At 74.3% G+C, this 114407-nt stretch carries 94 protein-coding genes (1 of these 94 running past the window's edge); 47 read left to right on the top strand and 47 right to left on the bottom strand.

The window, feature by feature from the left end; genetic code table 11:
* Nucleotides 1-333: the 3' end of a phosphoketolase gene (locus ACH4OA_RS14935; RefSeq protein WP_397969316.1), read on the top strand. The gene continues 2052 nt to the left of window position 1, outside the view; the window shows 333 of its 2385 coding nt (coding positions 2053-2385); its start codon lies off the left edge, out of view; it ends in the stop codon at nt 331-333.
* A 34-nt stretch (nt 334-367) separates the two neighbouring features.
* Here the strand turns inward: ACH4OA_RS14935 and ACH4OA_RS14930 are convergent, their stop codons facing one another.
* Nucleotides 368-1252, bottom strand: coding sequence for an NAD(P)H-binding protein (locus ACH4OA_RS14930; protein WP_397969314.1), 885 nt, complete (start codon nt 1250-1252; stop codon nt 368-370).
* A gap of 82 nt (nt 1253-1334) precedes the next feature.
* Between ACH4OA_RS14930 and ACH4OA_RS14925 the strand changes: the two genes are divergently transcribed.
* Both ACH4OA_RS14925 and ACH4OA_RS14920 read left to right on the top strand, forming a co-directional pair.
* Complete coding sequence (locus ACH4OA_RS14925) at nt 1335-1898, top strand: helix-turn-helix domain-containing protein (RefSeq protein WP_365874692.1); 564 nt, start codon at nt 1335-1337, stop codon at nt 1896-1898.
* Nucleotides 1899-2296: 398 nt separating this feature from the next.
* Nucleotides 2297-3253, top strand: a complete 957-nt coding sequence (locus tag ACH4OA_RS14920) for a LysR family transcriptional regulator (protein ID WP_397936134.1) — start codon at nt 2297-2299, stop codon at nt 3251-3253.
* Nucleotides 3254-3347: 94 nt separating this feature from the next.
* Here the strand turns inward: ACH4OA_RS14920 and ACH4OA_RS14915 are convergent, their stop codons facing one another.
* The 5 genes from ACH4OA_RS14915 to ACH4OA_RS14895 all read right to left on the bottom strand — a co-directional run bounded on the left by ACH4OA_RS14915 (nt 3348) and on the right by ACH4OA_RS14895 (nt 6807).
* The gene (locus ACH4OA_RS14915) at nt 3348-4118 is read right to left on the bottom strand and encodes an oxidoreductase (protein WP_397969313.1); all 771 of its coding nucleotides are present in this window, start codon (nt 4116-4118) and stop codon (nt 3348-3350) included.
* A 328-nt stretch (nt 4119-4446) separates the two neighbouring features.
* Nucleotides 4447-4725: a GlsB/YeaQ/YmgE family stress response membrane protein gene (locus ACH4OA_RS14910; RefSeq protein WP_365874698.1), complete on the bottom strand. Its 279-nt coding sequence runs from the start codon at nt 4723-4725 to the stop codon at nt 4447-4449.
* Nucleotides 4726-4949: 224 nt separating this feature from the next.
* The gene (locus ACH4OA_RS14905) at nt 4950-5633 is read right to left on the bottom strand and encodes an adenosylcobinamide amidohydrolase (protein ID WP_397969311.1); all 684 of its coding nucleotides are present in this window, start codon (nt 5631-5633) and stop codon (nt 4950-4952) included.
* Between the two features lie 195 nt (nt 5634-5828).
* Nucleotides 5829-6311 (bottom strand): aminotransferase class V-fold PLP-dependent enzyme, encoded by a 483-nt coding sequence (locus ACH4OA_RS14900; protein WP_397969309.1) that lies wholly within the window; start codon nt 6309-6311, stop codon nt 5829-5831.
* Nucleotides 6196-6807 (bottom strand): cysteine desulfurase family protein, encoded by a 612-nt coding sequence (locus tag ACH4OA_RS14895; protein ID WP_397969307.1) that lies wholly within the window; start codon nt 6805-6807, stop codon nt 6196-6198. Before ACH4OA_RS14895 ends, ACH4OA_RS14900 begins: the two co-directional genes overlap by 116 nt.
* Nucleotides 6808-6926: 119 nt before the next feature.
* Here ACH4OA_RS14895 and ACH4OA_RS14890 point away from each other — a divergent pair, with 119 nt between their 5' ends.
* From ACH4OA_RS14890 to ACH4OA_RS14865, 6 genes are all read left to right on the top strand, one after another.
* Complete coding sequence (locus tag ACH4OA_RS14890; RefSeq protein WP_397969306.1) at nt 6927-7601, top strand: formylglycine-generating enzyme family protein; 675 nt, start codon at nt 6927-6929, stop codon at nt 7599-7601.
* 175 nt (nt 7602-7776) lie between these two features.
* Nucleotides 7777-8205 (top strand): hypothetical protein, encoded by a 429-nt coding sequence (locus ACH4OA_RS14885; RefSeq protein WP_397936128.1) that lies wholly within the window; start codon nt 7777-7779, stop codon nt 8203-8205.
* 511 nt (nt 8206-8716) lie between these two features.
* On the top strand, nt 8717-9856 hold the full coding sequence (locus ACH4OA_RS14880; RefSeq protein ID WP_397969304.1) for a PLP-dependent cysteine synthase family protein: 1140 nt from the start codon (nt 8717-8719) through the stop codon (nt 9854-9856).
* Entirely contained in the window at nt 9853-11094 is a 1242-nt protein-coding gene (locus ACH4OA_RS14875; protein WP_397936124.1) for an MFS transporter, read from the top strand. Before ACH4OA_RS14880 ends, ACH4OA_RS14875 begins: the two co-directional genes overlap by 4 nt.
* A gap of 197 nt (nt 11095-11291) precedes the next feature.
* A complete protein-coding gene (locus tag ACH4OA_RS14870) occupies nt 11292-11573 on the top strand; it encodes a metal-sensitive transcriptional regulator (RefSeq protein ID WP_365874710.1) in 282 nt (93 codons plus the stop codon).
* 230 nt (nt 11574-11803) lie between these two features.
* Complete coding sequence (locus tag ACH4OA_RS14865; RefSeq protein ID WP_397969372.1) at nt 11804-13012, top strand: alginate lyase family protein; 1209 nt, start codon at nt 11804-11806, stop codon at nt 13010-13012.
* A 33-nt stretch (nt 13013-13045) separates the two neighbouring features.
* On the opposite strand, the gene ACH4OA_RS14860 is transcribed toward ACH4OA_RS14865, so the two are convergent.
* The 3 genes from ACH4OA_RS14860 to ACH4OA_RS14850 form a co-directional block, all read right to left on the bottom strand.
* Nucleotides 13046-14170 carry a DUF2235 domain-containing protein gene (locus ACH4OA_RS14860; RefSeq protein WP_397969302.1) on the bottom strand — a complete coding sequence of 375 codons (1125 nt, stop codon included), beginning with the start codon at nt 14168-14170 and terminating at the stop codon, nt 13046-13048.
* A gap of 34 nt (nt 14171-14204) precedes the next feature.
* A complete protein-coding gene (locus tag ACH4OA_RS14855; RefSeq protein ID WP_397969300.1) occupies nt 14205-15089 on the bottom strand; it encodes a DUF6424 family protein in 885 nt (294 codons plus the stop codon).
* Nucleotides 15090-15530: 441 nt separating this feature from the next.
* The gene (locus ACH4OA_RS14850; protein WP_397936119.1) at nt 15531-16007 is read right to left on the bottom strand and encodes an SRPBCC family protein; all 477 of its coding nucleotides are present in this window, start codon (nt 16005-16007) and stop codon (nt 15531-15533) included.
* A gap of 248 nt (nt 16008-16255) precedes the next feature.
* On the opposite strand from ACH4OA_RS14850, the gene htpG reads away from it, so the two are divergent.
* On the top strand, nt 16256-18181 hold the full coding sequence (gene htpG, locus ACH4OA_RS14845; RefSeq protein ID WP_397969299.1) for a molecular chaperone HtpG: 1926 nt from the start codon (nt 16256-16258) through the stop codon (nt 18179-18181).
* A gap of 266 nt (nt 18182-18447) precedes the next feature.
* On the opposite strand, the gene ACH4OA_RS14840 is transcribed toward htpG, so the two are convergent.
* Nucleotides 18448-19389 (bottom strand): LysR family transcriptional regulator, encoded by a 942-nt coding sequence (locus tag ACH4OA_RS14840; RefSeq protein ID WP_397969298.1) that lies wholly within the window; start codon nt 19387-19389, stop codon nt 18448-18450.
* A gap of 71 nt (nt 19390-19460) precedes the next feature.
* Between ACH4OA_RS14840 and ACH4OA_RS14835 the strand changes: the two genes are divergently transcribed.
* Both ACH4OA_RS14835 and ACH4OA_RS14830 read left to right on the top strand, forming a co-directional pair.
* Complete coding sequence (locus ACH4OA_RS14835) at nt 19461-20357, top strand: SDR family NAD(P)-dependent oxidoreductase (RefSeq protein ID WP_397936115.1); 897 nt, start codon at nt 19461-19463, stop codon at nt 20355-20357.
* A 143-nt stretch (nt 20358-20500) separates the two neighbouring features.
* Nucleotides 20501-21691, top strand: a complete 1191-nt coding sequence (locus ACH4OA_RS14830; RefSeq protein ID WP_397969296.1) for a S1 family peptidase — start codon at nt 20501-20503, stop codon at nt 21689-21691.
* Nucleotides 21692-21812: 121 nt separating this feature from the next.
* Here ACH4OA_RS14830 and ACH4OA_RS14825 read toward each other — a convergent pair whose 3' ends face one another.
* The 3 genes from ACH4OA_RS14825 to ACH4OA_RS14815 form a co-directional block, all read right to left on the bottom strand.
* Complete coding sequence (locus ACH4OA_RS14825) at nt 21813-22238, bottom strand: pyridoxamine 5'-phosphate oxidase family protein (protein ID WP_397969295.1); 426 nt, start codon at nt 22236-22238, stop codon at nt 21813-21815.
* Nucleotides 22239-22415: 177 nt separating this feature from the next.
* On the bottom strand, nt 22416-22631 hold the full coding sequence (locus ACH4OA_RS14820; RefSeq protein ID WP_365881317.1) for a hypothetical protein: 216 nt from the start codon (nt 22629-22631) through the stop codon (nt 22416-22418).
* 231 nt (nt 22632-22862) lie between these two features.
* A complete protein-coding gene (locus tag ACH4OA_RS14815; protein WP_397969293.1) occupies nt 22863-24371 on the bottom strand; it encodes an MFS transporter in 1509 nt (502 codons plus the stop codon).
* 182 nt (nt 24372-24553) lie between these two features.
* Between ACH4OA_RS14815 and ACH4OA_RS14810 the strand changes: the two genes are divergently transcribed.
* The 3 genes from ACH4OA_RS14810 to ACH4OA_RS14800 all read left to right on the top strand — a co-directional run bounded on the left by ACH4OA_RS14810 (nt 24554) and on the right by ACH4OA_RS14800 (nt 26630).
* Nucleotides 24554-25270, top strand: coding sequence for a PepSY domain-containing protein (locus tag ACH4OA_RS14810; RefSeq protein ID WP_397969291.1), 717 nt, complete (start codon nt 24554-24556; stop codon nt 25268-25270).
* Between the two features lie 269 nt (nt 25271-25539).
* Complete coding sequence (locus ACH4OA_RS14805) at nt 25540-25989, top strand: MarR family winged helix-turn-helix transcriptional regulator (protein ID WP_397945637.1); 450 nt, start codon at nt 25540-25542, stop codon at nt 25987-25989.
* A 185-nt stretch (nt 25990-26174) separates the two neighbouring features.
* Nucleotides 26175-26630, top strand: a complete 456-nt coding sequence (locus tag ACH4OA_RS14800) for an ATP-binding protein (RefSeq protein ID WP_397969290.1) — start codon at nt 26175-26177, stop codon at nt 26628-26630.
* 336 nt (nt 26631-26966) lie between these two features.
* On the opposite strand, the gene ACH4OA_RS14795 is transcribed toward ACH4OA_RS14800, so the two are convergent.
* The 3 genes from ACH4OA_RS14795 to ACH4OA_RS14785 all read right to left on the bottom strand — a co-directional run bounded on the left by ACH4OA_RS14795 (nt 26967) and on the right by ACH4OA_RS14785 (nt 30261).
* On the bottom strand, nt 26967-27302 hold the full coding sequence (locus ACH4OA_RS14795) for an STAS domain-containing protein (RefSeq protein WP_365881309.1): 336 nt from the start codon (nt 27300-27302) through the stop codon (nt 26967-26969).
* A gap of 188 nt (nt 27303-27490) precedes the next feature.
* A complete protein-coding gene (locus ACH4OA_RS14790) occupies nt 27491-28591 on the bottom strand; it encodes a B12-binding domain-containing protein (RefSeq protein ID WP_397969288.1) in 1101 nt (366 codons plus the stop codon).
* Nucleotides 28588-30261, bottom strand: a complete 1674-nt coding sequence (locus tag ACH4OA_RS14785) for a PP2C family protein-serine/threonine phosphatase (RefSeq protein ID WP_397969286.1) — start codon at nt 30259-30261, stop codon at nt 28588-28590. The genes ACH4OA_RS14790 and ACH4OA_RS14785 overlap by 4 nt, the downstream gene beginning before the upstream one ends.
* 265 nt (nt 30262-30526) lie before the next feature.
* Here ACH4OA_RS14785 and ACH4OA_RS14780 point away from each other — a divergent pair, with 265 nt between their 5' ends.
* From ACH4OA_RS14780 to ACH4OA_RS14760, 5 genes are all read left to right on the top strand, one after another.
* The gene (locus ACH4OA_RS14780) at nt 30527-31066 is read left to right on the top strand and encodes an SRPBCC family protein (protein ID WP_397969284.1); all 540 of its coding nucleotides are present in this window, start codon (nt 30527-30529) and stop codon (nt 31064-31066) included.
* Nucleotides 31059-32678, top strand: coding sequence for a phytoene desaturase family protein (locus tag ACH4OA_RS14775; RefSeq protein WP_397969282.1), 1620 nt, complete (start codon nt 31059-31061; stop codon nt 32676-32678). The genes ACH4OA_RS14780 and ACH4OA_RS14775 overlap by 8 nt, the downstream gene beginning before the upstream one ends.
* A 94-nt stretch (nt 32679-32772) precedes the next feature.
* Nucleotides 32773-33654, top strand: coding sequence for an SDR family oxidoreductase (locus ACH4OA_RS14770; RefSeq protein WP_397945332.1), 882 nt, complete (start codon nt 32773-32775; stop codon nt 33652-33654).
* A gap of 43 nt (nt 33655-33697) precedes the next feature.
* Entirely contained in the window at nt 33698-34174 is a 477-nt protein-coding gene (locus tag ACH4OA_RS14765) for an MSMEG_6728 family protein (protein WP_365881513.1), read from the top strand.
* Between the two features lie 52 nt (nt 34175-34226).
* Entirely contained in the window at nt 34227-34490 is a 264-nt protein-coding gene (locus ACH4OA_RS14760; RefSeq protein ID WP_397969281.1) for a hypothetical protein, read from the top strand.
* A 99-nt stretch (nt 34491-34589) separates the two neighbouring features.
* Here ACH4OA_RS14760 and ACH4OA_RS14755 read toward each other — a convergent pair whose 3' ends face one another.
* The 6 genes from ACH4OA_RS14755 to ACH4OA_RS14730 form a co-directional block, all read right to left on the bottom strand.
* The gene (locus ACH4OA_RS14755; RefSeq protein WP_397969279.1) at nt 34590-35306 is read right to left on the bottom strand and encodes a beta-glucanase; all 717 of its coding nucleotides are present in this window, start codon (nt 35304-35306) and stop codon (nt 34590-34592) included.
* A 130-nt stretch (nt 35307-35436) separates the two neighbouring features.
* The gene (locus ACH4OA_RS14750; protein ID WP_365881519.1) at nt 35437-35610 is read right to left on the bottom strand and encodes a hypothetical protein; all 174 of its coding nucleotides are present in this window, start codon (nt 35608-35610) and stop codon (nt 35437-35439) included.
* A gap of 35 nt (nt 35611-35645) precedes the next feature.
* Nucleotides 35646-36002, bottom strand: coding sequence for a PRC-barrel domain-containing protein (locus ACH4OA_RS14745; protein ID WP_397936094.1), 357 nt, complete (start codon nt 36000-36002; stop codon nt 35646-35648).
* 149 nt (nt 36003-36151) lie between these two features.
* Complete coding sequence (locus ACH4OA_RS14740) at nt 36152-37114, bottom strand: alpha/beta hydrolase (protein WP_365941795.1); 963 nt, start codon at nt 37112-37114, stop codon at nt 36152-36154.
* Between the two features lie 151 nt (nt 37115-37265).
* Nucleotides 37266-38633 carry a carbohydrate-binding protein gene (locus ACH4OA_RS14735; protein ID WP_397969278.1) on the bottom strand — a complete coding sequence of 456 codons (1368 nt, stop codon included), beginning with the start codon at nt 38631-38633 and terminating at the stop codon, nt 37266-37268.
* Nucleotides 38634-38752: 119 nt separating this feature from the next.
* The gene (locus ACH4OA_RS14730; protein WP_397969276.1) at nt 38753-39736 is read right to left on the bottom strand and encodes a LysR family transcriptional regulator; all 984 of its coding nucleotides are present in this window, start codon (nt 39734-39736) and stop codon (nt 38753-38755) included.
* 197 nt (nt 39737-39933) lie between these two features.
* Between ACH4OA_RS14730 and ACH4OA_RS14725 the strand changes: the two genes are divergently transcribed.
* Together ACH4OA_RS14725 and ACH4OA_RS14720 are read left to right on the top strand one after the other, a co-directional pair.
* Nucleotides 39934-40872, top strand: a complete 939-nt coding sequence (locus tag ACH4OA_RS14725) for a helix-turn-helix domain-containing protein (protein ID WP_397969275.1) — start codon at nt 39934-39936, stop codon at nt 40870-40872.
* A 36-nt stretch (nt 40873-40908) separates the two neighbouring features.
* Nucleotides 40909-41769 (top strand): carbohydrate-binding protein, encoded by an 861-nt coding sequence (locus ACH4OA_RS14720; protein ID WP_397945327.1) that lies wholly within the window; start codon nt 40909-40911, stop codon nt 41767-41769.
* Nucleotides 41770-42107: 338 nt separating this feature from the next.
* On the opposite strand, the gene ACH4OA_RS14715 is transcribed toward ACH4OA_RS14720, so the two are convergent.
* The 3 genes from ACH4OA_RS14715 to snpA form a co-directional block, all read right to left on the bottom strand.
* A complete protein-coding gene (locus tag ACH4OA_RS14715) occupies nt 42108-44102 on the bottom strand; it encodes a glycosyltransferase (protein ID WP_397969273.1) in 1995 nt (664 codons plus the stop codon).
* A 150-nt stretch (nt 44103-44252) separates the two neighbouring features.
* Nucleotides 44253-44549, bottom strand: a complete 297-nt coding sequence (locus ACH4OA_RS14710; protein WP_397969271.1) for a hypothetical protein — start codon at nt 44547-44549, stop codon at nt 44253-44255.
* A 180-nt stretch (nt 44550-44729) separates the two neighbouring features.
* The gene (snpA, locus tag ACH4OA_RS14705) at nt 44730-45434 is read right to left on the bottom strand and encodes a snapalysin (protein ID WP_397969269.1); all 705 of its coding nucleotides are present in this window, start codon (nt 45432-45434) and stop codon (nt 44730-44732) included.
* A gap of 181 nt (nt 45435-45615) precedes the next feature.
* Here snpA and ACH4OA_RS14700 point away from each other — a divergent pair, with 181 nt between their 5' ends.
* Nucleotides 45616-46689: a LysR substrate-binding domain-containing protein gene (locus ACH4OA_RS14700; RefSeq protein WP_397969267.1), complete on the top strand. Its 1074-nt coding sequence runs from the start codon at nt 45616-45618 to the stop codon at nt 46687-46689.
* Between the two features lie 43 nt (nt 46690-46732).
* Here the strand turns inward: ACH4OA_RS14700 and ACH4OA_RS14695 are convergent, their stop codons facing one another.
* Together ACH4OA_RS14695 and ACH4OA_RS14690 are read right to left on the bottom strand one after the other, a co-directional pair.
* Complete coding sequence (locus ACH4OA_RS14695; protein WP_397936225.1) at nt 46733-47317, bottom strand: ScbR family autoregulator-binding transcription factor; 585 nt, start codon at nt 47315-47317, stop codon at nt 46733-46735.
* 525 nt (nt 47318-47842) lie between these two features.
* Nucleotides 47843-48472, bottom strand: a complete 630-nt coding sequence (locus ACH4OA_RS14690; RefSeq protein ID WP_365881677.1) for a TetR/AcrR family transcriptional regulator — start codon at nt 48470-48472, stop codon at nt 47843-47845.
* A 488-nt stretch (nt 48473-48960) separates the two neighbouring features.
* Here ACH4OA_RS14690 and ACH4OA_RS14685 point away from each other — a divergent pair, with 488 nt between their 5' ends.
* The 6 genes from ACH4OA_RS14685 (at nt 48961) to ACH4OA_RS14660 (ending at nt 56063) form a co-directional block, all read left to right on the top strand.
* The gene (locus ACH4OA_RS14685) at nt 48961-50136 is read left to right on the top strand and encodes an IS701 family transposase (protein ID WP_397969266.1); all 1176 of its coding nucleotides are present in this window, start codon (nt 48961-48963) and stop codon (nt 50134-50136) included.
* Nucleotides 50137-50337: 201 nt separating this feature from the next.
* Entirely contained in the window at nt 50338-51537 is a 1200-nt protein-coding gene (locus ACH4OA_RS14680; RefSeq protein WP_397969264.1) for an acyl-CoA dehydrogenase family protein, read from the top strand.
* Nucleotides 51538-51645: 108 nt separating this feature from the next.
* The gene (locus ACH4OA_RS14675) at nt 51646-52716 is read left to right on the top strand and encodes a zinc-binding dehydrogenase (RefSeq protein WP_397936075.1); all 1071 of its coding nucleotides are present in this window, start codon (nt 51646-51648) and stop codon (nt 52714-52716) included.
* Nucleotides 52713-54236, top strand: a complete 1524-nt coding sequence (locus tag ACH4OA_RS14670) for a trehalose-6-phosphate synthase (RefSeq protein WP_397969263.1) — start codon at nt 52713-52715, stop codon at nt 54234-54236. The genes ACH4OA_RS14675 and ACH4OA_RS14670 overlap by 4 nt, the downstream gene beginning before the upstream one ends.
* A gap of 403 nt (nt 54237-54639) precedes the next feature.
* A complete protein-coding gene (locus tag ACH4OA_RS14665; RefSeq protein ID WP_397936071.1) occupies nt 54640-55140 on the top strand; it encodes a flavin reductase family protein in 501 nt (166 codons plus the stop codon).
* Nucleotides 55137-56063: a Gfo/Idh/MocA family protein gene (locus tag ACH4OA_RS14660; RefSeq protein WP_397969262.1), complete on the top strand. Its 927-nt coding sequence runs from the start codon at nt 55137-55139 to the stop codon at nt 56061-56063. The genes ACH4OA_RS14665 and ACH4OA_RS14660 overlap by 4 nt, the downstream gene beginning before the upstream one ends.
* 97 nt (nt 56064-56160) lie before the next feature.
* On the opposite strand, the gene ACH4OA_RS14655 is transcribed toward ACH4OA_RS14660, so the two are convergent.
* Together ACH4OA_RS14655 and ACH4OA_RS14650 are read right to left on the bottom strand one after the other, a co-directional pair.
* Nucleotides 56161-56532 carry a helix-turn-helix transcriptional regulator gene (locus ACH4OA_RS14655; protein ID WP_365883090.1) on the bottom strand — a complete coding sequence of 124 codons (372 nt, stop codon included), beginning with the start codon at nt 56530-56532 and terminating at the stop codon, nt 56161-56163.
* 139 nt (nt 56533-56671) lie between these two features.
* Entirely contained in the window at nt 56672-57412 is a 741-nt protein-coding gene (locus tag ACH4OA_RS14650) for a class I SAM-dependent methyltransferase (RefSeq protein ID WP_397969261.1), read from the bottom strand.
* 977 nt (nt 57413-58389) lie between these two features.
* Here ACH4OA_RS14650 and ACH4OA_RS14645 point away from each other — a divergent pair.
* Nucleotides 58390-58749, top strand: a complete 360-nt coding sequence (locus ACH4OA_RS14645; RefSeq protein ID WP_397969259.1) for a DUF3566 domain-containing protein — start codon at nt 58390-58392, stop codon at nt 58747-58749.
* A 205-nt stretch (nt 58750-58954) separates the two neighbouring features.
* On the top strand, nt 58955-59584 hold the full coding sequence (locus tag ACH4OA_RS14640; protein WP_397945314.1) for a flavin reductase family protein: 630 nt from the start codon (nt 58955-58957) through the stop codon (nt 59582-59584).
* Between the two features lie 55 nt (nt 59585-59639).
* Here ACH4OA_RS14640 and ACH4OA_RS14635 read toward each other — a convergent pair whose 3' ends face one another.
* Both ACH4OA_RS14635 and ACH4OA_RS14630 read right to left on the bottom strand, forming a co-directional pair.
* The gene (locus tag ACH4OA_RS14635; protein WP_397969257.1) at nt 59640-60347 is read right to left on the bottom strand and encodes a B3/4 domain-containing protein; all 708 of its coding nucleotides are present in this window, start codon (nt 60345-60347) and stop codon (nt 59640-59642) included.
* 123 nt (nt 60348-60470) lie between these two features.
* On the bottom strand, nt 60471-61118 hold the full coding sequence (locus tag ACH4OA_RS14630) for an FMN-binding negative transcriptional regulator (RefSeq protein WP_397969255.1): 648 nt from the start codon (nt 61116-61118) through the stop codon (nt 60471-60473).
* A gap of 228 nt (nt 61119-61346) precedes the next feature.
* Between ACH4OA_RS14630 and ACH4OA_RS14625 the strand changes: the two genes are divergently transcribed.
* Nucleotides 61347-61928 carry a helix-turn-helix domain-containing protein gene (locus ACH4OA_RS14625; protein WP_397969254.1) on the top strand — a complete coding sequence of 194 codons (582 nt, stop codon included), beginning with the start codon at nt 61347-61349 and terminating at the stop codon, nt 61926-61928.
* 190 nt (nt 61929-62118) lie between these two features.
* Here ACH4OA_RS14625 and ACH4OA_RS14620 read toward each other — a convergent pair whose 3' ends face one another.
* A complete protein-coding gene (locus ACH4OA_RS14620) occupies nt 62119-63522 on the bottom strand; it encodes a CARDB domain-containing protein (RefSeq protein WP_397969252.1) in 1404 nt (467 codons plus the stop codon).
* Nucleotides 63523-63997: 475 nt separating this feature from the next.
* On the opposite strand from ACH4OA_RS14620, the gene ACH4OA_RS14615 reads away from it, so the two are divergent.
* Together ACH4OA_RS14615 and ACH4OA_RS14610 are read left to right on the top strand one after the other, a co-directional pair.
* The gene (locus ACH4OA_RS14615) at nt 63998-65563 is read left to right on the top strand and encodes a sodium:solute symporter (RefSeq protein WP_397969250.1); all 1566 of its coding nucleotides are present in this window, start codon (nt 63998-64000) and stop codon (nt 65561-65563) included.
* Between the two features lie 175 nt (nt 65564-65738).
* Nucleotides 65739-66908, top strand: coding sequence for an anhydro-N-acetylmuramic acid kinase (locus ACH4OA_RS14610; RefSeq protein ID WP_397969248.1), 1170 nt, complete (start codon nt 65739-65741; stop codon nt 66906-66908).
* A 124-nt stretch (nt 66909-67032) separates the two neighbouring features.
* Here ACH4OA_RS14610 and ACH4OA_RS14605 read toward each other — a convergent pair whose 3' ends face one another.
* Entirely contained in the window at nt 67033-67305 is a 273-nt protein-coding gene (locus ACH4OA_RS14605; protein WP_397945308.1) for a hypothetical protein, read from the bottom strand.
* A 312-nt stretch (nt 67306-67617) separates the two neighbouring features.
* Here ACH4OA_RS14605 and ACH4OA_RS14600 point away from each other — a divergent pair, with 312 nt between their 5' ends.
* The 4 genes from ACH4OA_RS14600 (at nt 67618) to ACH4OA_RS14585 (ending at nt 74849) form a co-directional block, all read left to right on the top strand.
* Nucleotides 67618-68193, top strand: coding sequence for a hypothetical protein (locus ACH4OA_RS14600; protein WP_397969246.1), 576 nt, complete (start codon nt 67618-67620; stop codon nt 68191-68193).
* A gap of 377 nt (nt 68194-68570) precedes the next feature.
* On the top strand, nt 68571-69803 hold the full coding sequence (locus tag ACH4OA_RS14595; RefSeq protein ID WP_397936051.1) for a cytochrome P450: 1233 nt from the start codon (nt 68571-68573) through the stop codon (nt 69801-69803).
* A gap of 594 nt (nt 69804-70397) precedes the next feature.
* Nucleotides 70398-71363 carry a dienelactone hydrolase family protein gene (locus ACH4OA_RS14590; protein WP_397969245.1) on the top strand — a complete coding sequence of 322 codons (966 nt, stop codon included), beginning with the start codon at nt 70398-70400 and terminating at the stop codon, nt 71361-71363.
* Between the two features lie 108 nt (nt 71364-71471).
* The gene (locus ACH4OA_RS14585) at nt 71472-74849 is read left to right on the top strand and encodes a LuxR C-terminal-related transcriptional regulator (RefSeq protein ID WP_397969244.1); all 3378 of its coding nucleotides are present in this window, start codon (nt 71472-71474) and stop codon (nt 74847-74849) included.
* Nucleotides 74850-74949: 100 nt separating this feature from the next.
* Here ACH4OA_RS14585 and ACH4OA_RS14580 read toward each other — a convergent pair whose 3' ends face one another.
* Nucleotides 74950-76314: an alkaline phosphatase gene (locus ACH4OA_RS14580; protein ID WP_397936046.1), complete on the bottom strand. Its 1365-nt coding sequence runs from the start codon at nt 76312-76314 to the stop codon at nt 74950-74952.
* Between the two features lie 492 nt (nt 76315-76806).
* Between ACH4OA_RS14580 and ACH4OA_RS14575 the strand changes: the two genes are divergently transcribed.
* Entirely contained in the window at nt 76807-77496 is a 690-nt protein-coding gene (locus ACH4OA_RS14575) for a helix-turn-helix domain-containing protein (protein ID WP_397936045.1), read from the top strand.
* A 50-nt stretch (nt 77497-77546) separates the two neighbouring features.
* Here the strand turns inward: ACH4OA_RS14575 and ACH4OA_RS14570 are convergent, their stop codons facing one another.
* The 5 genes from ACH4OA_RS14570 to ACH4OA_RS14550 are packed head-to-tail and all read right to left on the bottom strand — an operon-like array spanning nt 77547 to nt 91370.
* Nucleotides 77547-78815, bottom strand: a complete 1269-nt coding sequence (locus ACH4OA_RS14570; protein WP_397936044.1) for a cytochrome P450 — start codon at nt 78813-78815, stop codon at nt 77547-77549.
* A 23-nt stretch (nt 78816-78838) separates the two neighbouring features.
* Nucleotides 78839-80143 (bottom strand): MFS transporter, encoded by a 1305-nt coding sequence (locus ACH4OA_RS14565; protein WP_397936043.1) that lies wholly within the window; start codon nt 80141-80143, stop codon nt 78839-78841.
* Nucleotides 80143-83472 carry an amino acid adenylation domain-containing protein gene (locus tag ACH4OA_RS14560; protein WP_397969243.1) on the bottom strand — a complete coding sequence of 1110 codons (3330 nt, stop codon included), beginning with the start codon at nt 83470-83472 and terminating at the stop codon, nt 80143-80145. The genes ACH4OA_RS14565 and ACH4OA_RS14560 overlap by 1 nt, the downstream gene beginning before the upstream one ends.
* A gap of 55 nt (nt 83473-83527) precedes the next feature.
* A complete protein-coding gene (locus tag ACH4OA_RS14555; RefSeq protein WP_397969241.1) occupies nt 83528-85300 on the bottom strand; it encodes an acyl-CoA dehydrogenase family protein in 1773 nt (590 codons plus the stop codon).
* Nucleotides 85301-85334: 34 nt separating this feature from the next.
* The gene (locus ACH4OA_RS14550; RefSeq protein ID WP_397969240.1) at nt 85335-91370 is read right to left on the bottom strand and encodes a type I polyketide synthase; all 6036 of its coding nucleotides are present in this window, start codon (nt 91368-91370) and stop codon (nt 85335-85337) included.
* A 560-nt stretch (nt 91371-91930) separates the two neighbouring features.
* Between ACH4OA_RS14550 and ACH4OA_RS14545 the strand changes: the two genes are divergently transcribed.
* The 4 genes from ACH4OA_RS14545 (at nt 91931) to ACH4OA_RS14530 (ending at nt 102327) form a co-directional block, all read left to right on the top strand.
* Nucleotides 91931-93721 carry an asparagine synthetase B family protein gene (locus ACH4OA_RS14545; protein WP_397969238.1) on the top strand — a complete coding sequence of 597 codons (1791 nt, stop codon included), beginning with the start codon at nt 91931-91933 and terminating at the stop codon, nt 93719-93721.
* A 534-nt stretch (nt 93722-94255) separates the two neighbouring features.
* Nucleotides 94256-100345: an amino acid adenylation domain-containing protein gene (locus tag ACH4OA_RS14540; RefSeq protein ID WP_397969236.1), complete on the top strand. Its 6090-nt coding sequence runs from the start codon at nt 94256-94258 to the stop codon at nt 100343-100345.
* A gap of 64 nt (nt 100346-100409) precedes the next feature.
* The gene (locus ACH4OA_RS14535; protein WP_397969234.1) at nt 100410-101174 is read left to right on the top strand and encodes a thioesterase II family protein; all 765 of its coding nucleotides are present in this window, start codon (nt 100410-100412) and stop codon (nt 101172-101174) included.
* A 1-nt stretch (nt 101175) separates the two neighbouring features.
* On the top strand, nt 101176-102327 hold the full coding sequence (locus tag ACH4OA_RS14530; RefSeq protein ID WP_397969232.1) for an LLM class flavin-dependent oxidoreductase: 1152 nt from the start codon (nt 101176-101178) through the stop codon (nt 102325-102327).
* Between the two features lies 1 nt (nt 102328).
* Here ACH4OA_RS14530 and ACH4OA_RS14525 read toward each other — a convergent pair whose 3' ends face one another.
* A complete protein-coding gene (locus ACH4OA_RS14525; RefSeq protein WP_397969231.1) occupies nt 102329-102958 on the bottom strand; it encodes a DinB family protein in 630 nt (209 codons plus the stop codon).
* Between the two features lie 189 nt (nt 102959-103147).
* Here ACH4OA_RS14525 and ACH4OA_RS14520 point away from each other — a divergent pair, with 189 nt between their 5' ends.
* Together ACH4OA_RS14520 and ACH4OA_RS14515 are read left to right on the top strand one after the other, a co-directional pair.
* Complete coding sequence (locus ACH4OA_RS14520) at nt 103148-103534, top strand: VOC family protein (RefSeq protein WP_397969229.1); 387 nt, start codon at nt 103148-103150, stop codon at nt 103532-103534.
* A gap of 102 nt (nt 103535-103636) precedes the next feature.
* Nucleotides 103637-104650: a 2-hydroxyacid dehydrogenase gene (locus tag ACH4OA_RS14515; protein WP_397969227.1), complete on the top strand. Its 1014-nt coding sequence runs from the start codon at nt 103637-103639 to the stop codon at nt 104648-104650.
* Nucleotides 104651-104673: 23 nt separating this feature from the next.
* On the opposite strand, the gene ACH4OA_RS14510 is transcribed toward ACH4OA_RS14515, so the two are convergent.
* From ACH4OA_RS14510 to ACH4OA_RS14480, 7 genes are all read right to left on the bottom strand, one after another.
* Nucleotides 104674-105777, bottom strand: coding sequence for a sensor histidine kinase (locus tag ACH4OA_RS14510; protein WP_397936026.1), 1104 nt, complete (start codon nt 105775-105777; stop codon nt 104674-104676).
* Nucleotides 105774-106427 carry a response regulator gene (locus ACH4OA_RS14505; protein WP_397936024.1) on the bottom strand — a complete coding sequence of 218 codons (654 nt, stop codon included), beginning with the start codon at nt 106425-106427 and terminating at the stop codon, nt 105774-105776. The genes ACH4OA_RS14510 and ACH4OA_RS14505 overlap by 4 nt, the downstream gene beginning before the upstream one ends.
* A gap of 140 nt (nt 106428-106567) precedes the next feature.
* Nucleotides 106568-107227: a histidine phosphatase family protein gene (locus ACH4OA_RS14500; RefSeq protein WP_397969225.1), complete on the bottom strand. Its 660-nt coding sequence runs from the start codon at nt 107225-107227 to the stop codon at nt 106568-106570.
* Between the two features lie 269 nt (nt 107228-107496).
* The gene (locus ACH4OA_RS14495; protein WP_397969223.1) at nt 107497-108681 is read right to left on the bottom strand and encodes a lanthionine synthetase LanC family protein; all 1185 of its coding nucleotides are present in this window, start codon (nt 108679-108681) and stop codon (nt 107497-107499) included.
* Between the two features lie 65 nt (nt 108682-108746).
* Nucleotides 108747-108899, bottom strand: a complete 153-nt coding sequence (locus ACH4OA_RS14490) for a hypothetical protein (protein ID WP_365883569.1) — start codon at nt 108897-108899, stop codon at nt 108747-108749.
* A gap of 17 nt (nt 108900-108916) precedes the next feature.
* Nucleotides 108917-111565, bottom strand: coding sequence for a lantibiotic dehydratase (locus ACH4OA_RS14485; RefSeq protein ID WP_397969221.1), 2649 nt, complete (start codon nt 111563-111565; stop codon nt 108917-108919).
* A gap of 2 nt (nt 111566-111567) precedes the next feature.
* Nucleotides 111568-112533, bottom strand: coding sequence for a thiopeptide-type bacteriocin biosynthesis protein (locus ACH4OA_RS14480; RefSeq protein ID WP_397969219.1), 966 nt, complete (start codon nt 112531-112533; stop codon nt 111568-111570).
* A gap of 313 nt (nt 112534-112846) precedes the next feature.
* Here ACH4OA_RS14480 and ACH4OA_RS14475 point away from each other — a divergent pair, with 313 nt between their 5' ends.
* Both ACH4OA_RS14475 and ACH4OA_RS14470 read left to right on the top strand, forming a co-directional pair.
* Entirely contained in the window at nt 112847-113488 is a 642-nt protein-coding gene (locus tag ACH4OA_RS14475; protein WP_397936017.1) for a CatB-related O-acetyltransferase, read from the top strand.
* A 244-nt stretch (nt 113489-113732) separates the two neighbouring features.
* Nucleotides 113733-114407: tectonin domain-containing protein (locus tag ACH4OA_RS14470; RefSeq protein ID WP_397969218.1), on the top strand; the 675-nt coding region annotated here is incomplete at its 3' end.

The following is a 114407-nucleotide window of genomic DNA, read 5'->3' as shown; positions in this document are numbered from 1 at the left end:
CTGTTCACCGCCGACAAGCCGGTGATCTTCGCCTACCACGGCTACCCGTGGCTCATCCACCGCCTGGCCTACCGCCGCGCCGGACACCCGCACCTGCACGTGCGCGGGTACAAGGAGATCGGCGCCACGACCACCCCGTTCGACATGGTGGTCCGCAACGACCTCGACCGCTACCGCCTCGTCATGGACGTCATCGACCGCGTCCCCGGTCTCGCGGTCCGCGCGGCGCCCGTACGCCAGCGGATGGAGGACGCCCGGCAGCGCCACCACGTCTGGATCAGGGAGCACGGCGTGGACCTGCCCGAGGTCGCCGACTGGACGTGGGACGGCTGAACCAGGACGCCACCGGGCCGCCGGCGCGTCCGGGTCAGGACGCCCAGGCGTCCGCGGCGGGCCTGAGCACGTCCCCGCACCAGGTGCGGAAGTCCGTCGGGGTCGGTTCGGCGGCCGCCCAGTCCGCGTCGTAGATGCCGTGGTCCTGCGCGGCCAGCATCTCGGTCACGTCCCTGACCGCCCGGTCGCCGGCGCCCCGGGAGCGGAGCAGCGCGGCGTAGTCCTCGATGCTCACCCGGCGGTAGGCGACCGGGCGCCCGAGTTCCTCGGTCATCACCCGGGCCATTCCGTCCGGGGTCAGCCGGTCCGGGCCGAACACGGGGAGGTTCTCCCGTCCGGCCCAGGACAGGTCGGTGAGCAGCCCGGCGGCGGTGTCGGCGATGTCCCGCGTCGAGACCGTCGCCAGGGGCAGGTCGCCGGCGCAGGTGAGGGTGAACGTGCCCTGGCCGCGGATGTCGTCGAGCTGCCGCAGGAGGTTCTCCATGTAGAAGGGCATGGACAGCGCCCGGTAGGCCGCGGGAACGTCGCCGAGTACGGCGTCCATCGCGAAGGCCGCGGAGAGCAGACCGGCCGGGGCCGGCCAGCCGTGTCCGGCGCTGGAGACCCCGACGACGTGGCCGACGCCGTGCCGGGCGACGGCGGCGGCGCCCGCCCGGGCGAAGCGGAGGTAGTGCTCCTCGGCGCCGGCCGCCCGCGGGTCGGGCGGGACGAGCCAGAACAGTGCGCGGGCCCCGGGCAGTGCCTTGTCGAGCACGGCCGGGTCGTCGTGCGAGCCCTCGACGGTCTCGACCCGCTCGCGGACCGTGTCGTCCAGCCGCGCGGCGTCACGGACGACGACCCGGACCTGCTCGTCCCGGTCGAGCAGCCGGCGGACCAGCCGGCCGCCGATCTGTCCTGTGGGTGTGGTGACGACGATCATTGCCCCTCCATAACCTGAACCTGAACTCCGGTTCCGAATGTAGAGGCGACCCCGGCACGCCGTCAACTAGACTGAGGCGACCATGACCGCTCCCGAACGCCCGCTGCGCGCCGACGCCCGGCGCAACCGCGAGGCCGTCCTCGACGCCGCCGGTGAACTGTTCGCCCGGCGGGGCGACGCCGTGCAGATGGACGAGATCGCCGAGCGCGCCGGCCTCGGCGTGGGCACCCTCTACCGGCACTTCGCCGACAAGCAGGCGCTGCTCGCCGCGATCATCGGCCGCCGGTTCGAGGCGGTGACCGCCCTGGCCCGCGCCGCCGACGAGTCCGAGGACCCCTGGACGGCGTTCGAGACGCTGCTGTACGGCTATCTGGCGTCCGCGGCGGCCGACGCCGGTTTCCGCTTCGCCGTGCTCGGGCCGGGGGAGCCGAGCTGGAACCACATCGCCGCCGAGAAGACGGACTTCGCGGCGATCATCGAACGCATCGTGCGGCGCGCCGTCGACGCCGGGTGCCTGCGCGCGGACTTCGGCGCCGGGGACTTCGTGCTCATCGCGCGGGGCGCCATGGCGAACATGACCGGCACCGACGACTGGCGCAGGTACGTCGCCCTCGTCCTGGAGGGCGTCCGCGGCCCCGCACGCTGACCCGCGCCGCGCACGTCGTCCCCGCTCGGCGCCCCGTGCCCGCGCAGCGCCTCCCGCCCGGCCCGCTGGTCCCGGCGGCACCGCGCGCGAGGGCCGAACCTGCGGCCCCGGTCCCGGCGGCACCACGCGAGGCCGAACCCGCGGCCCCGGTCCCGTCGCGGGTGGCTGCGGGCGCGGGAACGGGAATACGGCCGGGCCGCCGCCGCGTTGGTCTGCTTCATGGACGGACAGTCGTCGGCGCGCGTCGTCGCGAACGCCTCGTGCGGGATGCTGACCGAGCCGCGCCGCGGCTCGTGGCCGGCGCGCACGGTGCGGGCCGGTCTCGTCCGGCGCCGTGTCCAGGACCCGGCGCACCACACCGCGGGCCGTGGGCCGGCGCAGGAGGGAGACGCGGGGCGATGACGCTTCGTCAGTTCGAGTACGCCCTGGCGGTGGCCGAGGCGGGCTCGGTGACGGCGGCGGCGGAACTGCTGCGTGTCGCCCAGCCGTCGGTGTCCCAGCAGATCCGCAGCCTGGAGCGGGACCTCGGCGTGACGCTGTTCGTCCGCACACCGGCCGGGCTGGTGCCCACCGCGGTCGGCCGCGCGTTCCTGCGCGACGCGGAGGTCGCGGTGCGGGCGGCGCGGCGGGCCCGGGCGACAGCGCGGGCCGGTGCCGACGAACTGGAGGGCGAGCTGGTGGTCGCGGCCCAGATGGGCCTGGGCACGCGCCAACTCCCGGGCGCGCTCAAGGCGTTGCGCCGCCGGTTCCCGCGCCTGGAGATCACCGTCTTCGAGGAGGCGGACCCCGCCGAGCTGGAGCGGCTGGCCCGCCGGGGCGTGGTGGACCTCGGCCTGGTCGGCGGGCCGTGCGAGGAAGAGCTGTACGAGGGCCACCACCTCGGCGACGAGGAGTTCGTCGTGGTGCTCAGCCCCGCGCACGCGCAGCTCGCCGCGGACCGGGTCGAGCTGCGCGAGCTGGCGCGGGAGCCGTGGATCAGGTTCGACCAGGCCAGCGCGCTCGACGAGGTGCTGCGGGACGTGCTGCGGGACAACGAGCTGGCCCCGGCCACGTTCGCCCGTGTCTCCCAGACGGTGACGGCGGTGCGCTGGGCCGCCCACGGGCTGGGGGTCACTCTCGTGCCGGCCTCCGCGGTGCCTCCCGGATACGAGCACCTCACGCGGCCCGTCCTGCCCGCCGTCTCCATGCCCACCGTCGCCGCGATCCGGCCCGGCGCTGGCCCGGCGGAGATGGCCCTGCTCGCCTTCCTGCGCCAGGAGACCTGGTATGCGACCGGCTTCTCCGGCAACGGACCGGCGCCTGACCGTGATTGGGTGATGTCCCCGCCCGCCGCGAACTCGGTGCCCGTGGTGTGAGCATGTTCCGTACGGCGCGTTCTCGTGCCGTACCCGGCGTCCGTCTCCAGGCTCCCCGCCCCTTCGCCCGGAGCCGCCGTCCGCTGCGCCGGCGTCAGCCCGCCGGGAACTCCCCGCCGTCCACGGTCAGGTTCCTGCCGGTCAGCCAGCTCGCCCGGTCCGACACGAGGAACAGCACCGCGTCGGCGATGTCGTCGGGCCGGCCCTCACGCCCCAGCGGAGGCGCGGTGATGTCCTGGCCGGGCCCCTCGCTCAAACTCGCCCACTCCTCGCGGGTCGCCTCGCCGCCCGGGGTGGCGGTCCTGCCCGGGGACACGGTGTTGACCCGCACTCCGAACGGGGCCAGTTCCAGGGCAAGTCCCCGGCTGTAGTTCTCCAGCGCCGCCTTCGCCGCCGTGTAGTGGAGGAACGGCGGTGCCGAGGTCAAAACGGCGGCCGAGGAGACGTGCACGACCACACCCGAGCGCCGTTCGCGCATCCCCGGCGTCAGCAGCGAGTCCAGCCGCACCGCGGCCAGGTAGTTCAGGTCCAGCTGGTCCTGCCATTCCTCGTCGGGGATGACCCAGGCGTGCGGGAACGGCCGTGCTCCGCCCGCGTTGTCGACCAGGATGTCCACCCCGCCGAGCGCTGCCTGCGCGGCCTCGGCGATCGTCTCCGCTCCGGCCCGTGTCCGCACATCGGCCTCCACGAAGGCGGCGCCCTCCGGCACCGTGCTCGTCTTCGACCTGGCGGTCGTGAGCACCTCGGCGCCCGCGTCCAGGAGCCGGCGCACGACGGCCGCGCCGATTCCGCGCGAACCGCCCGTGACCACGGCTCGCTTCCCCGCCAGTTCCCCTGTTCCCGCGTCATTCCCGGCTGTCGTCATGCCACTGTCCTTTTCCCTCGTCTACGGATCCGCTCGGCCTGACAAAGGGCGGCACGGAGAAGGCTCTTGGTCCGGAAGGACCGGGGAGCACGTCCCGCCTGGCCGAGCTGTTTCACCGTAGGTCCGGGTCGGAGAGAGGGGCAAAGACGAAAAGTGAGCAGGTGCTATAGGGGTTTCCTATGGCAGCCGCCGGTGATGCGGGCGAGTCGGGCCGCGCACAACGCGCTGACCGCGATGAACCTCCGGGACGAAGCACAGGGGCTCGTCGCGGAGGTTCATCGCGGTCAGTGGTCCGCGTCGGGTGTCGGAACCGTTCGACGTCAGCGGGTTATGCGTGACGGTGCGAGTGTCGGTTGCCGGTGACGGCGCGGTAGATGGCGAGCAGGATGAGAGAGCCGACGATGGCGGCGATCCAGGTGGAGAGGTCGAAGAACCCGTCGATGGAGTCGACGCCGAAGATCACCTTGCCGAGCCAGCCGCCGAGCAGACCGCCGACCACGCCGATGAGCATGGTGATGATGATGCCGCCCGGGTCCTTGCCCGGCATGATGGCCTTGGCGATGGCGCCGGCGAGCAGACCGATGATGATCCAAGCGAGGATGCCCATGGTGTGCGTCTCCCTCTCGTCGTAATAAAGGATGTGTTAGTTCTCCGTGTATACCGTCGGCGCCGATGCAAACGTCCTCTTTCCCTCACGGCCCGTCAGCTTCCGAAATGAGGGGCTGCGCGGCGCCGCCGAGAAACCCCGCCTTCGCTGGCACCCTGGCCGCCCTGCTGGACAGGCACCGGGCGTCGGAGTGAAGTGCCGGTGTCCGGCGGGCCGTGATGCGCTCAGGCCGGCGGTCGGGCGGCGGCGCTCACGGCCTGGTGGACGGCGCGGGCCACGCGTGCGCCCCACAGGGAGCGGGGACCGGCGAAGGCGTGGGTCTCGTCGCCGGCGCCCGGGACGCGGGCGGCCACGCACACGGCGTCCGTGGGGGTGCCTGAGCAGTCGTAGCCGGCGCCGAGCAGCGCCTGCACCTTGGCCTCGGTGGCGGTGGCCACCGCGTTGACCAGGGCCGCGTCGGTCAGCGCCACCGGCAGCGCGACCAGGATGTTGACCGTGCCGGGCCGCGCCGCCACGGGCGTGCCCTCCGCCGGGGAGGCGGCCCAGCCGCGCACCCCGAGCCCCGCGGTGGCGACCGCCTCCACACCGCCGTCGTACGCGTGGCCGTACGCCTGGACATCGGCGGCCGTCATCAGCCCGACCCCCGGCCCGCGGGCACCGGCGTTCGCGGCCAGCTCGGCGAGGTGCCGGTCCGGATCGGTGCGCCGGTAACCGTGCGACACCTGGGCGTTGAGCACCCAGGAGCGTTCCCCGATCCCTCCGCCGAGCACGGCGCTGCTGATCATCCGCCAGCCCTCGCCCGCTCGCCACAGCAGGCTGTGCAGCCGTTCCCCGTCCTCGGCGCGGGCGTACTGCCGCACCCTGAGCAGCCCGGTGGCGGGGCGGGCGGGCGGAACGACGGCGGTCACCGGACGGGTACTCCTCACGGGTCGCGAACCAGCCGATCCTACGACGCACCGGCCGGCCCGGACGTGGCGGCGCCCGTGCCGGGGCCCGCGTGGGTCCGCTGTGGCGGGGAAGCGGTGTGGTGCCCGCGTGGCAGCGCACCGCCGGACGCACCGGGCCGTCCTCCGGTACGGGACCGGGCGGTGCCGTCCTCCCGGTCAGTGCCGCGGGACCGCCCGGACGAGGGCCCGCGCCGCCGTTTCGATGTCCTCGGCCGTACTCCGGCGGCCCAGGGACAGGCGCAGCGCGCCGAGGGCCCGGCCGGGCGCGAGGCCCATGGCGGTGAGGACCGGGGACGGGGTGTGGGTGCCGCTGCGGCAGGCGGAGCCGGTGGAGGCGGCGATCTCGGGGACCGTGGCGAGGAGTTCATGGCCGAGGCGGCCCTCGACACTGATGTTGAGGGTGTTCGGCAGGCGGGCGCGCTCCGGCCCGTTGAGGCGGACCCGGCCGGGCAGCGCCCCGGCCAGCCGGTGGTGGAGGCCGTCGCGCAGGACGGTCAGGCGGGCCGGGGCGCCGCCGGCGAGTTCACCGGCCGTGACGCGGGCGGCGGCGCGGAGACCGACGGCCGGCGCCACGCTCTGCGTGCCGGCCCGCGGTCCGCGCTCCTGGCCGCCGCCGTAGACGACCGGTTCCAGCCGCACGCCGTCGCGCACGTACAGCGCTGGCGGTGCCCTTCGGCGCGTACATCTTGTGCCCGGCCACGGTCAGCAGGTCGACACCCAGCGCCCGGACGTCCAGCGGGACCTTGCCGGCGGCCTGGGCGGCGTCGCAGTGGAACAGGGCACCGCGGGCGCGGGCCGGCGCGGCGAGTTCCGCGACCGGCTGGAGCGCGCCCGTCTCGTTGCCGGCGGCCATCACCGAGACCAGGGCGGTGTCCTCGCCGAGGGCGGCCTCCAGCGCGGCCGGGTCGAGCAGGCCGTCACCGCCGACCGGCAGCACGGTCACCCGCGTCCCGTGCAGACGGCGCAGGGCCCGCGCCGTCTCCAGCACCGCCGGATGCTCGGTGGCCTGGGCGATCACCCGGGTCCGGGTCCGGCCGCGGGCCGGCACCGCGCCGCGCAGCGCGAGCAGGTTCGCCTCCGAGCCCGAGGCGGTGAAGACGACTTCGCGGGGACGCGCCCCGAGCAGGGCGGCCACGTGGCGGCGGGGGTGACTCCACGGGACACGGCGTGCATGGCTCCATGGAACAGCGTGGCGGCGGCCCGGGCGCGCTGACCACGCGGGGCAGGGCGGGTGCATATTAGGATCACCTGCTCATGGACACGGGCGTGGGAAGTGAGATGATCGCCGTCCCGCCGGGACAGGTGACGCTGTCGGACCGGCGGACGCAACGCAGTTGGCCGGTGCGGCTCGCGCCCTACCGGGTGGCGGCGTTCCCGGTCACTCAGGCGCTGTACGCGGAGATCACCGGGAAGCGGCCGGGAACCTCGCCGGGGGACCGGCTGCCCGTGGAGGGCGTCTCCTGGTGGGACGCGGTCCGGTTCTGCAACGCCCTGTCGCAGCGGGACGGGTTCACGCCCGCCTACCGCTTCCCCGCCGAGGGCGAGGGCATCGAGTGGGATGCGTCCGCCGAGGGGTACCGGCTGCCGACCGAGGCCGAGTGGGAACACGCCTGCCGGGCCGGGACGACCGGACCGCGCCACGGGCCACTCGACGAGGTCGCCTGGTACCGCGGCAACTCGGAGGAACGCCCGCACGACGTGGGCGGCAAGCGGCCGAACCCGTGGGGCCTGTACGACATGCTCGGCAACGTCTGGGAGTGGTGCTGGGACGTCTACGACGCCGAGGTCTACGGCACTTACCGGGTGCTGCGCGGCGGTGGCTGGTTCGACGAGCACTGGAGCTGCCGGGCCTCCGTACGCCGCCGCAGCCACCCGACGTTCCAGGTGGACGACGTGGGCTTCCGCGTCGCACGCTCGGCCCGAGGCTGACCCTCGGCGCCCGCGCGGTGTCCGGCGCCCGGCGTCCCGCGAGCCGCCGCCAAGCGGCCGTCCGGCCGCCCGGCCGGGGCCCGGCGTCGCGGCGTCCCCGCGTCCAGGGGTGACCGGCGGACCGCCACACCGTCCGCGATATGACACCGGGTCACTTTCTGATTACGCTGCGCATGTGATCCGGTCATGGGGCAGCGACGGCGGGCGCGCGGGACGTTCTCGGCGCGCCGCCCTGCTGCTCGGGTTGGTCCTGGTGATCGCCGCCCATCTCACCGGCGCGATGCACGCCTGCTCCTTCGCCGGATCCGACCCGACTCCCGTACTGGCACAGGACGTTGCCTACGCGGCGGACACAACCGACGGCACCGGTCCGGCCGCGCCGCCCCGGCACCGGCACGCGGCGGACGGTCATTCCGACCACACGGCGGACCGGCCGCGCGCGGCCCTGGACGCCACCGGGCTCGGCGACGGGGCGCACCAGCCGCTGTCTCCCGACGGGACGCGCGGCCACCCGGCGCACACCGGGTGGCGCGGCCCCCCGGGCGGCGCCCACTCCCGCGCATATCGCCCCGCAGTCCCGCCCGTCCGCGTACTGCGGCAGTAGACCTGCGCCCGCGCGCCCGAACCCACCCGCGCACGGAGCGCGCCCGCGCGCGACGGCTCCGTCCACGAGTCGGAGTGCGCCGCGCACCATGCTCCCGTTCACGGATCGGAACGCACCCGCGTGCTCTGGTCCCGTCCACGGGCCGGAGTGCGCCCGCGCGCCCCGAACCCAACCCGGCAACCGGAGCGCGCCCGCGCTCCGCGAACCCGCCCGCAGGCCCGAATCCGCCCGCGCGCACACCCCCAGGCCGAACGCGCCCGCGCCTCGAACCGGCCCAAGCCGAACGCGCCAGCCTTACCCGGGCCCGCCCTACCCGGACCCCGCCCCGGCCGTGGCGCGTCCGTGCCCTGCGGGCCCGCCCCGGCCGCGGCCCGCTCCTCACGGAGTCACCCGGACCGGAGCGTGCCCGCGCGTCATGCCCCCGCCCCTCGGTCGCGACGCGTCCACGCGCCGTGTTCCCACCCGGACAGCGCCCGCCGTACCACCGCCGGGCGCGAAGGAGCCGTACCTCATGCACCCGACCCCGACCCCGCCCCCGGCCCCGATCCCGCCCGTGCCGTCGCGTGCCCGCGCGCCGCGTCCGCAGGCCGCCCGGCACCCCGCCCAACTCGTCGGCGACACCCCGGTCCTGTGGGTGGACGAACCCTTCGCCCCGCCCGGCCGCGGCTTCCACGCCAAGCTGGAGGGCGCCAACCCGGGCGGCCTCAAGGACCGGCCCGCGCTGCACATGGTCCGCGAGGCCCGGCGCCGCGGCGACCTCGTGCCCGGCGCGCCGATCGTCGAGTCCTCCAGCGGCACGCTCGGCCTCGGCCTCGCCCTGGCCGGACTCACCTACGGCCATCCCGTCACCGTCGTCACCGATCCCGGCCTGGAACCTCCCGTGGCCCGTCTGCTCACCGCGCTCGGCGCACGGGTCCTCACGGTCACCGCGCCGCACCCGCGGGGCGGCTGGCAGGAGGCGCGCCGCGCGCGGGTCGCCGCCCTGCTGGCCCGCACCCCGGACGCGTACTGCCCCGACCAGTACCGCAACCCCGACAACGCCGCCGCCTACCGGCCCCTCGCGGCCGAGCTGATCGCCCAACTCGGCCGGATCGACGTGCTGGTGACGGCGGTCGGCACGGGCGGGCACTCCGCCGGCGTCTCCGCCGTGCTGCGCGAGACCTTCCCCCGGCTCACGCTCATCGGGGTGGACGCGGTCGGGTCGGTGATCTTCGGGCAGCCGCCGGGGCCGCGGCTGATGCGCGGCCTGGGTTCCGGCATCCATCCGGACAACGTCGACTACGCGGCCTTCACCGAGGTCCACTGGGTGGGCCCGGCCGAGGCCGTCTGGGCCTGCCGCCGCCTCGCCCGCCGGCACTACGTCTGCGGCGGCTGGAGCGTCGGCGCGGTGGCGCTGGTGGCCGGGTGGGCGGCGCGGACGTATCCCGCCGGGACCACGATCGCCGCCGTCTTCCCCGACGGCCCGCACCGCTACCTCCAGACCGTCTACGACGACGCCTGGTGCCGTGACCACGGACTCCTCGGACGGACGCCGCCGGCGGAGCCCGACGACATCGCCACGCCCGACGCCCGCGCGGTGACCCGGTGGACCCGGTGCGCCCGGGTCCGCGACCCGCTCGCGCGCGACCTGGCGAAGGCGGGTGCCCGGTGAAGCGGCTGTGGGCCCAGGCGGCCTCCTTCGACCGGCCGGCCCGGCTGCTGATGGTCAACCAGTTCGCCATCAACCTCGGGTTCTACATGCTGATGCCGTACCTGGCCGACCACTTGTCCCACGGCCTGGGCCTCGCCGCCTGGGCCACCGGACTGGTGCTGGGAGTGCGGACCTTCTCGCAGCAGGGCATGTTCCTCGTCGGCGGCACCCTCGCCGACCGCTACGGCTGCAAGCCGATGATCCTCACCGGATGCGCCCTGCGCTCGGTCGCCTTCGTCCTGCTGGCGGTGGCGAGTTCCCTGCCCGCCCTGATCGCGGCCTCGGCCCTGACCGGTCTGGCGGGCGCGCTGTTCAACCCGGCCGTGCGCGCCTATCTCGCGGCGGACGCCGGCGAGGAGCGGCGGGTGGCGGCGTTCGCCGCCTTCAACGTCTTCTACCAGGCGGGCATCCTGGTCGGCCCGCTCGCCGGACTCGCCCTGCTGGCCTGGGACTTCACCGCCGTGTGCACGGTCGCCGCGCTCATCTTCGGCGCCCTGGCCGTGCTGCAGTCCCGTGCCCTGCCCGCCCGGCCCCCGGCCGGCCGGGGCGCGGAACCCGCCTGGCGCGCGGTCGCCGCCGACTGGCGCGCCGTAGCCGCCAACCGGCCCTTTGTGCTGTTCGCGGCGGCCATGAGCGGCTCGTACGTGCTGGCCTTCCAGGTGTACCTGGCCCTGCCGCTGCACGCCCGCGCGCTCTTCGGCGGCCGGACCGGCACGGTCACCGGCGCCGTCTTCGCCGCCTCGGCGCTGGCCGCGCTGGCGGGGCAGCTGAAACTGACCGCCTGGGCCGAGCGCACCCTGCCCGGGCCGCGGGCCGTCGCCTACGGGCTGGCGCTGATGGGCACCGCCTTCCTGCCGCTGCTGCCGCGGACCCACGGCGCCCTCGCCGGGCTGGCCGCCCTGACCGGCTGCGCGGTGCTGCTGGCCTGGGGCGGGGCCCTGCTCTACCCGTTCGAGATGGACACCGTCGTACGGCTCTCCGGCGACCGGCTCGTCGCCACCTACTACGGCGCCTACAACACCGCCTCCGGCATCGCGGTCTCGCTGGGCAACCTGGCCGTGGGAGCGCTGTTCGACACGGGACTGCGCTGGCTGCCGTGGGCCGCGCTGACCGCCACCGGGCTCGGCTGCGCCATCGTCGTCGCACGGCTGCACCGGGCCGGACGACTGGCCGTACAGCCCGTCGCGGCGGCCGGATGACCCGGCCGGCGGAGAGTGACCGGACCGGCCCGGAGGCGATCCTCGCGGCAACTCGTGCGGCCCGTGCACGCGTTCGCATGCCCGCGCCGGGCGGTGCCGGCCGGTCGCGGGTGCTTCGTGCGGGCCGTGGGTATCGTCCCGTGGGGAGCGCGCCGCCGGGCGGGGCCTCCCTCGGGAGAGGGAAGGGAAGCGGAGCCATGGCGGGGCAGAAGACGCACAAGGACGACGTGATGGCGCGGCTCCGCCGCATCGAGGGCCAGGTCCGCGGCCTCCAGCGGCTCGTGGCGGAGGACACCTACTGCATCGACGTCCTCACGCAGGTGTCCGCGGTGACCCGCGCCCTGCAGTCGTTCGCCCTGCGGATGCTGGACGAGCACATGGCCACCTGCGTCAGCACCGCGGTCGCGGAAGGCGGCGAGGAGCGGCAGCGCAAGCTGAAGGAGGCGTCCGACGCGATCGCCCGCCTGGTGCGCTCCTGAGGACGGGCCCCGCGACCGCCTGAGCGGCACGCGGCCGGAGTCCGGGCGGGCACCGGATCGCCGCGCATCCGGAGAGCCCGCCGTGGTGACGGAAGCGGAACGCGGGCCGCCGTACCGGCTCCCGGCCTCTTGACGGGTGCCTGGTCCGTACCTATGGTCTCGTCAACCCGACCGTTCAAGAAGCCGCATAGCGTTCACATATGAGGACGGATCAGATGCAGGACAAGGACATGCCCGCCCGGCGCCGCCGTAGGTCCCCGCGTTCCGCTCTCGCCCTCACGGCGGCGGTCGCCACCCTCGCCGCCGGGCTGCTCGCCTGGCCCGGTGCCCGGCGGGCCGAGGCCGCCCCCGCCACGTTCGCCCACCCGGGCGTCACCGTCTCCCGGGCCCAACTCGACTTCGCCCGCGACAAGGTGCTGGCCGGCGCCCAGCCCTGGAAGGGCGCCTACGACCAGATGACGGCGAGCAAGTACGCGAGCCTCAGCCGCACCCCCAAGCCCCGCGCCGTCGTCGAGTGCGGTTCGTACTCCAACCCCAACTACGGCTGCACCGACGAGCGCGAGGACGCGATCGCGGCGTACACCGACGCCCTCGTCTGGTACATCACCCGGGACGAGCGCTACGCCAAGAAGGCCATCGAGCTGATGGACGCCTGGTCCGCCGTGCTCACGGACCACACCAACAGCAACGCGCCGCTCCAGACCGGCTGGGCCGGCTCCTCCTGGCCGAAGGCCGCCGAGATCATCAAGTACACGTACACCGGCACCTGGTCCAACTCCGGCCGCTTCGCGAACATGCTCCGCGACGTCTACCTGCCCGAGGTCATCAAGGGCTCCAACTCCAACGGCAACTGGGAGCTGTCGATGATGGAGGCGGCCGTCGGCATCTCCGTCTTCCTGGAGGACAAGGCGTCGTACGACACCGCCCTGGCGAAGTTCCGCACGCGCACCGCCGCCTATGTGTACCTCGCCTCGGACGGCGACCTGCCGAAGACCGTGCCGAGCCAGAACCTGAACACCCGCGACAAGATCGTCTCCTACTGGCAGGGCCAGTCCGCCTTCGTCACCGGACTCACCCAGGAGACCTGCCGCGACTTCACCCACACCGGCTACGGCATCTCCGCGATCTCGCACATCGCCGAGACCAGCCGCATCCAGGGACAGGACCTGTACGGCACCGATGTCGGCGAGCGGCTGCGGCAGGCACTCGGCTTCCAGGCGAAGTACGAGCTGGGCGCCGCCGTCCCGAGCTGGCTGTGCGGCGGCGGCGTCAACCGGGGCCTGGGCCCGGTCACCGAGGTCGGCTACAACGCCCTGCACAACCGCCTGGGCATCGCCATGACCAACACCGGCACCCTGACCGCGCAGAACCGCCCGGCGGGCAGCGACAACCTCTTCGTCGCCTGGGAGACCCTGACGCACGGCGACAACCCGAACTGAGCGGGCCGGCAACCGGGACGGCGGTCCGGTCTGTCAACTCTCCCTAGTCTGGACCGGCTTGGTCCAGTCCGGGTCCGCCCAGCGGGCCGCGTCTCCGGGGGCGGGGAGGTCCGGGCGGTAGCCGGGGTCGCGTTCCGCGCGCAGCCGGACACTCGTGTGCAGGACCGCGTCCCCGGGCGGCCGGCGCGAACGGCGGCCGGCCAGGACCCACAGCCGGCCGTTGGGGTGCAGGGCGGCGGCGGCGAAGTCCTCGGTCACCGCGCAGGCCTCCGCATAGGCGCCGGGACGGAAGAGCAGGTCCCGGGCGGCGCCGTCCGTGACCCACTTCAGCGGGATGGTGGAGAGCAGCGGAGCGCCCCGGGCGTGCGCGAAGGTGCCGCCGACATCGCAGTGCACCCCGGCGAACCACACCTCCGCCGCGGTCTCGCGCAGCGGCTCCGGACGCCGGGACACCAGGAACTCCCGGAAGGGGCGCCGTTGTTCGTCGAGCGAGACGGCGTGCCGGACGCGGGTCGCGTTGGGCAGCTGGTGCGTGTACGGCCAGTGCAGCGTGCCCGGGCGCAGGAGCCCCGCCGCCTTCACCGTGTCCCAGACACCGAGGTAGGCGACGGGCAGCGCGTGGTGCGACACCTGCCGCGGGGCGTTGCGCTTGATCTCCGCCCACAGCGGCTCCCGCTCGGTCCGCCGGCAGAAGGCGTGGGAGAAGCGCGCGACTTCGTGTTCGGCGCGGTCGATGTCGTGGTTGAAGGCGTACTTGCCCACCGCGTAGGGGACGAGGTTCTCCGTGCCCGGCCGCATCAGTCCCGGCTTGTTGAGCATCCCGACCAGCGCGCGGGCGGTGTAGGCGCCCCGGCTGAACCCGAAGACGTACACCCGGTCGCCGGGTTCCCAGTGCCGCATCAGATACGTGTACGCCTCGGCCAGATTGGTGCGCAGCCCGGTGCCCAGGGCGAGACCGCAGAGCCGGGAGATCCGGCGGCCCACCGGACCGTGGACCCCGGCCGACGCCATCGTGCCGACCCCGGGGTCGTAGTACAGGAGCTGGCGTGCCGGGTCGTCCGCCTCCAGCATCTCGAACAGCCGGACGACGTTGGTCGGATACCGGGCACCGACCTGGTTACCGGTCCCGTCCAGGCACACGACGATGTTGCGGGGCATGGCGGCCTTCCCTCGGCTGGGCGGGGCGCCCCGGTCAGCCGGCCGGGGAGTCCTGGGCGCCGCCGGTGTCCGGCGGCGTGGACGCGGTGCGCCGCCCCGGCGGGATCTGCCCGGCGAACGCCTGGAGCGCGGCCGAACTGTTCGGCGGCAGGACGGCCATCAGTCCGCGGTCCTCCGCCTTGCCCAGCGTGTCCGCGGCCTGACTGCTCTCGGGCGCGAGCACCAGGCGCACGTGCCCGTCACCGGATCCGCGCCGGTCCACCGGTGTCACGGCCCCGTGCGTGCCGTCGGGCAGGGTCACCCACAACTGGAAGTCGTCGTAGCGGAAGAAGTCCGCGCCCTTCACGGGCCACGGGTAGTGGTGCTCGCCGGGCACCTTCGGCAGGACGCCCTGGTGGTTGCCGTGGCTCATCGGGACGCAGGCGTTGAACAGGGAGTCCGTCCACGCCTCGACGCCGTCCGCGTCCTGGATCGGTGTGGCCAGCAGCTCCTCGGCCTCCTCGTAACCGAGGTCCCGCAGCGCGTCCAGCGTCTCCGGGAAGGCGGCCACGAGCGCGGCGGCGTCCCGGCGCAGCCGGTCGGTCTTCGCCGGCTCGGCGCAGAACTGCATGCTCCACTCGATGCCGACCCGGGCCCGGTACATCCGCCAGCCGTCGCCCGTCATCACCCACAGGCTGCCTCCGTGGTGCATCTCCCAGTGCTCGGACCCGGCGGGCCGGGGCCCGTACGGCAGGTCCGCGTCGTCGATCTGGTCGAGGATCTTGTGGGCGGTCCGCTTCGCCGCCCTGAAGAACGGCGACTCGAAGCGCTTGGGATGTTCGACCAGCCGGATCCGCCAGGGATGGTTCTCCGACTCGGTGCCGCCCAGGGTGAGGGTGTCGGGCATCAAGGTCGTGGGTGCAGTGCCGGCGCGGGTCATGGCGCCCTCCTCGTGCCGCCCCGCGGCCCGGGACACGGCCCGCGGTGCCGGGTTCCCCCTAGGGCCTGTCGTTCGGATCGTGCCGGGCTCGCGGGCCCTGGCAACGTGCAAAAGACCCTACGTCCATCCTGCGCCCGCCGGCGCGCGTTTTCGACCCGGCGCGGCGATCACCGCGGCCCGCGCGGCCGCTTCCGGCCCGGGCCTGCCGCCGGGAAGCCCGCGCCCGCCTGCGGCCGGGCCGCAGGCGGGCGGATAAGGGGAAGACAGGGTCGCGGGCGGGCACAGGGAGGCGGCGTCGCGTAAGAGGCGCCGCCCCTTCGCTCCGCCGACCGGCACGCGCCGGACGGTGACCGCCGCCGACAGCCCTCCCGGAGGAGACCCGCCGGCCCGGTCACGGCCGGCGCCGGGCGGGCCGGCCTCTGCGTCCCGGGGTGCCGGTGGTCACCGGGCCGAGCCCGCGTCACCGGGCGCGATCCGGCCGCGCCACGCGCCGGACTCGGCGCCGTGCTCCTCGATGTACTCCTTGAACCGCTTCATGTCGCCCTTGACGCGGCGGTCGATCGTGCCGAGCAGGTCCGCCGCCTTCTCCACGGCCCCGCTGGGCTCGACCTCCATCACCAGCTCGACCTTCGTGTGCGAGTCGTCCAGGCGCTCGAAGCGGACACTGCCGCGCTGGCTGGTGTCGCCGGTGACCGTCCGCCAGGTGATCCGCTCGTCGGGCAGCTGGTCGACGATCTCGGTGTCGAACTCGCGCCGGACGCCGCCGATCTTCGTGGTCCAGTGGTTGTGCCGGTCGTCCACCTGGGTGACCTGCTCGACACCTTCCATGAAGTGCGGGAAGTCCTCGAACTGCGTCCACTGGTTGTAGGCGGTGTGCAGGGGGACGTCGACTTCCACCGCTTCCTTGACCGTGCTCATCTGCGTCTCCGTTCTCACTGCTCGACTGTGCTTCGCCCGGCGGGCCCGCGGGGCGGACCCGGGCCGGGACCGACCGGGTACCCGAGGAGCGGACGGTCATGACCGCCGCCGCCGGCCGGCGGACCGCGCCGCCCGCTCCCGCGAGGAATCCGGCCCGTTCACGCAACTTGCGCGCACGGCCCTGACGTGGTGTTTTACAGTGTTTGCCACCAGTTCAGGGCAACAGGACCTGTGAGGTATTCGCGAACATGCCGACCGAGACGTTTGAGTTTCAGGTAGAGGCCCGTCAGCTGCTCCAGCTGATGATCCACTCGGTGTACTCGAACAAGGATGTCTTCCTGCGGGAACTCGTCTCCAACGCCTCCGACGCGCTGGACAAACTGCGTCTGGAGAAACTCTGGGACGACTCGCTGGACGCCGATGTGTCCGACCCGCACATCGAGATCGACATCGACAAGGAAGCCCGTACGCTCACCGTGCGGGACAACGGCATCGGGATGTCGTACGACGAGGTCGGGCAGCTCATCGGCACGATCGCCAACTCGGGCACCGCGCAGTTCCTCCAGGAACTGCGGGAGGCCAAGGACAAGGCCGGTGAGGACGGGCTGATCGGCCAGTTCGGCGTCGGCTTCTACTCCGGCTTCATGGTGGCCGACGAGGTCACGCTGCTGACCCGGCGCGCCGGCGAGAGCCAGGGGACCCGCTGGTCCTCGCGTGGTGAGGGCACGTACACGCTGGAGAAGGTGGACGACGCGCCGCAGGGCACCTCGGTCACGCTCCATCTCAAGCCCGCCGACCCGGAGAACCAGCTCCACGACTACACCTCGCCGTGGAAGATCAAGGAAATCGTCAAGCGGTACTCGGACTTCATCACCTGGCCGATCCGCATGGTGCCCGAGAAGCCCGCGGACCCCGAGGGCGCGGACACCGCCGAGGGCGGCGAGGCGCCCGAGCCCGAGACGCTCAACTCGATGAAGGCGCTGTGGGCGCGGCCCCGCGACGAGGTGTCCGACGACGAGTACCACGAGCTGTACAAGCACATCGGCCACGACTGGCGCGACCCGCTGGAGACGATCCGGCTCCAGGCCGAGGGCACCTTCGAGTACCAGGCGCTGCTGTTCCTCCCCGCGCACGCACCCCACGACCTGTTCACCCGCGACGCCAAGCGCGGCGTGCAGCTGTACGTCAAGCGGGTGTTCATCATGGACGACTGCGAGGCGCTGCTCCCGCCGTACCTCCGCTTCGTCAAGGGCGTCGTGGACGCCGCCGACCTCTCGCTGAACGTGTCCCGCGAGATCCTCCAGCAGGACCGTCACATCGAGATGATGCGGCGCCGGCTGACGAAGAAGGTCCTGTCCACGGTCAAGGAGATGATGACCAAGGACACGGAGCGGTACGGCACGTTCTGGCGGGAGTTCGGCACGGTCCTGAAGGAGGGGCTGGTCACCGACGCGGAGAACCGGGACGCCCTCCTCGCCGTCGCCTCCTTCGCCAGCACGCACGACGACACCGAGCCGACCACGCTCAAGCAGTACGTGGAGCGGATGAAGGAAGGCCAGGAGGACATCTACTACCTGACCGGCGAGTCCCGGCAGAGCATCGAGAACTCCCCGCACATGGAGGCGTTCCGGGAGCGCGGCATCGAGGTGCTGCTGCTCACCGACCCGGTCGACGAGGTGTGGGCCGACACCGTCGGCGAGTACGAGGGCAAGAAGCTGCGGTCCGTCGCCAAGGGGCAGATCGACCTCGACGCCAAGGGCGAGGACACCGCCGAGGGCGACCGGGAGAAGCAGACCGAGGAGTACGCCGGGCTGCTCGGCTGGATGAAGGAGCAGCTGGACGAGGACATCAAGGAGGTGCGCCTGTCCTCCCGCCTCACCGTCTCCCCGGCCTGCGTCGTGTCCGACGCCCACGACCTCACCCCGGCGCTGGAGAACATGTACCGCGCGATGGGCCAGGAGGTGCCCCGCGCCAAGCGGATCCTGGAACTCAACCCGGACCACCGGCTGGTGAAGGGCCTCAACCAGGCCTACCAGGAGCGCGAGGACCGCACCGGGCTGGTCGAGACCGCCGAGCTGCTGCACGGGCTCGCGGTGCTCGCCGAGGGCGGCCAGCCGAAGGAACCGGCCCGGTTCGTCAAGCTGATGGCGGACCGGCTGGAACGCGCACTGTAGCCACGGCCCCGCCGGTCTGTCTCCGGACGGCCGGCCACGGCCACGGGCCGGTACCGGCCACCCCGTCTCCGGCCCCGCCCGGCCGTCTCGGGACGGCGGCCGGCCACGGGTCGGCACGGGCCACCTCGCCCGGCCCCGCCGGTCTGTCTCCGGACGGCCGGCCACGGGCCGGCACCGGCCACCTCGCCCGGCTCCGGCCGTCCGTCCGTCCCCAGATGGTCGGCCACGGGCCGGCACCGGCGACCCCGCCCGCCCCGCTCCCGCCGTCACGACGGCGCCGGGGGCGGGGCGGGTGCGTCCAGTTCGAGGGCCGCGGTGCGCAGGGCGGCGGCCACCCGACCGACCGGTTCGGACGGCGGGTGGGGGAGACGGGCCAGCAGCAGGCGCCGCTGCGCCTGCGGCCCGCCCCGGACCGGCAGGACCCGGACCCCCGGCGGCGCGGCGGCTGCGAGAGCGGCGGGCACCGTGGTCAGCCCGCAGCCCGCAGCCACCAGGTGCAGCTTGGCGAGCCAGTCCCGGGCCGTGTACGCGATCTCGGGCCGCTCGTCCAGACCCGGCCATACGCCCAGCAGCCGGTCCCCACCCGTGGAGGGCCCGCCGATCCAGCGCTGCCCGCGCAGGTCGGCGACGTCGACGTAGTCGCCGCGGGCCAGCGGATGCGCGGCGGGCACGGCCAGGCAGAGGGCGCGCTCGGTGAGCGTCCGCAGCACGAGCGGCGGCGACTTGGCGTCCGGCGGATCGAACGGCGGCGCCGACGCGAGCACCGCGAGGTCGAGCGTGCCGGCCCGCAGCGCCCGCACCAGCGCCGGGGTGCTGCCCTCCCGGCCGACGACCCGCAGCCCGGGATGGGTGCGGCGCAGCGCCGCGAGGGCGCGGGGGAGCAGCACGGCACCGGCGCTCGGGAACCAGCCGAGCCGGACCGTGCCGGACTGCCCGGGCAGTCCGGACAGTTCCCTCGCGGTCGCCTCGATCTCGGCGAGCACGGCCGTCGCGCGGCGCATGACGATGCGGCCGGCCGCCGTGAGCCGCACCCCGTCGCGCCGCCGCTCCAGCAGCTCCGCGCCCGCGGCCCGTTCGAGCGCGGCGATCTGCCGGGACACCGCCGACTGCGTGTAGCCCAGGGAGGCGGCGGCCGCCGTGAAGGTCCCCTGCTCCGCGACGGCCCGGAACACCCGCAGCGCGGTCAGCGACACAGCCGTGAAGTCCATGACGAATACGCATAGCAGATGTGCGCGACTCTCGTTGGACTCATGGAGCCGGCCTTTCTAGCGTGGCAGCCATGAACACCTCACACCTGTACCGGATCGCCCTCGTCACCGGCGCCAACCAAGGGCTCGGGCGCGCCCTGGCCGAAGGACTCGCGGCCCGCATGACACCCGCCGGTCTGGTCCTGCTCACCGGCCGCGACCCGCGCCGGGTGGCCGACGCCGCCCGCGAGGTCGGCCGGCTGCCCGGGACCCGGGCGCGGGTCGAGGGCCGGGTGCTGGACGTCACCGACACCGGCGCCATCGCCCGCCTCGCCGCGGACCTCCGGGCGCGGTACGGGGGCGTGGACGTCGTCGTCTCCAACGCGGTCACCCGGGTGCTGCCCGAGGAGTCGCAGGCGGCGCGCGCCGACGAGGTCATCGACGTCTCCAACACCGCCACCCACGCCGTCCTGCGCTCCTTCGGCCCCGTCCTGCGTCCCGGCGGCCGGCTGCTCGTCGTGGCCAGCAGCCTCGGCACCCTCGGCCACCTCGATCCGCGCCTGCATCACCTGTTCGACGGCGCCGACCTCGACCGGGTCGAGCACGCCGTCGAGTCCTGGCGGGCCGCCGTCCACGCCGGCACCGCGCAGGAGGCGGGCTGGCCCCGCTGGCTGAACGTGCCCTCCAAGGTGGCCCAGGTCGCCGCCGTCCGTGCGGTCGCCGCCGAACGCCGGGCCCGGGACCTCGCCGCCGGCACGCTCCTCGCGGCCGTCTGCCCCGGCATGGTCGACACCGCCACCTCGCGCCCCTGGTTCGGCGGCCACACCGGCGCCCAGTCACCGGCACAGGCGGCCGAGGCCGTGCTCGACCTGATCACCGCCGAGCACGTGGACCCGGCCCACTACGGGGAGTTGGTCCGCTTCGGCAGGGCCCTGTCCTGGTACGACGGCACGCCCCCGGTGGAACAGGAGCGTCTGCTCACGCCCTGAACACGCGAGGGGGACGGCGCCGATTCCGGTATTGGCATGGACCTGACGCCCGGGAGAGTCTAGGCTCTCCTCGGCCACGCACGAGAGCGCTCTCAGAATTCGGCTGTTCCATCCCCACCCCTGGAACGACGAAGGACGATCCCATGAGACGCAGCAAGCTGACGTACACCGCGCTGTCCGCGCTCCTGATCCTCGGCGGCTGGAGCGCGGCGGGCACTGTACCCGCGGCGGCCACCGGCTCCGCCGTGTCCACGCCGGCCGGCACCGCCCGGACCGCCTCCTCCAAGCCCGCGGCCGACGGCCTGGTGACCGCGATGCAGCGCGACCTGCGGCTGACCCGGACGCAGGCGAAGGCGCGGATCGCGGCCGAGCGGGCCGCCGCGACACTCGACCCCAAGGTCCGCAAGACGGCCGGAAACGCCTACGCCGGTTCCTGGTTCGACGCCGGCCAGGGCCGGCTGACCGTGGCGCTCACCAAAGCCGCCCCGGCGAGCACGCGTCGCGCGATCGAGGCGTCCGGCGCCCGGGTCCGCACCGCCGCGCACTCCGCCCGCCAGCTCGACGCCACCAAGACACGCATCGACCGGCTGACCGCCCCGGCGGGCGTGAGCGGCTGGCACGTCGACCCGAAGGCGAGCACCGTCGTCGTCGACGTCGTACGGCAGGACCGTGCCGACAACGATGTCCGCGCGTTCCTGTCCCGGGCCCGCCAGGCGGGTCCCGTCACGGTGCGGACGGTCGCCGCCGCGCCCCGTACCTTCGCCGCCGGAACGGTCGGCGGCGACCCGTACTACACGGGCAACGTCCGCTGTTCCATAGGCTTCTCGGTCTACGGCGGCTTCGTCACCGCCGGTCACTGCGGCTCGCCCGGCGCCGGGGTCAACGGCTGGGACGGCTCCTACATCGGCACCTTCCAGGGGTCCTCGTTCCCGGACAACGACTACGCCTGGGTCAGCGTGGGCAGCGGCTGGTGGACGGTGCCCGTCGTCCTGGGCTGGGGCACGGTGTCCGACCAGCTCGTGCGCGGCTCGGCCGTGGCACCGGTCGGTTCCTCCATCTGCCGCTCGGGCTCCACGTCGCACTGGCACTGCGGCACGGTGCTGGCCCTCAACGAGACCGTCAACTACAGCCAGGGCGCGGTGCACGAGCTGACCAAGACGAGTGTGTGCGCCGAACCCGGCGACTCCGGCGGCTCCTTCATCTCCGGTGACCAGGCCCAGGGCGTCACCTCCGGCGGCTGGGGCAACTGCGGCTCCGGCGGCGAGACCTGGTTCCAGCCGGTCAACGAGATCCTCAACCGCTACGGCCTGACACTGCACACGTACACCGGCTGAGCCCGGACCCGCCGGCCGGGCGGACGGCCCGGTGCGCGCACCGGCCGCCGCCCTAGGGGGCCCGTCCGAACGGCGACGGGCCCCGCCCCACGCGCCCGGCCTCACCGCGCGGGCACCGCCGTCAGAAGGCTCCGAGGTCCGTCGCGACCCAGCGCTCCGGCCGCATGTAGATCAGGAAGTGCTCGCCCAGGTGGGCCGCGTCGTACTCCACGAACCCGGCGACCTTCTCCTGAGGCAGGTACCGCGCGGCCATCTCCCAGGACCGGTCCCGGCTGTCCGGGGCGGTCCTGGTGACGGGCCCCTCCACCCAGACGTAGCGCACCGAGGGCTCCGCGCGCTGCACCATCAGACTGAAGCGGCCCGCCGAGCGGATCGCCCGCGCCTTGCGCGAGTCGGGTCCGGTGCGCACCCAGAGTTCGCCGCCCGGCGTGTACTGGTACCAGATGGGAACCGTCAGCGGTGCGCGGTCCGGCCGTTCGACGACCGACAGCGCACCGATGTGCGGCTCCGCCAGGAACTTTTCTCGTTCATCACGGGACAGGGTCATGCGCCCGACCTTAGGGCCTCTCGTTTGGATCATGCCGGGCTCGGCCTGATCCGAACGACAGACCCCAGGGCCTCACGTCCGCGTCAGCCCAGGCTTTCCGGCGGCCGGGTCATGGAGGCCGGGGCCGGCGTGGCGGGTGCGTTGTCCGGCGCCCCGTCCCAGGGCGCGGCGGGTGCCTTACCCGGCTTCCCGCTCCAGGACGCGGCGGGCCGCCTCCGCCTCGGCCGCCGGCGGGGACAGCTCGTCGAGGGTGTCCAGCTCGTCGTCCGACTCCAGCTCCCGTTCCCAGGCCGCCGCGAGCTGTCGCTGTTCCTCGCGCGACCGGGCGCCGACGGCCTCCCGGTGACCGGGGTCCAGTGCCGCGAGGAATCGTTCGACCGGGTCCGTCGGCATGCAGTGCTCCTTGTCCGCGCGAGGGTGCCGCTCCCGGCCCAGCATGGCCAACCGCGCGCGCCCCGGCCGCCCGACACGGGCCGGGGCCACCCTGATGGCCCTGTCACCCGGCACCGGCCCGGGAGCGCTCGGCCGGGCCGGGGGCCGGACCGACGGCGGCCGGAGGGCGCATGCGCCGCGCGCACCCGGGCGGGCGCACCCGAGGCCCGCGCGCCCGGAGCCCGCGGGCGGTCAGGTCTGCCGGGCGTGCACGGGATCGTCGGCGGTTTCGTTCCGGCGGTGGTGGCGCGGCCGCCGGTCGCGCCACCAGTCGTAGGCCGCGAGGGCCAGGGACGCCGCCATGCCGACGAGCGCGGCGCCGAGCGCGGTGACGAGCGCGCCGCGGTAGTCGCCGTGCCTGCCCAGCACCAGGTAGAACAGACCGGGCAGCGCGGCGGTCCCCAGCGCGGCGCCGAGCCGCTGCCCGGTCTGGAGCGCGCCGCCCGCCGCGCCCGCCATGCGCACGGGCACGTCCCGCAGGGTCATGGTGATGTTGGGCGAGACCACGAAGCCGCTGCCGACGCCGCCGAGGAAGAGGACCGGGGCGGCGATCCAGGGAGCGAGGTGGAGGGGCGCGAGGGCGAGCAGCAGCGCGGTGCCGCCGAGGCCGGCGATCACCGCCGCGAGGCCGCAGACGGTGAGCGAACGGCCGTACCGCTCCACCAGCCGGCCCGAGACCACGGCCGCGCTGGCCGAGCCCAGGGCGAACGGGGTGACGGCGAGACCGGACCGGAGCGGCGAGAAGTCGAGCCCGCGCTGGTAGAACAGCGCGAAGACCAGCCAGACGCCGCTGAAGCCGACGAAGTACAGCGTGCCGATGCCGGCGCCGACGGCGTAGCCGCGCACGGTGGTGAACAGGCGTGGGTCCAGCAGCGGTTGCGCGCCCCGGGCGACGAGCCGGTGCTGCCACCGGGTGAAGGCGACGAGGACCGCGGCGCCCACGGGGAACAGCCACCACAGGCGGCCGATGCCACCGGAGTCCGCCAGCACCAGCGGATACATCAGCGCGAGCACTCCGGCACCCAGCAGCAGCACGCCGGCCAGATCCACCCGGCCCCGTCCGGAGCGCGGCACGCGGGGCAGCAGGCGGCGGCCGAGCAGGACGGCGAGGATGCCGATGGGGACGTTGACGTAGAAGATCCACCGCCAGCCCTGGGCACCGGAGGCGAGGGCGAGGATCGCGCCGCCGGTGATGGGGCCGGCGGCGGAGGAGATGCCGACGGTGGCGCCGAAGAAGCCGAAGGCGCGTCCGCGTTCGGCGCCGCGGAACATCTGCTGGATGAGCGCGGAGTTCTGCGGCGCCATGAAGCCGGCCGCCAGGCCCTGGGCGAGACGGGCCGCCACCAGCAGCGTGATGTCCGGGGCCGCCCCGCAGGCCGCGCTGCAGACCACGAAGCCGCCGAGGGCCAGCAGGAAGATGCGGCGCCGGTCCAGGGCGTCGCCGAGCCGGCCCGCGGTGACGAGGGCGAGGGCGAAGGTCAGGGCGTATCCGGACACCACCCACTGCACCTGCGCCGGGGAGGCGTGCAGGTCACGCTGGATGGTGGGCAGGGCGACCGCGACGATCGTGACGTCGAGCAGGCTCATGAACCCGGCCACCAGAGTGACCCACAGGGCGCGCCAGCGCTGCGGATCGGGCTCGTACCCGTCCGCCGGGGCACCTGCGCCCCGGCCGTCCGCGGCCGACGACGACGCTGTCACGGGGACTCCTCTCCTCGGGGCCGTCGGGGGCGGCGGAACAGGTTCCCCCGCCCCCGACGGGCACACCCTCCAGCGTGCTACGCCGCCGGGACCCGTGGGAGGCCCGCGGACGGGAGTCTTCACGCCAGGCACCAGAGGGGCATCTCACCTAAACTGACCACATGGCTACTCAAAGTGACGTAGTGACTTCTGTCCGTGAACGTCCGCCGTTCTTCCGGGCCGCCGCGCTCGTCTGCGCCGCGGCCGGGGCGCTGCTCGGCGGCTGCGGCACCGAGACCGGTGGTGAGGCCGCGGACACCGGTGCCGCGGAGGCCGCCCGGATAGCCGCGGCCTCGGCCTCGTCCTCGCCGTCGACGGCCTCGTCCTCGCCGTCGACGGCCTCGTCCTCGGCGTCGGCGGGCACGGGCAGCCTGACCAAGGACCAAAAGGAGCGCGAGGCGCTCGTCCCCGCGGCCAAGGCCGGCTACGCCCAGGCACTCAGCGCCGCGGTGGCGGCCGTCCCCCACTCGGCACCGGTCTCCATCGAACTCAAGGGTCCGGCCCGCAGCCCCCGGTGGGAGGCCGAGGTGGCGACCGGCGACGGCACCGTCCACACCGTCCGCGTCGACGCCGTGACCGGAAAGGCCGGCCCGGCACGGGCCGAGGAGGACGAGGACGCCGACGACAGGCGCGAACTGGCGGACCGGCTGAAGCGGGCGACCGTGACCGCGCGGGACGCGGCGAAGACCGCCACGAACAGGACCAGGGGCACCGTCACCGCCGTCGAGCTGGAGGACTCCGGCGGAGCCGGGCCGAAGTGGTCCGTCGACGTCGTGACGACCGACGACTGGAACAAGACGACCCTCGACATCGACGCGGTCAGCCGCAAGATCCTCCGGGAGCACATCGACCGGGACTGACGCCCGCACCCGCCGCGCACGGCAAGCGGCCGGCCCTGACCGCGCGCCACCGCCCGCCCATGTGTTCTTTCCCGTGGCACTCCGGCCCCCATGACGGCGCCGCGCCGGGGCACTCGGCGAGCGCGGCCGACCGCGCCGCACACCGGCCGCCGCCCGGGCACCGGACGCCCTCCGGCCGGCGCGGTGCAGGCCGGAGGCCCGGCCGGACCTGCCGGGGAGCAGCCGAAGGGAAGAGGGGCATCCTTGTGGCCCGGGAATCACCGGACGGCATGACGGCCGCCGCGCTGGACATCTCCGACGCCGTGGAGCGCCTGACGGCCCCGTGGTCGTCGGCCGCCCGGCAGGTGGCGTCACGGCTGTCGCCGCACCAGCTACGGGCACTGCGCACGCTGGAGGCGGCGCCGGGACTGAACCTGACCGCCCTGGCGGAACGGCTGGACATCGGCCTTCCCACGGCGAGCCGGTTGTGCGACCGGCTGGAGGCGGCCGGTCTGCTGGAGCGCGCTCTGCACCCGCACCGGCGGCGGGAGGTACGGCTGAACCTCACCCGGCATGCCCGGGGTGTCCTCGGCGACGTCGCCCGGCGCAGGGCGCGGACGCTGGCGGCGGTGCTGGACGGGATGGGACCGCAGGACAGGGCCGCGCTCCGCGCGGGCCTGCGGGCCTTCCTGGCGGCGCTCGACGAAGACCCGGCAGCGCCCGGTCGCGGTGCGCGGTGACCAGGCGGGGGGCGTCCGCCGGCGGCGCGGGCGGGCCGTCCGCCCAGGGGCCGCCGGTGGTCCGGCGGGCGGACCGGCCCCGTCGCGGGGGCCGGAGGTGTAGGCGGTCGGCCGGAGCGGGCATGTCCCGGTCGTTGGCGGGTAGGCGAGGGCACATGGACGGGGGAACACGCATGGAGCCGGTGATGTCGGGACCCGGCGGCGAAGGTGTGGCCGGCTCCGGGCCGGTCCAGGAGACCGTCGTGCTGGACGGCGACGGTCCGTGCATCGCGGAGGCCCGTCGGCGTGCGGCCGACTTCCTCGCGCGGGTGCAGCGGGAGTACGGGCTGCCGGTGTCGGCACGCGCGCTGGACGTGACGCGGCTGGTGGTCAGCGAACTGGTCACCAACGCCCGCAAGTACGCGCCCGGCCCGGTGCTGCTGGAGCTGCGGATCGTGGGCGGTCTGATCGAGGTGGCCGTGTGGGACGGCGAACCGGTGCTGCCGGTGGCCTGGGCCGCCGATCCGGGCCGCGTCGGGCAGCACGGGCTGGAGATCGTGCTGGCCGTGGTCCAGGGCTTCGAGGTGCGCAGGGAACCGGTGGGCAAGCGGATCATCGCCCGCATCGCCCTGGCCGACGACCCGGACGGCATCCAGGCCTAGGACCCGTCCGGCCGTTCGCTGTGTTCGCCCTGAACCCGGCGGGCGGGGAGCGTCGCGCCAAGCCCGGCTTGGCCACGCGGCTTGTGCGGCACCCCCACGACAGCCGTCCGGGGCACGCGAGGCGCTGACCGCGGACACGGAGGCCGGTCGGCCTGCGCGAGCACGGCCGAAGCGCTCACATCCGGCGCACCACGCCGCCGTCGCCCGCGCGCATAGCGCAGTCGCCACCCGCGCCACATGGTTCGGCCGTCACCCGCGCGCACCGCGCAAGCCCTACCCGCGCGCAGGGCGCAGTCGTCACCCGCGCGCACCGCGCGACCGCCACCCGCGCACCGTTCAGCCGTCCCCCGCGCGCATGGCTCTGGCGCGGGAGTCGGTGACGGTGAAGTGCTCACGGGTGCCGGTGAGGGTGAAGAGCCGCTCGACCGTGGCATGGAAGGGCCCGAGCAGGATCAGCTCGCGACCGGTGGCCCGGTGCCGGCGCCACGCGTCGAGCAGGGCGTTGAGCAGTCCGCTGTCGGCGAACGTCACCCGGGAGAGGTCCACCACGGTCGCGGGCCGCGCCGCGTCCTCCGCCTCCGCCCAGGCGGCTTGCAGCAGGTCGTTCTCCTCGTAGTCGACCTCGCCGCGCACCGTGATCTCGAAGACTCGGTCATGGCAGGTCACCTTCACGGTTGCCCTGCTTTCCCACTGCATTCCGTCGTCCCCGTGCCGCTCCATGGCCGCGCGGCGCCGTGCCGCCTCGCCTCGCGCCGTTCTCCTACCCCGTCCGCGCGCAGAATTGCCTCCGGACAAGTGTCACCCCTGGCGAGGCGGGGACCCGGCGCGGCTGGACCGCACCGACGGCCCGGTGCGACGGCTCAGGCGGCGGCGGGATCGATGCCGGGATCGGGCGGAAGGATGTGGTCGGTCAGGGCGGCGCTGCCCGCCTGGAGCAGCCGCAGGGCTCGGGGGAAGTCGCGCAGGCTCTCGCCGAGCAGTCCGAGCCCGGCGACCACCGAGTACGCCGGCACCCGCCGCGCCTGGAGGACGTCGGCGGTCCAGCACAGGAACGTGGAGAACAGCGCGGGATCGTCGACGTACAGGGCCGCGGTCAGGAAGTCGACGATGTGGGCGAGGTCCTCGGCGGTCCGCTCGCGCTGTACGCCGGTGTAGGCGCGCAGCGCGGGGAACCGTTCCTCCAGACCGGCCAGCGTCTGCCGGACCAGTCGGCTGCGGGACCGGGCGACGAACGTGTACTCCTGGTCGGCCAGGTGCGGCAGGGCGTCCACGGCCTGCCGGGCCGCCGCCGGATCGGGGAGCGCCAGTCCGCGGTCCAGTACGGCCGCCGCGGTCCGGGCGTCGGGCGCCCAGCCGTCGGCGCCCAGCGCGTGCGCGTAGCGGCCGTCCGGTCCGAAGGCCCGGCCGCCCACGAGGACCGGGACGCCGACTGCCTGGCAGGCCGTGACGGCGGCGTGCGCGGCGGGCAGGAGGGTGGGCAGCGAGCCGGACAGCAGCACCGCCTCGGCGCCGGTGCGGTGCAGGTGGGACACCAGGTGCGCGGTGGACGTCCGGGCGCCGAGGAAGTCGACGGGCCGGCCCCGCAGCCGCAGTACCTCGGCGACCAGCCGGGCCGGCAGGGCGTGCCACTCACCGTCGACGCAAGCGACCGCGACCCGGCCCGCGGACGGGCCGCCGGGGCCGCCGGCGGCCGGCCGGTCGTGCGCCAGGGCGCTGATCACCCGTTCGCTGACCGTGGTCGCCGCGTGCTCCCGGGTCACGGCCAGCCGGCCGGCCGCCCATTCCGCACCGACCCTGGCCTGTACCGCGGCGATCACGTCGAGCAGCAGTGTCTCCTCGTCCAGCCCGCCGTCGCGGGCCGCGCGGACGAGGGCGACGGCCGCGTGCTCGTCGCCGTCGGTCGCCGCCCGCCACAACGCGTCCGCCAGCGCGCCCGTGCCGACCGCCGGGGCAGTGCTCACCCGTCCCTCCGGTGCGTCACGGAACCGGCCGGGCCGGGACCGCCCACCACCGACAGTTCCGCGGTCCGCGGCGCGCCGATGGCGACGGTGGCGATGTCGTCGTGGCTGCCCGAGCCCACCCACTGGGCCGTCAGCATCTGGACCCGCTCGACGACGGCCTCGGCCGGCAGGCCCGCGCACTCGGCCAGGGCCCGCTTGAGCCGCTCCTCGCCGAACAGTTCGCCGCCCAGCGGACCCCCGCGGGCCTCGGTGACGCCGTCGGTGTACAGCAGACAGGTCTCGCCGGGCCGCAGCGTCACGGTGGCGGTGGCGGAGGTGACCTTCGGCAGGGCGCCGATGAGCGAACCGCGCGTGGCCGTCTCCTCGACGGTGCCGTCCGCGCGCAGGATCAGCGGCGCGAGGTGCCCCGCGCTGGTCAGGCGCAGCTCCACCTGGCCGCCACGCCGGCGCACGGAGGCCAGCACGAGCGTGGCGAACCGGGTGTGGTGGGAGGACAGTAACGCGCTGTTGAGCAGGTTCAGGGTGTGCGCGTGGTCCGCGGCCAGCGGCAGCAGCGCGGCCAGCGTGTTGCGGATCTTGCCCGTCAGCACGGCAGCGTCCAGCCCCTTGCCGGCCACGTCCCCGAGCACCACGAGGGTCTCCGCGGCGGGGTCGGCGCCGGGATGGACGTCGTAGAAGTCCCCGCCGATCCGTTCGTTGTCCCGTGCCGGGCGGTAGCCGCCCGCGTACTCCACGCCGTGCACGCTCTCCAGGTGCGGCGGCAGCAGCTCCCGCATCAGCGTGGCGGTGATGGACGTCTGCTCGGTGTACAGCCGGGCGGCCGACAGGGCGGCCCCGGCGCGGGCGGCGAAGAGCCGGGCGAACAGTTCCTCGTCGTCGCTGAACGCCTGTTCACCGCCGGCCCGGAGCAGGATCAGCGCACCCGCGGGCACACCGTGGCCGGGCAGCGGGGCGACGATGACGGAACCGGCCGGCGCGGCGAAGCCCGGCGGGCGCGCCCAGCCGGGCAGGGCGGCCGGGTCGGTCCAGCGCGCCGGCACGGGCGGGTACCCCTGGAGCGCCTCGGCCAGGCCGGGCACGGTGTGCACGTCCACCGCCGCGGTCACCCGGGTCACCGGGCCGCCACGGTAGGCGTAGGTCAGCTGGTGGGTGCGGCCCTGCGGCGGGGCGACGAGCACGGCGGCCTCGGCGAGGTGGTCGGTGGCCATGCGCGCGGTGGCCTCCATGCACCGGGCCGGGTTCAGCGTCGACAGTAACTGGCCGGAGACGTCGGCGAGGAGAGCGGTGCGCTGCCGTGCGCCGGCCAGGGCCGCCTCGGCCAGCCGCCGGTCGGTGTCCTCGACGAGCCACCACACCACGTCACCGTGGTCCGCCGGGGTGGGATGGGCCTCGAAGAAGCGGTCCGCGACGGCGCCGGCGGCCCGTCCCGCGCCGTCGGCCGCGCCGCCGGCGAATCTGCCGTGGGCCTCGGCCAGCCAGGACGGCACGGTGTCACACAACCGGTCGCCCCGGACGGCATCCGACCACAGCAGCCGGGCCGCTCGGTTGAGTTCGACCAGACCGCCGTCCCGGTCCGCGACGATCACGGGGTACGGCGCATGAGCCCAGGCCGCGCCGATGCTGACCGCGGCGCTGGGAGGGTCGACGGGCGAACCGCTGGAAGCGTGCACACGCGGGGACGCGCCTCGGGCGCGCCCCACCACCTCTCTGCGACAGAAAAAAAGATGTCTTACGGCAACCGTCCCGCATCGCGCCGCACGACGCAAGGCGCCCCCCGGGGTTGACACGAGTGCGCGTGACCGCGTACGGGACGGACCGCCCGCGCGGCGGGGCCGGGACCGGCGCCCGCGGGACCTGCGCGGTGACCGCCGTGGTTGGAGCGCCGACCGCTGGGCACCCGGTGAGGGCCGTGACCAGGCCGAACCGGAGGTACCTATGGCCGTTCGTCATCGTGTCATCAACGCCGAGCCCGCGGCCGTCTGGGAGGTGCTCGCGGACGGCCACCGGTACGCGGACTGGGTGGTGGGCACCGGTGCCTCCCGGCCGAAGCGCGGACAGTGGCCGCAGAAGGACGCCTCGCTGGAGTACGAGGTCCGGCTCGGCCCGCTCCGGCTCCACAACGAGACGGTGGTCCGGAGCTGCGAGGAGGGCTCCCGCCTCGAACTGGAGATCATCGCGGGGCCGCTCGGCACGGCCCGCTGCTCGATCCAGTTGCGGGAGTGGTCCGATCACACCCTGGTCATCGTGGACGAGCACCCGTTGCGGGGAGCCGGCGCCGTCCTGCACAACGTCGGCGTCGAGACGCTGATCCAGCTCCGCCACCGGGCCATGCTCGCCCGGCTCGCCCGGTGCTGCGAGGAGACCGCGAACAACGCGAACAACGCGAACAACGCGGACAACGCCGGTAACGCCGACGGCCGCCGCGCGTCGCGCGCGCACGGGGCGTCGGCCGCGGAAGGACTCGGCCGTGCCTGACGCCGTGGTGGTCGGCGCGGGCCCCAACGGGCTGGTGGCGGCCAATCTGCTGGCGGACGCCGGATGGAGCGTCCAGGTGCTGGAGGAACAGCCCGAGCCGGGCGGCGCCGTCCGGCACGACCGGGGAGTCCACCCCGACTTCGTCAGCGACCTCTTCAGCTCCTTCTACCCGCTGGCCGCCGCCTCCCCGGTGCTCTCCGCGCTCCGCCTGGAGGACCACGGACTGCGCTGGAGCCACGCGCCCCACGTGCTCGCCCATCCGCTGAGCGACGGCCGGTGCGCCGTACTGGACCGGCGGATCGACACGACCGCCGCGTCCGTCGAGGCGTTCGCGCCCGGCGACGGAGCGGCCTGGCGGCGCCTGTTCGAGCTGTGGCAGACCCTGCGCCCCGGTCTGCTGTCCGCCCTGTTCACCCCGTTCCCGCCGGTCAAAGCCTCGGCCAGGCTGCTGTGGACCCTGCGGGCGGCCGGCGGGCTGCGTGCCGCCCGGTCGCTGGTGCTGCCGGTGCGCCGGCTGGGCGAGGAGGAGTTCCGCGGCGAGGGCGGCCGGCTGCTGCTGGCCGGCAACGCCCTGCACGCCGACCTCGCCCCGGAGGCCGCGGGCAGCGGCGGCTTCGGCTGGCTGATGTCGATGCTCGGACAGACCTACGGCTTCCCCGTGCCGGTCGGCGGCTCCGGTGCCCTCACCGACGCGCTGGTACGGCGGCTGCGCGGGCGCGGCGGAGAGGTGCGCTGCGGGCAGCGGGTCTCCCGCGTCGTCGTGCGCGGCGGCCGGGCCGTGGGAGTGCGCACCGACGCCGGTGACACGGTGCCCGCGAGCAGGGCCGTACTCGCCGATGTGGCCGCGCCCGCGCTGTACGGGGAACTGGTCGGCGCCGAGCACCTGCCCGGTCAACTGCTCGCCGACCTGCGGCGCTTCCAGTGGGACTTCGCGACCTTCAAGGTGGACTGGGCGCTGGACGGGCCGGTGCCCTGGCGGGCCGAGGAGGCCCGCGCGGCCGGCACCGTGCACCTCGCCGACGGCGTGGACGAGCTGACCCGCTTCGCCGCGCAGATCGCCATGCACCAGGTGCCCGACCGGCCCTTCGCCCTGTTCGGCCAGATGACCACCGCGGACCGCACCCGCTCGCCCGGGGGCACCGAGTCCGCCTGGGCGTACACGCACGTCCCGCGCGACATCCGGGCGGACGCCGGCCACGAGGACATCACCGGCGCGTGGACACCGGCGGACCAGGAGCGCATGGCGGACCGCGTGGAACGCCAGGTGGAACGCTTCGCGCCCGGTTTCCGCTCCCTCGTGCGGGCCCGGCGCGTGCTCGCCCCGCCCACGCTCCAGAAGCTGGACGCCAACCTCTCGGAGGGCGCCATCAACGGCGGTACGACCGCCCTGCACCAGCAGCTCGTCTTCCGCCCGGTGCCCGGCACCGGACGCCCGGAGACCCCGGTCGCGGGTCTCTTCCTCGCCTCCGCCGGGGCCCATCCCGGCGGGGGAGTGCACGGCGCCCCCGGCGCCAACGCCGCCCGCGCCGCGCTGCGCGCCCACCGCACCTCCGCCCTCGCGGGCGCCCAGCGCCTCCTCACCCGGCGGGACCGCACCGGACGCAGAAACTGAGCGCGCCGGCCGGCGGCCCGCCCGGACGGACCCGCCGGGTCCGATCACAGCGGCCGGGAAGGACGGCCGGCGCCCAGGAGAGAGGAGCGAAGCCGTGCCGAACAGTCCTCTGCTGGACCGGACCGTCGTGGTGACCGGTGCCGCACGCGGCGTCGGCGCCGCCCTCGCCCGGGAAGTCGCCCGGCGCGGGGCACGGCCGGCGCTCGTCGGACACGAGGAGGAACGGCTGGCGGACCTGGCCGCGCGCCTGCCCGGACCGGCCCTCGCCGTCGAGGCGGACGTGACCGACCTGCCGGCCCTGGAACGGGCCGCGCGGGAGATACGCCGCCGTCTCGGCACGCCGTCCGTCGTGATCGCCAACGCCGGGATCGCGCAGGGCGGCCTGTTCACCGCCACGGACCCCGCTGAGTGGCGCCGGGTCGTCGACGTCAACCTCACGGGCAGCGCCCAGACCGCCCGGGTCTTCCTGCCCGACCTGCGGGCCACGGCCGGCTACTACCTGCAGATCGCCTCCCTCGCCTCCCTCGGCGCGGCCCCGCTGATGAGCGCCTACTGCGCCTCCAAGGCGGGCGTGGAGGCGTTCGCGCACGCGCTGCGCCCCGAGGTCGCCGGCCACGGCGTCGCCGTGGGCATCGCCTATCTGAACTGGACCGACACCGACATGGTGCGCGACGCCGACGAGTACGCCGTCCTGCGCGAACTGCGCGGGCACATGCCGGGCCCGGCCCGGCGGGTGTACGGCGCCGAGGAGGTCGCCGCGCGGATCGTGCGCGGCCTGGAGCACCGGCGCACGGCCGTGTACGCCCCGCCGTGGCTGCGGCTGGTCCAGCCGGTGCGGGCCGTCCTGCCCCCGCTGGTCCTGCGCCGCGCCCGCCGCTCCCTGTCCCGCCTGGAAGCCGAGGGAGCGCTCCGCCCGACCGGCCCGCTCGGGGCCGGCGGCGAGGCCGACCGGGCGGCGAGCCGGCCCGCCCGCTGAACCGGCCCGGCACCACGATCCGCGCAGCCCGAGGACGGCGCCCATGCAGACGTTCCTGCCCGACCCCGACTTCCGGCGCTCCGCCCTGCTGCTGGACCGGCGCAGACTGGGCAAACAGCGCGTCGAGGCGCTCCAGGTGCTGCGCGGACTGACCGTTCCCGGCTACGGCTGGCGCAGGCACCCGGCGGTGCGGATGTGGCACGGTTACGAAGAGGCCCTGGTCCGCTACGGCCTGGAGATCTGCCGGGTGTGGCGGGAGCGGGGACACCAGGACAGCTGTGCCGCGTCCCTGGTCGCCGGATACGCCGGCTGCCGCCCCGGCGCCCCCGTGCGCGACCAGGCCGGGCTGGCCGCCGCAGCCGAGCTGCCGCCGTGGCTCGGGGACGCCGCCTTCCACCGCAGCCACCAGTCCGCGCTGGTCCGCAAGGACCGGGAGACCTACGCCGAGCTGTTCCCCGGCGTCCCCGACGACCTGCCGTACGTGTGGCCACCCTCGGACCGGGAGGGCCCGGCCGCATGACCGCGCGCGGCGTGGGCACCCGGGCGGACCCAGGAGCGGAGCGGAGGACGCCATGACCGGACACACCGGCGAGCCCTACGACCGGGCCCGCGACGAAGAGGAGCCCGGGGCGCACTCGGGCAGTGAGAGCCAGGCCCGCGAGCGGACGGTCCCGGGCACGGCGAGCGCGCGGGAGGGCTACCAGCCCGGGAGCGGCACGTCGGCCGGTGAACCGCTGCGCGGAGTCGGCGCGGAGGAACGCCGGCAGGCCGCTGCGGACGCCGGAACCGACGACGACCGGCCGCGGGGCGGTGAGGAAGGGGACCCCGGCCGGTAGCCGTCGGGAACGCACGCGGGACGGGCGCCGGGACGCGGACGGCGTGCGGCCACGCCGAACGGCTGTCGCGCGGCCACGCCGTACGGCCGTCGCCGGGCTCTACGGCCCGTCCTGCGCCGGACGCCGTACGACCAGGCCGCTCACCTCGAAGGTCATCTCGGTCGTCTCCGGCGCGGGCGGCGGGTGGTAGCGCCCGGCGCAGACCGAGAGGTTGACGATGAGGTAGGCGTGCCACCGGCGCCCCACGCCCCGCCGGTCCGCGAAGACCTGTGTGCCGTTCAGCCACCACACCACCGAGCGGCGCCCGAACTCGGTGCGCAGGTGCACCCAGGCGCCCGGCTGGACGGCGTCGTCGCGCAGGTACCGGTTGGCGTGGCGCACGTGGTTGGTGAACTCCAGCAGGTCCGGGTTGTCCGGGTGGTACTCGAAGACGTCGATCTCCTGGCCGCCGTCCCGCCAGGTCCAGATGGCCGGCCACGCCCCGGTCTCCGTGGGCAGCCGCACCCGTGCCTGAAGCACGTCGCCCGTCTCCAGGGTGAAGCCTTCGTCGCTGCCCTCGGTGGTCAGCAGACCGGTGTTCCAGTCGCCGTCCGGCCGGCGGGTGGCCCGGAAGACACCCGAGCGGCTGTGGTCGGCGTCGGCTACCAGATAGTCCAGCTTGTCGTCGTCCGGATTGACCGGGCCGTCGTCCGGATAGGCCGACGAGCGGCCCGCGACCCACTGCGCGGTGGAGCCGAAGTCGGCTGTGAACACGGTGTCGGTCGGGGGCGGGTCACGAGGAGCGGGCACGTGGGCGCCCGTGGTCGGTTCGTTCATGCCCGGTATTTCACCGGCGACGGACCGGACATGCGTCCGGGCCCGCTCACCTCGGCGAGTCTTACCCGTGTGAGTGAACAACGCGGTCCCGGAAGGGGAGCAGGGGGCCGTGGCAGGCCGCGCCCCGCCCTCAGCGCGCGACGCGGTGCCTCCTGCCGCCCCGGCGGAAGCGCATCGCGGCGTAGACGAGATCGAGGACGAGCACGACGGCTCCGATGACCAGCAGGTAGAACAGGCCGTGGACGGCGAATCCGATGATGCCCAGGACGACGGCGGCGAGGATCAGCAGCAGGAACACGATCATCGGCTTCTCCCTGGATCTCCCGGTGGTGCGGTGGGTCAGCGGCGGCCCAGACGCCGCTCGCCGCCGGCGCCCGGTGCGTACGGCAGCTCGTAGTGGGCGAAGACGGCCGGCTCCTCGGCGGCCGGCAGTTCGCCGTCGGTGTCGATCGACGGCGCCTTCTTGACCTGGTCCTTGCCGTAGGCGACCTTCAGGTAGCCCGGACCGACCCGGGCACCGTCGAGGGGGACGAAGGCCAGACGGCGACGGGTGGGCAGGCCCATGGTCACGGTGGCGAAGAACGGCTGGTCGGTGGCGGTGTCCACGTAGACGGACTCCAGCACGCCGATCTTGTGACCGTCCGTGTCGACGACGTCGTGATTGCGCCACTCGCGGATATCGGATGCCTCGAACATCGGAACCTCCTGTGCAGGGAGTACCCCTTCACGGCCCGGGGATGTCCGCTTGCGGCATGAAGTGCCCGGAAGGCGTACCGGACCGGGGCCGGCCGCTCGCCGCGCGCGACGCGCCGCCGGCCCCTCCGCCCCGGCCGGGGAGGATCAGGTCAGGGGCACGCCTTGAAGAACTCGATCAGCGCCTCGCTCACCTCGTCCGGGCGCTCCTGCTGGGTCCAGTGGCCGCAGCCCGCCAGCTTCACGGGCGGCCGCCACAGGCTGGGCATCAGCTTCGGGAGGCGCTCGATGAGTTCCGGAGTGCCGGGAAAGGCGGGGACCACGTCACGGTCGCCGTAGACGTACAGGGCCGGCCGGGTGACGACGGCGCCGTGCCAGGGAGCGGTCAGCTCCCAGTTGCGGTCCAGGTTGCGGTACCAGTTGAGGGCCCCGGTGAAGCCCTGGGCGAAGCTCTCGGTGAGCGCGTCGAGATCCTCCTCGGTGAACCACTCCGGCAGCACCTCGGGATCCGGCATGGTGGCGAGCCAGCCGCGCTCGGGATCGACCAGGGGCTGCAGGCCGGAACCGGCGCCGGGAGCGTCACCGGACGCCGTGTAGAAGAACTTGCGCAGCGCGGTACGGGTGTCCGCGGCGAACTCGGCGTCGGCGACACCGGGGCGGTCGAAGTAGTTCCAGTAGAAACGGCCGCCGAACATCTCGTCCATGGCGCGCAGCGGCGGACGCGTCCCCCGGAACGGCGGCGGCACGCTCAGACCGGCCACCCCGCGCACCATGTCCGGCCGCAGCAGCGCGGTGTGCCAGGCGACCGGCGCGCCCCAGTCGTGCCCGACGACGTACGCCTGCTCCTCGCCCAGCGCCTGGATCAGCCCGACGACGTCGCCGACCAGATGGAGGATGGTGTACGCGTCCACGGCCTCCGGGTGGTCGCTGCGCCCGTAGCCGCGCTGGTCGGGCGCGACCACCCGGAAGCCCGCCTCGGCCAGCGGGCCGAACTGGCGGTGCCAGGAGTGCCACGACTCGGGGAAGCCGTGCAGGAGTACCACCAGCGGGCCGTCGCCCTGCTCGGCGATGTGCAGCCGTACGCCGTTCACGTCCACCATGCGATGTTCGACCATGGGCACGAGGGTACGCGCCGTGATCCGCGGGCGGCGGCGCACGGTCCGGTGGCGGCCGGCTCCCCGGGCTCCGCGCCGCCGTGGGCGGCGACGGCTTGCCCAGGGCCGCCGGCCGGCCTCCCTGACCGCGGCGCCCGGTCCCACCGGCCGGTCAGACCCGCTGCCACAGCGCCGGTGTGTTCGGCGGCTCCCAGCCCGGCTGCGCCTGGTGCGTCTGCAGGCAGCGGTAGGTGGAACCGCCGTACGTCACCGTGGCGCCCGCCTGGTAGACGGTGCCGGCCGCCCAGGTGCCGCCGGGGTCGCCCGGGCCACCGGGGTCCTCCGGACCGCCGGGGCCGGTCCCGGTCGTGGCCAGGGTGAGGCCGTAGGACTGGAGGATCGGGTTGATCGGCTGGAAGTACGTCGTCCCGCCGCTCGTGCAGTTGCCCGAACCGCCCGAGGTGACGCCCTGCGCCTGGCTGCCCGAGATGAACGAGCCGCCCGAGTCGCCCGGTTCGGCGCACACCGACGTCCGGGTGACGCCGCTGACGGTGCCCTCCTGGTACGTCACGCTGGAGTTGAGCTGCTGCACCGTGCCGCAGTGCCAGCCCGTGGTGGAACCGGAGCGGCACACGGAGGAGCCCACCGTCGCCTGTGTGGAGCCCGCGACCTGGGCGCTGGAGCCGTTGACGTACGGCGTCGCGGTCCAGCTCGCGTTGGCCGCCACCCACGCCATGTCGTTGCCGGGGAAGACGGACGCCTGGAAGGTGCCCTGCGCCACCTGGTTGGAACCGGTGGTGGTGCTGCCGGCCCGCCCGCAGTGCCCGGCCGTGGCGAAGCCCTGCTGGGTGCCCCGGGTCACCGGGAAACCGATCGAGCAGCGGCTGCTGTTGCCGATGTAGTACGCGTCGCCGCCGCGCAGGTCGTACAGCGGCCGGGGGTGTTCGGCCGACTTCACGATCCGGGCGAGGGAGGCGTCGACGTGCGCCGCCGCGAGCAGGGAGCGGGCCGCGGCGGGCCGCAGTGCCTCCACCACCAGCGTGTTGGTGCGCACGTCGGTGTACCAGACCGGGGTGTCGGCGGTGGCGTGGTGGGCCGCGGCGCGGTCCACGCGCGCCTTGGCGGCGTCCAGCGCGGCCAGGGAGTGGTCCACGACGACCACGCGGGCGCCCCGCGCCCGGATCGCCGGCGCGTCGGCCGGGTCCGTCGTGGCCACGGTCAGCGTCTCCGACTCCGGACCGCTCACCCAGGCGCCGGCGAAGTCCGCGCCCAGCGCGGCCCGCAGCCGGCCGGCGCCGGCCCCCGCCTCGGCCTCGTTGGCGAGCCGGTGCTCCGCCTGGCGCCGGTCCAGACCGAGGTCCCGCTGGAGCGCGCCGAGGAGCGCGGGCGGCGCCGCGTCGGTGCGGAGCGTCCCGGCCGCCGTCGGCGGGGCGGGCGGGACGGCGGCCTGGGCGCTCGCGGAGCCGCTGAGCCCGGCCACGAGCAGGGCGCCCGCCGCCGCGGTGGCGGCGCACGCGGCTCTGAGGTGTCGTTGGAGCATGCGGAGGTCTCCTCGGATTCGGTGGGGTGCCGAAACCGTAGGGAGATCCCGCCCCGGCCCGTAAGACGTCGGCCGACCCCCTGCCCCCGTGTTATGGCCCCGGCCCGTGCGCCGGTGGGTCAGGACGCGAGACCGGCGCGGCGGCGGACCGCGGTCTGCGGTTCCGCGCGCCGCGCGAGCCAGCGCGCGTAGCTGTCGCTGCGGGCCGCCGCGCCGGCGTGCGCCGTGCGGGCCTGGGCCAGCACCGTCGCCGCGGTCTCCGCCCGCTGCCCGGCCGGATGCCAGCCCAGCAGGTGCCGCCACACCAGCGGCGTCCCGGCCAGCGGACGGGTGGTGAGCCCGGGCGTCGGCGGGAAGGTGGCCCGGCACAGGCCCACCGCCCGGCCCACCTGCACCAGATGGACGCAGGACGCGGTGTCCGTCTCGTACATGCGCCGGGGCGTGAAACCGGCCCGGGCGCAGGCCACGGTGAAACAGTCCCCGAAACAGCCGTCGCCCGGGACGCACGCCCACTCCTCGTCCGCGAGCGCGGTCAGGTCCACCTCCCGGCCACGGGCGAGCGGATGGCCGTCGGGCAGCATCACGAAGACCGGGTCGACGGCGATCTGCTCCCAGACCAGTTGCGGCGCGTCGGGCGGCGCGGCGGAGCCGCAGACGCCGGCCAGCGCGAAGTCCAGGCGCCCTTCCGCCAGCAGTTCCGCGAGTTCCCGCTCCGACCAGGACGTGCAGGTGGTCACCGTGGTGTCCGGCACGGCGTCCGCGAGCCGGTCCACCAGCGCGCCCAGCAGCGGCCCGTGCGTGCCGCCGAGCCGCAGCCGCAGCCCGTCGCGCCGGGTACGCGCGAACCGGGCCGCCTCCCGCTGGAGTTCGCTGACCGCGGGCAGCACGATCCGGGCGCGCTCCAGGACCAGCTCACCGAGAGCGGTGGCCCGCACGCCGTAGCGCCCGCGCTCGAACAAGGCACCGCCCAGGGCCCGTTCGATGCGCCTGAGCTGCGCGCTCAGCGCCGGCTGGGCGAGGCCGAGCGCGGTCGCCGCCTTGGTCAGACTGCCCGCTTCCGCGATGGTTCGGATGGTCTTGAGATGCCGCAACTCCAGCTCCATGAGGGGAGCTTGCGGTGCGGGCGGGCCCGGGGCAAGGGGTTGGTACGGACCAGTGGGAGCGGGGAGGTGCCGAAGGCGCTGTTCCCCGGCGTCCCCGGCCCGTGGCAGGGTCACCGACGAGATTGGTCTGTACCTGACCCGCGCCCGTACGGCACCGACGAGCGACCCGGCAGGTCGCAGAGAGGGGAGCACGACCGATGCGCAGCACCACCGTGTTACCGGGAACCCACGGCGCGCCGCCCGCGGCCGGCGACGTGCCCCTGCACCGCCTGGAGGTGACCGGGCCGGGGGCCGTGCCGTTCGCCGCCGGCTCCTTCGAGACCGTGGGACCGCTGTCCCGCTGGGACCGGCCGCACCGGCACACGTTCTACGAGATCGTCCACGTCAGCGCCGGCTCCGGCACCCACGTCGTCGACCTCGCCCGCTGGCCGCTGCGGCCGCCGCACCTGGCGGTGATCCTGCCCGGCCAGGTGCACCACTGGGAGGGCGGCCGGGGGCCCGAGGGCACCCTCGTGCTCTTCACCGACGACTTCCTGGTGGACCACCCGGGCGACCGCGAGGTGCTGCGGGAACTCGGCGAGCGCTGCTGGTTCGGCCTCGACCCCGAGCAGGACCGGTCCATGCGGCGGCTGATCTCCGAACTCGTCGCGGAGTACCGGCAGCGGGCTCCCGGGCACGAGAGCGTCCTGCGCTCGCTGCTCCACGTGCTCGTCGTACGCGCCGCCCGGCTGCCGGGCCGTACCGCCGCCGGCCGCGACCCGCGCGCCCAGGGCCGGCCGGCCGCCGTGGCCGAGGCGTTCGCCCGGCTGGTCTCCCGCCCCGAGGCGGCGGGCTGGTCCGTACGGCAGTGCGCCGACCGGCTGGGCGTGACGCCCCACTACCTCACCCAGGCCGTACGGACCGCGACCGGCAGGCCGCCCGGACGGCTCCTCATCGAGGCGCGCGCCTGCCAGGCGCAGCGGTTGCTCGCCCACACCGAGCTGTCGGTGCGGCAGATAGCCGCCCGCACCGGATTCACCGACCCCGCCTACTTCAGCCGGTTCTTCCGGCGGGAGACCGGCACCAGTCCGGGCGACTTCCGAAAACACCACAGCCGCCCTCATCAGTCCCTCGCGGCCCCGCCGGCCCGCGCCTAGGTTCGTTGCCGATCCGCCCCCACAGGAGGAGGAGACATGGACGGAGCAGGTACCCACGGCGCCGACGGCGACGGCACGCAGGCGCGGGACGACTCGGGCACGCCCCGGCTCGTCGGACGCAAGACGGTGCTGCGCGCGGCACTCGCGGCCACCGCCGCGATCCCGCTCGCCCTGACCGGCGGCCCCGCCCTCGCCCGCACCCTGGCCGCGAGCGGCACGGCGCCCGAACTCACCCCGTCGTGCGACGACGGCGACGACCCCACCCCGGAACAGATCGAGGGACCCTATTTCAAGCCCAACTCACCGCAGCGCACCAGCCTCCTGGAGCCGGGCCTGCCCGGCACCCGGCTCACCGTGACCGGCTATGTCTTCGGCCGGGCCTGCCAGCCGCTGGCCGGCGTCCTGCTGGACTTCTGGCAGGCCGACGGCAACGGCGCCTACGACAACACCGGGTTCCGGCTGCGCGGCCACCAGTTCACCGACTCGCGCGGCTCCTACGCGCTCACCACGATCGTGCCGGGTCTCTACCCGGGCCGCACCCGCCATCTCCACGTCAAGGTGCAGGCCCCCAACCGGCCCGTCCTGACCACGCAGTTGTACTTCCCGAACGAGCCCCGCAACAACACCGACACCATCTTCGACCCACGGCTGCTGATGACCGTGCGCGACGGCAGCGGCGGCCGGGAGGCGGCGTTCGACTTCGTCCTCGACGTGGCGCAGGGTCCGGGCCCCGGGCCCGGTCCCACACCGCCCGGCGGCACCTGGGCGGCGGGCACGGCCTACCGGGCGGGCGACCAGGTCACGTACGGCGGGCGCGGCTACGTCTGCCTCCAGCCGCACACGGCCCAGCCGGGCTGGGAGCCGCCGGTCGTGCCCGCTCTGTGGCGGGCCGGCTGAGCGGCTGTCACCCGGGCGCCGCGCCGGCTTCGAGGGGGGACCGGCGCGGCGCCAGCCCGCGCCCTGGCACGGCCGGCCGTTCCGCTGACGAGCCCGTGGCCCGCGGCGAGCGGCCGGCCGAGGAGGTCGAGGGGACTCTTGGGCAGTCCGGCCATGTCCGCGTACGTGGCGGTGAGCGCTACGCGGCGGCTCAGCGCGATGTACGCGTCACTGGCTCCGGGCTTCAACAGGCCCCGGGAGAACTTGACGGCCTGGGCGGTCATGAACACGCCGTCGTCGGTCCTCTTCCGCTCCTTTGACCGCCAGCGTGCCCGGCTCGAACCGCCGGGCGGGCCAGGCTACTTCAGCCGCTTGGCGACCGCCTTGACGAGGTCGGTGCGGGCGACCTTGAGGGCGAAGTGCCGGGGGGAGCCGGGAAGCGGGCGGGCGTACCAGGGCAGGGCCAGGCGGCGCCACTTGGCGGGGGGCAGGTCCGCGGGCAGCGCGGGCAGCGGTGAGGTCCACCGTCCGAGCCGCAGCTCCGCCGTCCAGACCCCGGCCCGGAGGGTGCCGACCGGCACGCGGACGCGGAAGGCGCCGTCGGCGGAGACCTCACGGACCGCGCAGGCGACCGTGGCGCCGGTGCCGTCCGTCAGGGCCAGCACGAGCGAGTCCGCCGGGTACGCGGCCACTTGCAGCCGCCCGCTGACGCACAGCTCGGCGGGCGAGCCGTCGGCCCAGCGGACGTCCTCGACGCGCAGCAGCGGCCGTACCTTGTGCTTGATCTCGCCGAGGTCCACCGTGAAGTTGCCGTACGGCTTGGTGGTGTAGAGCGTGACGGCCCGCGGGTCCTCGCCGTCGCCGAGGACGAGGGTGACGGGAGCGCCCGGGACGTTCTCGGCGCGCTTGCTGCCGATCCGGACCTCCTTGCGCAGCCCCTGGGCGCCGACCGCGAGGGAGATGTCCCACAGCCCGTCGGCGAGCGGCTTGCCGTCCGCGGCGGTGGAGAGGTCGACGGCGGCCTCGAACCCGGCGAGGTCGTACGCGTACCGGCCCTCGTCCTGGTCCGCGCCGAGTCCCGGCGTCGGCGTGTGCGTCACGGGCAGCCGGTACTCGGCCTTGCTGTCGCGCTCGCGCAGGACCAGCTCGGTGCCCACCTCGCGGGTCTCCACGCGGTGCAGATAGGCGTGTCCGGCCAGGTGGAGCGTGCCGCCGTCCAGCTCGGCGCGGGTGACGCGGTGGCGGACGCCCAACTGCGCGGTAACGTCGTAGCACTCGTCGGGGACCGCGCGCTCGGGGTCGCGCAGGAACGGGTAGCGGGCGAGCGCCCGGCCGTCCTCGATCAGGAGCGGGGTGGCGACCTTGGTGCGGGCCAGCTGCCTCTCGAACGCCACGAGCTCCAGCACCTCGTCCAGCATCCGGTGGCGCACGAGGTGCAGCCGCAGCCGGGCCATGGCCGAGAGCTGGGCGTTCATGCCCTCGTGCCACAGCGGCTCGATGATCTCCGCGAGCCGGTCCAGCGTCTTGTGCTGGGTCTCACGGGGCTCGTAGGCGAGGTGGCCGGCGAGCATCTGCTGGACTTCCACGGTCAGGTGCCGGTGCGCGAGGTGGTCGCGGCCCGGGCCGGGCGGCACGTTCTCCAGGATCAGGTCGACCATGCGCGGCAGGAACCTGAGGCGCCGCTGCGAGCCCTTGAGCCGGCGGGTGATGTTGCCGTCGTCGTCGCGCTGCACCCAGAACAGGCAGTCGTAGTCGGCGACCACGGAGATGCCCGAGGCGTGCAGATAGGCGGCGCCGACGAACAACTGGTCCTCGCCGATGGCCAGGTCGGTCGGGAAACGCAGCCGGTGCCGCTCCAGCAGGTCGCGGCGGAACAGCTTCATCGGGTTGAGCGTCCAGTAGACGCGGGAGGAGAACACGTCCGTGCGCGGCTGGTTGCGCTGGAACATCGACGTGGGCGCGCCGCGCCCGCCGACGCCGACCATCTTGCCGAGGACGACGTCGGTGCCGTTCTCCTCGGCCATGCGCACCATGCGTTCCAGGGCCTCGGGGCCGAGGTGGTCGTCGGCGTCCAGGAAGAACACGAACGTGCCGGTGGCGTGGTCGAGACCGGCGTTGCGCGGGGCGGACGGGCCGCCGGAGTTCTCCTGGTGGAAGACGCGCAGCAGCTCCGGGTACAGGCCCTGGAGGCGGTCCAGCTCGGCGGCGGTGCCGTCCGTGGAGCCGTCGTTCACGACGATCACTTCGAGCCGGTCACGGCCGATGCTCTGGTCCGCGACGGAGGTGATGCAGCGTGTGAGGTACGGCATCGCGTTGTACGCGGCAATGATGACCGAAACAGTGGCGCCGGGCATGAATGTGCACTCCAAAAATACCGGGCAACCCCAATCCATGGAGTGTTCCGGTCTCTCCCATGGAAGCCTTTTACGCACGGGGAGCTTCTAGGTTGCGGTGAACATATCATGGACACCGGGTGTCGGGGGAATGGCTGCCTGGTCAGGGGCCTAGGAGGCCGGGAGACCGCGGGGCGGGATGCCACAGCTCGGAGGGTCGCTGCTCGGAGCGTCGCCGGCCGGTGTGCCGCCGGTCGGCTCGTGCGCGGGGAGTTCCGTGTGGCCCTCGGACCAGTGGTTGACCCAGCCGCAGTTGCCGCAGGCGTATCTGCCGTTCACTCCGGAGATCTCCGTGCCGCACCGGCCGCAGCCCGTCGTCGTGATCTCCTGGCCTTCGAGGAACGCCGCCGCGGAGGCCGCGGTCCGCGCGTCCGTCGCCGGCGTGGTCCCTTTCCGCGTCCCAGTCACACCACCGAGCCTAACCGCGCGGACGGCACGGCGGCGGAACCCGGCGCCGGGAGCACGCGTCACGGTGCGTACCGGCAGTGTTGCGGGCGGACAGCGGTACGGACCGCGGGCTGCGTGCCCGTGGTCCGTACCGTGGCGACGGGGCCGGCCTGGGGAACCGGGCCCTGTCGTCGCGCGGGCTCAGCCCGCCTTGTTCAGCTCTGCCTTGTCCAGCCGGGCGAGGGCCTTGGTGAGGCCGTTGGCCCAGAGCTGGTTGACCCGGGAACGCTCGGTGGTGTTCGGGTAGCGGTTGGTGCAGGACGGGCCGGGGCCGCCGCCCGACATCAGCTCGCTGCACGGACCGCTGTAGTGGTCGGGCAGGCCGAGCACGTGACCGGTCTCGTGGGCGGTGACGCGGATGGAGTCGTACTGCTGGTTCTGCGCGTAGTCCAGGAAGATGTAGCCCCGGCCGTGGCCGTCGGTGGAGGCGTAGGACCCGCGCGAGTCGTTGCCCTCGTAGTAGGTGAAGTCGGCGCTGCCGGTGGTCGCCTGGAGCTTGACGTTCGACACGGAGCTGTTCCAGATCGAGGCGGAACTCGATATCTGGGAGCGGAAGCTGGGAGCCTGGGAGGCGTTGTAGTAGACGGTCACCGCCTTCAGGGAGGGCTGGTCGGCCTGCCGCTCGGCGACCGAGTTCAGTACGGCGTCGAAGAACGCCTTGGTGTCGGCGCTCTCGGTGGTGCCGACGTAGCCGACGGTGGCGGTGCGGGCGGGTGCGGCGGTGGTGTCCTGGGCGCTCACCGGGCTCGCGGTGCCGAGCGCGGCCGCGGCCAGCCCGAGGCCGAGCGCCGCGGTCAGCAGTCTTCCGGAGGTCTTCGATCCGACGCTGGTTCGGAACGACGCCATGGGGGGCTCCTTCTCGTCCTGTGGGGTTGAACGATCGGTCGCCAGTGAGTCTCGGGCAGCCTGAGGCGGAGGGGGATGATGGCATCTGGGGATAGCGCCGGGCTATCAGCGGCCGACTCGTCCCCTTTCATTGGAACTTGAACATCTGGTGTCGCCTTCCCTGCCGCCCTACGCTCCCTTCATGGAATTCGAGGTGAGGCACCTGCGCGTTCTCTGCGCCATCGCGGACACCGGCAGTCTGCACAAAGCGGCACGGGAACTCGGCCTGGCGCAGCCCTCGTTGAGCGCTCAGCTCCGGCGGATCGAGCGAGCGCTCGGCGCCCAGCTCTTCGTGCGCGCCCGGACCGGCTGCCGGCCCACCCCGCTGGGTCTTGCGGTGCTGAGCCGGGCCCGGCCGCTGCTGGCGGAGTTCGGGGCGATCGTCACCGAGACCAGGGCGGCGGCCGCCCGTGCCGCCGGCGGGTTCCAGCTACGCCTCGGCGCCACGGCGAGCAGGGCCATACCGGGCTGGCTGCGGCTGCTCAGGGCACGCCGTCCCGGGATCGAGCCGACGCTCCAGATGAGCGTGTCCGCCAACGCCCTGCTGGGCATGGTCGCCGCCGGCCGGCTCGACATGGCCTTCGTGCACGAGGTCGAGGGCACTCCGCTGCGCGTCCCGCCCGGTCTGTGCCTGCGGGTACTGGTCGAGCGGGAACCGCAGTTCGTCACGCTGGCCGCGGACCATCCGGCGGCGCCACGGCGGGAGGTGCGCCTCGCCGACCTGGCCGGCGACCGCTGGATGGTCGACTCCACGGTCGACGGGGAATGGGACGCGCTGTGCCGGGTGCTGCGCGCGGCGGGCCTGAACTCCGAGATGCTGCACGGCGATTACCTCACCGCCTACTCGCTGGCCGCGACCGGCGAGGTGGTCACGGTGAGCCAGCCGACCGCCCACCCCCGTCCCGATCTCGCGATCCGCCCGCTGGAGGGCGACCCGATCGGGGTACGGCTGCTGGCGGCGGCCCGCACCGAGGAGGAACTCGACCTCGCCTACCCGGAGTTGGAGGAGGCGTACTGGGCGGTGGCGCACGAGGCGCCGGCCTACCGGGAGTGGCTCGTGCGCGCGCGTGCCTGCGGTGCGCCGGACCCCGCCGCCCGGCAGCGCGAGCCGTGCCCGGGCAAGCACCCGGCGGGCCACCGGCACGAGCACCGCACCGCGCGCACGGCACCGGAGCCGCGCCAGCGCCCGGTGGCGGTCGACCTGGGAACGGGATAGGGCCCCGCCGGGCGGACGCGGAGGTGCGCGGACCGGCGGCGGCTCACGCGGCCGTGTGGCCGTGCAGGTAGGGACTGATGTGCCGCGGGTCCCGGGTGCAGGGCACGACGGCGTGCAGCACCTCCAGGGTGCGTTCGATGATGTCGGTACGGTCGTTGACGACCCAGGACAGGTGCTGGGCGCCGAAGAACGCGGAGACCAGGACCCGGGCCAGGGCGTCGGGGGGCGTCTCGTGCGCCAGGTCGCCCGTGGCCCGCGCGCTGTGGAGCCAGGCGGATATCAGGGTGGTGTACTCGTCGAACGGCACGGGGAGTTCGGCGTCGATCAGGCCTCTCTCGATCTCCAGTCGCGCCCCGGCCTTCATCAGCGGCTCGTCGCGCAGCGCGGCGGCGGTGCGCAGCAGCAGTTCCGCCACGGAGGCCACGGGAGGCAGGGCCAGCCGGGCGACGGCGTCGGAGATGGCGGGCAGACGGGTGTAGAACTCGGCGGTGACGGCGAGGGCCAGGTTCTCCTTGTTGGCGTAGTGAAAATAGACGGCACCCTTGGTCATTCCGGAGAGTTCGGCCACGTCATGCATGGTTACGGCCGGGTAACCCCGTTCGGCGAACGCACGAGCGGCGGCAAGCAGGATTTTGTCCCGGGACCGTACCGCGCGTTCTTGTTTGAGTTCTTTGGACGGCGTGGACGGGGTGTGGCCCGGGTTGTGGTTGCGGGGAAGTTTCACGAAGGCCTCCCGTGCCTCGTACTGGTGATCAACGACGCGTCGCCTTGGCGTGCCTCCAGAGCAAACCTTCTCAAAAAACGGTGGGCACCGGCGGCGGCCCTACGCCCGCGACCGTCTCGATACGGGACCGGGAAGGTGTGCGGGCGGGACACGGAGCGCCGCGCGCGGAGCCTGCGGCGGCTGTGACGCGGTAACGGACGGCCATCAGTGTGAACCCCGTACTCCCAGGTGGCGGAAAACCGTCCTATGCATACCGGAACGAGCCTCCCGGGAAAAGGGCGGCGGCGCTCCGCACGGCGCATCGGCCGGCGAGGTGGGCGCGTAAGGGCGAGGGCGGCCGGACTGCATACGGGAAGGTCACGTCCGGCCCGGGCCGGATCGGGGCCCGGCGCCGGGCCCCGCGGACCCGCGTGGTCCGGACGGCTCTCGCTAAGCCTGCCGGCATGGCTCGGGCCGGCGCTCGCGCCGGGCGGGAAGGGCCGGCTGTCCGGCGCCCAGGGCCTGACACCAGGTCGTGCACAGCAGTTCGCCGAAGCGGTCCATGCGGCATTCGGGCGTCGAGTAGTAGACGCCGAACATCAGCGCGAGCAGCAGGGTGGCCAGCCGTTCGGGCTCCGCGGTCGCGAGCGGCTGGTCCTGCTGCCGGGCCTCGGCCATCAGGTTCACGACGCTGCCGCACAGGTCGTGCGCCACCCGCGGCAGCCGGCCGTGGGCGCGCGCGTCCTCGCTCACGAGGTGGAAACCGGCACGGAAACGCGGATCCGACTGCAGCCGTTCGGCCAGGCCGGCGGCCAGGAGGCCCAGTTTCTCCACCGGTGACGCATCGGCTTGTTCGGCCTGCCGCAGCACGTCCCGCCAGGTGTGCTCGAAGGGTCCGGTCAGCGCCTCGGCCAGCAGCCGCTTCGACGCGAAGTGCGCGTACAAGGCGCCCTTCGTCATCTGGACTTCTTGGGCGACACGATGGAGATTCGCCCCCGCATAACCGTGCCGGACGAACTCGGCTGCCGCTGAGTCCAGCAGTAACTCGTGAGTTCTGCGTGCTCTGTCTTGCTTGACCACGGTGCCCCTTCGTACTCCAGGAAAGATCCAGGAACCACCCCCAGGAAATCCTTTCTTAACGTCGTGGTGGCTCACAAGCGAAGTCGACCGAGCTGTCCGAAACCGACACAGGTTCCCTCCGGTTGTATAGGACTGGGTCTTGTCCAGGTAAAGCAGGACCCGCTCGCTGGCCGGATATCGCTGTTCCCCTGCGGCCCCGGCGCCCGCGCCCGCACACCACCGTCCGGACGGCCGGAGCGACCGCCGGACCACGTGCACGACGGCCCGGCCGCCCCGCGTTCCCCGGCTTCCACGGACACGGCGGCCCCTTGCCGCGCACCTGCCTGCCGGTCCGTTCCCGCAGGTCGCCGGGGGAGGTTGGAAAGTCGTCAACCGGTCTCAAGAATTTGACGTTTGAGAAGGTATTTTGTCTCGGGGTTGATTGCGCATATGCACCGTGAACCACACCATCGACCGGTGCGCACGATGCGAGGGGGAGAGGTTTCAACATGCCGTCGGGCACCTTAGGCGCAACTTCGATCGACACCTATGAGTTCCGGGCCTTCGCCGAGGAGGTCTTCGAACCGCTCCAGCGCGCGGACCAGCGCCGCTGGGCTCATGCGTATCTCGGTGCCCTGCTGAGTGTGCCGGGCAAGAAGACGCTGCAACGGCTGGCGAAGGAGGTCTCGCCCGCACCCGCCGCCGCCCACGGGCTGCAGCAGTTCATCAACGCCAGTCCCTGGGACTGGGGCCCGGTCCGGCGCAGCCTGGCGCGGACCGTGGTCTCCCAGGGGATGCCCCGCGCCTGCACCGTGGCCGAACTCACCATTCCCAAACGGGGCGTGCACTCCGTGGGCGTGCACCGCCGCTTCGACGCGGAACTGGGACGTACCGTCAACTGCCAGCGCGCGATGGGCCTCTTCCTGGCCGTCGAGGGCGGCTGCGTACCGGTGAACTGGAGTCTGCTGCTGGAGGAGTCCTGGTGCGCGGACAAGGAACGCCGGGCGCGGGCCCGCATCCCGGCGTCCGTCACGGCCCGCCCCGCCTGGAAGCACATCCTGGACTTCGCCGCCGACATGGCGGTGAACCCCGGCCTCACGGGCATTCCCTGGGTGCTCGACCTGCGCCGGACCCCGGACGCCAGAGCCGTCGTTGAGGGACTGGCCCGGCGCGGGCTGGACTTCGTCTGCGAGGTCGGCGCGGCCGAACCCGTCCTGCCGGCCTCCGCCGTGGCCTCCGCCGCCGGCCTCGGCGAGCTGATGGCGCGCAGCCCGGTGCGTCAGCCACAGGTCGTGATGCGCCAGGCGGCCACGGGCCGGCTGGAACGGCTCACCGTCCACCTCGGGGACATCCGGCTGCCCGGCCGGGCGGGAGAACAGTCCGGCGGACAGCGGGTCTACCGGGCCCTGGCGCGCCCCACCGGCGTCGGCCGGCAGGGCGCACGCTACTGGATCACCAGTCTGACCGACTGGCGGGCGGAGGAGGTGCTCGCCCTGACCCGCCACGCCGCCGCCGAGTCGGCCGTCCGTGACCTCGGCCTGTTCGGCGTACAGGACTTCGAGGGCCGGTCCTTTCCCGGCTGGCACCATCACATGACGATGGCGTCCGCCGCCCACGCCTTCGCCCGCCTGCACGCGCAGCGCCGCGCGCCGGCCCTCGCCGCAGCCCACAGCGTCTGCGCCTGACGGGCGACGCGGACGGCCCCGAACCGCCCTGCGACTTCCGCAAGTCGAGGTTGCTCCCGGCAACGGCCAGCGCCAAGAATCGCCGTGGATCCGGGCGTCACAGCCCCGCCTTCCCGGACCATCCCGTTGTTCGATCCCACCATCCGCCTCCTTGCGTACCTTTCGGTACGTAAGTTGTAGTACTGACGAATGGAGACTGTCGTGAGTACAGCCGGCGCCGCAGGCGACATATTCCGCCCGCCGCCCTCCGGGCAGACCCAGGACTGGCTGACGCGCGTGGAGAAGCTCGCGCCGGTCATCGAGGAGAACCGCGAGCGTGCCGAACGCGACCGGGTCACCCCCCGCCCCGTGTTCGAGGCGCTGCGCGACGCGCGCATCCCGCGGATGTGGGTGTCCAGGCAGTTCGGCGGCGAACAACTGTCCATCGAGACCGGCTCGGCCGTCATCCAGGCCCTCGCCCGGCTCGACGCCTCCATCGCCTGGCAGATGGGTGTCCAGGGCGCCATCGGACGGCTGTCGGACTACCTGCCGGAGAGCACGGCGCGCACCCTCTTCCAGGACAGCGACGGCCTGGTGGTGGGCGGCGTCAACCCGTCCGGCCATGCCGAGGCGGTCGAGGGCGGCTATGTGCTGAGCGGCGAGTGGGCCTTCGCCAGCGGCTCGGCCCACGCCGACTGGCTCGTGTGCGCCGCCCACGTCACCGACGGCGGCACGGTCCGCCGCACCGCCGCCGGCCCGGCCCTGCGCATGCTGTTCATACCGCGCTCGGACGCCGACATCCGCGACACCTGGTACACCGTCGGCCTGCGCGGCACCGGCAGCAACCACTACCACGTGGACCAGGTGTACGTGCCCGAGGAGTTCACCGTCGACGGCGCGGACATGCACCGCCCGCCCGCCGACCGCCCGGCCCGGGCGTACCCGATCGGCTACTACGACTTCGGTCCCTTCACCTCCGCCTCCACCGCCCTCGGCGTGGCCCAGGACGCCGTCGCCGACTTCAAGGCGCTGGCCGCCCGCAAGACCGCCACCGGCGCCTCGAGCAGCCTGGCCACCAGCCACACGGTCCAGGAGAAACTGGCCCGGGCACAGGCGGAGGTGCACATCGCGGAGACCCTGCTCGCCCACGCCGCGGCACAGGCGACCGCCCACGGCACCGACGGCGGTGACGCGCTGACCGCGCTGGTCCGGCTGACCGCCGCGACCGTCGCCGAGAAGGCCGTGGCCGCGGTGGACTCCCTGTTCACCCTGGCCGGGGCCACCTCCGTGTACGCGACCAGCCGGCTGGAACGCTGCTTCCGCGACGTCCACTCGGCCACGAAGCACATCACGCTCTCCCCGATGCACTTCGAGACCGTCGGGCAGTACCTGCTCGGCGGAGACCTCGTGATGCGGCGCTGACGGACCCGCCGCAGCTCAGCCGGCCACGGGCGCCCCGGCGCCCGGCCGGCCCCCCGGACCCGCACGACCGACCGACCTCACGCCCCACCACATGACGAGGACTGACTCATGCAGACGATGAAGGCCGTGCAACTCCTCGCCCCGCGCAAGACGGTGCTGGCCGACCTCCCCGTCCCGTCCACTCCGGCGGACGGACTGCTGATGAAGACACGCTGCGTGTCGATCTGCTCCACCGACATCTCCTTCTTCGAAGGCCACCTCTTCCCCTCCGAGTACCCGGTGATCCTCGGGCACGAGTACCTCGGCGAGATCATCGACATCGGCCCCGAGTTCGACCAGAAGGGCGCCGGCGTCGAGGTCGGCGACCGGATCGTGTACTGGGGCCAGACGGACTTCGGCGGCTTCGCCGAGTACCGCACCGTCCGGCCGATCTTCTCCGGCCAGGTCAAGGAGGACGTGTTCCGCGCCGACCGCGACTTCAACGACGACCACCACGCCGCCGCCGTGAAGATCCCGCAGGACATGAGCGACCTCGAAGCCTCCTTCATCGAGCCGGTGACCGGCGCCCTGCGCTCGGTGCTGTCCAACCCGCCGCGGATCGGCGACCGGGTCCTCATCATGGGCACCGGACCGATCGGCGTCATCGCAGGCAGCATCATCCGGCGGCTCCTGGCGCCCAACTCCGTGGTCTCGGTGGACTCCAACCCGGCGCGCAACGCCTTCGCGGAAGAACAGTTCTCCCAGCGGGCCTACCTGCCCGACGAACTGATCGAGACGGTCGACGACGGCACCTTCGACTACGTCTTCGACGCCCTGCCCACCGTCAAGGTCGACGACGAGACCAAGGACCCGCGGCGCGTCGCCATGCGCAAACTCAAGGCCGGCGGCCGCTACGTCCTCTACGGCGCCTCGCAGGAGATGCAGAAGTTCGACACCTGGCTGATGCTCGCCAAGGGCATCACCATCCGCTCCGCGCCCTTCGACGTGACCAGCTTCCCCATGCACAAGACCGCCAACGTCATAGCCTCCGCCATGCAGATGCTGCGCTCGGGCGTGGTGGACGGCCGGGCCCTGCTGTCGACCGTGCACCGGTTCGACGACTACGACGGACTGGTGGACATCTTCGAGAACTACCGCTCCACCACCGACCTCAAGACCATCGTCGACTTCCGCAGATGAGACCACAGCCCATGGACGCGGCCGAGGCGACACCCGGCCCCCAGGGGACCGCGGCCGGCGCGGGGCTCGTCGTGGTGGCCAACCGGCTGCCCGTGAGCCTGGAGACGGACGGCACCGACGGCGGCCGGCGCTGGCGCCGCAGCCCCGGCGGCCTGGTGAACGCGCTGGAGCCGTTCCTGCGCACGCACCGGGGTGCCTGGGTGGGCTGGACCGGCACCGCGGCGGATGACACCACCCCGGCCCACGCCTGGCACCACGACGAACTCCTGCTCTATCCGGTCGCGTTGACCGCCGACGAGGTCGACGGCTTCTACGAGGGCTTCTCCAACGCGACCCTGTGGCCGCTCTACCACGACGTGATCATGCCGCCCCGCTACCGCCGTAGCTGGTGGGACGCCTACGTCCACGTCAACCGCAAGTTCGCCCAGGCCACCGCGGACATCAGCGGCCACGGCGCCACCGTCTGGGTGCAGGACTACCAGTTGCAGCTGGTGCCGGCGATGCTCCGGCAACTGCGGCCCGACCTGCGGATCGGCTTCTTCCTGCACATCCCGTTCCCCCCTGTCGAGCTGTTCATGCAGGTGCCCTGGCGCACCGAACTGGTCCGGGGCCTGCTGGGCGCCGACCTGATCGGCTTCCACCGGCCGGGCGGAGCCCGCAACTTCCAGTGGCTGGCCCGACGGCTGGCCGGGGTGCGGGTGGAACGGGCCGTATCGGACGTCGGCGACGACCCCGGGCTCCTCAGCGTCGCGGAGCCCACCGCCCGCCGGGGCGTGAAGGTGGGGGCGTTCCCCATCTCCATCGACGCGGCCGGACTCGACCGGCTGGCCCGGCGCGCGGACGTCCGCACCCGGGCGGAACAGATCCGCGCGGAACTCGGCAACCCCCGCAAGATCGTGCTGGGCGTCGACCGGCTCGACTACACCAAGGGCATCGACATCCGGCTGCGCGCGCTGCACGAACTGCTCACCGAGGGCCGGGTCAGCGCGGACTCGACCACGATGGTGCAGATCGCCACGCCCAGCCGGGAGCGTGTCGAGCACTACCTGCGCATGCGCGAGGACATCGAACGCACCGTGGGCCGCATCAACGGCGAGTTCGGCCGGGTCGGCCGCCCGGCCGTGCACTACCTGCACACCTCGGTCGGCCGCGAGGAACTCGCCGCCCTGTACCGCGCGGCCGACGTCATGCTCGTCACCCCGCTGCGCGACGGGATGAACCTCGTCGCCAAGGAGTACGTCGCCTGCCGCTACGACCTGCAAGGCGCCCTCGTGCTCAGCGAGTTCGCCGGCGCCGCGGCGGAACTGACCAGCGCCTACCAGGTCAATCCCTACCATCTGGAGGAGGTGAAGTCGGGCCTGGAACAGGCCCTGTCCGTCACGCCGGACGAGGCGGGACGCCGGATGAGCGCGCTGCGCGAGCAGGTCCTCACCCATGACGTGGGCCACTGGGCCCAGTCCTTCCTGAGCGCGCTCGGAGACCGCCCACCGGCCGAGGAGCCGGTCAGACGAACGGCTTGACCGGCCGAGCGCCTCGCCGGACGGCCGCCTCGCCGGGCGGCCGTAGTCCGGCAGGACGGCCGCCACCCGGCACGATGGCCGCCCCCGGCAGGACAACCGCCCCTGGCAGGACGGGTCGTAGTCCGGCAGGACGGTCGTGGTCCGGCCACGGACGCACCGGCGGCACCGGGTGCTCCGGACGCACCGAGTCGCTTCGCGGTGCACGTTTCCGGCGGTCCGGTCCCGGACACACGGTCCCGGCCCGGACCGCCGTGCCGTCCGCGCCGGACGGTCCTGCCCGGGGCCGTCCGGCGCCGGGCCGCCCGTGCCGGGCCTCGTCAGCCGGCGCCGCCCAGCCGACGGCGCTTTCCCCTCCCGCCCCGGCCCGCCCACGCCCCACACACGAACGAACGGATGACACCGCATGCCTGTCGACCGCCTCGCCTTCACCCGGACCATGTCCCGCGTCCCCGCCCCCGTCACCGTGACCACCACGGCCGACGCGTCCGGGCGGCGCTGGGGCTTCACCGGGAGTTCCTTCTGCTCGCTGTCCCTCGATCCGCCGCTCGTGCTCATCTGCCTGGACAAGGGCGCGAGCACGCACGGCGCCTTCACCTCGGCCCCGCACTTCCTGGTCAACGTCCTCGCCCACGACCAGGCCGACGTCGCCCTGCGCTTCGCCACCTCCGGTGTGGACCGCTTCGCCGCCGACGACATGACACCCTGCGAACTCGGCCTGCCCGGGCTGCCGGAGGCGGCGGCCCGGATCGTCTGCGCCACCCACGAGATCCTGGACGGCGGCGACCACAGCATCCTCGTCGGCCGGGTCGAGGAGATCCACGCGGGCGACCGGGCCCCGCTCGTCTACAGCGACCGTGCGTTCGGCCGGCCCGTCCCCAACGACCAGATGGCCGCGACGGGATGACCCGGACGACGGCGGCACTGCGGCTCGCGGTACTGGGCACCGACCATGTGCACCTGCCGGACTACCTGGAGGTGGTGGCCCGCGACCCACGGGTCACGCTGTCCGCCGTCTACAGCGAGCAGCGGTCGCCGGTGGCCGGCGTACGGCCCGTACAGGACCCGGCCGAGGCGCTGGCCGGCGCCGACGCGGCCGTGATCGCCTCCACCACGGCGCAGCACGGCACCCTGCTGCGCCGGGTCGTCGAGGCCGGTGTCCCGGCGCTGACCGAGAAACCGCTGGCGGCCTCCGCCGGTGAGACCGGCCGGCTGGCGACGCTGCTGGCCGGCGCCGAACAGCCGGTCACCACCGCGATGTTCCTCCGCTGCGCGCCCGAACTCCGGGAGGTGCGCGCCAGGCTGGCCGACCGTTCCCTGGGCGAACTGGCCGGCGTGCACCTGCGGTTCACCCACCCGGGCCTGCTCGACGGCGTGTTCACCGGGCCCGCCGCCTGGATGCTGGCCGAGCGGCACGGGGCGGCGGGCGCCTTCGCCGACCTCGCGGTGCACCTCGTGGATCTGCTGGTGTGGCTGGACCCCTCGGCCCGTCTGCGGGTGCACGGCGCCGCGTACCTCGGCCGGGCCGGTACCGGACTGAACGTGGGCGGGGCGGCCGTCCTGTCCTGGGGCGGCGTACCGGTGACGCTCCAGGCGGGCTGGGTGTCCCGTCCGGGCGGGATGGAGCTGCGCATCGAGGGCTCGCACGCCGGCGTGACGGTTCAGCCGCGGCTGCGGGCCGGCGCCGCGCTGGAGGCCTTCCTCGGCCAGCTGAGGGGCGACCTCCGGTGGGAGCCGCCGACGGTCCGGGAGATCGTGCGCACCGCCCGCGTCCTGGACGCCGTCGACCGGGCGGCGCGCGGAGCCGGCACGAGCGCGCGGCCGGAATGAGAGCGACCGCGCTGCCTTTTCCGGAGCCTGCGGAACCCCAGGGGCTCCCCGATCACCTGCCGTGAACGGCCCGCGGACGGGGGCGTGGAGGCGCGGGTCAGGCGGGGGAGCCGGCCCGGTCGGGGGCGGAGGCGGAACCCGAGGCCATGTCGAGCGCCTCGTCGGCACGGGCTCCGGTCAGGACGGCGTCCAGGAGTCCCGGATAACGCGCGTCGAGGTCGTCGCGCCGCAGCGAGAGCAGGTTCTCCCGGCCGGAGGGATGCTGCCAGATGACACCGCTCTGGCGCAGCACACGCCAGTGATGCGTCATCGTGGACTTGGCCGTGATGCCCAGGATCCCCAGTACGCTGGTGCAGTTGTGCTCCCCGCCCGCGTCGAGGACGCGGACGACGGCGAGTCGCACGGGGCTGCCCAGTGCGGACAGGACGCTGTCGATCCGGATCTGGTCGCGGTCTGGATGGCGGCTCATATTCCCACAGTACCGCGACATACATACGTTCCCTTTGGCGGTCGTCTCCCGCCGTACGGGCCGGACCCCACGGCACAGCGGTGCCGTACGCCGCGGAGCCCCCGCGTCACCGACGTGGGGGCTCCGGCGGGCCGGGCGGTCAGGCGTGGGTGGTCAGCACCATGTAAGGGGCCACTTCGGTCTCCGGCGGGGCGTCGGCGGCGGAGGCGTCGGCGGGGAGCGTGGGCAGGGCCACGGTGGGGGAGGGGAAACCGGCCTCGGTCAGGAAGCGCCGGTACCGGTCCAGGGAGCGGTAGTACGTCGTGCTCGTCATCGTGCTGCCGTCGTGCAGCCGCAGCCGCGTGGGCACCGCGTCGCCGTCGGCGTAGACCGCGCCCGGCTCGCCGTGGCGGACGGTGGAGAAGGCCACGCCCGTCGTCGCCGGGTTCAGGTCGGCCAGCAGGTACGGGGCACCGGGGCGCAGGACGCGGCGGATCTCGGCGGTGAGGCCGGCCAGCCGGTCGTCGTCCTGGTCGGTGCAGTACACCAGGCAGCACACGGCCGCGTCGACGCTGTCGTCGGCGAGCCAGTCCAGGGTGCGGCCGTCGAACAACCGGTAGGAGACCCGGGGATGGGAGCGGTCCGCGCGGGCGATGCCGAGCATGTCGGCCGAGGGGTCGAGCCCCTGGACCTCCCATTCCCCGGCGTCCGCGAGCCGCGTCGCGACCGCGCCCGTGCCGCACCCGACGTCCAGGGCCAGCCGGCCGGGACCGGCGTTCGCCTCGATCTGCCGCAGCACGGCCGGGAAGATCAGTTGCTCGGCCAGCCGCATGTCGCGATCGCGGTAGGCGGTGGCCGCGGTCGAGGTCTTCCAGTCGAGAGGGTGTTCGTCAGTGGTCAAGGGCGATGCCTCCTGGTCTGCGGCGGACCCGGACGGGTGAAACCGGCGTTCGACGGCAGCCTGGCACACGGACGGCACCGACGGCTTCCACGGCCGGGGAGATGCCACTTACGGCGCATCCGGCCGACGGCCGGTTGACAGGAGGGCGGGCCGCGGTCCAGTGGAGGACCTCCCCGGCAGCCGTACGGCCGGGCGGGCCCGAGGGGCCGCCGACCACCCCGGCCGCCAGGGAGACCGGACCGCGGGCACCCGTCCGTGCCCGCCGCCCGCGGCCGGTCCCGGCGGTCCGGGGTCGCCCGGGCGCAGTAACCGCGGGTGCGGGCTCGCAGCGGCGTGGTTACGGTCGGGTCGACGGACCAGCAGGCCCGAGAGGCCGCCTGGCGGCCGACGGAGGCCCGTTCGACGGGGGAGGGCACGGCCACGCCGCCAGGCCAGTCAGGGAGACAGGCATGAGCCGAGCCAAGCGCAGGCCTCGCGGCCCCCTCCGCGGCGGGGCGACACCAGGGCAGGACGGCGGCTTGAGTCCTTCCGCGACGACCGGGGCCGGCCACCGGCGCACGGCGCCCCCCGACGAGTCCCGGGCCCGCGCCACGCCCGGGGCGCTATCCGACGAGGAACCCATACCTGGGGAGCCCATACCTGGGGAGCCCATACCCGGGGAACCCATACCGTCGAGGGCGCAGCAGCAGTCCACCCTCCCCGAGTGCGCAGGCCCGGCACCAGAGGCGACCGTCCCGGCCGGACCGGCCGGCGACCCCGCCCACCCTTCCGCGTTCGCCGGCCCCGCTCACCCTTTGGCGTCCGCCGGTCCCGTTCCCCCGTCCGCGTCCGCCGACGTCGGGTGTGCCGTGCGGCCTGCGGCCGTCGGGCGCGGGCCGATGCCGTCCGGTCGCCGTCCCCGGCTCTCCCGGGCGTCTCCCGGAACCGGCGGGCGGACGATACGGCTGCGTCTGGCGGAGGCCGACCCCTGGTCGGTCATGGTGGCCGGCTTCCTCCTGCTGGCCGGTCTCGGCGCGCTCGTGATCGCCACGGCGGGTGTCGTCTGGGTCCTGATGCAGGCCATGGCCCCGGACGTTCTGCCCACGCTGACCACGGTCCTGGTCATCGCGTTCGGCGTCGTCACCCTCGAAGTCATCCTGGGCACCGCCCTGTTGACCCTGGGCGCCTTCCTCTACAACCTGTCGGCGCAATTCAGCGGCGGAGTCGAGATCGCCGTGACCGACACTCTCACCGGACCGACCCCGGCCGCCGCGCGGACCCTGCTGTTCCTGGCCCGGCTCCGCGCCCGCGCCCGCCGCCTGCGGACGTCCACCGGATCGCCGCGCGGCCGGACCTGACCACGCCCCGGGCACGCCCCCACCGCACCGGTCCGCCTTCCCTGCGCGCCGGGCGACCGCCGGCCCTCCGCGCGTTCCCGCCGACTCGATGTCGGTTTTCCGCCGGTACCCACCGCCCCCCGGCCCGCACAGTGAAGCGTCCGCCGCCGGCGGACCGGTGTCCGGGCGCGTCCCGGACGGCAGTGACGACAGGCGGGCTGGGAGCATGCACCGAACCGTTCGACCACGGGTTCTCTACTTCGGCACACCGGTGGTGCTCGTCAGCACCGCCAACAGCGACGGCTCCGCGAACCTGGCACCGGTGTCGTCCGTCTGGTGGGTCGGGCAGTCCTGCATGGTCGGGCTGGACGAGACGTCCAGGACCACGGAGAACCTGGCCCGTACCGGGGAGTGCGTGCTGAACCTGCCGTCGTCCGGACTCGTCACCGCCGTCGACCGGCTCGCCCTGCTGACCGGCTCGCCCGTGGTACCGGAGCACAAGCAGCGCAAGGGCTACCGCTACGAACCCGACAAGTTCGGTGCCGCGGGCCTGACCCCGCTGGCCTCCGAGACGGTCGGCCCGCCCCGGGTCGCCGAATGCCCCGTCCACCTGGAAGCCGTCGTGGACAGGATGCACCCCTTCGCCGAGGAGGACTCGGGCGTCATCGCCGTGGACGCGCGGATCGTACGGGCCCACGTCGAGGAAGACCTCCTGGTGCCGGACCGGCCCGGACACATCGACGCCGACCGGTGGGACCCCCTGCTCATGAAGTTCTGCGAGTTCTACGGCGACAGCCGCAACCTGCACCCGTCGCGGCTCGCGCGCGGCTGGGACATGCCGCTGCGCCGGACCTGACCGCACGGCCCCGGCGGCCGGCGCTGCGGCCCCCGGGGCCCGTCGGCGATCCGGCTCACACCGTGACCTCGGGGGCCTCCGGGCCGAGGTAGCGCACGGTCGTCTGTCCGGTGTGCGTAAGGAGCAGGCCGTGCAGTTCCTCCGCCGCCGTCTTCAGGAGGTGGCCGTCGCGCTCGCCGTGGAGGGTCTCCAGGACGAAGGCGACCCGCGTCGAGTCCTCGGTGACGCGGGTGCGGTGGGCGTCACGGTGGTTCCAGTGCCGGGTCAGCACACCCGCGGCGTCGGTGTAGACGACCTCGCCGGCCCGGGGGTGCTCGACGGTGCCGGGCTCGCCGAGCGGTGTGAACTCCTCGCCGCCGTCGGCGTGGCGGATGTCGACGTCCCCGGCGACCTGGTCGAGGTCGAAGGCGCCGGCGGGCAGGCCGTGGCGGGCGGAGACCGCGTTGTACGAGTCGACGGCCGGGTTGATGCGCGGCAGGGTGCCCTTCTTGGCCATGCGGCGGCCGAGCGCGTCCACGCTGGGACGGACCCGGCGGGGATTGGTCCCGAAGGAGCGGTAGGCGGTGTGCCACGCCTCGATCCGCGGGTCGGTCTCGTCGGCCGGCTGCCAGGTGCCCGCGGCGAGCTGCCGCTCCAGGTCCGCCAGGGCGGCGGCGGTGGCGGGCCAGGGCTCGTGACCGCGCACGCCGGTGGCGGTGACCACGGCGACGAGGGTGCCGGGGAAGGCGTCGGCGACGGCGGGGCTGAGGCGGAAGGAGGTCATGGGCGGTGTTCCGTTCGTGTGCGGTCCGTGGGCGGCGCAGTGGGCTCCGTCAGGGGTTGCTGTTGTCCGGGGGCGGTGGAGTCGGTGCCGTGGGGGACTCGTGCGGTGCGGGCGGGGGCGGGTTCACGACCGCCAGGGGCCGAGACGTTCCAGACGGCGTGCCTGCTGGCGTGCGGCGGGCACGTCCAGGGCCTGTCCGCGTGCGGTGAGACGGCCGGCGACGCCCGCGCGGTGCTCGACGGGCTTGTGGTCGTCGTACTTGAACTTGGCCAGCACCTCGGTGACGGTCAGCCTCAGGCCGCGGATGCCGGACAGCATCCGCCCGTACGGCGGCAGGCCGGCGGCGACGGGCGCGTGGTCGCCCTCGGGCTGGAAGTGGGCGAGCTGGCGGCGCAGCAGGTCGGCCTTGGCCTCCGGGTCGTCCACGACCTGGGCGCGGCAGGTGAACTGGACGGCGGCGTAGTAGCTGGTCGGTACGCCGTCGGTGGGTTCGGTGCCGGGCTGGGCGCGCCAGGGCCCGGGGATGAAGGCGTAGTCGCCGATGACGGTGAAGGTGACGTCCGGGTCGTGCTCGATCGCCTCCCAGACCGGGTTGGGGCGGGCGAGGTGGATCAGCAGCTCGTCGGCGTCGGCCGTGAAGTGCGTGGGCACGACGGAGGGCGGCCGGCCGGGCAGACCGTTGACGCAGAGCTGTCCGAAGTCGTGGCCGTCGGCGATCCAGGCCTGCCATTCGGCGTCGTCAAGGGCGGCGTCCCAGGGGTGGACGAGCATACGGTTTCTCCTTGGCGCGCGGGGCGGTCCTGCGGGGGTGCGCGGGCGCTGTGGTCGTTCGAGGGCGAGAAGGCCGACGACCCGCCGTGGTGGGAATGCAACGACCAAACCGTACAATGGACCGACCGTCCGATGTCAACCGAATGACCGGGTGGTGCATTCGAATGATCAGTGATGAGTGGTCGGTGAGCTGGTGATCCAGCGAGCCGCGGTGAGGATGGTGGTCGGATGGCCGAGGCGGAGGCCGCCCTGCGCACGCTCGCGCACAACGTCAGGGCGGCCCGCACCCGGGCGGGCCTGTCGCTGGACGAGCTGGGCCGGCGCGCGAAGGTGAGCAAGGGCGCGCTGGTCGGGCTGGAGAAGGCCCAGGGCAATCCGAACTTCGCCACGCTGGTCCGGCTCGCCGACACCCTCGGCGTCTCGGTGTCCGCCCTGCTGGAGGGGCCGGCCGAAGGCCGGGTGCGCGTGGTGGCCGCCGACGCCGTCACACCGCTGTGGACGGGCGGACGGGGCGGCGAGGCCCGGCTCATGCTGACCACCTCGGGGCCCGCCCCGGTCGAGGTCTGGCGCTGGCGCCTGGAACCCGGCGAGGAGTACCCGAGCCATCCGCACCAGGCCGGGGTCGTGGAAACCGTCAGCGTCACCTCGGGCCGGATGACCCTGGTCGTCGACGGCGCGGAGTACCCGGTCGAGTCCGGCCAGACCGCGGCCTTCGACGGCGACGTCCCGCACACCTACCGCGGCGCGGGCGACGGAACCTGCCACCTCGTCATGACCGTCCACCTGCCGCCCGGCCCCGCCACCGCTTGAGCCCGCGGCCGACGCGTCGGCCGCGGGCTCAAGCGGTGGCGGACGCACGGCGTCCTCAGGGGGTCCGGGCTTTTCCGGAGGCGGGCCAGGCCACTTGAGCCGCGCGCCGCCGGGCACGGGCCTTCCGGGAGGCGGGCCGGGCCGCCTGGCCGCGCGCCGCCGCCACGGAGATATCACCGGCAAAGCCGGGTCACTTCCTGGTGGAGCAGGGGTCGCAGCAGGAGGGGGCGGGTTCGACGCAGAGGGTGACGGAGTCGGAGTTGTTCGCCGGGTCGAGGTCCTTCTCGTTGCCGGTCACGGCGGCGGAGTTGGTGACGGAACCGGCCTCGGTGGCCTTGGCCCGCAGCGTGAGGGTGGCCGTGGCACCGTCCTCCAGGTCACCGATGGTCCAGCGGCCGGCGCCGGCGTCATAGGAGCCGGACGAGGCGTCGGCGGACAGGAAGGCGAGCGTGTCCGGGAGCCGGTCGGTGACGGTGGCGCCGGTGGCCGGGTTCGGGCCGGCGTTGCGGACGGTGACGCGGTAGGTGACGGTCTGGCCGACGGTGACGGTCGTCGCGTCGGCCGACTTCACCACGCTCAGGTCGGCGGCCGGCTTGACCTCCGTGACCTCCTCGTTCGACGTGGCCGTCAGGGTCTCCGGAGTCGGTCCGAGCCGGTTCTCGTAGGTGGCGGAGGCGGTGTTGGCGATCCGGCCGCCGGCGTTGGCCCGGCCGATGACGACCCGGTACTCCACCGTGGTGCCGGCGGGCTCGGCCGAGGTGTTGGGCAGGCTGCCGCCCTGCGCACCGGAGGCGCCGTTGCCGAGGCGGAAGACGACCCTGTCGCCCCCGGCGTCGTAGGCCCCCTGGTCACCGTCCTGCGCGTCGCTCTTGGGTCCGGCGTTCGGTCCCTCGATGACGCGCAGGGATCCGGGGACATAGGTCGTGCCCGCCGGGACGGCGTCGGTCAGGATCACGTTCTCGGCCGTGCCGCCGCCCTCGTTCCTGGCGGTGATGCGGTAGGTGACGACGTCGCCCACGTCCAGCGGCCCGGCGGGCACGGCCGTCTTGGTGAGGATCACGAGCGGAGCGGTGCCGAAGAAGACGCCGTCCAGGAAGTTGCCGACGCCGCGGTTGCCGCCGGCGGCGGAGACGGAGCGGAAGGCGAAGCGGGTCAGCGTCTGGCCGTCCGGGACGGTGTAGGTGCCGGTGTAGTAACCCCAGGCGGTGTTGCCGTCGGTGAACGTCCGCTGCTGGACCGTGGAGCCCGGCACGCCGATGTCCAGCGCCATGGTGTCCTGCCCCAGCCGGCCGCGGTGGTACAGCCGCCAGTACAGCTTCGTCCCGGGCGTGGTCGGCAGGTCCTGGTACAGCGTGGCGACCTCGTTGGCGTTCAGCTCGGCGAACTGGGCGCCTTCGGCCGCCGGCACGCCGTTGAAGCCCGACCGCCACAGCTCGATCATGTGGTCGGAGGCGCTGGTGCGCCAGCCCGGGACCCGCTTGGACGCCTGCGTCTGCGAGGCGTCCGGCAGGATCTCGAAGTTCGTGACCGCGGGCTCTTCGAAGCTGCCGTTGACCAGGGCGACCCGGAGCGGGATGGCAGGAGGCGTGGCCATGGTTCTCTCCCTTGGGGCGATGCGGCGGGAACGGCGTCGCCGGTCGCCCGCTTCCCGGGCGAGCCGTGGCGGCACCGCGACTGCCGGTAGCGCATCGCAGTCACACGAACGAGTAAAGCGGGTCACCGTCGGGTCCGGTCGATCATCCGCGGCGGGTTTGCCGGTCCCAAACCCCCGGCGCGCCGTCGGCCGGACCGCCGCCCGCGCCTCACCCCGCCCCCACCGGCCCCACGACGACCTGCCGCCACCGCCGTCCTGGCCGAAAGCGCGTGCACCGTTTCCCGGCCGCGGCCTCCCAGGAGTGAATCACTGTCAAGCGGAGTTGACGGCCCGTCAGGCAGTGGTGTCCCGGCGAGGCGTCCAGGCGTACGGGCGGCGCCCGGTTGTTGACGGCGGGAGTCGCTGAAACTACTTTTCAGGGAATGAGTGAGGAGCGGAAGGAAACTTTCGCGCCGGCCGTCGTCCAGGAGTGAGCGTGCGTCAACTCGACCTGCTGGTGATCGTCGTCTACCTCGTCGCGATCGCCGTGATCGGACTGCGGCTGGCCGGACGCCAGAAGACGGCGAAGGACTACTTCGTCGGCGAAGGACACATGCCGTGGTGGACCGTCTCCTTCTCGGTGGTGGCCACCGAGACCAGCGTGCTGACGGTCATCAGCCTGCCGGGCGGCGCCTACGGCGGTCAGGGCTTCGGCAACGTCGAGCTGGCCCTCGGCTACGTCATCGGACGCGTCGTCGTGGCGACCGTGCTGATCCCGCTGTACAAGCGGGGTGGGTTCGTCAGCGCCTACCAGTACCTGGGCGGCAGATTCGGCCTGAAGGTGCAGGGACTCGCCTCGGTGGCCTTCGTCTTCACCCGGCTGCTCGCCGAGGGCGTCCGGCTGTTCGCCTCCGCCATCCCGATCAAGCTGCTGCTCGACGAGTTCGGCGTGCACGCCGGCTACCGCCTCATCATCGTCGTCCTCACGGTGATCACTGTCGTCTACACCTACCTCGGCGGCATCAAGGCGGTCATCTGGACGGATGCCATCCAGATGGGCCTGTACCTGGGCGGCGCCCTCCTCGCCATCGGGGTGCTCGCCGCCCATGTCGGCGGCGCGGGCGTCCAGCGCGCCGTGCACGCGGGCCGGTTCCGGCTCTTCGACACCGACTTCGGCCTGGCCCACATCCTCACCAGCCCGTTCGCCCTGCCCACCGCGATCATCGGCGGTGCCATCTTCGCGATGGCCAGCCACGGGTCCGACCAGCTGATCGTCCAGCGCGTCCTGGCCACCCGCTCGCTGCGCGACGGCCAGAAAGCCATGATCGCCTCGGGTGTCTTCGTCACGCTCCAGTTCGCCGCGTTCTCCCTCGTCGGCGCGCTGCTGTGGTCGTACAACCAGGGCAGGAGCTTCCAGGAGCTGGGCCTGACCAGCTCCGACAACCTCTACCCGGACTTCATCCTGCACGGGCTGCCCGTGGTGGTCTCCGGTCTCCTCGTGGCCGGCATCCTCGGCGCGGCGATGGGCTCGCTGTCCTCCGCGCTGAACTCCATGTCGAACTCGACGGTCGCCGACATCATCCACAGCTTCTTCCGGAGCGTGCCCACGGAGGCGTTCCTGCTCCGGCTCGCCCGGCTGATGACCCTGGTGTGGGCGGTGCTGATGGCGTTCTTCGCCTGCGCCTTCAGCACCAGTACCGGCAACGTCTACCTCACCGGCCTCACCATCGCGGGCTACACCTACGGCGCCCTGCTCGGCGCGTTCCTCCTCGGCCGGCTCGTCCGGCGCGCCGGCGAGACCGACGCCGTCATCGCGTTCCTGGTGACGGTCGGCGTCATGACGTACCTCGTGCGCGGGGTCAGGATCGACGTCGCCACGGCCGGGACCACCGTGCCGACCGCGATCGCCGCGCAGTGGCTCGTCCCCATCGGCGTGGTGATCACCCTGGCCGTGGGCGGTCTGTCGAGTCTGTTCCACCGGACACCCGAGCCCGCCGCCGCCCCGCTGGGCGACGGCGGACCCGGACCGGACCGCGCGACGGCCGCCGTGGCCCCGGAGTGACCGGGCAGCCGGCCGGCCCGGCCCGAAACGCGCACGGTCCCGCCCGTCCCCCGAGCGGTGTCCCGGCACCCCGCGCGGCCACGGCCCCGGGAGGAACCCTGCGACAGCCGAAGCCGCCCCGGCGCTCGCGGCCGGCACCGCCCGCCCGGCGCGGCCCCTGCCCGAAGGAGACGCCGTGCGGGTGATCGGACTGATGTCAGGCACCTCCTACGACGCCATCGAGGCCGCCGCCGCCGACCTCGCCCTGGACGGTGACAGCCTTCTCCTGCGGTCCCTCGGACACCTCTCCGTCCCTTACCCGGACGAGGTGCGGGAGCTGATCGCCGCCACCCTGCCCCCGGCCGCCACCACCACGCGGGCCATCTGCGCCCTGGACACCGGCATCGGCCGGTCGTTCGCCGGTGCCGCCGCCCGCGCGCTGCGCGACCTGTGCGACGGGGCGGCCGACCTCGTGGTCTCCCACGGGCAGACCCTGCACCACTGGGTGGAGGACGGCACGGTCCGCGGCACGCTCCAGCTCGGCCAGCCCGCCTGGATCGCCGAGACGACCGGACTCCCGGTCGTCTCCGACCTGCGCAGCCGCGACGTCGCCGCCGGCGGCCAGGGCGCGCCGCTGGTCGCCCTGACCGACGCCCTGCTGCTGTCCGGCCTGCCCGGCACGCCCGCCGCGCTCAACCTCGGCGGCATCGCCAACATCACCGTCCTCGCGCCCGGCGCCGCGCCGCTGGCCTTCGACACCGGTCCCGCCAACGCCCTGCTGGACGCGGCCGTCCACCACTTCACCCAAGGCGCCGCCGCCTACGACGAGGACGGCCGCCGGGCCGCCGCCGGCCGGGCCGTCCCGGCCCTGCTGCGCTTCCTGCTGGACGACGCCTACTACCGCAGGCCCGCCCCGAAGACCACGGGCAAGGAACACTTCCACCTGCCCTACCTGCTCCGGGCGCTCGACGCCGTGCCCGTGCCGGCCGCCGCCGACGTCCTCGCCACGCTGACCCGGCTGACCGCCATGACCGTGGCCGGCGCCTGCCGCGCCCACGGCGTCACCCGGCTCGTCGTCTCCGGCGGCGGCACCCGCAACCCGGTGCTGATGCGCCTGATCGGCGAGGAACTGCCGGGCGTCCCGCTCGGCCGCAGCGACGACCTGGGACTGCCGTCGGCCGCCAAGGAGGCGCTGGCCTTCGCCGTCCTGGGCTTCCTCACCGCCCACGGCCTGCCCGGCACGCTGCCCTCGGGCACCGGCGCGCGCCGGGCCACCGTACTCGGCAGCATCACCCCGGGCCGGTCCCCGCTGCGCCTGCCCGAACCCGCCGCACGGCCCCCGCGCGTGCTGCGCGTCATGCGCTGACCGTCCGGTGGGTCCCGCCGTGACGGCGCGGACGACGTTGGGAGCCTCGCCCGCCCGGGGACCGTGCCACCCGGGCGGGCGAGGACGAGCGAGCCGCGCCGGGAGCCGTCCCGGCGCGGACGGTTCAGACGGGCGGGGTGCCGGGGCGGACAGGGACCGCCGGGGCGCCGGTGTGCACGGCGTCGGCACCGCGGCCGTGGCCGTCGGCCTGGCCGGAGCGGGACCAGGCGGCCCCGCTCGTCGGCAGGCCCGGGTCACCGGCGCCGAGCCGGCCCGTCAGTCCCAGGACCAGCGCGGTGAGTGCCGCGGCGGCCACGGCGGCACGGCGCCGGGAGCGGCCCGGTTCCGGCACGTGTGCGCGGTCTTCGCGTGTTGCCCGGCCGGTACGGTGGGTCACGTGCCCTCCTCGTGGTGATCCGCGGGTGTGCGAGGCGGAACCGGGTGGTGCGGCCTTGGGTGGCGTGCCGGCGCGACGGCCTGACGGCGGCCCGGTGGCCGTACGCCGGTACAGGGTGGCGCGTCTCGCCCGTATACAGTGGGAGCGCTCCCACTGGGTGTTGTGGGGACTGTAGAGACCGTCACGTGTTCCTGACAAGCCACCCGGGCGAATGAATCGCCGGAATCAACGGGCGGGTGGCGGCGTGCAACCATCCGGCAAACCGGGGTGTCTCAGCTCATAGCAGCATGAGGAGCGGTCAAGGGGGACATCATGCGACGAACGGCAGCGGCGATGACGGCACTGGTCCTGGCGGGAGCCGGACTGGGCGCGGTGACGGCAGCCGCGGGCACCGCGACGGCGGCCACGGCCCGAAGCGCGGCCTGTCCGACCGGCTGGGGCAGCGGCGCGAAGGGCGGTGTCGCCACCGGAGCCGTGCCGCTGAAGGACATCAGGACCGGCCGGCACGACTGCTTCGACCGCATGGTCTTCGACGTGCCCGGCGGCGGTGCCCTCGCCTACCACGTCCAGTACGTCGACCGGCTCGTGCAGAACGCCACCGGCCGGCACATCCCGGTGGGCGGCGGGGCCGTACTCGACATCCGGGTCGGGGCGCCCGCGTACGACCCGGAGAGCGGCGAACCCGCGTACCCGGGGCAGACGGGGCGGCCCCTTCCCGGTGTGGATCCCGGCGGCTACCGCGCCTTCCGGGACACCCGGTTCGCCGGCAGCTTCGAGGGCGAGACGCAGGTCGGCCTCGGTGCCCGCGCCCGCCTGCCGTTCCGGGTGACCCGGCCGGCCGGCCGCCTCGTGATCGACGTGGCGCACACCTGGACGGGCGGCCGCTGACGGCTCCCGCGCGGTGCGGACGACACGGCGTGGGCCGTCCCGTCCGGACGGGTGCGCCGGCCGGTGTGCCGTGGTGGGGGCCGGCGGGCCGGCGGGAGGTGTGCCCGCCGGCGCCGCGTGCCCGGCTCCGGGCAGAGATGAACGTTTGGACCCCGCGCGCCCGCCGCCCCGGGAGGGCGGGCCCGGCGCCGGAAAGCCGCACCGACGCGGGGTAACCGGAACCTACCCGTCCGCCGTTCGGATGGGAAGCCCCTCCGGGAGCGGCAGGCGTCCGCCATCCGGCCGGCGGAGTCGTTGCCGTACCGGCGATTGCGGGTATATGCCCCTCGGTGTCGACAAAGCGACACTTTCTGTGTCGAACCGGCTTGGGAGGCGCGATGAACGAGGAGCCGCCGGTCCTGCTTCCGTACTCCGACCCGGCCTTCCTGGCGGACCCCTTCCCGCTCTACCGGCGGCTGCGCGAGGAGGGCCCGGTCCGGCGCGCGGTGATCGCCGGCGGACTGGACGCCTGGCTGGTCACGCGCTACGACGACGGACTCGCCGCCCTGTCCGACCCGAGGCTGAGCAGCGATGTCCGGGACGCCGCGGACCCGCGCCTCACCGGACAGCTGCCCCGGTTCGAACGCGAGTCGATGATGAGCAGCATGCTGCGCTCCGACCCGCCCGACCACACCCGGCTGCGCCGCCTGGTCTCGAAGGCGTTCACCGCGCGCCGGGTCGCCGGGTTGCGGCCCCGCGTCCAGGAGATCGCCGACGGGCTGCTCGACAAGGTGGCGCCGGCCGGCCGGGCCGACCTCGTGGCGGACTTCGCGCTGCCCCTGCCGGTCACCGTCATCGGCGAACTGCTCGGCGTACCGGTGGACGAACGGGACGACTTCCAGCGGTGGACCGACGCCATGCTCGTCCGCGACGAGCACCTGCCCGACCCGGCCGTCGTCGACCAGGCGTGGCGACGGATGCACGCCTACCTGACGGAACACCTGGAGGCCAAGCGCGCCCGGCCCGGCGACGATCTCCTCAGCGCGCTGATCAGCGCCCACGACGAGGAACGGCGGCTGAGCGACGACGAACTCCTCGCCATGACCTTCCTGCTGCTGGTGGCCGGGTACATCACGACGGTCAACCTGATCGGCGGCGGCATCGCCGCGCTGCTCGCCCACCCGGAGCAGCTCTCCCTGCTGCGGGAGCGCCCGGAACTGCTGCCCGACGCGATCGAGGAGTTCCTGCGCTACGACGGACCGGTCAGTCCCGGCATCGCCCGGTTCGCCCGCGAAGACGTCGAGATCGCGGGCGTGACCATCCCGCGCGGGGCGACCGTGCTGGTCGCGTCCGCGATCGCCGACCGCGACCCGGCACGGTTCACCGACCCCGACACCCTGGACGTCACCCGGGGCGACAACGGGCATCTGGCCTTCGGGCACGGCATCCACTACTGCCTGGGCGCACCGCTCGCCCGGCTGGAGGGCCGGATCGCCATCGGGACGGTGCTGCGGCGCCTCCCGGACCTGGCCCTCGCGGTGCCGCCGGCCGCACTGACCCGACGGCCCGGCGCCCTGCGCGGTCCCGCGCGCCTGCCCGTCACGTTCACCCCCGGCGGCCGGCCGGCCTGACGGCTGGGCGCCCGACCGGCCGGGGCCGACGGCTGGGCGCCCGACCGGCCGGCCTGACGGCTCGGCGCCCGACTGGCCGGGGCTGTCCGCTCGGCGCCCGGCCGGTCCGCGCGGACCGCTCGGCGTCCGGCTGCTCCGGGCTGTCTGGGGGTGCCTGGCCGCTTCGGGCTGCCTGGGGGCGCTCGGCTGCTCTGGGCTGTCCGGCGGTGTTCGGCCGCTTCGGTCTGTCTGGGGGCGTCTGGCCGCTCCGGGCAGTCCGGGGGCGCTCGGCTGCTTCGAGCTGACGTTTGGCGTCTGGCCGCGCCGGGCTGTCCGGCGGTGCCCGGCCGCTCGGTCTGTCCGGGGGCGCCTAACCGCTCCGGGCTGACCGTTCGGCGCCCGGCCCGCTTCAATCTGCCCGAGGGCGGGGACGCCCTCGGCTGCCCGTGCCGGCACAAGACCGGTGACATTGCCGGTCCGGTCCTGTCGTGTGGCACCGACAGTGGCACTGCCAACCCCACTGGCATCCCCACTGGCGACCCCCGTCGACCGGCGCGTTCCCGCGTGTCCCGCGTCCGCACGGGCGGCTCGCCGCGACAGAGAGGACGACTCGTCGTGCAGCACCCGCGCACCAGCACCAGCACGAGTACCGGCACCACGGCCCCGGCGCCGTCCCACCCCTCGGGTCCGGCTCGGCCGGCCCGCCGCCGTACCGGCCGGCTCGCGGCCCTCGCCGCCGCGGTCACCGCCGTCGTCGGCCTGACCACGCTCGGCGGGCCGGCGGCCCACGGCGCGGACAACCCCTACGAGCGAGGCCCGGCGCCCACCGAATCGAGCATCGAGGCGGCCCGCGGTCCCTACAGCGTCGCGGAGACCACCGTCTCCCGGCTCGCCGTCACCGGCTTCGGCGGAGGCACCATCTACTACCCGACCAGCACCGCCGACGGCACCTTCGGCGCCGTGGCCGTCTCACCCGGCTACACCGGCACCCAGTCCAGCATCTCCTGGCTCGGGCCCCGCCTGGCGTCCCAGGGGTTCGTCGTCTTCACCATCGACACGCTCACCACCCTCGACCAGCCCGACTCCCGGGGGAACCAGCTCCTCGCCGCGCTCGACTACCTCACGCAGAGCAGCTCCGTCCGCAGCCGTATCGACTCCAGCCGCCTCGGCGTCATGGGCCACTCGATGGGCGGCGGCGGCAGCCTGGAGGCGGCCAAGACCCGGCCCTCGCTCCAGGCGGCGATCCCGATGACCCCGTGGAACCTCGACAAGACCTGGCCCGAGATCAAGACCCCCACCCTGATCTTCGGCGCCGACGGTGACACGGTCGCCCCGGTCGCCACCCACGCCGAGCCCTTCTACACCACGCTCCCCGCCTCGCTCGACCGGGCGTACCTGGAGCTGAACGGCGCCACCCACTTCACGCCCAACACCTCGAACACGACGATCGCGAAGTACAGCGTCTCCTGGCTGAAGCGGTTCATCGACGACGACACCCGCTACGAGCAGTTCCTGTGCCCGCTGCCGCGGCCGGGCCTGACCATCGAGGAGTACCGGGGCAACTGCCCGCACACCTCCTGACCGGCTGTCCGTACCCGTCCGTCCGGGACCCGGCGGGCACCGGCGCCGTGCCGCGGGGCCCGGACGTATGGCTTCCGCACTTCCCTACGGGTCAGTAAGGTCTCGGGAATGAGCGGACAGACGGCTGCGGGATTCGCCGTACCGCGGTGCCGGCCGGGTCTGGTCACGGCCCTGCTGGAGCGGCTCGGCGGTGGCGGGGCGTGCGTCGTGACCGGCGAGCCCGGGAGCGGCCGTTCCACCCTCCTGGCCCTGACCGCCCGCGCGTTCGGCACCGGACGCGTGGTAACGGTGCCAGGCGCCCGCGGGTCCGGGGCCGGCCCGGTGGTGACGGTGCCGGGCGCCCGCGGGTCCGGGGCCGGCCCGGTGGTGACGGTGCCGGATGTCCACGGTTCCGGTGCCGGGTCCGTGGTGACCGTGTCCACCCGGTCCGACCAGTCCGACCCCCGGTCCGACCGGTTCCGGCAGCCGCTGGCCGGGCTGAGGGCCCTGTGCCGGGCGGCCGGGGTGCCGACAGCCGTCGCCGCCGGCCCGGTGCGCCGGCTCATCGGCGCCCTGGAGGCGAGCGCCGCGCCCGGTACCGTCCTCCTCTGCGTCGACGACGCCGACCTGTGGGACACCGCCTCCCGGGCCGTCCTCGGCCGGCTGGCCGCGTGCCTGTCCTCGGGAGGCGGGATCGCCCTGCTGCTCACCGTCGCCGGACACCGGCCGGTGGACCCGGAGTTCGTCGGCCTGCCGCTGCTGCGCCTCGCCCCGCTGTCCACGGCCGACGCCGCCGCCCTGCTGGACGCCGCCGCGCCCGTGCCGCTCGACCCCTGGGTGCGCGAGGAGATCTCGGCCGCCGCGGAAGGCAACCCGGGCCTCCTCCTCGGGGTGCTCCAGCGCCTGACGCCGGCTCAGCTCGGCGGCGCCGCACCGCTGCCGCGCCCGCTGGCCGACGCCGGCACGCTGACCGCGCTGGCGGGCCGCCATCTGACCGGGCTGCCGCCGCTGCACCGGGACATGCTGCTCGTGACCGCGGCGGCCGTCCACGTCTCGGGCGAACCGGCCGCCGACGCCGAGGCCGTACACCGCGCGACGGCACGACTCGCCGGAGCCGCACCGGACACCGCGCTGCCGCCGACCCCGCCCGTCGAGGAGCGGCCGGGCCGCGACGAACGGCCGGTACCACTCGCCGGACGCGCACCGGACCATGACCCGCTCCCGGCCCCGCGCACCGGGGGCGTGCCGAGCGGTGAGCGTCTCCCGGCTCCGCGCGCGGAGCGCCCCGCAGACACCGGTCCGCCGCCCGCCCCGCCCGCCCCGCGCGCCGGGCGCACCCCGGATCGTGGTCCTCTCCGTGATCCCCGGCCGGCCCCGCCCGCCGGCACCGCCCGGCCCGCACTCCGCGTCGCCCCCGACGGGTCCGGCGCCGGTGACGGCGTGCCGCGGCCGGGGCTCGTCGCGCTGCCGGAGGCGCTCTTCGCCGCCGAGGGCCGGGTCGGTTTCCGCAGCGCGGTGCTGTGCCGGGCGGTGTACGCCGGTGCGCCGGCCGAGCGGCGCCGGGCCGCCCACGCGGCGCTGGCCCGCGTGCTGCCCGCCGGACCCGGTCCCCTCGCGCTGCTGCACCGCTCCTGGACCCGCACCGCTCCCGCCCCGGCGCTCGCGGCCGGGCTCGCGGACAGTGCGGCGGACCCGGCGTCGACGGCCCCGCCCGCGCTGCGCTGCACGGCCCTGACCCGGGCCGCCGAACTCGCCTCGGACGGCGCCGACCGGGTCCGCTGGCACACGGCCGCCGCCGAGCAGGCCCTCCTGGCCGGCCGGTCCGCCCAGGCACTGCGGCTGCTCGACACGGACCGCGGCCGGCCGGTGCCCGCGGCGGTGCGCGCGCGTGCCGAACTGCTGCGCGGGACGGTACTGCGCTGGGACGGCCCGGTCGACGACGCCCGCGAAACCCTGCTGCTCGCCGGGGCGCTGTCCGCTCCGTACGACACCGAGCGGTCCGCGGCTGCCGCCCTGGCCGCCGCGGACGCCGCCTGGTCGGCCGGCGACGTGGAGGCGTGCCTGCGCGCCCTGGCACAGGGCCGCTCGTGGGCCGGGGTCCACCGGGGGCGGGAGACGGCCGGCGCGAGCCCGGCGGACCGGGCGCCCGAGGTCCCGCTCCCGTCCGCCGCCCCGGCCGCCCGGGACAGCGGTGTCCTTTCGGCCCTGCGCGACCACTGCGCGGGCATGCGCGCGGTCCTGCACGGCCGGTTCGACCGGGCCGGGGCCCCGCTGCGGCGGGTCGTGGACCGCGCGTGGACGACGGACGACCCCGAGGAACTGCTGCGTGCGGCCTCGGCAGCCCTGCTGCTCGGCGACATCGCCGCCGCCCGCCGGGCCGGTGCCCGCGCGCTCGCGGTGGCCCGTACGCACGGGTCGGCGCTGCACGAGGCGCGCGCCCTGGAGTACCTGGCCTACGGCGAACTGCGGGCCGGCCGGCACGCGTCGGCCCGCGCGCACGCCGAGGAGGGCCTGCGCAGCGCCTACCGGACCGGGCAGCGCAACACGGCCGCCCACCACCACGCCGTACTGGCGCTGGCGGCGTCGATCGCCGGCGAGGCGCACACCGTGGCCGACCACGCGACGGCGGCGATGACCATCGCGCGCCGGCACGGACTGGCCCAGGCCGCCGCGCTGGCCCAGTGGGCGATGGCCCGCGCCGATCTGGGCCACGGCCGGCCCCGGGAGGCCGCCGAGCGGCTCGCACCGCTGGTGCGGCCCGGCTCCGGACCGGGCCACTTCGCCGTCTGGATGCTCGCCGTACCGTGTTACGTGGAGGCGTGCGCGCTCGCCCGGCAGCCGGAGGGCGCCGGGGACGCGGTGGAGGACTTCGCGGCGTGGGCCGCGTGCGACGCCGACCCGCAGGCCGCCGCCCAACTGCTGCGCTGCCGCGCCCTGCTGGCCGCACCCGAGGATGCCGACCCGCTGTACCGGCAGGCGCTGCGGCGGCACGGGGAGACCGCCGGCGACTTCGAACGGGCGCGCACGGAGCTGCTGTACGGCAAGTGGCTGCGCCGACGCCGGCGGCTGCGCGAGGCGCGGAGCCAACTGCGGGCCGCGCTGCTGGACTTCGAGCGCTGCGGTGCCGGGCCGTGGGCGCAGCAGGCGGCGGCGGAACTCCGGGCGAACGGGGTCACCGGGGCCGGGGCGGACGGCGTGCTGGGCGGGGCCGGAACGGGAGCGGCCGGGGGCGGGGACGCGGTCCTCCCGGACGAGCTGGCCCGGCTGACCCCGCAGCAGTTGCGCATCGCCCGCCGCGTCGCCCAGGGACTCACCAACCGGGAGGTGGCCCTGAGCCTGTCGGTGAGCACCCGCACCGTCGACTACCACCTGCGCAAGGTCTTCGCCGCCCTCGGTGTCCGCTCCCGGGTGGAACTGGCGCGCCTGGTGGAGCAGGCGGCGAAGACCGTCGTGGAGCCGCGACCGCCGTCGCGGCACACGTCGTTCCTGTCGGGGCTCGTCGAGTGACCGCACGGCCGCGCCGTCGGCCGGGAGGCCGGCATGCGGGAGGGGAGACCGGTGGTCCGGTCTCCCCTCCCGCATGGTCCGCGGTCTCCCGTCACGGCGCTCAGCTCAGGCGCAGCGCCTCGCGCAGGGTGGTGAACAGGTCGGTCTGGTTGGTGACGCCGAGCACCCGGTAGGCCAGCGGGCCCTGGGCGGCGATGCGGACCTCCGTGCCGGTGTGCTCCTGGGACTGGCCCGGCGTGTTGGTCGAGTAGTTGACCTTCAGCTGCTGGCCCTCGTTGGTGACCAGGGTGGAGGACAGGCCGGGCGGCGTGGCCTCCAGCGGGACGATCTGGCTGGTGTGGCCGTGGTCGGCGGTGGTGACGACGAGCGTGTCCGGGTGCTTGGCCGCGTAGGCGCGGGCGACCCGCACCGCGCGGTCGAAGGCGGCGGTCTCGCCGATCTGCCCGCACGGGTCCGCGGCGTGGTCCTGCTTGTCGATGGAGGCGCCCTCGATCTGCAGGAAGAAGCCCTTCTTGGAGTGCTTGCGCTGCTGCTTGGCCTCCAGGAGCTGGATCGCCTTGGTGGCGGAGTCCGCCAGGGCCGGCGTGGCGGACGGCCGGTTCGGGTTGGAGGTGACGCAGCGCTGCGGGGCGGTGCCGCCGACGGCGGCCGGCTTGCCGGTCCACTCGACCGGCACGTTGCCGCCGGCGAACAGGCCGAGGACCGGCTTGCCCGGCTTGGCGGCCTTCATCGAGGCGTTGTCGGTGACGACCTGGTAACCCAGCTTCTTCGCCTGCTCGGTGACGGTGAGACCCTTGTACGCGCCGTGGGTGACCTTCTGGTCGAAGCGCTGCCTGCCGCCGCCGAAGAGGACGTCGACCTTGTGGTTGACGGACTGCTCGGCGATCGAGCCCGGGCCGCCCGCCGCGATCGTGTCGGCGGGGCACTTGGCCATGTCGGCCGGACCCTGGCAGGAACGGTCGGTGACGTGGGAGGCGAGCACGGCCGGGGTGGCGTCGGTCAGCTCGGCGGTGGTCACGCTGCCGGTGGCGTAGCCGTTCTTCTGCGCCAGCTCCAGGATCGTCCGCACGGCCTTGTCGGAGCCGGGCGTCTTGGAGATGCGGCCGTTGACCGTCTTCACACCGGTCGCCCAGCCGGAACCGCTCGCGGCGGAGTCGGTGACGTAGTCCGGTGTGCCGTCCGCGTGCACGGCGTACGTCGTGTACGCACCGGTCAGCGGGAACTTGTCCATGTTCAGGCGGCCGTTGGCGCCGACCGTGTAGTCACGGGCCAGCGTGATCTCCGAGTCCCCCATGCCGTCACCGATCAGCAGGATGACGTTCTTCGCCTTGCCGCCCTGGATGGCGTCCTCGGCCTGCTGCCTGGTGTCGGTCGCGCCGGCGCCCGTCGTGACGGCGGCGACGGCGGCCGTGGAGGCCAGCAGCGCGGTGGCCAGGGTGAGGTGACGGCGGGACGGTCTGTGCATGGAAACGACTCCTTGAAACATCCCGGACGGGATGAACGGCTTGCGACGGGCATCAGCCCACCACCCGTCCGTGAACCACTCGCAAACCCCGGGTGCGGCGCGAGTGGCTGGCGCGTGGCACCCGGGAAGGCGGCCGACGCTCGCTGCCGCACCCCGGCGCCACCGGCCGGCTCACGGCCCGGCGGCGCGGCGGACCCGAGCCGGCGCCCCGGCCGCACGCCCTGCCCGGGCTGACCCGGCGGAAACGGGACATCCCGGCCCTCATCGGCGAGGGCCTCACACCGTCGCCAGGGCGGCGGCACCCGGCTGGTCTGGCCCGCGCCCCTGACCACGCAGCTCCCGGCGGGCCCGCGCTCACCCGGCCGGCGTATCGCACGCGGCCGGGCGGCCGTACCCCGCCGGGCCGCGGGCCGTTTGGCCGGGCCGGGCGCCGTGGGATCGGTCATGGTGGACATGCAGGGCGACGGCCGACGGCCCGAGGAGTGAGGAACCATGGCCGAACACGCAGCACCGGGACAGCAGCCGCCGGCGGACGGCGGGCCCCCGCAGGGCGACCTCGGGCGCCGCATCGAACGGCGCCGCCGCGAGCTGGGCCTCAGCGTGGCGGAACTGGCGTTCCGGGCGGCCATGGCACCGACCTACATCGAGCACCTGGAGAAACACAGCACCGCCGTACCGGAGGCCGGCACCCTGCTCCGGCTGGCCGGGGCGCTGCGGACCAGTCCCACGGAGCTGGGCGGCGGCAACGTCGACCTGCCGCCGGGCATCGGGCAGGCCGCCCGCACGCCCCGCTTCACCGAACTGGGCGAGGACGAGTGCCGCCGGCTGCTGTCGGCCCACGGCGTCGGCAGGATCGCGGTGTCCACCGACGCGGCCCCGGTCGTCGTACCCGTCAACTACACCGTCATCGACGACGCCGTCGTCCTGCGGACGGAACGGGGGACGGCCGCGCTGCACGGACTGGGCCGCGAGGTGGCCTTCGAGGTCGACCGGGTGGACGACGCGCTCAGCCAGGGCTGGAGCGTGGTGGTGCGCGGCCGCGCCGAGGCCGTGACCGATCCCGAGGCCGTACGCCGACTCGCCGAGCGGGCCTACAGCGCGCCGTGGGCCGGCGGGGAGCGCGAGGTCTGGGTCCGCATCCCCCTGACCGCGCTGACCGGCCGCCGCATCGAGACCTGGTGAGCCGCCCGGCGCCTCGGTCCCGCGGGACCGAGGCGCCGGCTCATCCTCGCTCAGTCGACCCGCAGCGGGATCGCACGCAGGCCGCGCACCGCACCCGGCCGGCGCTCCATCTCCGCCGCCGGGACGGCCAGCCGCAGACGGGGGTAGCGGCGCAGCGCGGTGGCCAGCACGATCTCCACCTCCAGGGAGGCGAGGCGGGCCCCCACGCAGTAGTGCAGTCCGTGACCGAAGCCCAGCGAACGGGCCGTGAACGACCGACCGATGTCGAACGTCGCCGGGTCCGGCCAGTGCTCGGGGTCGCGGTTGGCGGAGGCCGTGCTGACGATGACGTAGGAACCCTTGGGGATGGTCGTGCCCCCGATCTCGACGTCTTCCAGGGCGTAGCGGCTCAGTCCCGGCGTGACCGGACCGTCGTACCGCATGGTCTCCTCGATCACGGCCGGGATCAGGCCGGAGTCCGCCCGTACGGCGGCGAGTTGGTCCGGGTGCTGCAACAGCGCGACCAGGGCGTTGCCGATCAGCTGCGCGGAGGGTTCGTAGCCGCCGAAGAGGACGATCCCGACCATGCTGACCAGTTCGTCCTCCGTCAGGCGTTCGCCGTCGGCCTCGGCGGCGAGGAGGTCGCTGATGAGGTCGGCCCGCGGCGTGGCACGGCGGGCGTCGATCAGTTCGCGTACGTAGGCGTCGAACGCGTCGAGGGCCGCGACCACGCGCAGCGCGGCCTCGTCGTCGGCGATATGGCCGCCGACCACGGAGGCGGCGGTGCGGAACAGCGCGGTGTCGGTGGCCGGGACGCCCAGCAGCTCGCAGATCACCGTGATGGGGAGCCGGTTCGCCACCGTCTCGACCAGGTCGAACTCGGGCGCGTCCCCCAGCGCGTCGAACAGCTCGTCCGTGCTGCGCTGGATGCGGTCGCGCAGCCCCTCGACGCGCTTGGCGCTGAACCCCCGGACGATGAGCTTGCGCAGGCGGTCGTGGTCCGGCGGGTCGAGGTTGGCCATCGCGCGGCCGAGGAGCTGCGTGGTGCGCAGGCTGACCTGGGCGCGCGGCGGCAGCGGCTCGGGCGGCAGGCTCTGCTGGAGACCGCGCCCGAGCTCGTTGCTCAGCCGGAGGTCCTCCAGGGCGCGAAGCACGTCGTCGTGGCGTGTGACCAGCCAGCGTTCGGCGCCGTTGGGCAGCGTGACCAGGTGCACCGGGCCTTCGGTCCGCAGCCGGTCGAGGGCGGGGAAGGGGTCCTGGACGAAGTCGGGCCCGAGGGTGTGGTCGGTGGCGGAAGCGGCTGCCAGGTGCGGGCAGCAGCGCTGGGCGAGCGAGGTCATCGGCATCCTTCGTTGGTCGTCCGTCAGGCGTCGGGTGCGTCCGGGCGCGGGGGCCGCCGGTCCTGGCCGGGGCCGGGTGGTACGGGAACGGGCGGGCCGGTGCCGCCGGGCGTATCCGCCGCCGTCCCCCGCCGTCCCCCGCGGGCGCCCAGGACGAAGCACACGGCGGCCAGGACCTGGCAGAGGGCCAGCAGGGCGAACACGGTGTGCAGCGGCAGGCTCTCCGCCGCCACTCCGCTGGCGACCAGACCGACGCTCCCGCCGGTCAGCCCGAACGCGGCGATCAGGGTGAGCGCCGTCGACCGCAGCGGAGCCGGGATGCGCGCGGTGCGCACGGCCGCGATCGGCCCGTTGGACAGGCCGTTGAGCAGCCCGGCGACGCACAGGACGGCGGCCAGTCCGAGCGCGTTCAGCGGCAGCAGCAGGGCGAAGAAGGCCGCGGTCTGGCCGAGCCTGCCGAGGACCGACAGCCGCGTCGGGGACAGGCGGCGCAGCGCCCGTCCGACGAGCAGGGTGCCGCTGAGCGCTCCGCCGCCGAAGGCGCCGAGCAGCAGACCGGCCAGGCTCGCCGAGCCGCCGTACTGCTCGCGGGCGAGGACCGGCAGCAGGACGAACAGGGCCTGCCACGCCGTCTCGGTCAGGACCTGTCCGACGGTCCAGCAGCCCAGCAGCCGGTCGCGGCGCAGCACGCGCACCGCGGCCCCGGTGTTCCGGCCGGCGGTGCGGACCGGCGGGGCGAGGCCGCGCGGGATGCGGGAACCGAGGATCAGCGCGGAGGCCAGATAGGTCCCGGCGTCCAGGAGCAGCACGGTCGGCGCACCGAGCCAGCTCACGAGCAGCCCGGAGACGGGCGGCGCGATCAGGATGGCGAGGCGGGTCGCGCCCTGGAGGCCGGCGTTGGCCCGGCTGAGCAGTTTCTCGTCCTCACCGGCGAGGAACGGCAGCAGCGCCTGCTGACTGGCGGTGTACGGGGCGAAGAAGGAGCCGATGGCGAACAGCAGGAGCATGACCACGGGCAGCGGCAGCACCCCGGCCTGGTGCAGCAGCGGCACCAGCGCCACCAGCAGGGCACGGCTGTAGTCGGACGCCACCAGCACCCGGCGCGGGCCGAGGCGCCCGCTCAGCGGAGCACCCAGCACACCGAAGAGGGCGACGGCGATCATCTGGGCCGCCATCACCACCCCCATGTCCGCCGCCGAACCCGTGCTCTCCAGGACGAACCAGGGCATGGCCACGGCACTGAGCTGCGAGCCGCTCATGGAGAGCACCTCGGCGACCAGCACCGTGCGGAGCACGCCGCGCGATGCGCTGCCGGACGGTGCGGACATCAGCCGTCACTTCCCCGGCCGCCCCGGCCGCGCGAGCCCCGCTCCGCCAGCGCCCGGCGCGCCCGCGCCGCCCGGTCGCGGAGCCCGTCGGCGGGTGCGGCGGGCTGTGCCGCGGAAGCCGTGAGGAACCGCGCCAGAGCGGCCACCGTGGTGTGCTCGTAGAGCGCGGTCAGGGTCAGGGCGGCGAACCCGCGCCCGGTGAGCGAGGTGTGCAGCCGGGTGAGCAGCAGGGAGTTGCCTCCCAGGTCGAAGAAGTTGTCGTGCACGCCGATCTCGTCGCGGCCCAGGACCTCGGCCCAGGCGGCCGTGATCCGCCGTTCCGTGTCGTCCCGCGGGGCGGTCCGTTCGGCGGCCACCGGCAGGTCCTCCCGGCGCGGCCGCGGCAGCCGCGCGGTGTCGACCTTCCCGCTGGCGTTCAGGGGCAGCCGGTCCAGCCACACGTACGCCTCGGGGACCAGGTGGGCGGGCAGCCGGGACCGCAGGTCGTCCAGCAGTTCGGCGCGGCCGGGCCGCTGCCCGGCCGGTGCCGCCGCGACGAGGTAGGCGACCAGCTCGGGCGTGCGGCCCGGGTCGCCGTGCACGAGGGCGGAGGACACCGCGGGGTGCCGCAGCAGCGCCGCCTCGATCTCGCCCGGTTCGATCCGGTGCCCCCGGACCTTCAGCTGCCGGTCCGCCCGGCCCAGGTACTCGACGGTGCCGTCCGGCAGCCACCGGCCCCGGTCGCCGGTGCGGTAGACCGGGCCGGCGGGGCCGTGGAAGCGCTCCGCCGTCAGCTCCGGCCGCCGCCAGTAGCCGGCCGCGACGCCCGCGCCCCGCAGGACGATCTCGCCGGGCACCCCGGCGGCGCAGCGCCGCCCCGCCGGGTCCAGGATCTCGGCCCGGGTTCCGGCGATGGGCCGCCCGATGGTGTTCAGCGGCCCGGTGGCACCGCTGGAGAGGTCGTGCGTGAGCGCGATCACGGTCGACTCGGTGGGACCGTAGGCGTTGCGTATCCGGTACGGCGTGCCGGCCGGAGGCGTCCTCGTCAGGGCGGCGGCACCCACGATGAGCTGGCGCAGCCTCGGCAGTGCCGCCCCGGACGCCCACAGTGCCTCCGCGAGCGGGGTGGCGAGCAGGACGACGGAGACCCGCCGCCGGGTGAGCCAGTCCGCCAGGTCGTCGGAGGCCGGTGCTCCCTCGTGGGGGACGACGCAGCCGCCGGAGGCGAGGGCCGACCACACATCCCACTGGGTGGCGTCGAAGGCGACTCCCAGGAGCTGCCCGGTCCGGTCCTCGGGTCCCAGGCCGAACGACTCCCGGCCCCACGAGACGAGCTGGGCCAGGCCGCGGTGGCGGACGACGACGCCCTTCGGCCTGCCCGTCGTACCGGAGGTGTAGACGATGTACGCCGCCGCCTGCGCCGAGGCCAGGTGCGGGCCGACGGCGTCCGTCCCCGTCGCCGGCAGGTCCTCTCCCGGCCGGTCCTCTCCCGGCCGGCCGGCCACGGCACCCGGCACGTCCAGGACCGGGAGGCCGGCCGCGGCGGGGTGCGCCACGCCGGAGGGACCGTCGGCGATCACGGCGCACGCGCCCAGGTCGTCGAGCAGCTCGCCCACCCGGGCCGCCGGGGCGTCCGGGTCCAGAGGGCAGAAGGCGGCGCCCGCGTACCAGGCGGCGAGCATCGCGACGACGAGGTCCTCGCCCCGGCGCAGCAGCAGGGCCACCACCGGGTCGTCGGCCGGGCACAGCGGCCGCAGGCGCGCGGCGAGGGCCAGGGCGCGCCGGTGCAGTCCGGCGTAGGTGAGGACGCCGCGCGCGGTGTCCACGGCCGGGGCGTCGGGCGTCTCGCGGATCCAGCGGCCGAGCAGTTCCGGGACGGTGGTTTCCGGGCCGGCCTCGCCGCCGTTCCCCCAGGCGTCCAGGCGGGCGAGTTCCGCGGCGTCGTCCGCCACCAGGTCGAGGGTGTCGAGGCGGCTGCCCAGGGACTCCGGGAGCCGGGCCAGCAGCCGCCCGAACAGCGCCGCCAGCTGGGCGACGTCGGCCCGGTGGGCCTGGTCGCCGCGGTAGGAGAAGGCCGCCTCCAGGGTGTCACCGGAGACCGTCAGCACCACGGTCAGGCCGAACTTGGCCCGGTAGCCGGCGTCCTGCGCGGACAGCGGCAGCCTGACCAGCGTGCTCCCGCCCAGCGCGGGCGGCTCGGCGGGGGCGGTCTCCAGGCTCAGGGTCACCCCGGCGTACGGGACGTGGCCGGGCCGGCGCGGCGGGTTCAGCCGCTCCACCACCTTCTCGAAGGGGATGCCGCTGTGCTGGTACGCCTCCAGGACTTCGTCGCGCAGGCCGACGAGCAGGTCCCGCAGCGTCGCGTCGGCGGCGGGGCGCGAGCGCAGCGCCACCGTGTTGAGGCACGGCCCGATCAGCCCCGCGAAGCGCGGGTCGTCGCGCTGCGCGAGCGGGGCGCCGAAGACGACGTCGTCCCGGCCGGTCCAGCGGTGCAGAACGGCGGCCAGCGCCGTCGCCGCGAGCTGGTACAGGGTGCAGACCTGCTCCTGCTGGACGCGGCGCAGCCGGGCGGCCAGGCCCGCGGGCAGGGGAACGGTCACGGTGCCGTTGCCCTCCGGGTCCGGTCCGCAGGGCGAGAGGTCCAGGTGGGCGGGCGCCCCGGCGAGGTGGTCGGTCCAGTACGCCAGCTCGGCGGCCCGCTGCCCGGGATCGCCGCCGTCCTGCGCGGCGACGAAGTCCCGGTACTGCGTGCGGCCGTCGCTTCTGCCGGGCACCGCCGGGTCCGGGCCGTGCCCGGGCGCCGGGCCGCCGCCGGACGCCTCCGCGTAGCAGTCGGCCAGCTCCCGCAGGAAGATCCGGGCGGACTCGCCGTCCCACACCAGGTGGTGCAGGCGGACGAAGAGCACCTGCCCCCGGGAACCGCCCGTCTCCAGCAGCGCGGCGGACAGCAGCCGGCCCGACGCCGGGTCGAACGGTTCGTCGGCGGCCCGGCCGAGCCACGCGTGCAGCGCGTCCTTGGGAGAGTCCTCCCCGCGCAGGTCGACCTGGTCCACCCGGGGGCTCCAGGGCGCGCCGATCCGCTGCCGCAGGGTGCCGTCCCGCTCCTCGAACCGGGTACGCAGGATCTCGAACCGTGCCACCAGCAGCGCGAGGGCCCGCCGCAGGATGTCCGCGTCGAGCGGCGGGCCGGCCACCCGCCAGGCCAGCGGCACGTTGTACGTGGCGGCGGCGTCCATCCGCTCCGCGAGCCAGATCCGCTGCTGGAACGCCGAGGCCGGGACCACCACCTCCTCGTCCGGCTCCGGGGCGCCGGACGGGCGGCCCTGGGTGGTGTGGTCGGGGACCGTCATGGCAACTGCTCCTTCGTCGAGTACGTGTCGGCCCGGCGGGTGCCGCCGCTCCCTCTCAGAGCAGGTCCTCGAAGAGCGGGTGGGGCCCGGTGGCCGAGAGCCAGCCCGTGCTCTGCCCGGCGTAGTCGGCGCCCTCCTCGTCGGAGGCGGCGTCCCGGAGCTGACGCAGGTGCCCGGCCACGCGGTGCCGGGCCGCCTCGCAGTACAGGTCGGCCAGGTGCTGGCCGTCCTCGGCCGCCGGCGCGGCGGTCCGGGTCATGCCGGAGGCGCGGGCCAGGACGACCGCCATGGTGAACAGTTCGGCGGAGATCCGGGAGAGCAGGACCAGCACGCGCTGGCGGGCGGCGAGCGCGGACCGGTCCGGATGGCGGCGGGCCAGCTCCCGGCAGGTCAGCCCGAACCGGTGGGTCTCCTCGGCGACCGCCGCGAGATGGGCGCGGTTGCGGTCGGTCAGGTCGGCGTCCAGGAGGCTCGTGTCCGGCGCGGCCGGGGCCTGGGGTTCGTCGGGCTCCGGGTAGTAGTACGACAGGATGTTGCGGCCCGCGAGCCAGTAGTCGATCAGGAAGTCCACGCCGCCGGAGATCCGCATGTTCCGCACGTCGCGGACGGCCTGTTCCACCGGCAGCGCCGGTGCCCCGCGGCGCTTCTTGCTCGCCGCCGTCTCGTAACCCTCCGCCGCCAGCAGGGAGAGGGTACGGTCGGCCACGCGGCCGGCGACGACGGAGGCGATGTTCTTCGCGACGTTCTGCTCGAAGGCCGTGTTGCGGCCCAGGTCCTGGTCCTCGTTGAGCAGGGCGGCGCGGGCGACGCTCTCCACGGCGAAGGTCTCCGCGAGCGTGTCGGCGAGCCGGCGCTGGATCTCCTCGTACTCCCCGAGCGGGCGCCCGTCCACGGCCCGGCGGTTGACGAACTCCCGTGACCACCGGCAGCACAGCTTCGCCACGGCCAGCGACGGCGCCACGATCATGTGCAGCCGTCCCCGGGTGACGAGCCGGGAGACGGCGGGGGTCAGGCGGGCCTGCCCGTTCCCCTCCTCCAGGAGCCGGTGCTCGGCGGGTACCCGCACCTTGTCCAGGGTGATCCAGCCGTTGGGGAAGCCGCGGATGCCGGAGAACTCGTGCCACTGCCCGCGCGAGAACCCCGGGGTGTCGGCCTCCACGAAGAAGACCTGGTTGGTGACGGTGCCGTTCTCCCGGACGGTCGCGGTCACGCTGAACAGGGTGCCGAGGGGCGCGTGCCCCACGAAGATCTTGTGACCGTCGAGCACGTACGCCGACCCGCCGTCGACCGGCACGGCGGTGGTGGCCCGGTGCTGGTTGGCGGCGCCGCCGGGCTCGGTGTCCGCGGTGCCGGACAGGCCGCCCAGCTTCTGGTGGCGGTGCAGCAGGTCCTTCAGCGGCCCGTCCGCCACCACCGGCCAGAAGGCGGGCGTGCCGACCGAGTTCTCGATGCCCATCACCAGGGCGACCGGGAAGCAGTGGCTCGCGGCGGCCTGTACGACCCGGAACACGTTGAAGTGCGACAGGCCCAGGCCGCCGAGCGACGGGTCGAGCTGCAGGCTCAGATAGCCCCGGGACCGCAACAGCGGGTACAGGCTCTCGGGCAGCCGTCCCGAGGCCTCCACCTCGGCCGGGTCGACGTGTTCGCGCAGGAAGGCACCGAGGCCGGCGACGGCCTGGTCCCCGGCCGCGCGGTCGGCCGCGTCCTGTTCGGCGAACGGGTGGACCAGATCCCAGCGGAAGCGGCCCTGGTACAGCTCCTCCAGGAAGCTGGGGCGGTCGGGGTCGGAGGAGAAGTTGCGCGGCTGGGCGGGACGTTGCTGCACCATGGGCAAGCCAATCGGGGTGGGGGCGGGGAGTACGTCAGCGGCCGGAGGCCGGCGGCGCCAGGGCCTCGTCGATCGCGGCGGCGAGCGCGGGTACGTGCCGGCTGCCCAGGATGCTGTGGTGGTCGCCCGGCAGGGGGCGCACGGTCACCCCGGCGCCGTACAGCGGGGCGAGGCGCCGGCCCAGCCGCGTACGCCGGTCCTGGTCGGTGCCGGCCTTCAGCAGCAGCAGCGGTGCGCGGACCGGCCGGGGACGGTGGCGCAGCATGGCCCTGATGCTGGTGTTGTGCAGCCGTACGTAGTCCGGCACACCGGCGGTGAAGCGCAGCCCGGCCAGCTCCCGCACCCGGGGCAGCTCGCCCTCGGGCCGGTCCGGCACCAGGCGCCGGGCGCGGGGGCCGCGGAACCGGGCCTCCCACTGCAGGCCCAGGCTGGGCACCAGCCAGTGCGGCAGGGCGCCGACCGGCAGGCCGCCGGTGGCGGGCAGGAAGCCGTCGATGCCCACAAGGAGCTCCACCGACTCGCCCATCGTCTCCAGCAGGCGGGTCATCTCGTGGGCGACCATCGCTCCGTACGACCAGCCGCCCAGCAGGTACGGCCCGGTGCGCTGCACCTGCCGCAACACGGTGACGTGGTGCGCGGCGATGTCCTCCAGGCGGGCCAGCGGACGGCGGTGGTCGTCGAGGCCGGGCGCGTCCAGGCCGTAGACCGGCCGGCTGCCGTCGAGATGGCCGGCGAGCTGCCGGTAGCAGAGGGAGCTGCCGGTGGCCGGTGCCACCAGGAACAGCGGGCGGCCCGAGTCGGCCGCGCGGAGCAGCGTGAGGTGGTCGGGCAGGTGGGCGGGCGCGGCGTTGGCAGGCGCCGCCGGTGCCGTGGTGCCGGGGGCGCGGTGCCGTTCCGCGGCGGGGACGAACTGCCGGACGGTGCTGACCAGCGCGGCGAAGGTGAGGTCGTGCGGCAGCGACGTGACGGGCACGTCGTGTCCCAGCCGGTGGCCGATCAGTCCGCTGAGCTGCACGAGCATCAGCGAGTCTCCGCCGAGCCGGTGGAAGTCGGCGTCGTCGCCCGCCGTCGGGGTGCCCAGCACCTCGCACCACAGGGCGGCCAGGTCCGCGGTGAGACCGTCCGTGCCGGCCGTGCCGGCTGTGCTGTCCGCACCTGCCGCACCTGCCGCACCTGCCGCACCGGACGTGCCGACCGTGCCGTCCACGCCGGACGCGCCAGCCGTGCCGGACGGTCCGGCCGGGGTCTGCGCGGCCGGCGTGACCTGTGCGGCCGGTGCCGGCGCCGGTGCCGTGAGCCCGGCGTCCGCGGCCGGGGCCGTCGGCTCCGCCTCGGGTGCGGGCGGGCCGTCCGGCAGCCGCAGGCGCCCGGGCGGCGGGTCCAGGGCGAGCAGACGCGCCAGCCGGCCGGGGTCGACGCGGGGCACCTCCAGATGCCCCCAGGCGGGGCTGTCCGGGGAGGGATCCAGACCGCGGCGCAGCCGCTCGCCCTCCCAGGAGTCGGGGTCCTCGGTGACCACCCAGGCGGGGGCGCGGCCGGACCGCCGCTCGCGCACCTCCCGCCACCGGTCCGCGGCGGCATGGCCGGTGGCCGGCAGGTAGATCAACCCGCCGTCACCCGACGCCTGTTCGGGGCCGGGGCCGGCCGCGAAGACCACCAGGTGGTCACTGGTGAGGCTGGCGTCCACCGCCTTGACGTCGGTGAATCCGGCGTCGTCGATCGCGCGCAGCCAGGTGGGCGCGTCGAGGTGGATGGAGTCGGTGCGCAGCTCGTCACCGAAGTCCCACCAGCCCGGCGCCAGACCCCACATGACATGGGACCAGCGGGCGATCTCCGTGACCTCGACCAGACCCAGCCGGCCGCCGGGCCGCAGCAGCCCGGCGAGCCGGCGCAGCGCGGTGGGAACCGACTCGGCCACGTGGACGACGTTGTACCCGAGCACCAAGTCGTAACTGCCGAGCACCAGTTGCTGCTCGACCGGGTCCGTGCCGATGTCATAGGTGGAGAACCGCAGGTCGGTCAGACCGAGTTCGGCCGCGCGCGCCTCGGCACGCCGGACGATCAGCGGACTGACGTCGGTGATGTGGTACTCGATGTTCCGCCGGCCGGGCCACTCGGTCAGCAGGGGCCAGGTCAGCCGGCCGGCTCCCGCGCCGATCTCCAGGACGCGCACCGTGCGGCCGGTCTCCTCGGCTCCGGCGGTCGCGGTGCGCACGACATCGCGCAGGGCCTCCAGCGCGGCGGCGCAGTCGTCCAGCGGAATCCGGTTGTCACGCAGGCAGTCGTCGAGGAAGCCGGTGTCGGCGTCGGGGTAGAGCACCGAGACGGGGGTGCGGCGACCGGCGAAGACGTCGGGGTAGGCGGCGGTGACATGGCGCAGCATCCGCTTCAGGCCCGGGAGTTCGTCCAGCCCGGAGCCGACGGCCAGCGCCGCGGCCAGCGAGGCGGTGAGGGTGCCGGCGGCCTGCCAGTGGTCGCCGTCCCGCGACAGCCAGCCCTCCTGCTCCAGTACGCGCAGGCAGAAGTCGGTCAGTGCGGGCAGGCGCCGGTCGGGATCGATGCGCCGGCGCAGCTCCTCGTCTGCCATCCGCCGGCCGTCCGTGAGGCCGGTCATCGCCACGATCTGCTGTCCGGTCAGCCCGGCGCAGTACAGATCCAGTGTCCGGCTCAGCTCGGTCCGCCGGGTGAGCGGTGTGGTCCGGCTGGTCCAGGCCACACCGTCCGCGGCGGCGTGCACCGGTGCGGCGAGATCGGGCAGCGGCGCGGCCTCGGCGTACTCCCGTACCGGCAGGCCCTGTCCGGCCAGGTCGGCGGCCAGCGCGGCGGCGCGCGGGTGGCCGTCGCCGACCACGGTCCAGGCCGGGGGCGCGCCGTCCGCCGCGGCGGCGGAGAGCGGCACGGGCCGCGGTGCGAGATCCCACCAGGCTCCGCCGCGCCAGGCGTGCGCGCCGGCCTCGGGGCCGGGCAGCCGGGGCGGTGCGGCCCCGTCGCCGAGGTCGAGCAGGGCGACGGGCTGTCCGGTCCGGGAGTGGTGCGCGGCCCAGGCGCCCCAGTCGGGGGCGGCGGCCGCCGGGGCGCTGGTCAGCACGTCGGTCAGTCCGCGGCCCGCGACGAACAGGGGGGCGCCGAGCCGCCCGGCGGTCTCGGCCGCTTCGGCGAGCACCGGGGCGACGCCCGGCGCGTCCGGGCCGGACAGCGCTTCCCGCTCCGGCGGGACGGCGATCACCAGGGGGCGCCGCCCGGCCCGGACCGCGAAGCCGCCGGCCGCCGCCGCGAGGGCACCGGGCCGCCAGGCGACCGCGGTGACGTCATGACCGGACAGGGCAGGGCCGAGCCCGGCGGAGTCTCCGGCCAGCAGCACCTCGTAGGCGTCGGGACGGGTGGCGGAGGCCTGCGTCCACACCGGGGTGACGGCCTGCGGAGTGCCGTGCGAGGCGGACGGGGCCGCGGCCGGCGGGGCCGTCGGCGGACGGAGCGGTGCCGCGGGCGGGGCCGGCACGGCGGTACGGGCCAGCGGGTGGGGCGGCAGGGAGCAGATCCGTCCGGCGCGCACGGGCGCCAGGGACTCCCAGTCCACGTCCACCCCTTCCTCCCACAGCCGCGCGAGACCGCCGAGCAGGGTCCTGCGCTCGTCGGACGGGGAGCGGCCCAGGAGCGGGACGGCGACGAGGTCCGCCGACCGGCGGACCGCCTCCCGGGTCAGCGAGTCCCCGGGACCCAGCTCCACCAGGACGGGCGCGCCGCCCTCGGCGAGCGTGCGCATCCCGAGGTCCAGCCGGATGGTGCCGGTGAGCTGCCGGGCCCAGTAGTCGGGGTCCTGCGCCTGCCCGGGGGCCGTCCGCTCGCCGGTGAGCCCGGAGATCCACGTCCCGTGCGGTGTCTTCCCCGGCACGTCGGCCACGGCCTTGCGCAGGTCCTCGGCGGCGGTCGCCATCAGCGGGGAGTGGAAGGCGTGCGCGGTCGGAAGGAGCCGGCTCGCGGTGCCGGCGGCCTGCCGGCCCGCGGCGAACGCCTCGATCCGCTCCGCAGGGCCGGACACGACGACGTAACCGGACCCCACCGTGGCGAGCGACAGGCTGTCGTCCAGCAGCGGCGCCACCTCGTCGAGCGGTGCGCGCACCACGAGCATCCGGCCGGGCGGCGCGTGGTGCATCGCGCTCGCCCGCGCGTGGACGAGGTCCAGGGCGTCCTGCCAGTCCCAGCCGCCGGCGACCGTGGCGGCGACGTACTCGCCGACGCTGTGACCCAGCGAGGACTCCGGGGTGACGCCCCAGGCGGACAGCTGCCGGGCCAGCGCGTAGCCGTACACGAACAGGCCGAGCTGCTGGTGGCGGGTGTCGAGGAACCAGTCGGGGGAGGTGCCGGGGTCCAGCGCCGGTGCCAGGTCGATGTCGTGGCGGGCGCGGACGTGGTCCCGGCAGGTCTCGAAGACCTCGCGGAAGACCGGGAGCAGTGCGTGGGCGGCCTGTCCGTGACCGGCTTGCAGGGCACCCTGCCCGGGGAAGAGGAAGGCCACCCGGGGGGTTTCCGCGGCCTGGGTGGTCCGGTCGCCGCCCCGCAGCAGCGCGGCGGCCTCGGCGGCGGTCCCGGCGACGACCGACAGGCGGTACGGGAAGCGGCGGCGCGCGGCCAGGGTCCGTGCCGCGTCCGCCGGCCGGGGCGCGTCGGCCGCGCTGAACCGGTCGGCCAGCCGGGTGCGCAGCGTGTGCAGCGCCTCGGGCGTGGCGGCGGACAGGCAGAGCGCGTGTGCCCCGTCGGTCTCCCCGGGGTCGCCCGGCTCGGTGCGGGGCGGTTCCTCCAGGACGAGGTGGGCGTTGGTGCCGCCGATGCCGAAGGAGCTGACGCCGGCGAGCCGGGCGCCGGTCTGCTCCCAGGGGCGGTACTCGGTGCTGACCCGGAACGGTGACGCGTCGAGGTCCAGGGCCGGGTTGGGGCGGGAGAAGTGCGGGGTCGGGACGAAGACGCGGTGGTGCAGCATGAGCGAGGTCTTGATCAGGCCGGCGATGCCCGCCGCGGCGCCCGCGTGGCCGATGTTGGCCTTCACGGTGCCGAGCAGGCAGGGACCGGTCCGGGAGCCCTCGCTCTCGGCGGCGAACGCCGCGGTCAGCGCGGCCGCCTCGACCGGGTCCCCGACGGGTGTGCCGGTGCCGTGCGCCTCCACGTAGCCGATCTCGTCGGAGGAGACGCCCGCCCGGGCCAGCGCCATCCTGATCACGTCCCGCTGCCCCGCCACCGAGGGCGCCGTGTAACCGACCTTCTCCCGGCCGTCGTTGTTCACCGCCGATCCCCGGATCACCGCGATGATCCGGTCGCCGTTCTCCAGCGCGTCGGTGAGACGTTTCAGCACGACGACGCCGACCCCGCCGCTGTTGACGGTGCCCGAGGCGTCGGCATCGAAGGCGCGGCAGCGGCCGTCCGCGGAGAGGATCGACCCCTCCTGGTGGAGGTGGCCGCCGACCTGCGGCAGGTGGAGCGCGGCGGCCCCGGCGAGAGCCACGTCGCACTCGTGGCCGAGCAGCGCCTGGCACGCCTGGTGGACCGCCACCAGCCCGGTCGAGCAGGCGGTCTGCACAGTGATCGCCGGGCCGCGCAGGTCGAGTTTGTAAGCGGCCCGGGTGGCCAGGAAGTCCTTCTCCCGCCCGATCAGACGCTGAGTGGCCGTGGCGGTGTCGACGCGGCCCGCCGGCGCCGCGGGCGTGTGGTCACCGCCCGCGAACAGGGCGGTCCACTTCCCCGACCGGTCGGGGTCGATGCCCGCGTCGTCCAGGGCCTGTGCGGCGCACTCCAGGAAAACGCGGTGCTGCGGGTCCATCGTCGCCGCCTCGGCGGCGCTGTATCCGAAGAACTCCCGGTCGAAGAGTTCACCGTCGGGCACCACTCCGCGCGCCGGAACGAACCGGGGATCCGTGACGAGCGCGGCGTCGATTCCGGCCGCGTCGAGTGCGGGCCGGTCGAAGCGGCTGATGCTGTCGATGCCCGCGCAGAGGTTTCTCCAGTACTCCTCGAAATGGTGAGCACCGGGGAATCGGCAACTCAACCCGACTATGGCGACAGAGTTCTCCTGCGTCATCGGATCTCCGTAAGCTATGCGGCGTACCTGTTCGTCGCGCCCGCGCGCCGCCAGAACCATGCGGCGCATTACTTATCGCCCCGTTGAGTGATCAAGTATTGCAAGATCCGAACCTGTGTCAACCCCGAGGAACCTCCGCTCGCGCGCTATTGCCTCGGCATTACGGCGGTCACTTCCCGGAGTCTTACGGCAATCTTTCCCTGTTGTTTGCCGACACTGGATCAGGTTTAGGTTTGTGAGTTTCCCCAGGTGAAGTGTCGTCATTGTCCGAAATGCAGTACTGCGTACGTAAGGGTGGCGTGTTCCCTTGTGGGGGCACATGGGGGACCGAGGGTCGATTGACGGCGTCTCGGTGTTCGCCTCGACCTGGGCACATTTAATGTTTCCGCAACATCGCCGATGGGTGATCGGGTTAGATTGCCGTGAGGTTCCAAAGGGTGACGGCCCGGGCCCGGCGCTCAATGAGGCGGTCATCGAAAAAGCTGGCATACATGGCAGGTGTAGCGGACATCATTCGAAGCGGGGAATTATGTGAGGCTGTATGACGTCGCGAGGTTTCAATGTCTAGTTTTGCCGGATGGTCGGCTCGTTCCACGGCTGGGATACGCGAAGCGGACTTCCACCGCGTACGGACGGATCTCGCCGTGCGCGGCAGAGCCGGACACGGGATATGGCGGCACGAGCGTGCCGCCCTTGTGCAGACGGTCGGCCCCACCTGGACCGGGCCGAAAGGGCCGGCCGTGCTCGAGCGGGCCGGGGCCCCGCCGGTGGCCGTGGTCTTCGACGGCCACCTCGCCAACGCCGCCGGCCTCGCGGCCTCGCTGGCGCTGCGCCCGGGGTACTCGCCCTCGGAACTGGTGGCCCACGCCTACCTCAGGTGGGGGCGGGCCGCCGTCGAGCGGTTCCAGGGCGACTTCGCGCTCGCCGTGCTGGACGCCGACAGGGTGCTGCTCGGACGCGACCGCCTCGGCATCAAGCCGCTCAGCTATCTGGAGACCGAGAACGGCCTGCTGTTCTCCTCCGACCTCGCCACTCTCGCGCGGCACCCCTGGGCCCGGCCCCGGCTCACCGCGGACGGCCTGAGCGCGTTGATCACGCAACTGCGCCCGCCGGGACGCGGGGTGCTCGCGGACGTGCGCGAGGTGGTGCCGGGAACCACGGTCGAGTTCCGGGCCGGCGGCGCCGGCTCCGAGGCGCGGTACTGGTCGCTGCAGGATCCGCCGGAGACCACACCGGACCGCCCCGTCGAGCAGGTCAGAGAGCTGCTGGACGATGCCGTGCGCCGTGCGCTGGGCGACGCCGAACCCGCCGTGCTGCTGTCCGGAGGACTGGACTCCAGTGTGCTGACCGGCCTCGCCGCCGGCCTCGCGAAACGCCCCCCGCGGACCTTCACGGTCGTGTTCGACCAGACCGGTGTCCCGGTTCCGGACCGGCCGTACGCGCAGGAGGTCGTCGACTTCCTCGGGTGCGAGCACCACGAGGCCGAGATCGACCCCCGCGAGCTCTCCGCACCCGGTCTGCTGGCCGAGGTGGCCGCGGCCAAGGACCACCCGACCCCGTTCGGCGACAAGAACATCACGCCGTACGTCTTCGGACGCCGGGTCGCGGAGGCGGTGCCGGTGGTGCTCAGCGGGGAAGGCGCGGACGCGGTGTTCACCGGGCTCGGCGGGGATCCCGACCCCACCCGCACCCTGACATCGTTTCCCTGGATCGAGCGTTCCCGGCGTTTCGGTCTGCCGTACGGCATCGGTGCCGGGCTGTTCGACGCCGGTCTGCTCACCGCCATCGACGTGTCCGGCTGGATCGACTCGCTGTTCCGCGAGGCCGTCGCCGAGGTACGGCACCCGCCGGGCGCGTCCCGCACCGACCGCCTCGCCCGCGAGATCGATCACCTGACGATCACCCGGCTGCTGGAGCAGACGGTGCTGCACTCGGAGCGGATCTCGACGGCGGCCGGACTGGAGGTGCGCTTCCCGTTCGCCGACGCCGAAGTGGTGTCGGCCGTGTACCACTTGCCGGCGCGGGAGAAGTCCTTCGACGGCAGGGAGAAGAGCCTGCTCCGCGCCCTCGGGCACCACCTGGTCCCGGAGTCGGTGCGCACCCGGCCGAAGGTGCCCTACCCGATCACCTATGACAGGTACTACAAATCCGCTCTCGTGCACCGTCTCCGGGCGCTGCTGGACGACTCGGCGGCCCCGGTGCACGCGCTGCTGGACCGACGTGCCGCCGTCGCCGTCGTCGACGATCCGAGCCGGCTCGACCGTGGCGGCTGGCTCGGCCGTGCGGACGCCGAGATGGTGCTGCAGCTCGACGCGTGGCTCAGGCGGCTGCACGTGCGGATCGAGCTGTGATCCAGCGGTGGAAGGAACGGGTCCAGGGGTGATCCGCCGGCGGAACGGGCGAAGAGGGTGAGACGGGAAGCCACGGGACATCCACCGCTCCCTGGCCCGTGCGGGCTTCCCGGAAGAGTTCCGCGCCGGCTTCCCGGAAGAACCCCGACCGGATAAGCCGCCGCCCGCCGCCCGCCGCCCGCCGCCCGCCGCCCGCCGCCCGCCGCCCGCCGCCCGCCGCCCGCCGTCACCCGAAGCCCGAACACGCCCACGCACCGCTCGCCGACGCGGCGCCGCCCACACCGTCCGGGCAGCGCGCCCGGAGACCCGCCGCTTCGGCCGTACCGTCTGCCCCCGGCCCCGCTCCTCGCCCGCGCGAGGAGAGCCACCGATACCGGCACCCCAGGGCCGGCAGACGTCTCCCGTTCTCGCGCGCGGCAGCGCGCAACGTCCCCCACATCCGGCTGTCCCACCACGGACCGACCTGACTGCGCCGCACCGGACAAGCACCGGGGCGGCGAAGAAGAAGCCGGACACGACGGAAATGAGGCACTTGTGAGTGACCCGAAGCAGGTCCCGCTCTCGGTCGGGCAGGAAGCCATCTGGGTCGCGTGGAAACGCGACCCGGCTGCCTGGACGAACATCATCCCGACACCGTTCGAAGTGACCGGCTCGCTCGACGTGGCACGCCTGCGTGCGGCGGTCGGAGAGATCGGCGAACTCTACCCCCAGCTCCGGGGCCGGGTGCTGGCCACACCGGGCGGCCTGGTCCTGGACCGCTCGGGCGGCCCGGAGATCCCGGTGACGGAGACGGCGACGGACCTCCCCAGGGACGAGGCCGTACGCCGAAGCTGGCAACGGCCGTTCAACCTGCGCCGCGGACCGCTCGCCCGGGTGGAACTGCTGCGGGGCGCGGACTTCACCGTCCTGGTCCTGGCCGTGCACCACCTGGTGTTCGACGGCGCGTCGATCCTCGTGCTCCTGGAAGCGCTGAGCAAGACGTACGCGGGTGCCGCCCCGGTCGTCCCCGACCACGGCGAACTGGTGCACTACGCCGAGCGTTCGCACGCGCTGGCCGAAGGTCCGGAAGGCGAACCCGACCGGGAGTACTGGCGGGAGACGCTGGGCGGGCAGGATCTCGACTTCCGGCTGCCGCCGAGCGTGGACGAGACGCAGTACACCGTGCTGGAGGAGCTGATACCCGCGGAACTCGCCGCCCGGCTGCGCTCACGCGCCACCGAGATCGGTGTCTCCTACACCTCGGTGCTCCTGGGAAGCTACTTCGCGTTGCTGCGCCGCTACGGCGGAGGCGCGGACGTCCTGTCGTTCGTGCCCTACCACGGCCGGTCCTCGGCGTCGCTGCGCGAACTCGTCTGGGACTTCGTGAACCCCCTGCCGATCCTGGACCGGCCCACGGCGGACGACACCTACGCCTCGCTGTCGCGCCGGGTCCACGGCCGTGTGCGGGACGCCGTCGCGCACGGGAACCTGCCGCTGCCGGCGATCATCCGGGCGGCCGGCCTCACCGGGCCGGAAGCGGGCGCGCGCACCCACCAGACGGTGTTCCAGGTCTGGAACGCCGGCCTGCGGACCGGGGTCGACGTGCAGGATCTGCCCCTGCACCACGGCGGGCACCGGGCGTCGCTGCGGCTGCTCGGCATGGAGAGCTCCGCCGGCTTCCTGCTGGCGACGATGGTGCGCGAGGACAGCGCCGGCACCCATGTGCTGTGGAAGGACCCGACCGGAGCCGTCGGCCCCACCCGCGTAGCCGAACTCGCCCACGACTACCGGTCCATACTCGAAGCGGTCGCCGAGAACCCCGACTCGCCGCTGATCGACGTCCGGCGGGACGTGCAGGCGGACCCCGAGCCCGTCGCACAGACCCGGCCCGGCCCCGCTGGGCAGAGGGCCGCGGACGAGTCGGTGGCGGAGATGGCCGGTCTCTGGGCCGACGTGCTCGGCGTGCGGGAGATCGACCCGGAGGACTCGTTCTTCGAGCTGGGGGGCCACTCGCTGCTGGCGGAGAAGCTGGTGCTGGCGGTCAACAAGCGCTACGGCACCGAGGCGGCGTCGATCCGGACCCTGTTCGACCACCCGCGCCTGCACGACTTCACGTCGGTGGTGGCTCCGGCCGCCGCCCCGCAGGAGACGGACGACCCGCCGGCCGCGGACGCCGTGCCGCCCGGGCCGGACCGTGCCGCCTCGGGGACAGCGCCCGCCGTCCTCGTCCGGCCCGCCTCCCCGCACCAGCAGCGCATGTGGTTCGTGGACCGGTTCGAGAACGGGGAGATCTATCCGGCGGCGCCGACCTACCACAACCTCAGGCTCGTCCTGCGGCTCCCCGAGACCCCCGAACGGTCCCGGCTGGACGCCGCCGTCACGGCGGTCGTGCGGGCGCACGAGGCACTGCGCACCACGTTCGACCACGTGGACGGCCAGGTGGTGCAGCGCATCCACGCGAGCGTCCCGGTGCGCGCCGAGTGGCTGCCCGCCAACGCCGGCCCGGAAGCGCTGCGCGCGGCCGCCACCGCACCGTTCGACCTGGTCGGCGGCCCGCTGCTGCGCGTCACCGTGCTGCCGCACGAGGACGGTTCGGCCTGGCTGGCGCTGACCGCCCACCAGGCCGTCGCGGACGACCACTCGCTGCGGCTCCTCGCCCGGCAGCTCCTCGGCGACGCCCCCGAACCCAGCAGCTTCAGCACCTGGCACGAGGGGACACCGCACGAGGCACGGCGCGCGGACATCGAGGCACGCGCCGCCGTGCTCAGCCCGCCGGCCGAACCCCTGCGCCTGCCCGAACGGCGCCGCCGCGACGCCGTCCACGTCTACGAGGAGGCCACGGCCGGCTTCTCCGTCCCGGCGGACACAGCGGTGGACGCGCTCGCCGAAGGGCTCGGCGTGGCCCCCACCGACGTGCTGCTGGCCGCCTTCACCGCCGTCCTCGGCTGGTACACCGGACAGACCGACCTGGTGCTGGGCCTGACCCACCCGGGACGCCACGACGCCGACCGCCACGTCGTCGGCCCCCTGTCCAACCTGCTGCCGCTCCGCTTCGAGGCGCGGCCGGACACCGCCTTCGGCCACCTGGCGACCGCGGTCGCGGCCGAGCGCGCGCACGCCCAGCGGCACGGGCACGCACCCTTCGACGAACTGGTACGCCGGATCGACCCGGTCAAGGATATGAGCCGCACCGCCCTGTTCGACGTGCTCGTCACGGTCCTCGACGCAACCGGACCGCAGGAGGAGACCGGTCTCGCGGGCGGCTACGGCAAGTACGACCTGCACCTCGTGCTGCGCGCGGAAGACGGCGGCCACCGGGGCGTCCTCGTCTTCAACGGCCGCTACTTCGACCACGACCAGATCGCCGCCCTCGCGGAGCACTTCACGGCGGTCCTGCGGCAGCTCGCGAAGCAGCCGCACACCGCGCTCGGCGACCTGGACCCGCTGACCGACGACGAACGCCACACCCAGCTGGCGGTCTGGAACGCCACCGGCGCCGCGTACCCGGAGACCACCGTCCACGAACTGGTCCGGCAGACCGCCGGGCGCCGGCCCGAGGCCGTGGCGCTGACGCACGAAGGCACAGAGATCACCTACGGACAGCTCCTGGCCCGCTCCGAGCGGCTCGCCAAGGTCCTCCTCGAACGCGGCGTGCAGCCCGGCGAACTCGTCGCCCTGCTGCTGCCGCGCGGGCCACGGCAGATCGAGGCCATCCTCGCCGTGCTGTTCGCGGGGGCCGCGTACCTGCCGGTCGACCCGGCGGGACCGGCGGAGCGGGCGGCCTTCATCCTGGAGGACTCCGGGACCCGGTTCGCGGTGACCCCGGACGGCGCCGGCCTCGCCGGGTTCCCGGGGACCGTCGTCGCCGCCGACGCCGAACCCGGCACCGACCCCGCCCTGCCTGCGGTGGCCGCCGACGCGCCCGCCTACTGCATCTACACCTCCGGCACCACCGGGAAGCCGAAGGGCGTGGTGATCACCCACCGGAACCTGGTGCGGCTCGTCACCAACGAGCGCTTCCCGTTCGCGTTCGGACCGAACGACGTGTGGACGATGTTCCACTCCTACGCCTTCGACTTCTCCGTCTGGGAGGTCTTCGGCGCCCTCGTGCACGGCGGCAGGCTGGTGCTCGTGACCGAGGAGCAGACCCGCGACCCGGAGCAGTTCTGGGCGCTGCTGCAACGCGAAGGGGTCACCGTGCTCAACCAGACCCCGAGCGCGTTCGGCCGTATCGCGGACCGGGAACCGGCGACGCCCACGGGGCTCAACCGGCTGCGGTACGTGATCTTCGGAGGCGAGGCCCTGCGCCCGGCGCTGCTGGATGACTGGCTCGAACGCCGCCCGCATGTACGGCTGGTGAACATGTACGGCATCACCGAGACCACGGTGCACGCCAGCATCCACACCGTCACCCGGGCGGACGCCGACGCGGACGCCGGCGTCATCGGCCGGCCGATCCCCACCACCCGGCTGCTGCTCCTGGACCGGCTCACGGGCCGGCGGCTGCTGCCGGTCGGCGCGGTCGGTGAGATCCACGTCGGCGGCGACGGAGTCGCGGGCGGCTACACCGGCCGGCCCGAGCTGACCGCGCGGCGGTTCGTCGACTCGCCGTTCGGCGACGGGAAGCTGTTCCGCAGCGGCGACCTGGCCCGGTACCGGCCGGACGGCACCCTGGAGTTCATCGGCCGGGCCGACGACCAGGTGCAACTGCGCGGATACCGCATCGAACCCGGCGAGGTGCGCGCCGCGCTGCTCGAACACCCGCAAGTCCACGACGCCGCGGTGCTGGCGGAACCGGACCGCCTCGTCGCAGTCGTGGCCACCACCGCCCCGCTCACCCGGCGCGACCTCTACGACCACCTGGCCACCAAGGTGCCCGGCTACATGATCCCGGGCGAGTTCCGCACCGTCCCGGAGATCCCGTTGACGCCCAACGGAAAAGTGGACGGGGAAGCGCTGCGCCGCCGACCGGCACCTCCGGCCGAACCGGCGGCCGCGGAGCCGGTCGGCACCGACAGCGGCACGGCGGCGGTCCTCGGGCGGCTGTGGTCCGAACTGCTCCGTGTCTCCGCCGTGCAGCCCGACGACTCGTTCTTCGCGCTGGGCGGGCACTCGATGAACGCTGTCTCGCTGATCGCACGGATCCAGCAGCACTTCGGTGTGAAACTGCCGATGCGCGCCTTGTTCGAGCACCCCCGCCTGGGCGACCTCGCCGCGCTCGTCGACCGCGAGCTCGGCGACCGCGCTCCCGCCGTCACTCCGCTTCCGGCGACGGCCGCCGACGAACCCGGCGACCGCGCGCCCGTCGTCACCGGGCACGCGGCGACGGCCGCCGACGGGCTGCCGGCGGCCGGCCCGCTCCAGCGACAGCTTTGGCTCGCGGAGCAGGTCGAGGAGCGCTCCCGCAACACGGTCCTGCTGTCCTGGAAGGCCGAGGGGCCGCTCGACCTGGCGGTGCTGAACCGTGCGCTGGCCGGACTGGTCGCGGGTCACGAGATCCTGCGCACCGCGTTCGTGACGGACGGCGGCGTGCTGCGCCAAGCCGTCCGGGAGCCGTGGCGGCCCCGCATCGAGCTGGTCTTCGTCGCCGACCCCGCCGAGCCGGACGAGGAACTGGCCCAATGGCTCGAAGAGACCGCGCAGCAGCCCTTCGACCTGGAGTCCGGGCGTCTGCTGCGGTTCGCCGTGGCGGACCTCGGACCCCACGGGCACGCGCTGCTGGTGTGCGCACACCACCTCGTCATCGACGGGGAATCGGTCCCGACACTGCTGTCGGAACTCGACCGCTACTACCGTGCCGTAGCCGACGGAGTCCCCGCCGAGCCGCCGCGCACCCAGTACCGCGAGTTCGTCGCAGCGGGCGAAGCGGCACGCGGCGGCGAACGGCACCGCCGTGACCTCGACTTCTGGCGCGCACGGCTCGACGGCGCCGGCAGCACGGTGGAGTTCCCCGAGCCGCCGGTGCCGCCCGAGCCGGACGGGGCGGTCACGGTGCCGCTGCCGGCCGGCCTGGGACAGCGGCTGCGGCACCTCCAGACCCGCTACGCGGTGTCCTGGTTCATGGTGGTGGGCGCGGCGCTGGTGACCGCGGTGCACCGCTGGACCGGCCAGTCGGCTCTGACGGTGGGCGTCCCCGCCGTCCAGCCGGAGCGGGGCGCCTTCCCGGACCTGCTCGGGCCCTCCCTGAACACCGTCGTGCTCCGGTCCGACGTGACCGCCGGCACCTCGCTCGGCGACGTACTGACCGCGCTGAGGACCGAGACGCTCGACGCGTTCGCCCACGCCGGCGCCCCGTTCGAGGACGTCTTGGAGGAACTGGCCCCGGCGCGACAGGCAGGACGCTCGCCCTACACCGATGTCACGCTGAACATGAATCTGCGCAGCGACCGCAAGGCGGAACTGGGCGGCACGCGTCTGCGGCCGGTCTTCCTGGACCGGCTCGGTGCCAGGGAGGCCAAGACGGGCATCACCCTGACCGTGGCCGAAGAGGACGGCGAGCTGGCCGCCGTGCTGTCCTACCAGGGGACGCGGGTCTCGGCGAAGCAGGCCGGCGTGCTGGCCGCGACGGTCGGCGACCTGCTCGCCGGCCTGGCGGACGCCCCGGAACGGGCCCTGGCCGACCCCGTCGACCCGCACCGGCCGTGACGGTGAGCCGCGAGGTGACACGGGCGTGCCGCGCGACCCGGCCCCCGGAGAGACGAGACGCGTCATGAGCGGACCACGCAACGCCTGGACCATCGGAAAACCTCTGGCGGACCGCCCCGTGGTCACCCTGTACTGCTTCCCGCACTCGGGCGCGCTCGTCAGCGAGTTCGTCCGGTGGGGCGGGCGGCTCCCCGGGGTACAGGTCTACGGCATCTGCCCGCCGGGACGGGGACCCCGCTCGCGCGAGCGGGAGCCGGACACCGTCGCGGAGTTCGTCAGGGATCTGGTGGACGAGACGGAGTTCGCCGAGCCGGCCGTGTTCTTCGGACACAGTCTCGGCGCCCTGACCGCGTACGAGACGATCCGGGAACTGCGCGCCCGCGGCAAGCCGCTGCCCCGCAGGCTGATCGCCTCGGCGCACGCCGCCCCGCAGCTCGGACGCACGGCCACCGGGCTCTCGGGCCTCAGCGACCCGCGGCTCATGGCGGAGATCGAGGCCCGCTACGGCGCGCTGCCACCCCACGTGACCGCCAACCCCGAACTGACCGCCCTGGTCGTGCAGGCGTTCCGCGCCGACTTGCGGCTGCTCGACTCCTACCGTCACCAACCCGGTGATCCGCTCCCGGTGCCCATCGAGGTCTTCGGGGGCGAACAGGACACCTCGGTGCCGCCCGGCACCCTCCTGGCCTGGCGGCACCGGACGGCCGGGGACTTCACCGCCCGGTGGTTCACCGGGGACCACTTCTACTTCCGGCACGCACCGGAACCGGTGTACGCGGCGCTCCGGAACGCGCTGCTCCGACCTCTCCCCTCGAAAGCGGGCCTTTGACATGACGACAGACGCCCAGATCCGCCTCCACTGGTACCTGCCGAGCTCCGGGGAGACCCGGCAGTTCCGGCAGGGCGGCACCAACGTCGTGCTGCCCGACCGGGGCTCCGCCGGACCCGGCGGCTTCCGCGCACCGACGCTGTCCTACCTGACGGAGATCGCCCTGGCGGTGGAGGAGGCCGGGTGTACCTCGGTACTCGTCCCGACCGGGTCCTCCTGCGAGGACCCCTGGATCGTCTCCTCCGTGCTCCTGGCGCACACCCGCACCCTGCGGTTCCTGGTGGCGCTGCACCCCCGCACCCAGCACCCGCTGCTGACCGCGCACCACGCGGCGACCTTCCAGCGGCTCGCCGGCCACGACCGCCTGGCGCTGAACGTGGTGACCGGTGAACCGGGCTGGGAGGCACGCCGTTACGGCGACCACGGCGACAAGGCCGTGCAGTACGCCCGCACCGAGGAGTTCCTGCGGGTCGTCCGGCCCCTGCTGGCGGGCGAGTCGGTGGACCACAGCGGGGAGTACTTCGCGACGCGGGACGCCTCCGTGACGGCCCCCGGGCGCGACCTGCCCGCGGAGCCGCCGGAGATCTGGTTCGGCGGGTCCTCGGAGTACGCCCGGCCGGTCGCCGCCCGGCACGCCGACGTCTATCTGAGCTGGCTCGAACCGCTGGACATGATCGTGGAGAAGATGAAATGGCTGGCCGAGGCGGTGCCCGAGGGCCGCCCGGCACCGCGGTTCGGCCTGCGCGCCTGGCTGCTCAGCCGGGACACCACCGAGCAGGCGTTCGCGGACGCCGAGCGGCACCTCGCCGGCATCGACCCGGCCCACGCGGCACAGGCCCGCGCACTGCTGGGCGCCCGTGGCTCGGTCGGCCAGGCCAGGGGACAGAGCCTCCTCGAAGGAGCCAGCATCGAGGACCCGGACAGTCTCCACGTGGCGCCCAATCTCTGGGGCGGCTTCGGGCTCCTGGCCGGAGGCTCGGCGCTGGCGTTCGTCGGCAGCCACGCGGAGGTCGCCGACCGGCTGGAGGAGTACCGCGAGATCGGCGTCAGCGAATTCATCCTCTCCGGGTTCCCGAACCTGGAGGAGGCCCACTGGCTCTCGGACGGCCTGGCCCCGGAGCTGCGCAGGCGGGGACTGCTGGCACCGAGGTGACTCATCCCACGGCTTGGGAGCGGGCCCGGTAGAGGTCGCGCAGCAGGGCGATCTCGGCTCCGTGGTGCAGCAGTTCCTGGTTGACCCACCACACGACGCCGATAAAGGGCTCCTCCGGGTCGCTGCCGTGTGGGTAGCCGCAGTACCCGACCGTGTCGAGCGCCGCGTCGTCGGCGCCCAGCAACGCCGTCCGCCAGGCCGCCGCCCCGGCGTCGAAGGCGGCCACCGCCGCCGCCGCGCCGCCGGGGACGGGAACGTCGTCCCGGGTCAGCCGGTGGCCGCCGGTGGTGTGCTCGGCGCGCAGCGTCAGCATCTCGCCGAGGTGGCTCAGGCGCCACGCGAGGGTGGTGAACGGCGGCGGCCGGGGATGCGGGTAGGCGGCGGCGTCGCGTCCCCACTCACCGGCGCCCGCCAGGGAGGTGGCGCGCGGTCCCGGCCCGTCCGCGCGCCGCCGTACCGACCAGCAGTCCGGCACCGGTTCCCACAGGTACTCCGCGTCGGTCAGGGGAGCGACCGGGGTGTCGGTCCCGTCGCCGCTGTCCACGACGGGACCCGTCAGCCGGCGGGTGAGGCGCTCGCGGGCGAAGTCGAACTGTTCCAGCAGCGGCAGCAGGCGGGGCGGCACCGTCATCGAAGGCTCCTGTGTCGGACCGGTTCCGGACGATCGGCCACCCTGGCACAACCGGCCCCGCGACCGCCTGCCGATTTTCCGTACGGCGGCCCGCGAGCGTGGACACGCGGCCGGTGGCCATGGTTCCTCTCCGATTCCCTGATAGGCAGGTCTCCACCGGCTCAGCCCCGACAGACCGGAGAGCATCCCGTGAAGATCCACCTCACCAGCGTCTTCGTCGACGACCAGGAGAAGGCCCTGCGCTTCTACACCGGGCCGCTTGGCTTCGTGAAGAAGCACGACGTGCCGCTCGGCGAGGACCGGTGGCTGACCGTGGTCTCACCGGAGGACCCCGACGGCCCCGAACTGCTGCTGGAGCCCTCCGGCCATCCCGCGGTGGGCCCGTACAAGACGGCGCTGGTCCAGGACGGCATCCCGGCCGCCTCCTTCGCCGTCGCCGACGTACGCGCGGAGTACGACCGGCTGCGCCGGCTCGGGGTCCGCTTCACCCAGGAGCCGCTGGAGACGGGCACGGTCACCACGGCGGTCCTGGACGACACCTGCGGCAACCTGGTCCAGATCGTGCACACCCACTAGGACGACGCCCGGGTCACCGGCCCGGCGGATCTCGCATGGCTGTGCCGGCCGGCCACGGCCTACGGTGGGGCGTGCGGGCCCGACCGGACCGGAGGAGTGCACGTGGAGATCGTTGCGTACGGCGTCCTGTCCGACGAGGAGCCCTTGCTGCGGGCCGCGTTCGACGAGGCGTTCGACGGCCGGCACGGACTGCGCTGTCTGGGGCTGTTCCTGGACCGGGACACCGCCCCGACGGCCGTCGGCCACGAGGTCGTGCTCAGCAGCGTCAACGACACCCTGGACGCCGGTGTGCTGCGCGCGCTGGCCGACGGCGGAGCCCGGATGATCGCCCAGCGCTCCACCGGCTACAACAACATCGACCTCGCCGCCGCGCGGAAGCTGGGGCTCACCGTGGCCCGGGTCTCGTCCTACTCGCCGTACTCGGTCGCCGAGTTCGCCTGGACCCTGGCCCTGGCCGTCAACCGGCGGATCGTCCGCGCCGCGCACCGCACCCGGGAGTTCGACTTCCGGCTCGACGGGCTGATGGGCCGCGACCTGCGCGGCCGGACGGCCGGCGTGGTCGGCACCGGCAAGATCGGCGCCGCGTTCACCCGGATCGCCCACGGGTTCGGGATGAGACTGCTGGGCTGGGACATCGCGGAGAATCCCGACTGCCTCGCGCTCGGCATGGAGTACGTGCCACGCGAGCGGCTGTTCGCCGAGGCGGACCTGGTCAGCCTGCACGTGCCGCTGCTGCCGGACACCCATCACCTCGTCGACGCAAGGGCGCTGGCCCTGATGAAGGACGACTCGATCCTGGTCAACTCCAGCCGGGGCGGCCTGGTGGACACCGACGCCCTGCTGGAGACGCTGCGCGCGGGACGGCTCACCGGCGTGGGCCTGGACGTGTACGAGGAGGAGGCCGGCGTGTTCTTCCTGGACAAGTCGCTGGAGGTGATGACCGACGAACGCCTGGCCCGGCTGATGACCTTCGGCAACGTCCTGCTCACCTCGCACCAGGCGTACTTCACCGAGGACGCCGTGGGCCAGATCGTCCGGACGACCGTGTCCAACGTCGAGGACTACCTCGCCGGCCGCACCGGAGAGAACACGCTGGTCGGCGCCGTAGCCCCCTGACGCCACGAGCGCCGCCCGGCTCGTCACCCGGCGTCGGCCGCCGGGAGGACCACGCGCAGTTCGTACCCGCCGTCGGCGGTCGGGCCCGAGGTCATCGTGCCGCCGAGGAGTTCGGCGCGCTGGCGCAGACCGATCAGACCGTGGTGGGCGCCGGGCAGCGGCAGCGGCGGCTGCGTCGGCGCGCTGTTGGTGACCGTGACGTGCACCGAACCGTCGGCGTGGGTCAGCTCGATGCGCGCGGTGGCGCCCGGAGCGTGCTTGCGGGTGTTGGTCAGCGCCTCCTGGACCGTGCGGTAGACCGCGCGCTGCACGGTCGGCGGCAGGCCCTCGGGCAGCTCCATGCGCAGTTCGGTCCGGATGCCGCAGTTGTCGGCCAGCCGCCGGATGTCGCTGAGCGCCGGCTGCGGGGTCAGTTCCGTGGGGTGGCCGCTGGAGGCGCGCAGGACGCCGACCATGTGGCGCAGCTCGTCCAGCGTCTGCACGCTCAGCAGCCGGATCGTCGCCGCGGCCTCCTTGGTCTCCGGATCGCCCGCCCCGACCTGGAGTGCCCCCGCGCGGACGGCGATCAGGCTGACCTGGTGGGAGACGACGTCGTGCATCTCCCGCGCGAGCTGCGCGCGCTCCTTGGCCAGCGCGGCCTGGGCCGTCAGCAGCTGCTGGTGGTCACGCGCCTCGGAGATCTCGGTCAGGCGCAGCGACAGGGCACGGCGGGTCTGCACGAGCTGCCCGAGGAAGACGGCCGCGGCCGCCGTGGCGAAGCTGTAGCCGAGCGGGATCAGCGTCGAGGTACGGGCCGGATCGAACCGCGGCGACGGCAGGGACGTGGTGTCGCTGACCGCGAAGACCATGGCGCACGCGACCAGCAGCGTCCGCGGCCGGCTGAACGAGGCGAGCGTGTACAGCGCGGCCAGGCAGGCGACGACCGCGTCCGACAGCAGCACGGCGGGCAGGGTGAGCACGAACGTCAGCAGCGGTTGCCGCCGGCGCAGCAGCAGGACCACCGCGGCGCCCAGCGCGCAGGCCATCCGCAGCCGCTCCTCGATGTCCCAGTGGGCCCACACGTCGAGGAGCGCCATGGCCACGGCCACGCCGTCCAGGAGCAGCGGGGACGGGCGGCGCCGGGTCATCCCGTGCCCTCGGCGAGCAGCCCGGCCCGCTGGGCGAGGAGGGCGGCCTGCACCCGTCCGCTGACCTCCAGCTTGTTCAGGATCGCGCTGACATGGTCCTTGACGGTGCCCGTGCTCAGATGCATCCGGGCCGCGATGTCCGTGTTCGACAGGCCCTCGGCGATCAGGACGAGCACCTCGCGCTCCCGGGAGGTCAGCCGGTCCAGGGCCTTCGGCGGGCGGTCCTGCGTCCCGGCGCTGAGATAGCCGTCCACCACCGTGCGCGTGACCTTCGGCGACAGCACCGTGCCGCCCCGGGCCAGGCTCTGCACCGCGGGCGGCAGCGCCTCCGGGTCGGTGTCCTTGAGCAGGAAGCCGGCGGCGCCCGAGCGCAGGGCCGTCTCCACGTACTCGTCCATGTCGAACGTGGTCAGCATCGCCACCACCGGCGGCTCCGGCAGCCGGCGGATCTCGCTGAGTACGGTCAGGCCGTCCACGTCCGGCATACGGATGTCCAGCAGGACGACGTCGGGACGGGTCTCGCGCACGGTCCGCAGGGCCTGCCCGCCGGAGACCGCGCCGACGACCTCGATGCCGTCGGCGGCGTCCAGGATGCGCTGGAAGCCCGTGCGGATCAGGGCTTCGTCGTCGACCACCAGTACCCGGATCACGTGTGCTCCAGCCTGTGGGGGAGTACCGTGTCCGATTCGTACCACGCCGGGGGCGACCGCGCCGCCGGGCGCCGGGGGAGCGGTGCGAACCGGGCGGCCGAAGCGGTCTCACCCGCGCCGGGAACGGGCCCCGGCGGGCGTCACCGGCCCACGAGGCACAACTGCCGGGGGACGGCCGGCGGCACCGGCACGGCGACGGGCGAGGACCCCCAGGCCGGTGACGGCCGGTGGTCCGCCGCCGCGGGCTGTCCGAGCCGGACGGACCAGAGGCCGTCGCGCAGGGTCAGCGTCACCGTGGCCAGGCGCGGCACCCGCAGGTGCCAGAAGGAACGGGCGGGCACGGCCAGGGCATGGACCAGCGCGGCCCGGACCACGGCGGCCTCGGCGATCGCCAGCACGTGCCCCTGGCCGGCCGGCAGCGTCCTCAGCCAGGCCGCCGTGCGCGCGCACAGCCGGGCGACGGACTCGCCGCCGTGCGGTGCGGCGTTCGGATCGGTCAGCCAGACGGACAGGGCGTGGGGGTCCTCGGCGGCGATGTCCCGGAGCGCGCGGCCGTCCCATGCGCCGTAGTCCAGATCGCGCAGCGCGTCCTCGGCCACGGCCTCGACCGCGAGGGCCTCGGCGAGCCGCGCGCAGGGGGCGGAGGGTGTCCGCACGGCCCGCGTGTACGGCGGGAGGGCCGCGTGCGCGGCGCTCACCTCGCGCCGGCCCGGCTCGTCCCGGGTCCCGTCTCCGAAAACCTGGTCGCGGTTGCCCGGCGAGGCGGTCGCGCACAGCATCGTCAGTCGCACGGTCACCATCCGGGACCTCCTTCTCGACCGGGACGGCACAGGGCCGGACCGGTCGGGTCGTCAAGCGGGAGGCCGGCCGGAAGCACACCGGACTGCTCTCCCTTCCCTCCCCACAGTCCTGGAACGGCCCCGCCGTGACCATCCGGCACCCGGCCGGACCATCCCCGCCGGATGGCGGGAACCTCGCGCACCGGTACGACGGCTTCGCCGCTCCGGCACCGGCCGTACCGGCACGACGGTTCCGCTCTCCCGCCCGGCCAGCGGGTGATCGCCCCCGCTCAGCGCAAGCCCAGGCAGGGCAGCCAGACGCGGGGCGCGCCGTGGGCCGCGGTGAGCAGCGCGGCCAGGACGCCCGGCAGCCCCGTCAGCAGGTCCGCCGGCCAGTCGGCGGGAGCGGGGGAGCCGAGGCGCTCCGTCACGTGGTCGGCCAGCCGCCGCTTGAGCGCGCCGGCGGCGGGCAGCCGCGCGTGGCGGTCGAAGGCGTCGGCGACGGCCAGCACCCCCGCCGCGCCGTGGCACAGCCCGAGCCGGTCGGCCGGGGTGTCGCCGTAGAGGTGGAACGTCTCGTCGTAGTGCTCGGCGAGCGTGGTGAACGCGGCCAGGGCCCAGTCGGCGGCGGCGGTGTCCCCGAGGGCGTCGGCGGCGTCCCACAGCGCCCAGGCGACGCCGGGGGCGCCGTAGCACCAGGCCTGCCGGGGCGTGGCGGCGCGGGAGGGCGGGCGGTCGAGTCCGGCGCCGGGCCAGGTGCGGATGGACCGCTCGTCGTCGTATGCCTGGCGGACCAGCCAGCGGGTGGCCCGGCCGAGCGCCGCGGTGAGGGTGTCGGCGAGGCCGGTGCCCGGCCGGGTGCGGCGCAGTGCCGCGGTGAGCGCGGTGACCAGCCCGGCGACGCCGTGCCCCATGCCGGTGTTGACCCGGCCGTGCACCCACGCCAGGTACGGGTGGTGCGCGTACTGGCCCGTGCGCAGCCGGCCCAGCTCCTCCTCGTCGCACAGCAGCGCCAGGTGCGCGGCGAGCGGACGCGGCACGGGTCCGGCCGGACCGGCCGCGCACAGCGCGAGCAGGGTGCCGGCGGGCCCGGAGATCAGGTCGTAGTCCGGGAAGGCGACGTCGCGGGTGCGGTACCGGGGCGGGCGTCCGCCGAGGTGGGCGGCGAGCCGGTCCGCGGCGGGCCGCAGCCCGGGGTGGAGGCGGGCGCCCAGCCGCAGGCCGACGAGCGTGCCGGCCAGCCCTCCGTCGTACAGGGCGGGGTGGGCCGGTCCCCGGCCGGCCGTGCGGGACCACACGGCCACGGCGGCCGGCGCCGCCTCGTCGTCGGCGACCAGGTGCGCCAGCACGGGGATGCCGGGATCGCAGCGGTGTCCGCCCCGCTCGGGCGAGGCGGCCCACTCCCGCAGGTACCGGACGGCGAAGCCGTGGACGTCGTCGAGCGGGGTGGGCGGTGCCGCCGTGTCGTACGCCATCGTCCTCCTCACTTCCTGGGGGCGGGACGGAGCCGCCCGCGCGGCGGGCGGCTCCTGGAGAGGGATCAACAGATGACCACCGTGGCGCAGACGACGATCGTGCACAGGCCGCTGCATCCCTGGGTGTACGCGGAGACCGACGGCAGATCCTCGTCGGTGATCCGCTCTTCGAGGTCGCTGATCAGCGTGTCGAGTTCGGTGATGTCGTTGCCGGGCATGGGACTTCCCCTTTCACTCATCGGGTGTGGGCCGCCCCGGCGGACCGCCTGGCGGGCGGGCCGGGGACGTGGTGCCGGCCGCCGCGGACCAGGACGTCGGCGGCGGCAGCGGCGAGCCGGCCGGCGCTCTGGTCGTGGGGGAGCCGGAGCAGGAGTTGGGCGGCGACGGTCGCGCCGCCGTGCAGCGGGTCGCGCACCAGCAGTTCCTCGGGTGCCGGCAGCATCTCCTCCACCAGCAGCGCGGTGCCCGCCTGCCGGGCGCACAGCCGCTCGATCAGGTGGATGGCCGTCAGCGACTCCAGGTCCACGGGCACCGGTTTCGCGCCGGGCGCGGTGCGGGCGAACGCGTGCCGGGGCAGTCCGGCGGTCCGGCGCAGCAGGGCCAGGGCGCGGACCTTGGCGAGCAGGTCGTCGCCCGGCTGCCACAGCCGGCCGCGGTCGATCCGCCAGGTGGCGGGGGCGAGGACGAGGTCGCCGCCCGCGGTCAGCCGCGGCAGCCTGGCCAGGTCGGGCAGGGCGGCGTCCAGGGCATCCAGGCGGACGAGGTAGGAAGCGGCCGGATGGCTCGCGGCGAGCAGCAGGCGCAGGAGCGTGTCGTAGGGCGGGGCCGGGGAGCGGGTGGCGTGGTACACGGGGATCAGGCGGTGGCCGTCCGCCTCGGCGACGATCCGGCCGTGCTCGCGCCGCAGGCTGATCCGGTCCAGCGGCAGGTAGCGCGCGTGCGGGCCGTGCGGGCCGTAGTACGGCGTGGGGTCCGGGTCGCCGGTCCACCAGCGGGTCGTGACGGGACGGCGCACCGCGTTGGCGGACCGCTCGGCGAGCGGCGGTACGAGCAGGTCCACGAAGCGGACCCCGGTGCGGTCCTCGACGGCGGCGAGGAAGGCGCGGTAGGCGTCGGCGTTGCCGTATCCGCCGTGCAGGGCGCGCAGTCCGTCGGCGAACCGGGCGTCGAGCACCCCGGCGGCCGAGGCGGTCTCCAGGACGGCCACCGGACCGCCGGCGGCGGACGGGGCCAGTGGGCGCAGCAGGCAGTCGACGGGCCAGGGCGGCAGCGTGTCCGTGCCGGGCGGGGCGCCCAGCGCGTCCAGCAGCGCGTCGTCGACGTCCACGCGGGCCGCGCCGGAGCGGGCGGCGGCCGCCAGGTGGTCCAGCAGCCGGCCGTAGCCGCCGGCGCGGTCGCGGGCGGCCGGCCAGCCCGTGTAGCGGCGGGCGGCGGGCGGCGGCTCGTCGGCGCTCAGCCGGTCGGCGAGGATCTCGCTGATGGGGCGGGCCCGCTCGGTCAGCCCGGCGAACCAGGCCTGCCGCTCCGGAGGGTCCGGGGGGCGGCCGGCTTCGCGGAGGGCGGCGAGCCGGGTCGCGATCCGCAGCCCGCGCTCGACGCGTGCGACGGCCGCGACGGGCACGGCGGCGTCGGCGCCGAGACGGCGGTGGGAGTCGAGGAACCAGGCGTCGGACCCGCCGCCCGCGGGCGCCGCCGGCAGCGTCCCGCCGGCGGTCACCGCCTCGGCCGGCACCCAGCCGCTGCAGTGCCGGCGGGGCTCCCGGCAGATCTGTACGACGCCCAGCCGGTGCAGGTGCTGGAGGAACCCGCGCAGCACGTCCGGGGCCAGCGGCGGCCGGCCGGGCTGCGCGGTCAGCGGCGGCAGCAGCCGGTCCAGTTCGCCGAGCGGACGCGGCCCGTCGGCGAGGAGGGCCAGGACGCCCTCCAGCACGCGGGTGCGGCGCAGCACGATCTGCCGGAGCCGGCCCGGTTCCCGGGAGTCCACGACGTAACACCGGACCTGGCCGGGCAGGTCGCCGGGCGCGGCGGCTGGCGGCTCGGCGAAGTGCAGGGGCGTCGGCGTCAGCAGGGTCTTCGGGCCGGCGGTGCGCAGGTCCGCGGGCCCGCCGCGCGCCCTGAGCAGGTGCACGTTCTCCACGGCGACCGCCGCCAGGGCCCCGAGCGAGGTGCCCGGCACGAGGAGCGGCGGACACCCGTCCGCGGCGCCGGTCACCGGGAGCGCGGCGATCTGGCCCGCCCAGCCGCGGGGTGTGGTCTTCGCGGCGGCCCGGCCCACGATCCGCCACAAGTAGGCGGCGCGCTTGCGCAGTTGCCTGCCCGACCAGGACTGGCCTTCGGCGAGCCGCCGTTCGGTGTCCTCGGCGAGTCCGGGAGCGGCGCTGTCCAGGAACGCCCGCAGCACCGGGCTGGAACACACCGTGCGCCACGCCTGTTCGGCGACGCGCCGCTGTTCGTCCACGACCGCCTGCCGCAGCCCGCTCAGGGCCGTCTCCGCCGACGCCGCCTCATCCAGCAGGGCACGGGCCTGCTCCGCGAGCGTGGCGGGCACGGCGGGCGAACGCTCCAGCAGTGCGCAGTCCGCCGCCCGCGGCGCCGCACCGGAGTGCAGCCGCCGCCGCAGGTCGAGCACGGGACCCCGTTCGGCGGAGGACAGCGACGGCTGCGGTACGACCTCGGCACCGAGCCGGTCGGCCAGCGCCCCGGCCCGCGCGGCGAGCCGGTCGACGGTGTCGGCGTGCCGGGCCGCGTCCGCGAACAGACGGGTGGCGGCGCCGGCCGTCCACGCCGCGCCGGGCATCCCGCCCAGCCGCAGCAGCGCCGTGGTGCCGAGCGCCGCGTTCCGGACGTCCGCCGCCCGGGCCGCCTGTGCCGGTACGTGTTCCATGCTCAGTCCGCCCCTTCCCGGCCGTCGGCGGCGAGTGCCTCGGTGAGCAGGCACTGCCGTGCCGTGCCGAGCGCGCCCCGGTTCCAGTGGAAGACCACGTGGTGGGCGGCGGCCCGGCGCGGGCCGATGGTGGCCTCGCCGGTCGCGAAGTAATGGCGGTGCCAGCGCTCCGCGGCCCGTCCGACCGCCGCCGCGTGCTCGCGCACGACGTCCCGCCACGGCTTCGGCAGCGCCCCGAGCCGGTCCTCGGCACTCAGCTCCCACCAGGCACGGATACCGGCGGCGGCCCGCCGGCGGTCCGGGTCCTCCGGCGCCCCCGGCAGCCGGCGGCCGGTCTCCTCCCGTACGGCCTGCCAGACGCCCCGGTGCTCCCAGCCGACGATGCCCAGACCGTCGAACACGGCGTGCAGCAGTGCCAGGGACACCCGCCAGCCGGCCGGTGCCGGATCACCGGCCGCGGCGGTGTGGACGTCCAGCCACGCCCGGGAGTCGGCGGTGAACAACGCGTGCACCCAGGGCATGGAGCGGGGGCCGCCGAAGAGATACGTCTCCGGTTCGTACACACCGGCCACCGGCCGGGCCCAGGCGCTGTCCCGTCCCGGCTCCAGCCGCCGCAGCAGCGCGGCGCGCAGGTCCGGTGCGCGGGAGGGCTCCGCCGCGCGGAACCGCACGCGCAGTCCCGGTGGTTTGTGCATGAAGAAGAAGTCCCGGGCCTGCCCGCCGTCGAGCAGCTCCCGTGCCGTCGCGGCGAGCCGGTCGTACGGCAACGCGCCCGGCGCCCCGGCCAGGCCGAGCTGCACCCATCCGCCCTCGGGCGTATGGTCGCGCAGGGCCGCCAGACCGGCCGCGAGGAACGTCCGGCGTGCCGCCGCGTAACCGGCGTCCTCCGCCGCCAGGGCAACGGTGCCCAGCGGCCCGGTCCGCGCGTCATGGAGGCAGTCGGCCAGTAAACGCTCGATTCGCACCATGCGGCCTCCTCACCGGGAAGGACGATCCACTGCTGTGATGTCCCGTCCGCACCGGTGCCGAAGCATCGAAGCGAATTGGTCATATGATCAACAGGAGTGCGCTGGTGTATCCCGCTGTTCGCACCAGACCGTTCAGTGCGCCGCTCTCCCACCGGAGCCGCCGACGACGTCTGCCCCATGCGTGCGGCAACTTGCCGATAGCACAGCGGAGTTGAGCGCGAGCCGGGCCGGGCGGAAATTCGGTGTCGCCCGGGCCGGACTGACACGATCATGGACCGGTCACCCGCACCCGGCCATCGAGGAGTCACCTGCCATGCCCGTGCCCGCCGACCCCACCGTCCTGCACCCGATGCCCGGACAGCCGCGGGTGGTCCAGCTCAAGCCACTGGTCACGTCCCCGCTGATCGAGGTGGGGGAGTACTCGTACTACGACGACCCGGACGACCCCACCGCGTTCGAGACGCGCAACGTGCTTTACCACTACGGGCCCGAGAAGCTGATCATCGGCAAGTTCTGCGCGCTGGGCACGGGCGTGAAGTTCGTCATGAACGGCGCCAACCACCGTATGGACGGCCCCTCGACCTTCCCGTTCCCCACCTTGGGCGGTTCGTGGGCCGACCACTTCGACCTGCTCACCGGCCTGCCCAACCGAGGGGACACCGTCGTCGGCAACGACGTCTGGATCGGCCACGGTGCGACGGTGCTGCCGGGCGTACGGATCGGACACGGCGCGATCATCGGCACCGGCGCCGTGGTCACCGGCGACGTGCCCGACTACGGCATCGTCGGCGGCAACCCGGCACGCCTCATCCGCACCCGCTACGACGACCGGGACATCGCCCGGCTGCTGGCGGTGGCCTGGTGGGACTGGCCCGTGGAACACCTCACCGAGCACGTGCGCACCATCATGTCGGGCAGCATCAGCGAACTGGAGGCCGCCGCCGGCTCGTGCTGAACCGGGGGACGGCGTCGCGGTCGTCAACTTGTTGGGTGCCTGTAGTTCGTTCAGGTGACGTCACTTCGCGTCACTCTGCCTCGTCGCGGCACCCTTACACTCCAGTCGTATACAGCCGACCCGCCGGGAAACGCGGTCTTTAGGACAGTTAAGAAGATCATTCCTTAAATCTGCTTACATGGTGAATCGTTCCGTCTGGAGAGCATGCGGAGGCAGCACTCCCGAACGGAAAGGAGTCGGCGCTATGGCCGACTGGAAGCAGATCTCCGGTGCGCTGGTGCGGATCGCGGTGGGTTCGCGGACGAATGTGTGGGGTGTCAACTCGGGCAGCAACATCTACCGTTACACCAACAACGACGCCAGCCCGTGGGTGCAGATTCCCGGCGCGCTCAGCGACATCGGGGCGGGTGCGGACGGGACCGTGTGGGGGGTGAACTCCGCCGGCAACATCTACCGGTACACCGGCGACCAGGAATCCGGCCACTGGAAGCAGATCTCCGGTGCGCTGGTGCGGATCACGGTGGGTTCGCGGACGAACGTGTGGGGTGTCAACGCGGGTGGGAACATCTACCGTTACACCGGCAACGACGCCAGTCCGTGGGTGCAGGTTCCCGGTGCGCTGAGTGACATCGGGGCGGGTGCGGACGGCACGGTGTGGGGGGTGAACTCCGCCGGCAACATCTACCGGTACACCGGCGACCAGGAATCCGGCCACTGGAAGCAGATCAACGGAGGCCTGAAGGCCATCGCCGCCGGCTGGCGGACGAACGCCTGGGGCGTGAACTCGGGCGGGAACATCTACCGTTACACCAACAACGACGCGAGTCCGTGGGTGCAGGTTCCCGGTGCGCTGAGTGACATCGGGGCGGGTGCGGACGGCACGGTGTGGGGGGTGAACTCCGCCGGCAACATCTACCGT

This window comes from Streptomyces sp. NPDC017095 (genome assembly GCF_044332325.1).
GTDB lineage: Bacteria > Actinomycetota > Actinomycetes > Streptomycetales > Streptomycetaceae > Streptomyces.
The sequence above is the reverse complement of the archived record's forward strand: the minus strand, read 5'-3'. Positions and strand labels throughout refer to the sequence as shown.

What these genes read in the sequence shown, in the direction of transcription:
- ACH4OA_RS14630 (WP_397969255.1), bottom strand. Translation starts at nt 61,118, where the DNA reads ATGCTCGTCCACCCCTGGGACGCCGCCCTTGACGACGCCGAATGGCAG.
- ACH4OA_RS14510 (WP_397936026.1), bottom strand. Translation starts at nt 105,777, where the DNA reads ATGACCCGGCGCCGCCCGTCCCCGCTGCTCCTGGACGGCGTGGCCGTG.
- ACH4OA_RS14745 (WP_397936094.1), bottom strand. Translation starts at nt 36,002, where the DNA reads ATGTTCGAGGCATCCGATATCCGCGAGTGGCGCAATCACGACGTCGTC.
- ACH4OA_RS14880 (WP_397969304.1), top strand. Translation starts at nt 8,717, where the DNA reads ATGCACCCGACCCCGACCCCGCCCCCGGCCCCGATCCCGCCCGTGCCG.
- ACH4OA_RS14565 (WP_397936043.1), bottom strand. Translation starts at nt 80,143, where the DNA reads ATGTCCGCACCGTCCGGCAGCGCATCGCGCGGCGTGCTCCGCACGGTG.
- ACH4OA_RS14830 (WP_397969296.1), top strand. Translation starts at nt 20,501, where the DNA reads ATGAGACGCAGCAAGCTGACGTACACCGCGCTGTCCGCGCTCCTGATC.
- ACH4OA_RS14765 (WP_365881513.1), top strand. Translation starts at nt 33,698, where the DNA reads ATGCAGACGTTCCTGCCCGACCCCGACTTCCGGCGCTCCGCCCTGCTG.
- ACH4OA_RS14525 (WP_397969231.1), bottom strand. Translation starts at nt 102,958, where the DNA reads ATGACGGTGCCGCCCCGCCTGCTGCCGCTGCTGGAACAGTTCGACTTC.
- ACH4OA_RS14700 (WP_397969267.1), top strand. Translation starts at nt 45,616, where the DNA reads ATGGAATTCGAGGTGAGGCACCTGCGCGTTCTCTGCGCCATCGCGGAC.
- ACH4OA_RS14575 (WP_397936045.1), top strand. Translation starts at nt 76,807, where the DNA reads ATGGCCGAACACGCAGCACCGGGACAGCAGCCGCCGGCGGACGGCGGG.
- ACH4OA_RS14545 (WP_397969238.1), top strand. Translation starts at nt 91,931, where the DNA reads ATGTCTAGTTTTGCCGGATGGTCGGCTCGTTCCACGGCTGGGATACGC.
- ACH4OA_RS14655 (WP_365883090.1), bottom strand. Translation starts at nt 56,532, where the DNA reads ATGAGCCGCCATCCAGACCGCGACCAGATCCGGATCGACAGCGTCCTG.
- ACH4OA_RS14555 (WP_397969241.1), bottom strand. Translation starts at nt 85,300, where the DNA reads ATGGTGCAGCAACGTCCCGCCCAGCCGCGCAACTTCTCCTCCGACCCC.
- ACH4OA_RS14725 (WP_397969275.1), top strand. Translation starts at nt 39,934, where the DNA reads ATGCGCAGCACCACCGTGTTACCGGGAACCCACGGCGCGCCGCCCGCG.
- ACH4OA_RS14850 (WP_397936119.1), bottom strand. Translation starts at nt 16,007, where the DNA reads ATGAGCACGGTCAAGGAAGCGGTGGAAGTCGACGTCCCCCTGCACACC.
- ACH4OA_RS14480 (WP_397969219.1), bottom strand. Translation starts at nt 112,533, where the DNA reads ATGGTGCGAATCGAGCGTTTACTGGCCGACTGCCTCCATGACGCGCGG.
- ACH4OA_RS14755 (WP_397969279.1), bottom strand. Translation starts at nt 35,306, where the DNA reads ATGAACGAACCGACCACGGGCGCCCACGTGCCCGCTCCTCGTGACCCG.
- ACH4OA_RS14735 (WP_397969278.1), bottom strand. Translation starts at nt 38,633, where the DNA reads ATGCTCCAACGACACCTCAGAGCCGCGTGCGCCGCCACCGCGGCGGCG.
- ACH4OA_RS14635 (WP_397969257.1), bottom strand. Translation starts at nt 60,347, where the DNA reads ATGACCTCCTTCCGCCTCAGCCCCGCCGTCGCCGACGCCTTCCCCGGC.
- ACH4OA_RS14820 (WP_365881317.1), bottom strand. Translation starts at nt 22,631, where the DNA reads ATGCCGACGGACCCGGTCGAACGATTCCTCGCGGCACTGGACCCCGGT.
- ACH4OA_RS14645 (WP_397969259.1), top strand. Translation starts at nt 58,390, where the DNA reads ATGGTGGCCGGCTTCCTCCTGCTGGCCGGTCTCGGCGCGCTCGTGATC.
- ACH4OA_RS14910 (WP_365874698.1), bottom strand. Translation starts at nt 4,725, where the DNA reads ATGGGCATCCTCGCTTGGATCATCATCGGTCTGCTCGCCGGCGCCATC.
- ACH4OA_RS14535 (WP_397969234.1), top strand. Translation starts at nt 100,410, where the DNA reads ATGAGCGGACCACGCAACGCCTGGACCATCGGAAAACCTCTGGCGGAC.
- ACH4OA_RS14580 (WP_397936046.1), bottom strand. Translation starts at nt 76,314, where the DNA reads ATGCACAGACCGTCCCGCCGTCACCTCACCCTGGCCACCGCGCTGCTG.
- ACH4OA_RS14485 (WP_397969221.1), bottom strand. Translation starts at nt 111,565, where the DNA reads ATGGAACACGTACCGGCACAGGCGGCCCGGGCGGCGGACGTCCGGAAC.
- ACH4OA_RS14860 (WP_397969302.1), bottom strand. Translation starts at nt 14,170, where the DNA reads ATGCCCCGCAACATCGTCGTGTGCCTGGACGGGACCGGTAACCAGGTC.
- ACH4OA_RS14530 (WP_397969232.1), top strand. Translation starts at nt 101,176, where the DNA reads ATGACGACAGACGCCCAGATCCGCCTCCACTGGTACCTGCCGAGCTCC.
- ACH4OA_RS14835 (WP_397936115.1), top strand. Translation starts at nt 19,461, where the DNA reads ATGAACACCTCACACCTGTACCGGATCGCCCTCGTCACCGGCGCCAAC.
- ACH4OA_RS14760 (WP_397969281.1), top strand. Translation starts at nt 34,227, where the DNA reads ATGACCGGACACACCGGCGAGCCCTACGACCGGGCCCGCGACGAAGAG.
- ACH4OA_RS14715 (WP_397969273.1), bottom strand. Translation starts at nt 44,102, where the DNA reads ATGCCCGGCGCCACTGTTTCGGTCATCATTGCCGCGTACAACGCGATG.
- ACH4OA_RS14665 (WP_397936071.1), top strand. Translation starts at nt 54,640, where the DNA reads ATGCCTGTCGACCGCCTCGCCTTCACCCGGACCATGTCCCGCGTCCCC.
- ACH4OA_RS14890 (WP_397969306.1), top strand. Translation starts at nt 6,927, where the DNA reads ATGGACACGGGCGTGGGAAGTGAGATGATCGCCGTCCCGCCGGGACAG.
- ACH4OA_RS14670 (WP_397969263.1), top strand. Translation starts at nt 52,713, where the DNA reads ATGAGACCACAGCCCATGGACGCGGCCGAGGCGACACCCGGCCCCCAG.
- ACH4OA_RS14490 (WP_365883569.1), bottom strand. Translation starts at nt 108,899, where the DNA reads ATGCCCGGCAACGACATCACCGAACTCGACACGCTGATCAGCGACCTC.
- ACH4OA_RS14640 (WP_397945314.1), top strand. Translation starts at nt 58,955, where the DNA reads ATGCACCGAACCGTTCGACCACGGGTTCTCTACTTCGGCACACCGGTG.
- ACH4OA_RS14550 (WP_397969240.1), bottom strand. Translation starts at nt 91,370, where the DNA reads ATGACGCAGGAGAACTCTGTCGCCATAGTCGGGTTGAGTTGCCGATTC.
- ACH4OA_RS14780 (WP_397969284.1), top strand. Translation starts at nt 30,527, where the DNA reads ATGGCCGTTCGTCATCGTGTCATCAACGCCGAGCCCGCGGCCGTCTGG.
- ACH4OA_RS14500 (WP_397969225.1), bottom strand. Translation starts at nt 107,227, where the DNA reads ATGGTGACCGTGCGACTGACGATGCTGTGCGCGACCGCCTCGCCGGGC.
- ACH4OA_RS14675 (WP_397936075.1), top strand. Translation starts at nt 51,646, where the DNA reads ATGCAGACGATGAAGGCCGTGCAACTCCTCGCCCCGCGCAAGACGGTG.
- ACH4OA_RS14920 (WP_397936134.1), top strand. Translation starts at nt 2,297, where the DNA reads ATGACGCTTCGTCAGTTCGAGTACGCCCTGGCGGTGGCCGAGGCGGGC.
- snpA (WP_397969269.1), bottom strand. Translation starts at nt 45,434, where the DNA reads ATGGCGTCGTTCCGAACCAGCGTCGGATCGAAGACCTCCGGAAGACTG.
- ACH4OA_RS14570 (WP_397936044.1), bottom strand. Translation starts at nt 78,815, where the DNA reads ATGACCTCGCTCGCCCAGCGCTGCTGCCCGCACCTGGCAGCCGCTTCC.
- ACH4OA_RS14750 (WP_365881519.1), bottom strand. Translation starts at nt 35,610, where the DNA reads ATGATCGTGTTCCTGCTGCTGATCCTCGCCGCCGTCGTCCTGGGCATC.
- ACH4OA_RS14865 (WP_397969372.1), top strand. Translation starts at nt 11,804, where the DNA reads ATGCCCGCCCGGCGCCGCCGTAGGTCCCCGCGTTCCGCTCTCGCCCTC.
- ACH4OA_RS14855 (WP_397969300.1), bottom strand. Translation starts at nt 15,089, where the DNA reads ATGACCCGCGCCGGCACTGCACCCACGACCTTGATGCCCGACACCCTC.
- ACH4OA_RS14730 (WP_397969276.1), bottom strand. Translation starts at nt 39,736, where the DNA reads ATGGAGCTGGAGTTGCGGCATCTCAAGACCATCCGAACCATCGCGGAA.
- ACH4OA_RS14660 (WP_397969262.1), top strand. Translation starts at nt 55,137, where the DNA reads ATGACCCGGACGACGGCGGCACTGCGGCTCGCGGTACTGGGCACCGAC.
- ACH4OA_RS14805 (WP_397945637.1), top strand. Translation starts at nt 25,540, where the DNA reads ATGACGGCCGCCGCGCTGGACATCTCCGACGCCGTGGAGCGCCTGACG.
- ACH4OA_RS14600 (WP_397969246.1), top strand. Translation starts at nt 67,618, where the DNA reads ATGCGACGAACGGCAGCGGCGATGACGGCACTGGTCCTGGCGGGAGCC.
- ACH4OA_RS14930 (WP_397969314.1), bottom strand. Translation starts at nt 1,252, where the DNA reads ATGATCGTCGTCACCACACCCACAGGACAGATCGGCGGCCGGCTGGTC.
- ACH4OA_RS14685 (WP_397969266.1), top strand. Translation starts at nt 48,961, where the DNA reads ATGCCGTCGGGCACCTTAGGCGCAACTTCGATCGACACCTATGAGTTC.
- ACH4OA_RS14475 (WP_397936017.1), top strand. Translation starts at nt 112,847, where the DNA reads ATGCCCGTGCCCGCCGACCCCACCGTCCTGCACCCGATGCCCGGACAG.
- ACH4OA_RS14620 (WP_397969252.1), bottom strand. Translation starts at nt 63,522, where the DNA reads ATGGCCACGCCTCCTGCCATCCCGCTCCGGGTCGCCCTGGTCAACGGC.
- ACH4OA_RS14870 (WP_365874710.1), top strand. Translation starts at nt 11,292, where the DNA reads ATGGCGGGGCAGAAGACGCACAAGGACGACGTGATGGCGCGGCTCCGC.
- ACH4OA_RS14625 (WP_397969254.1), top strand. Translation starts at nt 61,347, where the DNA reads ATGGCCGAGGCGGAGGCCGCCCTGCGCACGCTCGCGCACAACGTCAGG.
- htpG (WP_397969299.1), top strand. Translation starts at nt 16,256, where the DNA reads ATGCCGACCGAGACGTTTGAGTTTCAGGTAGAGGCCCGTCAGCTGCTC.
- ACH4OA_RS14840 (WP_397969298.1), bottom strand. Translation starts at nt 19,389, where the DNA reads ATGGACTTCACGGCTGTGTCGCTGACCGCGCTGCGGGTGTTCCGGGCC.
- ACH4OA_RS14800 (WP_397969290.1), top strand. Translation starts at nt 26,175, where the DNA reads ATGTCGGGACCCGGCGGCGAAGGTGTGGCCGGCTCCGGGCCGGTCCAG.
- ACH4OA_RS14915 (WP_397969313.1), bottom strand. Translation starts at nt 4,118, where the DNA reads ATGACGACAGCCGGGAATGACGCGGGAACAGGGGAACTGGCGGGGAAG.
- ACH4OA_RS14585 (WP_397969244.1), top strand. Translation starts at nt 71,472, where the DNA reads ATGAGCGGACAGACGGCTGCGGGATTCGCCGTACCGCGGTGCCGGCCG.
- ACH4OA_RS14560 (WP_397969243.1), bottom strand. Translation starts at nt 83,472, where the DNA reads ATGACGGTCCCCGACCACACCACCCAGGGCCGCCCGTCCGGCGCCCCG.
- ACH4OA_RS14925 (WP_365874692.1), top strand. Translation starts at nt 1,335, where the DNA reads ATGACCGCTCCCGAACGCCCGCTGCGCGCCGACGCCCGGCGCAACCGC.
- ACH4OA_RS14740 (WP_365941795.1), bottom strand. Translation starts at nt 37,114, where the DNA reads ATGGTCGAACATCGCATGGTGGACGTGAACGGCGTACGGCTGCACATC.
- ACH4OA_RS14825 (WP_397969295.1), bottom strand. Translation starts at nt 22,238, where the DNA reads ATGACCCTGTCCCGTGATGAACGAGAAAAGTTCCTGGCGGAGCCGCAC.
- ACH4OA_RS14495 (WP_397969223.1), bottom strand. Translation starts at nt 108,681, where the DNA reads ATGGCGTACGACACGGCGGCACCGCCCACCCCGCTCGACGACGTCCAC.
- ACH4OA_RS14595 (WP_397936051.1), top strand. Translation starts at nt 68,571, where the DNA reads ATGAACGAGGAGCCGCCGGTCCTGCTTCCGTACTCCGACCCGGCCTTC.
- ACH4OA_RS14720 (WP_397945327.1), top strand. Translation starts at nt 40,909, where the DNA reads ATGGACGGAGCAGGTACCCACGGCGCCGACGGCGACGGCACGCAGGCG.